Source organism: Marinobacter sp. LV10R510-11A (assembly GCF_900215155.1).
In the GTDB taxonomy this organism is placed as follows: Bacteria; Pseudomonadota; Gammaproteobacteria; order Pseudomonadales; family Oleiphilaceae; genus Marinobacter.
Genome location: NZ_LT907980.1, coordinates 4070589 through 4185622, shown reverse-complemented (window position 1 = coordinate 4185622; position 115034 = coordinate 4070589). Strand labels below are relative to the sequence as shown.

At 54.1% G+C, this 115034-nt stretch carries 113 protein-coding genes and 3 pseudogenes (2 of these 116 cut by a window edge); 59 read left to right on the top strand and 57 right to left on the bottom strand.

Annotated features, from left to right (window positions below; genetic code table 11):
* Positions 1–210, top strand: the 3' portion of a protein-coding gene (locus tag CPH80_RS20210; protein WP_413772275.1) for a lysozyme-like domain containing protein. 384 nt of this gene lie to the left of the window's left edge; 210 of the gene's 594 nt are visible here — the last part of the coding sequence; its start codon lies beyond the left edge, outside the window; its stop codon occupies positions 208–210.
* Positions 211–273: 63 nt separating this feature from the next.
* On the opposite strand, the gene CPH80_RS20205 is transcribed toward CPH80_RS20210, so the two are convergent.
* The gene (locus CPH80_RS20205; protein ID WP_096280853.1) at positions 274–1176 is read right to left on the bottom strand and encodes a LysR family transcriptional regulator; all 903 of its coding nucleotides are present in this window, start codon (positions 1174–1176) and stop codon (positions 274–276) included.
* Between the two features lie 127 nt (positions 1177–1303).
* Between CPH80_RS20205 and CPH80_RS20200 the strand changes: the two genes are divergently transcribed.
* Positions 1304–1498 (top strand): hypothetical protein, encoded by a 195-nt coding sequence (locus tag CPH80_RS20200; RefSeq protein WP_096280850.1) that lies wholly within the window; start codon positions 1304–1306, stop codon positions 1496–1498.
* A gap of 113 nt (positions 1499–1611) precedes the next feature.
* Here the strand turns inward: CPH80_RS20200 and CPH80_RS20195 are convergent, their stop codons facing one another.
* Entirely contained in the window at positions 1612–3294 is a 1683-nt protein-coding gene (locus CPH80_RS20195) for an AMP-binding protein (protein ID WP_096280849.1), read from the bottom strand.
* A gap of 39 nt (positions 3295–3333) precedes the next feature.
* Positions 3334–3762 carry an Lrp/AsnC family transcriptional regulator gene (locus tag CPH80_RS20190; RefSeq protein WP_096280846.1) on the bottom strand — a complete coding sequence of 143 codons (429 nt, stop codon included), beginning with the start codon at positions 3760–3762 and terminating at the stop codon, positions 3334–3336.
* Between the two features lie 116 nt (positions 3763–3878).
* On the opposite strand from CPH80_RS20190, the gene CPH80_RS20185 reads away from it, so the two are divergent.
* The 7 genes from CPH80_RS20185 (at position 3879) to CPH80_RS20155 (ending at position 10565) form a co-directional block, all read left to right on the top strand.
* Positions 3879–5027 (top strand): arginine N-succinyltransferase, encoded by a 1149-nt coding sequence (locus CPH80_RS20185; RefSeq protein WP_096280843.1) that lies wholly within the window; start codon positions 3879–3881, stop codon positions 5025–5027.
* Complete coding sequence (locus CPH80_RS20180) at positions 5017–5823, top strand: DUF1338 domain-containing protein (protein ID WP_096280840.1); 807 nt, start codon at positions 5017–5019, stop codon at positions 5821–5823. The genes CPH80_RS20185 and CPH80_RS20180 overlap by 11 nt, the downstream gene beginning before the upstream one ends.
* A gap of 130 nt (positions 5824–5953) precedes the next feature.
* Positions 5954–6619 carry a hypothetical protein gene (locus tag CPH80_RS20175; RefSeq protein WP_096280838.1) on the top strand — a complete coding sequence of 222 codons (666 nt, stop codon included), beginning with the start codon at positions 5954–5956 and terminating at the stop codon, positions 6617–6619.
* 61 nt (positions 6620–6680) lie between these two features.
* Positions 6681–7178, top strand: coding sequence for a hypothetical protein (locus tag CPH80_RS20170; protein ID WP_096280835.1), 498 nt, complete (start codon positions 6681–6683; stop codon positions 7176–7178).
* Positions 7175–8077, top strand: a complete 903-nt coding sequence (locus CPH80_RS20165; RefSeq protein ID WP_227520275.1) for an alpha/beta fold hydrolase — start codon at positions 7175–7177, stop codon at positions 8075–8077. Before CPH80_RS20170 ends, CPH80_RS20165 begins: the two co-directional genes overlap by 4 nt.
* Positions 8077–8862, top strand: coding sequence for a ZIP family metal transporter (locus CPH80_RS20160; RefSeq protein ID WP_096280833.1), 786 nt, complete (start codon positions 8077–8079; stop codon positions 8860–8862). The genes CPH80_RS20165 and CPH80_RS20160 overlap by 1 nt, the downstream gene beginning before the upstream one ends.
* Before the next feature lie 29 nt (positions 8863–8891).
* Positions 8892–10565, top strand: coding sequence for a GMC family oxidoreductase (locus CPH80_RS20155; RefSeq protein WP_227520274.1), 1674 nt, complete (start codon positions 8892–8894; stop codon positions 10563–10565).
* On the opposite strand, the gene CPH80_RS20150 is transcribed toward CPH80_RS20155, so the two are convergent.
* Together CPH80_RS20150 and mtgA are read right to left on the bottom strand one after the other, a co-directional pair.
* Entirely contained in the window at positions 10562–11242 is a 681-nt protein-coding gene (locus CPH80_RS20150; protein ID WP_096280828.1) for an NAD(P)H-binding protein, read from the bottom strand. The two genes, CPH80_RS20155 and CPH80_RS20150, sit on opposite strands and share 4 nt — an antisense overlap.
* 66 nt (positions 11243–11308) lie before the next feature.
* A complete protein-coding gene (mtgA, locus tag CPH80_RS20145; protein ID WP_096280826.1) occupies positions 11309–11923 on the bottom strand; it encodes a monofunctional biosynthetic peptidoglycan transglycosylase in 615 nt (204 codons plus the stop codon).
* A 75-nt stretch (positions 11924–11998) separates the two neighbouring features.
* Between mtgA and CPH80_RS20140 the strand changes: the two are divergent.
* Positions 11999–13152 (top strand): annotated as a pseudogene (locus tag CPH80_RS20140) (IS3 family transposase); the annotation flags it as partial.
* Between the two features lie 273 nt (positions 13153–13425).
* Here the strand turns inward: CPH80_RS20140 and CPH80_RS20135 are convergent.
* The gene (locus tag CPH80_RS20135; protein WP_096280823.1) at positions 13426–14328 is read right to left on the bottom strand and encodes a diacylglycerol/lipid kinase family protein; all 903 of its coding nucleotides are present in this window, start codon (positions 14326–14328) and stop codon (positions 13426–13428) included.
* A gap of 174 nt (positions 14329–14502) precedes the next feature.
* On the opposite strand from CPH80_RS20135, the gene CPH80_RS20130 reads away from it, so the two are divergent.
* Positions 14503–15726, top strand: coding sequence for an iron-containing alcohol dehydrogenase (locus tag CPH80_RS20130; RefSeq protein WP_096280819.1), 1224 nt, complete (start codon positions 14503–14505; stop codon positions 15724–15726).
* Between the two features lie 20 nt (positions 15727–15746).
* Here the strand turns inward: CPH80_RS20130 and CPH80_RS20125 are convergent, their stop codons facing one another.
* From CPH80_RS20125 to CPH80_RS20115, 3 genes are all read right to left on the bottom strand, one after another.
* Entirely contained in the window at positions 15747–16637 is an 891-nt protein-coding gene (locus tag CPH80_RS20125) for a DMT family transporter (RefSeq protein ID WP_096280816.1), read from the bottom strand.
* A gap of 126 nt (positions 16638–16763) precedes the next feature.
* Complete coding sequence (locus CPH80_RS20120; protein ID WP_096280813.1) at positions 16764–17000, bottom strand: TIGR02647 family protein; 237 nt, start codon at positions 16998–17000, stop codon at positions 16764–16766.
* Positions 17001–17026: 26 nt separating this feature from the next.
* Entirely contained in the window at positions 17027–17518 is a 492-nt protein-coding gene (locus CPH80_RS20115; RefSeq protein WP_227520273.1) for a hypothetical protein, read from the bottom strand.
* A gap of 274 nt (positions 17519–17792) precedes the next feature.
* Here CPH80_RS20115 and CPH80_RS20110 point away from each other — a divergent pair, with 274 nt between their 5' ends.
* Together CPH80_RS20110 and CPH80_RS20105 are read left to right on the top strand one after the other, a co-directional pair.
* Positions 17793–17969: a DUF1328 domain-containing protein gene (locus tag CPH80_RS20110; protein WP_096280810.1), complete on the top strand. Its 177-nt coding sequence runs from the start codon at positions 17793–17795 to the stop codon at positions 17967–17969.
* Between the two features lie 137 nt (positions 17970–18106).
* Positions 18107–18805 carry a lytic transglycosylase domain-containing protein gene (locus CPH80_RS20105; RefSeq protein WP_096280808.1) on the top strand — a complete coding sequence of 233 codons (699 nt, stop codon included), beginning with the start codon at positions 18107–18109 and terminating at the stop codon, positions 18803–18805.
* 50 nt (positions 18806–18855) lie between these two features.
* Here CPH80_RS20105 and putA read toward each other — a convergent pair whose 3' ends face one another.
* Positions 18856–22485: a bifunctional proline dehydrogenase/L-glutamate gamma-semialdehyde dehydrogenase PutA gene (putA, locus tag CPH80_RS20100; RefSeq protein ID WP_096280805.1), complete on the bottom strand. Its 3630-nt coding sequence runs from the start codon at positions 22483–22485 to the stop codon at positions 18856–18858.
* A gap of 283 nt (positions 22486–22768) precedes the next feature.
* On the opposite strand from putA, the gene CPH80_RS20095 reads away from it, so the two are divergent.
* Positions 22769–23221 carry a winged helix-turn-helix transcriptional regulator gene (locus CPH80_RS20095; protein ID WP_096280802.1) on the top strand — a complete coding sequence of 151 codons (453 nt, stop codon included), beginning with the start codon at positions 22769–22771 and terminating at the stop codon, positions 23219–23221.
* 16 nt (positions 23222–23237) lie between these two features.
* On the opposite strand, the gene CPH80_RS20090 is transcribed toward CPH80_RS20095, so the two are convergent.
* On the bottom strand, positions 23238–24011 hold the full coding sequence (locus tag CPH80_RS20090; protein ID WP_134037444.1) for a hypothetical protein: 774 nt from the start codon (positions 24009–24011) through the stop codon (positions 23238–23240).
* A gap of 359 nt (positions 24012–24370) precedes the next feature.
* On the opposite strand from CPH80_RS20090, the gene CPH80_RS20085 reads away from it, so the two are divergent.
* Positions 24371–25915: a GGDEF and EAL domain-containing protein gene (locus CPH80_RS20085; protein WP_172898627.1), complete on the top strand. Its 1545-nt coding sequence runs from the start codon at positions 24371–24373 to the stop codon at positions 25913–25915.
* A 36-nt stretch (positions 25916–25951) separates the two neighbouring features.
* Here CPH80_RS20085 and CPH80_RS20080 read toward each other — a convergent pair whose 3' ends face one another.
* Both CPH80_RS20080 and yeiP read right to left on the bottom strand, forming a co-directional pair.
* Complete coding sequence (locus tag CPH80_RS20080; protein ID WP_096280794.1) at positions 25952–27136, bottom strand: YbfB/YjiJ family MFS transporter; 1185 nt, start codon at positions 27134–27136, stop codon at positions 25952–25954.
* Between the two features lie 18 nt (positions 27137–27154).
* Entirely contained in the window at positions 27155–27721 is a 567-nt protein-coding gene (gene yeiP / locus CPH80_RS20075) for an elongation factor P-like protein YeiP (RefSeq protein ID WP_096280791.1), read from the bottom strand.
* A gap of 228 nt (positions 27722–27949) precedes the next feature.
* On the opposite strand from yeiP, the gene CPH80_RS20070 reads away from it, so the two are divergent.
* Entirely contained in the window at positions 27950–28804 is an 855-nt protein-coding gene (locus tag CPH80_RS20070) for a PA4780 family RIO1-like protein kinase (RefSeq protein ID WP_096280789.1), read from the top strand.
* A 3-nt stretch (positions 28805–28807) separates the two neighbouring features.
* On the opposite strand, the gene CPH80_RS20065 is transcribed toward CPH80_RS20070, so the two are convergent.
* The 8 genes from CPH80_RS20065 to CPH80_RS20030 all read right to left on the bottom strand — a co-directional run bounded on the left by CPH80_RS20065 (position 28808) and on the right by CPH80_RS20030 (position 36171).
* A complete protein-coding gene (locus CPH80_RS20065) occupies positions 28808–29482 on the bottom strand; it encodes a spermidine synthase (protein ID WP_096280786.1) in 675 nt (224 codons plus the stop codon).
* 56 nt (positions 29483–29538) lie between these two features.
* Positions 29539–29979 (bottom strand): MaoC family dehydratase, encoded by a 441-nt coding sequence (locus CPH80_RS20060; protein WP_096280783.1) that lies wholly within the window; start codon positions 29977–29979, stop codon positions 29539–29541.
* Between the two features lie 37 nt (positions 29980–30016).
* A complete protein-coding gene (locus tag CPH80_RS20055; RefSeq protein ID WP_096280780.1) occupies positions 30017–30382 on the bottom strand; it encodes a thiol-disulfide oxidoreductase DCC family protein in 366 nt (121 codons plus the stop codon).
* A 57-nt stretch (positions 30383–30439) separates the two neighbouring features.
* Positions 30440–31696: a dicarboxylate/amino acid:cation symporter gene (locus tag CPH80_RS20050; protein ID WP_096280779.1), complete on the bottom strand. Its 1257-nt coding sequence runs from the start codon at positions 31694–31696 to the stop codon at positions 30440–30442.
* A gap of 131 nt (positions 31697–31827) precedes the next feature.
* A complete protein-coding gene (locus CPH80_RS20045) occupies positions 31828–32859 on the bottom strand; it encodes a threonine aldolase family protein (protein WP_096280777.1) in 1032 nt (343 codons plus the stop codon).
* Positions 32860–32906: 47 nt separating this feature from the next.
* Positions 32907–35006 carry an FUSC family protein gene (locus tag CPH80_RS20040; protein WP_096280774.1) on the bottom strand — a complete coding sequence of 700 codons (2100 nt, stop codon included), beginning with the start codon at positions 35004–35006 and terminating at the stop codon, positions 32907–32909.
* A gap of 13 nt (positions 35007–35019) precedes the next feature.
* Complete coding sequence (locus tag CPH80_RS20035; protein ID WP_096280772.1) at positions 35020–35892, bottom strand: HlyD family secretion protein; 873 nt, start codon at positions 35890–35892, stop codon at positions 35020–35022.
* A 9-nt stretch (positions 35893–35901) separates the two neighbouring features.
* The gene (locus CPH80_RS20030; protein WP_227520272.1) at positions 35902–36171 is read right to left on the bottom strand and encodes a DUF1656 domain-containing protein; all 270 of its coding nucleotides are present in this window, start codon (positions 36169–36171) and stop codon (positions 35902–35904) included.
* Between the two features lie 131 nt (positions 36172–36302).
* On the opposite strand from CPH80_RS20030, the gene CPH80_RS20025 reads away from it, so the two are divergent.
* On the top strand, positions 36303–37130 hold the full coding sequence (locus CPH80_RS20025) for a zinc-dependent peptidase (protein WP_096280767.1): 828 nt from the start codon (positions 36303–36305) through the stop codon (positions 37128–37130).
* 17 nt (positions 37131–37147) lie between these two features.
* On the opposite strand, the gene CPH80_RS20020 is transcribed toward CPH80_RS20025, so the two are convergent.
* From CPH80_RS20020 to CPH80_RS22780, 6 genes are all read right to left on the bottom strand, one after another.
* Positions 37148–37846 (bottom strand): crotonase/enoyl-CoA hydratase family protein, encoded by a 699-nt coding sequence (locus tag CPH80_RS20020; RefSeq protein ID WP_096280764.1) that lies wholly within the window; start codon positions 37844–37846, stop codon positions 37148–37150.
* 107 nt (positions 37847–37953) lie between these two features.
* A complete protein-coding gene (locus tag CPH80_RS20015) occupies positions 37954–39435 on the bottom strand; it encodes an esterase/lipase family protein (protein ID WP_096281827.1) in 1482 nt (493 codons plus the stop codon).
* 168 nt (positions 39436–39603) lie between these two features.
* Entirely contained in the window at positions 39604–39783 is a 180-nt protein-coding gene (locus tag CPH80_RS20010) for a hypothetical protein (protein ID WP_096280761.1), read from the bottom strand.
* A gap of 201 nt (positions 39784–39984) precedes the next feature.
* On the bottom strand, positions 39985–40368 hold the full coding sequence (locus CPH80_RS20005; protein ID WP_096280759.1) for a DUF2750 domain-containing protein: 384 nt from the start codon (positions 40366–40368) through the stop codon (positions 39985–39987).
* Positions 40369–40397: 29 nt separating this feature from the next.
* Positions 40398–41825: a DUF2339 domain-containing protein gene (locus tag CPH80_RS20000; protein ID WP_264754804.1), complete on the bottom strand. Its 1428-nt coding sequence runs from the start codon at positions 41823–41825 to the stop codon at positions 40398–40400.
* On the bottom strand, positions 41771–42604 hold the full coding sequence (locus CPH80_RS22780) for a DUF2339 domain-containing protein (protein WP_227520271.1): 834 nt from the start codon (positions 42602–42604) through the stop codon (positions 41771–41773). Before CPH80_RS22780 ends, CPH80_RS20000 begins: the two co-directional genes overlap by 55 nt.
* A 326-nt stretch (positions 42605–42930) precedes the next feature.
* On the opposite strand from CPH80_RS22780, the gene CPH80_RS19995 reads away from it, so the two are divergent.
* The 8 genes from CPH80_RS19995 (at position 42931) to CPH80_RS19960 (ending at position 54869) form a co-directional block, all read left to right on the top strand.
* On the top strand, positions 42931–44115 hold the full coding sequence (locus CPH80_RS19995; protein WP_096280756.1) for a thiamine pyrophosphate-dependent dehydrogenase E1 component subunit alpha: 1185 nt from the start codon (positions 42931–42933) through the stop codon (positions 44113–44115).
* A 1-nt stretch (position 44116) separates the two neighbouring features.
* Entirely contained in the window at positions 44117–45094 is a 978-nt protein-coding gene (locus CPH80_RS19990; RefSeq protein WP_096280754.1) for an alpha-ketoacid dehydrogenase subunit beta, read from the top strand.
* A 26-nt stretch (positions 45095–45120) separates the two neighbouring features.
* The gene (locus CPH80_RS19985; protein WP_096280751.1) at positions 45121–46404 is read left to right on the top strand and encodes a 2-oxo acid dehydrogenase subunit E2; all 1284 of its coding nucleotides are present in this window, start codon (positions 45121–45123) and stop codon (positions 46402–46404) included.
* A 4-nt stretch (positions 46405–46408) separates the two neighbouring features.
* Positions 46409–48283 (top strand): protein kinase domain-containing protein, encoded by a 1875-nt coding sequence (locus tag CPH80_RS19980; RefSeq protein ID WP_096280749.1) that lies wholly within the window; start codon positions 46409–46411, stop codon positions 48281–48283.
* Between the two features lie 82 nt (positions 48284–48365).
* The gene (locus tag CPH80_RS19975) at positions 48366–49109 is read left to right on the top strand and encodes a class I SAM-dependent DNA methyltransferase (RefSeq protein WP_096280746.1); all 744 of its coding nucleotides are present in this window, start codon (positions 48366–48368) and stop codon (positions 49107–49109) included.
* Between the two features lie 130 nt (positions 49110–49239).
* The gene (locus tag CPH80_RS19970; protein ID WP_096280743.1) at positions 49240–51357 is read left to right on the top strand and encodes a type VI secretion system Vgr family protein; all 2118 of its coding nucleotides are present in this window, start codon (positions 49240–49242) and stop codon (positions 51355–51357) included.
* A complete protein-coding gene (locus CPH80_RS19965; protein ID WP_096280740.1) occupies positions 51320–52186 on the top strand; it encodes a DUF4123 domain-containing protein in 867 nt (288 codons plus the stop codon). The genes CPH80_RS19970 and CPH80_RS19965 overlap by 38 nt, the downstream gene beginning before the upstream one ends.
* Positions 52173–54869: a LysM peptidoglycan-binding domain-containing protein gene (locus CPH80_RS19960; protein WP_096280737.1), complete on the top strand. Its 2697-nt coding sequence runs from the start codon at positions 52173–52175 to the stop codon at positions 54867–54869. The genes CPH80_RS19965 and CPH80_RS19960 overlap by 14 nt, the downstream gene beginning before the upstream one ends.
* Positions 54870–54893: 24 nt before the next feature.
* Here the strand turns inward: CPH80_RS19960 and CPH80_RS19955 are convergent, their stop codons facing one another.
* Positions 54894–55769, bottom strand: coding sequence for a formylglycine-generating enzyme family protein (locus tag CPH80_RS19955; RefSeq protein WP_096280735.1), 876 nt, complete (start codon positions 55767–55769; stop codon positions 54894–54896).
* Between the two features lie 155 nt (positions 55770–55924).
* Here CPH80_RS19955 and CPH80_RS19950 point away from each other — a divergent pair.
* The 4 genes and pseudogenes from CPH80_RS19950 to CPH80_RS19930 all read left to right on the top strand — a co-directional run.
* Positions 55925–56603 (top strand): annotated as a pseudogene (locus tag CPH80_RS19950) (type VI secretion system Vgr family protein); the annotation flags it as partial.
* A 1365-nt stretch (positions 56604–57968) separates the two neighbouring features.
* The gene (locus CPH80_RS19940; RefSeq protein WP_096280732.1) at positions 57969–58370 is read left to right on the top strand and encodes a hypothetical protein; all 402 of its coding nucleotides are present in this window, start codon (positions 57969–57971) and stop codon (positions 58368–58370) included.
* Positions 58371–58456: 86 nt separating this feature from the next.
* Positions 58457–60037, top strand: coding sequence for a hypothetical protein (locus CPH80_RS19935; RefSeq protein ID WP_096280729.1), 1581 nt, complete (start codon positions 58457–58459; stop codon positions 60035–60037).
* Positions 60038–60294: 257 nt separating this feature from the next.
* Positions 60295–60663 carry a hypothetical protein gene (locus CPH80_RS19930; RefSeq protein ID WP_096280726.1) on the top strand — a complete coding sequence of 123 codons (369 nt, stop codon included), beginning with the start codon at positions 60295–60297 and terminating at the stop codon, positions 60661–60663.
* 58 nt (positions 60664–60721) lie between these two features.
* Here the strand turns inward: CPH80_RS19930 and CPH80_RS19925 are convergent, their stop codons facing one another.
* A complete protein-coding gene (locus tag CPH80_RS19925) occupies positions 60722–60955 on the bottom strand; it encodes a hypothetical protein (RefSeq protein ID WP_096280723.1) in 234 nt (77 codons plus the stop codon).
* Between the two features lie 187 nt (positions 60956–61142).
* Here CPH80_RS19925 and CPH80_RS19920 point away from each other — a divergent pair, with 187 nt between their 5' ends.
* Positions 61143–62261, top strand: coding sequence for a hypothetical protein (locus tag CPH80_RS19920; protein WP_096280720.1), 1119 nt, complete (start codon positions 61143–61145; stop codon positions 62259–62261).
* A 47-nt stretch (positions 62262–62308) separates the two neighbouring features.
* On the opposite strand, the gene CPH80_RS19915 is transcribed toward CPH80_RS19920, so the two are convergent.
* Positions 62309–63103, bottom strand: a complete 795-nt coding sequence (locus CPH80_RS19915; protein ID WP_096280717.1) for an SDR family oxidoreductase — start codon at positions 63101–63103, stop codon at positions 62309–62311.
* A gap of 237 nt (positions 63104–63340) precedes the next feature.
* Between CPH80_RS19915 and CPH80_RS19910 the strand changes: the two genes are divergently transcribed.
* From CPH80_RS19910 to CPH80_RS19885, 6 genes are all read left to right on the top strand, one after another.
* Positions 63341–63484, top strand: coding sequence for a DUF3096 domain-containing protein (locus CPH80_RS19910; RefSeq protein ID WP_096280715.1), 144 nt, complete (start codon positions 63341–63343; stop codon positions 63482–63484).
* A gap of 380 nt (positions 63485–63864) precedes the next feature.
* Positions 63865–64134 (top strand): ComEA family DNA-binding protein, encoded by a 270-nt coding sequence (locus CPH80_RS19905; protein WP_096280712.1) that lies wholly within the window; start codon positions 63865–63867, stop codon positions 64132–64134.
* 172 nt (positions 64135–64306) lie between these two features.
* Positions 64307–65086: a (Fe-S)-binding protein gene (locus tag CPH80_RS19900; RefSeq protein WP_096280709.1), complete on the top strand. Its 780-nt coding sequence runs from the start codon at positions 64307–64309 to the stop codon at positions 65084–65086.
* Positions 65083–66519, top strand: a complete 1437-nt coding sequence (locus tag CPH80_RS19895) for a LutB/LldF family L-lactate oxidation iron-sulfur protein (RefSeq protein WP_096280707.1) — start codon at positions 65083–65085, stop codon at positions 66517–66519. The genes CPH80_RS19900 and CPH80_RS19895 overlap by 4 nt, the downstream gene beginning before the upstream one ends.
* Positions 66516–67169: a LutC/YkgG family protein gene (locus CPH80_RS19890; RefSeq protein ID WP_096280704.1), complete on the top strand. Its 654-nt coding sequence runs from the start codon at positions 66516–66518 to the stop codon at positions 67167–67169. The genes CPH80_RS19895 and CPH80_RS19890 overlap by 4 nt, the downstream gene beginning before the upstream one ends.
* Positions 67166–68128, top strand: coding sequence for a DMT family transporter (locus CPH80_RS19885; RefSeq protein WP_096280701.1), 963 nt, complete (start codon positions 67166–67168; stop codon positions 68126–68128). The genes CPH80_RS19890 and CPH80_RS19885 overlap by 4 nt, the downstream gene beginning before the upstream one ends.
* Here the strand turns inward: CPH80_RS19885 and gloA are convergent, their stop codons facing one another.
* Positions 68129–68677 (bottom strand): lactoylglutathione lyase, encoded by a 549-nt coding sequence (gloA, locus tag CPH80_RS19880; RefSeq protein ID WP_096280698.1) that lies wholly within the window; start codon positions 68675–68677, stop codon positions 68129–68131.
* Between the two features lie 197 nt (positions 68678–68874).
* Between gloA and CPH80_RS19875 the strand changes: the two genes are divergently transcribed.
* The 5 genes from CPH80_RS19875 to CPH80_RS19855 all read left to right on the top strand — a co-directional run bounded on the left by CPH80_RS19875 (position 68875) and on the right by CPH80_RS19855 (position 75023).
* Complete coding sequence (locus tag CPH80_RS19875; RefSeq protein WP_096280696.1) at positions 68875–69537, top strand: GntR family transcriptional regulator; 663 nt, start codon at positions 68875–68877, stop codon at positions 69535–69537.
* 163 nt (positions 69538–69700) lie between these two features.
* Positions 69701–70723 (top strand): DUF6160 family protein, encoded by a 1023-nt coding sequence (locus CPH80_RS19870; RefSeq protein WP_227520269.1) that lies wholly within the window; start codon positions 69701–69703, stop codon positions 70721–70723.
* A gap of 39 nt (positions 70724–70762) precedes the next feature.
* Positions 70763–71821 (top strand): lysylphosphatidylglycerol synthase transmembrane domain-containing protein, encoded by a 1059-nt coding sequence (locus tag CPH80_RS19865; protein WP_096280693.1) that lies wholly within the window; start codon positions 70763–70765, stop codon positions 71819–71821.
* The gene (locus CPH80_RS19860; protein WP_096280690.1) at positions 71818–74079 is read left to right on the top strand and encodes a glycosyltransferase; all 2262 of its coding nucleotides are present in this window, start codon (positions 71818–71820) and stop codon (positions 74077–74079) included. Before CPH80_RS19865 ends, CPH80_RS19860 begins: the two co-directional genes overlap by 4 nt.
* Complete coding sequence (locus CPH80_RS19855; RefSeq protein ID WP_096280687.1) at positions 74076–75023, top strand: YbgA family protein; 948 nt, start codon at positions 74076–74078, stop codon at positions 75021–75023. The genes CPH80_RS19860 and CPH80_RS19855 overlap by 4 nt, the downstream gene beginning before the upstream one ends.
* Positions 75024–75097: 74 nt before the next feature.
* Here the strand turns inward: CPH80_RS19855 and CPH80_RS19850 are convergent, their stop codons facing one another.
* Positions 75098–76123: a rhodanese-related sulfurtransferase gene (locus CPH80_RS19850; protein ID WP_096280684.1), complete on the bottom strand. Its 1026-nt coding sequence runs from the start codon at positions 76121–76123 to the stop codon at positions 75098–75100.
* Positions 76124–76262: 139 nt separating this feature from the next.
* Positions 76263–77000, bottom strand: coding sequence for a DsbA family protein (locus CPH80_RS19845; RefSeq protein WP_096280682.1), 738 nt, complete (start codon positions 76998–77000; stop codon positions 76263–76265).
* Positions 77001–77130: 130 nt separating this feature from the next.
* Between CPH80_RS19845 and CPH80_RS19840 the strand changes: the two genes are divergently transcribed.
* A complete protein-coding gene (locus tag CPH80_RS19840) occupies positions 77131–78096 on the top strand; it encodes an NAD(P)H-dependent flavin oxidoreductase (RefSeq protein ID WP_096280680.1) in 966 nt (321 codons plus the stop codon).
* Positions 78097–78133: 37 nt separating this feature from the next.
* Here the strand turns inward: CPH80_RS19840 and CPH80_RS23065 are convergent, their stop codons facing one another.
* Both CPH80_RS23065 and CPH80_RS19830 read right to left on the bottom strand, forming a co-directional pair.
* Entirely contained in the window at positions 78134–79840 is a 1707-nt protein-coding gene (locus CPH80_RS23065; RefSeq protein WP_096280677.1) for a methyl-accepting chemotaxis protein, read from the bottom strand.
* A 225-nt stretch (positions 79841–80065) separates the two neighbouring features.
* Positions 80066–80467 (bottom strand): hypothetical protein, encoded by a 402-nt coding sequence (locus CPH80_RS19830; RefSeq protein ID WP_096280673.1) that lies wholly within the window; start codon positions 80465–80467, stop codon positions 80066–80068.
* 210 nt (positions 80468–80677) lie between these two features.
* On the opposite strand from CPH80_RS19830, the gene CPH80_RS21785 reads away from it, so the two are divergent.
* Entirely contained in the window at positions 80678–80851 is a 174-nt protein-coding gene (locus CPH80_RS21785; RefSeq protein ID WP_143752938.1) for a DUF6435 family protein, read from the top strand.
* 21 nt (positions 80852–80872) lie between these two features.
* Here CPH80_RS21785 and CPH80_RS19825 read toward each other — a convergent pair whose 3' ends face one another.
* Positions 80873–81220: a chaperone modulator CbpM gene (locus CPH80_RS19825; RefSeq protein ID WP_096280670.1), complete on the bottom strand. Its 348-nt coding sequence runs from the start codon at positions 81218–81220 to the stop codon at positions 80873–80875.
* A gap of 15 nt (positions 81221–81235) precedes the next feature.
* Complete coding sequence (locus tag CPH80_RS19820; protein ID WP_096280668.1) at positions 81236–82198, bottom strand: DnaJ C-terminal domain-containing protein; 963 nt, start codon at positions 82196–82198, stop codon at positions 81236–81238.
* 145 nt (positions 82199–82343) lie between these two features.
* On the opposite strand from CPH80_RS19820, the gene CPH80_RS19815 reads away from it, so the two are divergent.
* The gene (locus CPH80_RS19815) at positions 82344–82853 is read left to right on the top strand and encodes an acyl-CoA thioesterase (protein WP_096280665.1); all 510 of its coding nucleotides are present in this window, start codon (positions 82344–82346) and stop codon (positions 82851–82853) included.
* 86 nt (positions 82854–82939) lie between these two features.
* On the top strand, positions 82940–83383 hold the full coding sequence (locus CPH80_RS19810; RefSeq protein WP_096280662.1) for a YtoQ family protein: 444 nt from the start codon (positions 82940–82942) through the stop codon (positions 83381–83383).
* Positions 83384–83419: 36 nt separating this feature from the next.
* Here the strand turns inward: CPH80_RS19810 and CPH80_RS19805 are convergent, their stop codons facing one another.
* Genes CPH80_RS19805 through CPH80_RS19795 form a run of 3 tightly spaced genes read right to left on the bottom strand, consistent with a single transcriptional unit; the run spans position 83420 to position 84873 of the window.
* On the bottom strand, positions 83420–83851 hold the full coding sequence (locus tag CPH80_RS19805) for a DUF3010 family protein (RefSeq protein WP_096280660.1): 432 nt from the start codon (positions 83849–83851) through the stop codon (positions 83420–83422).
* A 19-nt stretch (positions 83852–83870) separates the two neighbouring features.
* A complete protein-coding gene (locus CPH80_RS19800; RefSeq protein WP_096280657.1) occupies positions 83871–84215 on the bottom strand; it encodes a PBPRA1643 family SWIM/SEC-C metal-binding motif protein in 345 nt (114 codons plus the stop codon).
* Positions 84216–84267: 52 nt separating this feature from the next.
* Positions 84268–84873, bottom strand: coding sequence for a class I SAM-dependent methyltransferase (locus tag CPH80_RS19795; RefSeq protein ID WP_096280655.1), 606 nt, complete (start codon positions 84871–84873; stop codon positions 84268–84270).
* 220 nt (positions 84874–85093) lie between these two features.
* On the opposite strand from CPH80_RS19795, the gene CPH80_RS19790 reads away from it, so the two are divergent.
* Positions 85094–86236 (top strand): cytochrome P450, encoded by a 1143-nt coding sequence (locus CPH80_RS19790; protein WP_096280652.1) that lies wholly within the window; start codon positions 85094–85096, stop codon positions 86234–86236.
* A gap of 253 nt (positions 86237–86489) precedes the next feature.
* Entirely contained in the window at positions 86490–87728 is a 1239-nt protein-coding gene (locus tag CPH80_RS19785; RefSeq protein WP_096281821.1) for a hypothetical protein, read from the top strand.
* Between the two features lie 423 nt (positions 87729–88151).
* Here the strand turns inward: CPH80_RS19785 and CPH80_RS19775 are convergent, their stop codons facing one another.
* A complete protein-coding gene (locus CPH80_RS19775) occupies positions 88152–89072 on the bottom strand; it encodes an alpha/beta fold hydrolase (RefSeq protein WP_227520268.1) in 921 nt (306 codons plus the stop codon).
* 98 nt (positions 89073–89170) lie between these two features.
* Here CPH80_RS19775 and CPH80_RS19770 point away from each other — a divergent pair, with 98 nt between their 5' ends.
* Both CPH80_RS19770 and CPH80_RS19765 read left to right on the top strand, forming a co-directional pair.
* A complete protein-coding gene (locus CPH80_RS19770) occupies positions 89171–90667 on the top strand; it encodes a M17 family metallopeptidase (RefSeq protein ID WP_096280646.1) in 1497 nt (498 codons plus the stop codon).
* 31 nt (positions 90668–90698) lie between these two features.
* Positions 90699–91502, top strand: a complete 804-nt coding sequence (locus CPH80_RS19765) for a DUF1206 domain-containing protein (protein WP_096280644.1) — start codon at positions 90699–90701, stop codon at positions 91500–91502.
* A gap of 28 nt (positions 91503–91530) precedes the next feature.
* Here CPH80_RS19765 and CPH80_RS19760 read toward each other — a convergent pair whose 3' ends face one another.
* From CPH80_RS19760 to CPH80_RS19740, 5 genes are all read right to left on the bottom strand, one after another.
* Complete coding sequence (locus CPH80_RS19760; protein ID WP_096280641.1) at positions 91531–93420, bottom strand: monovalent cation:proton antiporter-2 (CPA2) family protein; 1890 nt, start codon at positions 93418–93420, stop codon at positions 91531–91533.
* Between the two features lie 7 nt (positions 93421–93427).
* Positions 93428–94732 carry a sensor domain-containing diguanylate cyclase gene (locus CPH80_RS19755; protein WP_227520267.1) on the bottom strand — a complete coding sequence of 435 codons (1305 nt, stop codon included), beginning with the start codon at positions 94730–94732 and terminating at the stop codon, positions 93428–93430.
* Positions 94733–94866: 134 nt separating this feature from the next.
* Positions 94867–95994 (bottom strand): cell division protein ZapE, encoded by a 1128-nt coding sequence (gene zapE, locus CPH80_RS19750; RefSeq protein WP_413772247.1) that lies wholly within the window; start codon positions 95992–95994, stop codon positions 94867–94869.
* A gap of 31 nt (positions 95995–96025) precedes the next feature.
* The gene (locus CPH80_RS19745; protein WP_096280638.1) at positions 96026–96268 is read right to left on the bottom strand and encodes a hypothetical protein; all 243 of its coding nucleotides are present in this window, start codon (positions 96266–96268) and stop codon (positions 96026–96028) included.
* Entirely contained in the window at positions 96265–97362 is a 1098-nt protein-coding gene (locus CPH80_RS19740; protein WP_096280636.1) for a GGDEF domain-containing protein, read from the bottom strand. Before CPH80_RS19740 ends, CPH80_RS19745 begins: the two co-directional genes overlap by 4 nt.
* A gap of 289 nt (positions 97363–97651) precedes the next feature.
* Between CPH80_RS19740 and CPH80_RS19735 the strand changes: the two genes are divergently transcribed.
* The 5 genes from CPH80_RS19735 to ehuA all read left to right on the top strand — a co-directional run bounded on the left by CPH80_RS19735 (position 97652) and on the right by ehuA (position 101006).
* Positions 97652–97975 carry a hypothetical protein gene (locus CPH80_RS19735; RefSeq protein ID WP_096280633.1) on the top strand — a complete coding sequence of 108 codons (324 nt, stop codon included), beginning with the start codon at positions 97652–97654 and terminating at the stop codon, positions 97973–97975.
* Positions 97976–98106: 131 nt separating this feature from the next.
* The gene (locus CPH80_RS19730; protein ID WP_096280630.1) at positions 98107–98706 is read left to right on the top strand and encodes a cysteine hydrolase family protein; all 600 of its coding nucleotides are present in this window, start codon (positions 98107–98109) and stop codon (positions 98704–98706) included.
* Between the two features lie 144 nt (positions 98707–98850).
* Positions 98851–99516 carry an ectoine/hydroxyectoine ABC transporter permease subunit EhuC gene (ehuC, locus tag CPH80_RS19725; protein ID WP_096280627.1) on the top strand — a complete coding sequence of 222 codons (666 nt, stop codon included), beginning with the start codon at positions 98851–98853 and terminating at the stop codon, positions 99514–99516.
* Positions 99517–99519: 3 nt separating this feature from the next.
* Entirely contained in the window at positions 99520–100191 is a 672-nt protein-coding gene (gene ehuD / locus CPH80_RS19720) for an ectoine/hydroxyectoine ABC transporter permease subunit EhuD (RefSeq protein WP_096280625.1), read from the top strand.
* A complete protein-coding gene (gene ehuA, locus CPH80_RS19715) occupies positions 100188–101006 on the top strand; it encodes an ectoine/hydroxyectoine ABC transporter ATP-binding protein EhuA (RefSeq protein WP_096280623.1) in 819 nt (272 codons plus the stop codon). The genes ehuD and ehuA overlap by 4 nt, the downstream gene beginning before the upstream one ends.
* 9 nt (positions 101007–101015) lie before the next feature.
* On the opposite strand, the gene CPH80_RS19710 is transcribed toward ehuA, so the two are convergent.
* Positions 101016–101864, bottom strand: a complete 849-nt coding sequence (locus tag CPH80_RS19710) for a transporter substrate-binding domain-containing protein (RefSeq protein ID WP_096280620.1) — start codon at positions 101862–101864, stop codon at positions 101016–101018.
* 307 nt (positions 101865–102171) lie between these two features.
* Here CPH80_RS19710 and CPH80_RS23435 point away from each other — a divergent pair, with 307 nt between their 5' ends.
* Positions 102172–102291, top strand: coding sequence for a KUP/HAK/KT family potassium transporter (locus CPH80_RS23435; RefSeq protein ID WP_413772246.1), 120 nt, complete (start codon positions 102172–102174; stop codon positions 102289–102291).
* Positions 102292–102335: 44 nt separating this feature from the next.
* Here CPH80_RS23435 and CPH80_RS19700 read toward each other — a convergent pair whose 3' ends face one another.
* From CPH80_RS19700 to CPH80_RS22770, 10 genes and pseudogenes are all read right to left on the bottom strand, one after another.
* The gene (locus CPH80_RS19700) at positions 102336–103469 is read right to left on the bottom strand and encodes a glycerate kinase (RefSeq protein WP_096280614.1); all 1134 of its coding nucleotides are present in this window, start codon (positions 103467–103469) and stop codon (positions 102336–102338) included.
* 45 nt (positions 103470–103514) lie between these two features.
* Positions 103515–104858: a GntP family permease gene (locus tag CPH80_RS19695; protein WP_096280611.1), complete on the bottom strand. Its 1344-nt coding sequence runs from the start codon at positions 104856–104858 to the stop codon at positions 103515–103517.
* Between the two features lie 151 nt (positions 104859–105009).
* The gene (locus CPH80_RS19690; protein ID WP_172898626.1) at positions 105010–106143 is read right to left on the bottom strand and encodes a sugar diacid recognition domain-containing protein; all 1134 of its coding nucleotides are present in this window, start codon (positions 106141–106143) and stop codon (positions 105010–105012) included.
* A 7-nt stretch (positions 106144–106150) separates the two neighbouring features.
* Entirely contained in the window at positions 106151–106459 is a 309-nt protein-coding gene (locus CPH80_RS19685) for a DsbA family protein (protein ID WP_096280605.1), read from the bottom strand.
* Positions 106449–106787 (bottom strand): annotated as a pseudogene (locus tag CPH80_RS19680) (alpha/beta fold hydrolase); the annotation flags it as partial. The gene CPH80_RS19685 and the pseudogene CPH80_RS19680, both read right to left, overlap by 11 nt.
* An 18-nt stretch (positions 106788–106805) precedes the next feature.
* Complete coding sequence (locus CPH80_RS19675) at positions 106806–108794, bottom strand: hypothetical protein (RefSeq protein WP_096280602.1); 1989 nt, start codon at positions 108792–108794, stop codon at positions 106806–106808.
* 17 nt (positions 108795–108811) lie between these two features.
* Positions 108812–110152, bottom strand: a complete 1341-nt coding sequence (locus CPH80_RS19670) for a PQQ-dependent sugar dehydrogenase (RefSeq protein ID WP_096280599.1) — start codon at positions 110150–110152, stop codon at positions 108812–108814.
* Positions 110153–110265: 113 nt separating this feature from the next.
* Entirely contained in the window at positions 110266–110814 is a 549-nt protein-coding gene (locus CPH80_RS19665) for a PRC-barrel domain-containing protein (RefSeq protein WP_096280597.1), read from the bottom strand.
* Positions 110815–110917: 103 nt separating this feature from the next.
* Positions 110918–111421 (bottom strand): pyridoxamine 5'-phosphate oxidase family protein, encoded by a 504-nt coding sequence (locus tag CPH80_RS19660; RefSeq protein ID WP_096280594.1) that lies wholly within the window; start codon positions 111419–111421, stop codon positions 110918–110920.
* Positions 111422–111458: 37 nt separating this feature from the next.
* A complete protein-coding gene (locus tag CPH80_RS22770) occupies positions 111459–111974 on the bottom strand; it encodes a DUF4399 domain-containing protein (RefSeq protein WP_096280591.1) in 516 nt (171 codons plus the stop codon).
* 373 nt (positions 111975–112347) lie between these two features.
* Between CPH80_RS22770 and CPH80_RS19650 the strand changes: the two genes are divergently transcribed.
* The 4 genes from CPH80_RS19650 to ltaE all read left to right on the top strand — a co-directional run.
* On the top strand, positions 112348–113202 hold the full coding sequence (locus tag CPH80_RS19650) for a YihY/virulence factor BrkB family protein (protein WP_096280589.1): 855 nt from the start codon (positions 112348–112350) through the stop codon (positions 113200–113202).
* 115 nt (positions 113203–113317) lie between these two features.
* Entirely contained in the window at positions 113318–113986 is a 669-nt protein-coding gene (locus CPH80_RS19645) for a glutathione S-transferase (protein ID WP_096280587.1), read from the top strand.
* Positions 113987–114583 carry a patatin-like phospholipase family protein gene (locus tag CPH80_RS19640; RefSeq protein ID WP_096280585.1) on the top strand — a complete coding sequence of 199 codons (597 nt, stop codon included), beginning with the start codon at positions 113987–113989 and terminating at the stop codon, positions 114581–114583.
* A gap of 75 nt (positions 114584–114658) precedes the next feature.
* A protein-coding gene (gene ltaE, locus CPH80_RS19635; protein WP_096280583.1) for a low-specificity L-threonine aldolase crosses the window boundary here: on the top strand, positions 114659–115034 show its beginning. Its footprint extends 635 nt past the window's final position; only the first 376 of its 1011 coding nucleotides appear in the window; its start codon is at positions 114659–114661; the stop codon falls past the right edge of the window.

Genomic DNA, 115034 nt, shown 5'->3' with positions numbered 1-115034 from the left:
CTGGACTTTGTAGGTTGGTACAACCATCTCACCAACCGACAACTCAACATTCCCTTCTACAACCCACGCCAGCTTTACTTGGCTTACCACGAAGGCCGTGGCGGTTACGCCCGCAAAACCTTTGCCCGTAAACCCGCGGTAACCGCTCTGGCCTCAAGGGTTCAGAGCCGCGCCTTCCGTTACGATAATCAACTCAAATCCTGTGAGTAGGAATTCCAGTGCTGGCATTGGTATCAGTTTTGGCCATTCTGTAGCTGAAAACGATTCGCACAATCATTGGGCTGCCGGGTTGAACTCAATAACCGGCGCCTGGGCCTGCAGGCGCTCCACCAGAAACTCCATCACAATGCGAACCCTGGCCATTTGCTGGGTATCTTGGTTTACATGTAACCAAAGATCGACGCTTTCACCCTCAATCGGATCTGACAGGCGGCGCAGTTCTTTGGTGGCCTCACCCAAATAACACGGCAACACAGCCAAGCCGGCTCCCGCGCGAGCCAACGTGTACATTGCATGCAAGCTGTTGCAGCGGATCACCGAACTGACACCTTTCAGTTGCTTGCGGTACCACCGGCCCGTTGCTAGGTGACTGAAGGTGTCGTCTGGAATAATCCAGAGGCAATCATCCGCATGATTCTCAATATCCATATTGCGATTGCGCCGGCAATATGCGGCAGAACCGTATACAGCAGACTCAATGGAAGCGATGCGCTCCCCCTCCAATGTCGCTTGGGGTTTGTTTTCCGGGCGCAAAGTCAGGTCCGCTTCCCGATGACTGAGATTGGATACATCGTTGTCCGTCAGTATTTCTAACTCAATGTCGGGAAACTCACGCACCAACTCCGCCAGAATCGGCCCGAGTAATTCGCTCATCATCGCGTCTTCTGTCGCCAAACGCACTCTGCCCACGGGCGCTGAATCCTGCCCTACCAGCTTGCGTTCGAGATTTTCCATCTCAACCGACAGCTTTGCAGCATTGCGGAAGGCGGTTTCCCCTGCGGGGGTAAGCTGCAGCCCATCGCGGTTTCGTTCAAAAAACTGCACACCCAGCGACTCTTCCATCTGATCCAGCCGACGCAAAACCGTGGTTTGGTGCACACCCAGTAATTCTCCGGCTTTTGCGAGGGTTCCACCTATTGCCAGAGCATGTATATATCGAAGATAATCCCAATCCATAAGCTACTGCGTATTTGCAACATGAATAGGGATTTTAACGTATTTAAGCTGCAAAATAACACCTCTACAATTAGCGTAAATTCGGATTGGTTCCGGAACTAACTCACCAGATAAGGAGGAAGTCGCTATGGCACAAAGACATATCGCAACCGTTCAACCGCTACCATCCAGTATCCTCCATAATAGTACTGAGGTGAGAAGCCAGCATACCCGTGCGGCTGCTAAGATAGCGGTTCAGTTCATGAGCCGTAAACTGCGCTCATTTAACCGCAAGGCCGTTGCGGGAACGCCGGATATGGCCCAGATGCAAGGCGGACACTGATTACAGCTAGGCAAACGTAAAGAGCTGCATCTATAGCGCAACCCTTTATCGACAACCTGACTGAAAACGCCGACGTCTCTTAAATCGAGGCGCCGGCGTTTTGCATTACACAGTCAGAACTCCCATATCACCTTCTTTTTCTGCTCAAACCATTCGTCCATCTTACGGTTATAAATCTCCTCGATCACGTTTCGCTTGATCTTCATGGTGGGTGTCAGCATGCCGTTTTCCATCGTCCACGGCTCTTTCACCACCACCACAAACGCGATCTTTTCGTGTGCCTCACAGCCTTCGTTCACCGCCTTCAACTCGTTTTCCAACTCCTGCTCTAGCTCATCCCGGTTTGTGCCATTTGAAAGCGCACCCCGGGCCTCCTCCGAGAGCAGTATCATCATGCACGGCTGGGGCTGGTTGGCACCGGCCACACAAACAACCTCCACCGAAGGATGATTAAACCGGTTCTCAATAGGCACCGGCACCACATACTTGCCCTTGGAGGTTTTGAATATGTCTTTCACCCTGCCGGTAATCCGCAGATAGCCATCGGCATCGATTTCGCCCATATCACCGGTTTTTAGGAAGCCGTCGGCGGTAACGTCCTCCCGTGTTTTTTCTTCATTTTGATAGTAGCCCAGCATCGCTCCCATACTTTTTACCTGCACCTCGCCGCCATCACCGATACGATGCTCCACGCCGGGATTGGTCACGCCCACGTAACCACTCCTGGCCTGCCCCGGCCGGCTGAGGTGGGAGTAACCGAAGTTCTCAGTCATACCGTACACCTCCAGCAACTCAAGCCCGAGGTTGCGGTACCAATTGATGATCTCTTCCGACAAAGGTGCCGCGCCAGTCAGGGCCACACGGCAATGATCCAGCCCTAGCTGCCTAACAACCTTCTTTTTCACTAACGAGCCGACGAAGGGAATGCGAAACAGAAATTTTTGCTTTCTGAGCGGCAATTTCGTGTTCACACCCAGGTAGAACTTCATCCACAGGCGCGGCACAGAGAAAAACAGAGTTGGCCGGGCCCGCTGTAGATCCTCCTGAAAGGTGTCTAGGGAATTGGCAAAATAAACACGAAAGCCAAAATACAGTGACAGGGTTTCCACCGCTGCTCGCTCTGCCACATGAGCCAAGGGAAGATAGGAAAGCATGCGATCGTCTGGTGTCGCAGTGAACATCTGCTCCAACCCGTCCGCGACCGCCACCATGGCGCGGAAACAGTGCATGACGCCTTTAGGGCGGCCGGTGCTACCTGAGGTGTACACAATAGTAGCCAGCGAATCCGGATCGGGTAATTTGGGCGATGCCGGCTTGTGCTCCGCAATAATATCCAGCCACTGGGGAGTATCCTTTCGTGGCGACATGGGCAGAGAGATAATCGGAAGATCCGAAGGAATATGTCCTTTGATATCGTTCCAACCATCTGCTATTCCATCGAGCTTTCCTAGAAAAAGCAGCGCAGCCCCGCTGTGCTCGAGAACATAGGCGGCAGATTCACCGTTGAGTGTGGGGTATAGCGGTACAGACACATGCCCTGCTGCCCATATGGCCAAATCTGACAACATCCAGTGCGCACTGTTTTTGCCCAACACTGCAATACTGCTACGTTCAGGCAACCCCAAACTGTTCAGGTGGGCGGCCATACGCGATACCTGATCAGCCGCCTGCCTCCAAGTGACTTCCTCCACCGTGCCATCTGGATAGGGTTGGGTCATATAAAGCGTATCGGGACGCTGCTCCGCCCAGTAATACAACGCGTGCAAAGAGGTTTGTCTACGGGGATCCACTGCCATGAAAACTCCTTATAGTTGTTATTGCCTGCGGGCTTGCGATCAGCGCCGAAAGCGGGTTTCTAGCACCACGGCTGAGTTAGTGCGCTCAACGCCATCAAGGTTCCCGATTTCATCCAATACGGTACTCAGCTCCTCCAGAGACTGCGCCTGTACAATCGCTATCAAATCATACTCGCCGCTTACCGAGAACAGTTGCGATACTTGGCTGATGCTCTCAAGTACAGAATTGGTTCGCGCTGTTAGTTTCTGGGCGACTTTTATAGACACGTGTGCCTCCACTTGGCTCGCCAAAAAAACCCCACCCAATTGCACAGAGTACCCCGCAATCACGCCGCTGGCCTCCAGCCGCGCTATCCGGTTTTGCACCGTTGATCGCGACAGGTGCAAGGCCTTGGCCAGATCCGTAATGCTGGCTCTGGCGTTTTGCCGTAGCAGCATAATTAGCTTTTGGTCTGCGCTCCCAATCATCTTGACTACTCATCTGGTCATTATGACAAAAGCATAGTCCATTTCGCGCATTTTGCACCTGCAAACTGTTTAGGCTTAGCTTCATACTGTCCCGAAACAACGTCAGGTTGCAGCCCATGATCATTCGACCAATTACCGACAGGGATCTGGACACCCTGTTTCAAATAGCCACGGAATCCGGCTCGGGGTTTACATCACTGATGCCCGACAAAGATGCTCTGGCACAAAAAATCGCTCACTCAATGGCTAGCTTTGAGCGTCGGGTGTCATGCCCTGGCGACGAGCATTACCTGTTCGTACTAGAAGATGAAACCACCGGAGACATCCTCGGCACCACCGCAATAGAGGCAAGTGCAGGGCACACTCAGCCGCTTTATCATTTCCGCCGTAACACGGTTACCCATCATTCCCGGGATCTTGATCTTCGCCGAAGCGTGGAAACCCTCACTCGCTGCAACCATTACACCGGCTATTCTGAAATCTGCTCGCTTTATCTGCGACCGGAGTTCCGCCGCGCCAATGCGGGAAAACTGCTTTCCCGAGTGCGCTTCCTATTTATGGCTCTTCATCCTGAACGCTTTTCAGACAAAGTCATTGCCGAGATGCGCGGCGTTTCCAATGCCGCTGGCCAATCGCCTTTCTGGGACTGGCTGAAAGCCCACTTCGTTGATATGGAATTCGGCCGGGCAACTCATTTAGTGGGAGCAGGCTATACAGATTTCATTGATGAGCTGATGCCTTCCCATCCGCTCTATACTTGCCTGATGAGCCCAGAAGCCCAGGCGGTTCTCAGCCAAGTACACGACCACACCCGGCCAGCCTTGCGGATACTGGAAGCAGAGGGTTTTCAACACAAAGGGCTCATCGACTTGTTCGATGCTGGGCCAACCGTTGAGTGTGCCCTGGCTGACATTCGCAGCGTGAAATCCTCTGCGCCATGCACTGTCCAAATTGGCGGCGCTAGCATGAGGACTAGCATGAGAGCTAGCAGTGACGATGAACCTGCTAACTACCAACACAACCAACCAATCCTGATTACCAACACAGGAACGGCAGACTTCCGGGCAACCATCACATCTGAAGTATCTGCCCATCCAAGCCCCGAAAAAGCAGATAGCGCGCTGGCAAATACACTGATTGTCTCCCCTGCCCTTGCTACAAAGCTGCGCCTTAGCGACGGCGAGCCCTCCCGATTTCTGCCTTTAAATCAGGCAGCACCCGCACTAATTCGAAGCACGGCCACGGAGTTAAACTATGCATACTGACCGCAATACCCTGTTCGAGAAGCTCTGGCAGAATTATCGAGACGTTACGCCGTCGGCTGCGCAAATACACCGCTTTCTGGGTGCCGAAGAAGACCACGGGATTATTAACGACCATATCGCTCTACGAACGTTCAACCTGTCACCGGTTGGTCTGGAATCTCTTGCGGAGCACTTTCTTGCTCTGGGATACCGCCAAGGGGGTGAATACCACTTTGAAGGCAAAAAACTCTATGCTCGGCACTATGAGCATGAGGACCCGGAAGCGCCCAGGGTGTTCATTTCAGAGCTGCTGACAGAACAGTGTTCACCGGAGCTTCAAGCTACGGTGAAAAAACTGGTAGAAGAGATGACAAAAGAACAGGTTACCGCAGACGACTTTTTGTATTCAGGCAGGCACTGGGATTTGGATTACGACACCTACCGAAAGCTGCTAGATGAAAGCGAATATGCAGCTTGGCTCGCTGCTTGGGGCTACCGCGCGAATCATTTCACCGTAAGCGTTAATCACCTGCAGAACTTTGAGACAGTCGCCGATATAAACCAGCTTTTGAAAGACAATGGCTTTACGGTGAATGCTTCTGGTGGGGAAGTAAAAGGCTCGCCTGAAGACCTGCTTGAGCAGTCATCCACCATGGCCGACCGGGTTCCGGTTCAGTTCAGTGATCGGGACATGACGATTCCCAGCTGTTTTTATGAATTTGCACTGCGCTATCCAATGCCCGACGGCAGTCTTTACAACGGGTTTGTCGCCGCCTCTGCAGACAAAATCTTTGAGAGTACCAACGCCAGCATGTAAGGCCAACATAAAAAGGCCGGCACGGGCGCCGGTATGCAGTCCCGCAGACACTGCTTACTCACCGTTACAAGGGATAACGGTTTTACAACGGTGGTGGCGACATAGAAGCGGCCTCTGCCGAGGAGAAAACATGTCTGCATCCATCAATCATCTCGACGAGCGCACCCAGGATTCGGGCGAACTGCTCGAAGATATCATGCCTTCAGCAATCACACTTGCAATGATGCTGCGCCATAAAAAAATGGCCGCTTGGCTGCGAGCAGAACTCGACGGCTATCAGGATCATGATGCTGCACCACCCTACCGCAGGAATCTACCAGGGCATATTGTCGCAAAATCCCCGCAATACGGATGGATTCCCGCCCCTGTAAGTGACCAGCAGACACAGGAGTTTGGTCACCTTGATTTGATCGAGGGTACAAAGTCTCTAGAAAAAGTCTGCGTTAATAGCAAAAAGGGCGACGGCAACCGGCTACTGCTCGACGAAGATGATATGGCCATCCTGCAGAAGCAGATCAATCTGAGTGCTGAACTAGCCATCAACCTGAGCCGTAACGTCTATTCGCGCCTTTTGATAACCGTGCGGGGCGCAATCTATCTGTGGACGCAGGAGCTGATGGCAAGAGGACTGGCGGGAGAACACAACCATTACAGCCCTGAAGAACGTGCCCAGGTAACTGATTTGGACACCCCGGAAGGTTTCTGGCGCAAAGCTATGGATGAGGCAGACACCCTGCCCATTCCCGATGTGCGTTCCGCTGGCTTCTTCGAACGGATGTTTGGGCGGGCAAGCTGAGCTAAACTAACTCCTTGTTCCCGAACAATCCCGTTTTTGTTCAACGCAACGAGGAGTTTTGATGAAGCCTATCGTCACGCTTCTGCTGGCCTGCCTGCTTACACTGGCGGGCTGCCAGTCGTTATCGGACAACAAATCTGCCAGCAGCTCAGGCTATGAAAACCTGCCCGCCAGTGCACAGGGGAAAACCTCCAATGCTGTCTTCCTCAGTGCCCAGCACTGCCTGAGCGAATATATGAGCGATCAGAGCCGCATTCATTTTGGCCCCTGCCTAAAAATCGTAAGTGTAGACGGCGACAGCCCCCAGGTTCGGGATGATGGCTTTATAGAGCTACCTGCAGCTACCCCCGCAACCATCGGTACAAGCTGCGTCTACCGTCATGCTGACGGTTCACCTATCCCTGCAACCATGGAAACAACGGATTTCCATGTTACCCAGCAAATGTTTACCGAGCCGGGCAAGCGCTGGTATTTGCATGCAAACAAGAAAGCCCGTCAGGTTATTGGCTGCGATCCAACACTATCGCGCTCAACAAGCCCGACTGAGACAACGAATTGAAAAAGCTAGTTCTTCGCGATGGCCGCACTTTGGCCTATACCGATCTTGGCGATCCGCAAGGCTACCCACTGGTTTTTGGCCATGGCATGCCGGGCAGTCGGCTACAGGGCCATTTTTTCCATGCCCAAGCGCTGCGACATGGCTTCAGGATTCTGACGCCAGACCGCCCGGGCATTGGCAACTCAGACTATCAACCCGAACGCCAGTTGCTGGATTACCCAAACGACATCCAGCAACTCGCCGACGCGCTGAGTCTCGAGAGGTTCAGTCATTTCGGCTGGTCCAGCGGAGGTTCACGCACCCTTGCCTGCTGCTACACGCTGAGCGACCGGGTGGATCTGGGCGTGTGCCTCTCGGGTTATACAAACTTTTCGGAGTATGGAGGGGACCATACTCTGCTTGAGGCAACACGTTGGCCGGGCCCACGGCTGGCCCGTTGCAGCCCAGGGTTGGTAAGGCTTGTAGTGCAGTTGGTAGTCGGCCTCTCCCGGCGCCATCTGGGTCTGTATATGCGCGAGGCCAAGAAACTGGTTAACTCAGCTGACCGCGATCTGCTTCGTCATTTGCTGCAAGGAGATACCTTCCAGCGCGATCAGATGCTTTGCCTTGAAAGCGGCGGCAAGGCGATCGCCACCGACCTGCTCACCGAGCTTGAAGACTGGGGTTTCAGTTTAAAACAAGTGCACACACCCATTCTGATTTTTCAGGGGGAGGAAGATGCGTTCGTGCCCGTGGACTATGCCCGACACCTTGCGGAACATCTTCCCAACGCAGAATTGACACTGATGCCGAGTGCCGGCCACCTCTACCCGTTAGCGGAAGACTTTCAAAACAAGCTTTTCGAACGTATCCGGCAAGGGTTAGCAGATACTGCATCACAAAGGAGAGCTCAGCCTTAATGACTACCGATATCAACATCGTCTGGCTTGGTGCCTTAGCGAGCTTATTGGCAGGCCTCGCAACCGGCATAGGTGCCTTGGCGATATTCTTCGTCAAGTCCCTGTCTGACCGCTTGCAAGACAGCATGCTGGCAGGTGCTGCGGGCGTAATGCTGGCCGCCTCCTTCTTTTCGTTATTGCTTCCGGGGCTGGAACACGGTGAGGCACTGCTAGGTTCAACCTGGGCTGCGGCGCTGTTGGTGATATTCGGCATATTGTCTGGCGCAGGGGCTCTGTACTATATTCACCAAAAACTGCCCCACGAACACTTTAACCTTGGGCCGGAAGGCCCTGATGCCTCGCACGTACGCCGTATCTGGCTCTTTGTGATCGCCATAACACTGCATAATTTCCCAGAGGGCATGGCGGTGGGCGTTGGTTTTGCAGGGGGTGATGTGCGCAACGGCTATGTGTTGGCCATGGGTATCGGCGTTCAGAATATTCCAGAAGGCCTTGCCGTTGCACTCTCACTGATGGCCATTCAGTACTCACGGGCCCGGGCTTTTACTATCGCACTGCTGACCGGGCTGGCCGAGCCCATCGGCGGTGTATTCGGCGCTGCCTTGGTATCGTTGGCAGAGCCGATAATGCCCTGGACTCTAGGGTTTGCTGCCGGAGCCATGCTGTTCATCATCAGCAATGAGATTATTCCGGAAACCCACCGGAACAATTATAAAACCGTGGCGACCTTCTCACTGCTGGTGGGCTTTGTTGTGATGATGTTTCTGGACGCCACTTTGGGTTGATGTCGCACCAATCATATGGAGAAGCCACCTTGCCCGATAACAATAAAACACCGGGGCTGTTCGAATTCGACTACATCGTAGTAGGCGCGGGAACAGCCGGTTGCCTGCTTGCTAACCGCCTGAGTGCCAACTCAGAAAACCGGGTGCTGCTAATCGAAGCTGGAGGGCGGGACAACTACCACTGGATTCATATCCCGGTGGGCTATCTCTACTGCATCGACAATCCGCGCACCGACTGGTGCTTCCGCACCGAACCGGCACCAGGGCTTAATAACCGATCGCTGATATACCCTCGTGGCAAAACCCTGGGCGGCTGCTCTAGCATCAACGGCATGCTTTATATCCGCGGCCAGGCAAGGGATTACGACCGATGGGCAGAGATAACCGGCGATGACGCCTGGAGCTGGGCCAATTGCCTGCCAGATTTCATGCGCCATGAAGATCATCATGGTCTGGACGCTAACAGCAATGTGGAACACGCCGACAAGCGCTTCCACGGCCATGGTGGCGAATGGCGGGTGGAGCGTCAGCGCCTAAAATGGCAGGTTCTTGAAGACTTTGCAGAAGCGGCGGTTGAGGCAGGCGTGCCTCGCACAACAGACTTCAACCGTGGCGATAATGAAGGCGTGGATTATTTCGAAGTAAACCAGCGTGCCGGCTGGCGCTGGAACACCTCCAAAGCCTTTTTGCGAAGCGCTTTGACGCGGCCCAACCTCACCGTTTGGCATTCCACCCAAGTGCTAGGGCTGGAAATGAACACCGAGGGAGAGCAACCCAGGTGCACCGGCGTGCGCGTAGCAAGTGCCAATGCCGGCAAAGAAACACTCGCAATAGCCAGTAACGAAGTTATTCTCTCGGCCGGCTCGATCGGCTCACCCCAACTCTTACAATTATCTGGCATCGGGCCGTCCAACCTGCTTCAGCAATTGAATATTCCGTTGGTCGCAGACTTACCAGGGGTAGGTGAAAATCTTCAGGATCACCTGCAGATCCGATCTGTGTATAAAGTGAGCGATGCCCTCACCCTGAATACCATGGCCAACTCTCTGTGGGGTAAGGCGCGCATTGGTCTCGAGTATCTGTTTAAACGCTCGGGCCCTATGAGCATGGCGCCTTCTCAGCTGTGTGCATTTACCCGTAGCTCGGATGAATACGACTATCCCAATATCCAATACCACGTTCAGCCCCTGAGCCTAGATGCCTTCGGCCAGCCCCTACACCCCTTCCCAGCCATTACCGCGAGCGTGTGCAACCTGAACCCCACCAGCCGAGGCACGGTGCGTATTCGTAGCCGCAATCCCTTAGAGGCTCCGGCTATCGCACCTAATTACCTCAGCACGTCGGAAGACAGAAAGGTAGCAGCTGACTCTCTGCGGGTAACTCGCCGCATAGCCGGGCAGCCGGCGTTTTCAAAGTACCGGCCGGAGGAATACAAGCCCGGGCCACAGTATCAAACCGACGAAGAGCTGAGCCGCCTGGCCGGCGACATAGGCACCACTATTTTTCATCCGGTGGGTACCACACGCATGGGGCGAACGGATGACGCAATGGCGGTGGTGGATTCTCACCTTCGGGTTAGAGGCGTAAAGGGTTTACGCGTGGTGGACGCGGGGGTGATGCCGGTGATTACCAGCGGCAACACCAATTCACCGACACTGATGATTGCAGAGAAAGCCGCAGGCTGGATTCTGGCTGGCGATTAAGCTGTCTGATCAGACAGCTTAACGATATCCTCGTATTCTCGAATCTGAACGACCTGTTCAGCAACAGATTCAGATGCGAGGCTGCAGGTCTCGTTAACCATGGCGCTGGCAACCTTACCCGCTTCGATGCCACGATACTTTTCCAGAGGTCCCAAAAGAACACGGTTGATCAGCGGCATGGCTTTAGCACCCAAAGCCTCTCCTAGTCGGTTCTCAGGCCTGTTCCCCAACAACAAGCTGGGATGATAAATCGACAGATAGGAGTACCCAAGCCCCTTAACGCTATTCTCCAACTCGCCTTTGATTCGATTATAAAAAATAGTCGATGAAGAAGAAGAACCTATGGCAGACATCAGAATAAACGCCCGAGCACCTGCAGCCTGGCCAAGCTCTGCTGCTTTCAAGCAATAGCCGTAATCGACTTTACGAAACTGCTCTTGGGAGCCAGCCTTTTTGATGGTCGTGCCTAGGCAGCAGATGATTACATCTACCGCAAAAAGGCCGGCATGGTCTTCCATGCGATCAAAATCCATTTCCTGCTGGTGCAGCTTAGTATGAACGGACTCTAGGCGTTTCCGGACAGGCACAATCACCGACTCAACTTCATCGCGGGCCAGCAGCCCACTCAGAACCAATCCGCCGGTCAGCCCGGTTGCTCCCAGTAACAACACTTTCATAACGTTCTCTTGTTTAAGCACGGACGCTCATCGTACCAAAAATCTGTCGAATTCAGGGGGCGAACTCTAAAGCCCTTTCAAGTATTGCAGCCCAGAAAGCTGATCCATCTGCCCGCGAATCCAGAACACCCGGTCCCGGACATACGGCGAAGGGGACGCAACACTCAACACCTTCGGGTTTGGCAGCACTGCTGCAAGCTGCGCCGCCTGCTCGGCAGACAACTGGCGAGCAGAGCGCCCAAAGTAAACTCTGCTCGCAGCTTCCACGCCGTAGATACCGGGGCCAAACTCAGCGATATTCAAATACACTTCAAGAATCCGCCGCTTGGGCCACAACCCGTCAAGAGCCAGCGCAAAACCGGCTTCCAGTGTTTTGCGAACAAAGCTTCGGCCATTCCAAAGAAACAGATTTTTTGCGGTTTGCTGGGTAATGGTGCTGGCCCCTCTTAGCCCTTCACCCGCTTGGTGTTCAGCTAACGCCTTGCGAATGGCCGAAAAATCAACGCCCCAGTGATCTGGAAATCGCTGATCCTCGCTAGCCACAACCGCAAGGGGCATCCAGGGCGAAATGTCGGCAAAGCCAACCCATTGCTGCTGTACTTTCTTATCGGGATTCGCAACGCTGTAGCTGAGAATAAATGCAGAAGTTGGCGGGTTTACATACCGGAACAGAAGCAGCAAGCAGACGAACTATAGTGGACCCCGTTTTCAAGACAAAGGTTTAAGCTGTACTTTGTCATAAGGGGATTAGCAGCGATGAGTGAAGCGAAGAAGCGGAAGGTACACACCTCGGAGTTCAAGGGGAAGGTTGGCTTGGAAGCCGTACGAGGCGTAAAGACGATCAACGAGATTGGCCAGGAATACGGCGTACATCCAGTCCAGGTTGGTCAGTGGAAGAAAGCGATACAGGAGCAAGCCAAGACCCTGTTTGAAGGCAAGCGCGGCCCCAAGCCGCTGGCTGCCCACCGGGAGCCAGAACGGCTCTACAGCGAGATCGGCAAGCTGAAGGTGGAATTGGATTGGCTCAAAAAAAAGTCTGGGATCAGCCAGTCATGACGCGGCAAGCCTGGATCAGCCAAGGCGCTGCGGTCAGCGTCGTCCAGCAATGTATTCTGGCCGGCGTATCCCGCGCCACAGCCTATGCGCAGCAAAGGCCCAAGCCGGTCGATGAAAGCGACCTGCTATTCGGTCGCCTGATTGACGAGGAGTATACCAGACACCCATTCTACGGCAGCCGCAAGATGGTCGTATTCCTCAAGGTGGCGGGTCACACCGTCAATCGCAAGCGGGTACAACGCCTGATGCGGGAGATGGGCTTGGCCGGCATGGCGCCGGGGCCAAATACCAGCCGTCCACACCCTGAACACAAGACCTATCCTTACCTGCTGCGCGGCGTCCCGATTGTCAGACCCAACCAGGTCTGGAGCACGGACATCACCTACATCCGCCTGGCGCATGGTTTCGCTTATCTGGTCGCCATTATCGACTGGTACTCGCGCCGGGTGCTCAGCTGGCGGATCAGCAACAGCATGGAAGCGGTGTTCTGCGTCGATTGCCTAGAGGATGCATTGCGCAACCACGGTCGGCCGGAAATCTTCAACAGCGATCAAGGCGCACAGTTCACCAGCGCCGTCTTCACGGACGTGCTGACCCGTGAAGGCATTGTCATCAGCATGGATGGGCGTGGGCGGGCATTCGACAACATCTTCGTCGAACGCCTCTGGCGCAGCGTCAAGCATGAGGATGTGTATCTCAATGGCTACGCTACGATGGGCGAGTTACTGGTCGGACTGACGAAGTACTTTGTCTTCTATAACGGTGAGCGCCCGCACCAGTCCTTGGGGCAAACGACACCCGACATCGTGCATAGAACCGCTGTCGGTGGCGGGGCAATGATCGTGGATAAATTTCCGCGCGCGGTGGATACATCCCCTGTTCCGCTACGCTCCACAGGGGATGTATCCACCGCAGAAGCCAGATCAGACACAACGGCAACAGCCAAAGCAAAGGCAAACACGGGGCAGCGCCGTCCAGCTGCAAGTGAAGTCGAGTGCACAACTTAAACCCAGTCAATTAATGTCTTGACTCAGGGGTCCACCACAAACAGCACCACCAGAGTGATGAACACCCAAGCAGCCGTGCGAAACAGTCGTTTTGTTATAGATCTACGAGCCATAAACGCTCTACTTGAGTCCCGGCCGACTTTTTTCAGCCTCACCCGTGCTCACCACGGTAGACCCGATTACCCGCAAACAGTGCTTGCGACACACCACGTGCAGCGGTGTTTTGCCCGCTTCGTCCCCATCCACGGTAACGGTTTTTTCACGGGAGGTGAGAATATCGCAGCGCTTACCTTTCAGGTGCACAACCGTACTGGTGCGCTTGGGAGATTTACCACTAAACTGAACCAAAAAGAAGGTAAGCAACAACTGCAACAGCGGGCGCGGTTTCACGGCAATAACATCTAGCAGCCCATCGTCGGCCGTCGCTTGCGGAATTTCATTACCACCCCCGAAAAACGCCCCGCTGGATACAGCAATCGATAGCCAGTGACCACGCACAAATGCCTGATCACACTGTATTTCAGCGTGAAACCCGCGTTTAGCATTCACTTTACGCAGTAACTCGACGCCATAGCTGAAACGGCCAAGCAGCTTTTTGGCAGAGCCTTTCGACTCTCTAGCGGGAAGGGTTCCCAGACCAACATGCGCAACATTCAAGAAGATTCCACCCCCAAACTCTGCTACATCAACCAGTTGCGTTACGCCTTGCTGAACCAGCTCGCACACGGCAGCGGGTTCGTCCGGCAAGGCCAGGTTACGGGCGAAATCGTTTGCAGTGCCCGAGGGTAAGACCGCCAGCGTTGCATTGCGCTCGAGGCATAAACTGGCCCCGGTGTTAACCGAACCATCGCCGCCAGCAACCATAACAATGTCATCTAATTTTACTTGCGCTTGCCAGCCCTGCTCTCGGAAGTCACAACACTCCGGGGCTGTAATGCCGGCATTTTTCAGCTGTTCAAGCCAGAACTCCCGGCCCCTCTGGCCGTCGCCCGCCTCTGGATTTGCAACCAGCCAATAGGTCATACCATTTTTATCTCTGTAGCAGCTTCAGACATTTCCCGGGAAGCAATTGCTTCAAGATACCTCAAACAGGTCTCTGCTGACGTTACGATAAGGACACCGAAGTCATTTCCAAGTGACCGATTGTCAGACTATAGTCAACGTCTGAACTCCACTAGAACTACCCGGAAGCTGTCTATGATTGTTGACCTGATCACTCCTGTGCGCTCCAAAGCCCAACTGGCTGCGCTCAAGTTAATAACAAAAATAATACCAAGCCCAATCCCCAACATGCTTCTAGGCGCACAGTCCCGCCTCCGGTTGGTTGAGCACATGGCACACTTCGGTTTCAAGCGGGTTCTGCTGGTTACGGACGACGTACTGTTTCAGCTGGGTGTTATCAGCCCGATTGAGGAACGCCTGAACGAGCTGGGAATTGAAACGGTCGTATACAGCAAGGTGACGCCCGACCCAGGGTTTCTGGTTGTAGAGAACGGTTTAGAGGTGCTTCGCGAGAATGGCTGTGATGCCGTATTGGCAGTCGGCGGAGGGTCCTCTATTGATGCTGCAAAAGTGATGGCGCTGGCGGCCACCAACAGCAAAACACCCCGAGAATTGGTCGGTATTCTCAAGGCCCGGAAGCGATCGCTTCCTCTTTTTGTTATTCCCACGACCGCCGGTACCGGCTCAGAGGTAACCATCGGTGCCGTTATATCCGATGAAACCACGCACGTTAAACACCTCGTGATTGACCCGAAAGTGGTTCCTCTGGCAGCGGCCTTGGACCCCGAAATAACAGCTGGCATGCCTAAATCGGTAACGGCAGATACCGGCGTAGACGCCCTGACCCATTGTTTGGAATCCTGGATCAGTGATTTCTCAACACCTGAAACTGAGTTTTACTCAGGCGCCGGCATAAAGCTAGTGTTCAAATATCTGGAAAAAGTCTGCGAAAACGGCCAAGACTATGAAGCCCGTGACGCAATGGCACTGGCCGCAAACTACGGTGGCCTTGCGCTCAACAAGACGGCACTGGGCTATGTACACGCCATTGCGCACCAGCTTGGCACACAATACGGCGTGCCTCACGGCCGGGCCAATGCCATCGTTCTGCCACACATACTTGAGGTGAACAGGCACTGCGCACAGGCACGAATGGCGGCACTGGCCAGGCTGTGTGATTTGGCCACCGAAGCAGAGACAGATTCCCAAGCGGCCGACAAACTGATCCAGCGAGTCAATGCGCTGCTGGCAGCCTTGCCGATCGAACGAGAGGTAAAGGGTATCAACGAAAAGCACTTCACAGTGATGGCCAAGGCTGCCATGAAAGAGGCACACGGCACCTATGCGGTGCCTAAGTACCTGAACAAAAAGGATATTATTAAAGTTCTTCGCGTTATTAGCAAACAAACGGCACAGTAGGTCAGTCGTTAAGGCGCCCTTTAAGCGGGGCGCCTCTGTGAAACCACCAAGGCAACGCCGATGATGGAAACAATACCGCCGGCAATTGCCAGTACGCCCAGACGCTCATCGAACAGCCAGAAAGCCTGAAGAGCCGTTACCGGAGGCACAAGATAGAACAGGCTAGCAACCTGAGAAGCGGCACCACGGCGAATCAGCCACATCAGCAGCAGTATTGCGCCAATGGAAACCCCCAGAACCAACCAGGCCATGGAAAGCTGTAGCTGAACCGACCACACCACCTCGCGGGTCTCCAGCATTAACGCGGCAACGGCGAAAAATATGGCCGCGGCGCCGTATTGAATGATGGTGCCCGCCACAAGGTCTGCGCCTGTGCCATGGCGCTTCTGATACACCGTACCCATAGAGATACCTGCCAAGGCAAGCAGGGCCCAGACCAGTGTCCATAGTGGAAAGCCCTCCCCCGGATGACCACCCCCACCAAACTTCTCTAGCAGTACCAGCGTGACACCCAGCAGGCCAAGCCCCAGCCCCAACCATTGCCTCCATGTGACGGTCTCTTTCAATACGAGAACGGCTACCCCGGCGGTGACCAGCGGCTGCAAACCGACCACCAGCGAGACGATTCCCGAAGGCATCCCACCCTGAATCGCATAGTAGACACCGCCAAGATAACAGCCGTGAACCAGCAACCCGGTTACAGCAAGGTGGCCCGCTGCGCGCCAGCCAGGCCAGCGAGTTTTAAGCACCCAGGCAAGACCCGCAAGCAGGCCCAGCGTTAGCAGCATTCGGATCAGCAGAAGAGTGAACGGCTCTGCATAAGGCAAGCCGTACTTGGCACCGATAAAACCGGTGCTCCACAGCCATACGAACAGGGCGGGGACAAAAAACGAATAGAAAAACGATCGCATAAGGGGCTGCCGGGGTCAGGTATCTAAAACGTCAGTCAGTTTAGAGACCAACTCGCAATCGGAACAGATACAGACACCCGGCCGGGTAACCATTACAGTTGGCGATCCGGGCCGATCGCACGAATATTAGCTTGTAAGAATGGAGTGTAGCTTTTGGGTCAGCTCTACAGCCTCGCTGCCCATAGGTGTGAGATAGCCCCCGTCATCTTGCGTAATCAGCCCCTTGGCAAAAAGTCGCTCTGCAGCCTGAACGGTTTCAGATGCCGCGTCGCCCCGGTGCACTTTGATACCTGCTTGACCTGAGGAAGATTCAAACTGCGACAGCAGATTAAGTTCGTCAATGTGATCTGAAGAAAGTGGCATGATGTTTCCTTGTCTGGTTTTGGTGGTCAGATACTTTCGAATTTCTTGTCCTGATTTTTCTTGTCCTGATCAAGGCTTAAATCCCGCTCGGTCTCATTCCACTGTTCGGAAAGTGCTTCGTACGCATCCGAGAAGCCGTTTTTCGCTCGCTCCCATGCTGATGCTGAACTGGCCTTGAGTTCGTTATACCAGGACTGCACTCGTTCACGCTGCTCACGTAGAGACGCTAGACTCTCCCGTGAGCGTTCCCGCGCGGTGTTGCTCATATCGTCCCAGTTCTCCGAGAGTTCCTCCTCCAGTTCTGCGATTCGTTTATCAAGAGCTGAAAGCATCCGGTTGATGGAATCTTCCGCCTGATCTTTCTGGTCGGCTCCATATTCCTGCAATGCGTCGCCAAGCTCGCGACTTTCCCGTTTGAGCTCACTCACTGATGAATCTTTGGAATCAGCGTACAGGGGCGCCGCAAACGTACAGGACGCTGCGACAGCCAGTGCACAGACAATGTGTTTTAACGCCATAGATTGCTCCGGTGCTACGTTTAGCAAGAATAGCCGCAGCGCAGTTTACCAAGAATAGCAGCAGTGTAATGATAACAATATACCGACCAACAGCTTATCTTATAAAACCTTAATCAACTGTCAATAAAGCCTATTTATACCTGAAAAAACATATCTTTAAAACGAACAACGAGACTCAAAAATCTGGCGAAGATTGCTCTGCAACGGTTTATGATTTGTGCATTCTTACTAGCTGTGCCACTTTTAGAGTGAAGCCAAACAAGGAGGATATACCATGCTGTATTGGGCTGTAATTTGTCTTGTCATCGCGATTATCGCAGGTGTTCTGGGTTTTGGGGGTATTGCAGGTACAGCGGCGGGTATCGCCAAAGTGCTGTTCTTTATCTTTCTCATTCTGTTGGTCATTTCTCTCGTTGCGAATGCTGTGCGCGGGCGGGGACCAAAGATCTAGCGCTGTTTGTGAGCCGGGTAACAATACTCCGACAAGTCTTAATGTTTTTTCGGCCTATACAAGCCGTATAATCACACTCACGTCTGTTTTAAAATGGCCGACAGTTATGCTGTCGGCCATTTTTCTGTGAGTAGCCCATGCGCCACCCCCGATACATCATCTTGCCCTTTATCGCCGCCCTCGTCTGGCTTTCTACGCCGACTGTGGCAGACAGCATTAAGCGAATTGTGCATCCCGATGGCCGCGTTGAGTTTACCAACGTAAAAAGCAACAGCCCCGGGCGAGCCTCCAGCAAAAACAAAACGGTTTTCCGTTTTAAGGACGGCAACGGCATTGTCGCGTACAGCGGAACCCTGCCGCCGGTGGCAGATTTCGACGTTATTAGCTTCCACTGCTATGCCTGCAACCCAAACTCTCGTGTTAACTGGCGCACCACGCCACTGTTCGCTGGCCGTTATGAGTCGGAAATAAAAATGGCAGCCCTAGAATATGGCGTAGACCCAGCCTTGGTGCGTGCGGTTATTCATGCGGAATCTGCGTTCAACGAAAAAGCGCTATCCCCAGTGGGCGCTCAAGGCCTTATGCAGCTAATGCCGGGAACGGCTTTGGAGGTTGGTGTACAGAACGCCATGGTGGCGGCAGACAACATCCGTGGTGGTGTCACCTACCTTGCTAAAATGTTGGACCGCTTCAAAGGTGACACCAAGCTGGCAACCGCCGCCTACAACGCCGGCCCAGGTGCCGTAAGCCGGTACGGCGGAATCCCCCCCTATGCCGAAACCAAGGCTTACGTTAAACGGGTTGGCATACTGCGCGAGCGCTATGCCACTAACTGACTAGGCCACCAGCAGCCCTCTCCCTGGGTGCTGCTGGTGCCGGCATCGTTTTACTCAGATGCCGCAATCAGGCTGGCGTTGCCGCCGGCAGCCGTTGTATCCACACAGAGATGCCGTTCAATCACGAAACGCTGATCAAGGGTATGCTCGGTGATCAGCGGCAACAGAGCGCCGTCGCGTTTAGCCAGAGCCTGCCGGTACTTCCGTAGAACCGGTTTTTCGGCACAGCTTACAACCGCTTCAAACCCACTCGCAGTGGCTAAAGCTTCCGGGTCCAGTTGCCCTTCAACGCCTGTGATAGGCAGCCCAGCTTGCGCCGCACGACTCACAGCATCGCCAACACCTGGCGCAACTACCACTACCTTGTTGCCCTGCGCCAATGCCATAGAAGCCTGTGCCAGAGCCGTTTCTTTGTCTGGCCCTATGCACACCACCACGCCACGAGAATAGTTGGTTAGGCGGTTAAGCTCGCCGGTTGGCCCTGGTAACTCTTCAGCTTGGCCTTCTAGCTGCTCGGGTACGTTCCCGAAAACCGGTTGCATGGCTTCGACCCTGGCTTGCGATCCTAGTATTTTTAGCTTATCCAGATCGCCAATTAGCCCTTCTAGCTTCTTGCCGTCAATCGACTTACTTCCAGATTCCACAGGGCACTCAACCGTCGCTCCTCTCAAAAAACGCCGAACATACTGCGGCCCGCCAGCTTTGGGGCCGGTTCCAGAAAGGCCTTCACCGCCAAATGGCTGAGAGCCGACGATTGCGCCTATCTGGTTACGGTTAACGTAGGTGTTGCCCACCTTGATGCGGCTTGAAATCTGCTCAACTCGGTTATCAACCCGGCTGTGTATGCCAAAGGTTAACCCGTAACCTCTAGCGTTCACGTCATCCACAACCTTGTCGATTTCCTTGGCCTCAAAGGTAGCCACGTGCAGAACCGGCCCAAAGATTTCTTCTTCCATATCTTCGATCCCGCTGACCTTCAGCACAGCAGGCGACACGAACAGCCCGCCACTGGGCACCGGAATCTTTTTAAGCAGACGCCCTTCGCGCTCAAACTTATCGCAGTGATCTACAATCTTCTTGCGGGCGGTCTCATCGATTACCGGGCCCACGTCCGTGGACAGTGCCCAAGGATCGCCAATGCCCAGCTCTTTCATGGCTCCGTAGAGCATTTCCAGCAAGTGCTCGGCAATATCCTCCTGCACATACAGCATGCGCAGTGCCGAACAACGCTGGCCGGCACTCTGGAAGGACGATGCGAGTACATCGCGAACCACCTGCTCCGGCAGCGCCGTTGAATCCACGATCATGGCGTTCAGACCGCCGGTTTCCGCCACTAACGGCGCATCAGGGGCCATGTTCTCTGCCATTACCTTGTTGATACGCTGAGCGGTTGCGGTAGAACCCGTAAAGCACACACCCGCTATCCGGGGATCAGAGGTAAGTGCTGTACCTACCGTGGCGCCCGTGCCCGGTAGAAGTTGGATGGCATCTTTAGGGATACCGGCTTCGTGCATCAGCTCAACAGCGCGAACCGCCAGCAGCGACGTTTGCTCTGCGGGCTTGGCGACAACCACGTTGCCGGCGGCCAGGTTCGCCAGAATCTGACCGGCAAAAATGGCCAGCGGAAAGTTCCAGGGCGAGATACAACAGACCACACCGCGAGCTTCTCCGTTATCTTTGTTGCGGATGCCTTCGTTGGCGTAAAACTGGGAGAAGTCCACTGCTTCACGAATTTCTGCGATGGCATCCAGCAGAGACTTGCCGGCTTCGCGGGTTGTTAACGCGAACAGTTCATGGGCATTTTCTTCCAGCAGATCGCCCACTTTGCGAACGCAGGCGGCGCGCTCTTCAGCCGGCAAAGCCGACCAGCTTGTAAAGCCTTGCTCAGAGGCGGTAATAGCGGCATCAACATCGGCTTCATTCGCGTGGGTAATATGTCCAACTAGATCATCCGGCTTGGCCGGGTTTTTAACTTCCAGCACTTCACTGCCGGTTATTTCCGCTGCAATGAGCGGGCCGCCAGCCCAGCGGTGGCTGCGAAATGCATCGCGGCCTTCATCGATCTGCGCAACGGTTACCGGGTCAGTAATATCCCAGCCCTTGGAGTTTCGGCGCTCGGCACCAAACAAATCTGCGGGGCGCACAATCACTTTACTGGAGAGGTTTTCCCCCAACTCCTGAACAATATCAATAGGGTCTTTCGCAATTTCTTCAGGGCTAATGCTGGTATCTACAATCTGGTTAACGAAGGAACTGTTAGCACCGTTTTCGAGCAACCGGCGCACAAGGTAAGCCAGCAAATCACTGTGCTTGCCCACAGGCGCGTAGATCCTGCAGGGCACTCCGCTCTCTGCAAGAACCTGATCATGCAGCGATTCACCCATACCGTGCAGACGCTGAAATTCGTAATTTTTCAGATCTGCGGTTCTGGCTAACTCCACAATGGCAGAAACCGAATGGGCGTTGTGGGTGGCGAATTGCGGGTAAATGCGGTCGCTCATGCGCACCAGCTTTTTGGCGCACGAGAGAAAGGCAACGTCACTGCTCGCCTTGCGGGTAAAAACGGGGAAGTCGGTCAGGCCCATTACTTGGGCTCGCTTAATCTCGGAATCCCAGTAGGCGCCCTTCACCAGGCGAACCATGATGCGGCGGTCGAGCTTTTCAGAAAGTGCGTACAACCAATCAAGCGTGTGGGCAGCGCGCTTGCCAAAGGCCTGAACGACCACGCCAAAGCCATCCCAATCCGCTAGGGCCGGGTCGGACATGATGCCTTCGATAACATCCAGGGAAAGATCAAGACGATCCTGTTCTTCGGCATCAATGTTGAAGCCCATGTTGGCGGCGGCAGCCCTCTTCGCCAACTTCAGCGCACGGGGTAGCAGCTCAGTCATTACCCGTTCTTTCTGGCCATACTCGTAACGAGCCAGCAGCGCGGAGAGCTTGACGGAAATACCCGGATTTTTACGAACATCGTCTTGGCAGTTCATGGCAATGCTATCGATGGCGCTGGAATAGGAATCGTAATAGCGCTGGGCGTCGGCATCGGTACGGGCGGCTTCGCCAAGCATATCGTAGGAGTAGGTGTACCCTTTCGCCATGTGGCTCTTAGCCTCGTTCTGTGCTTCTTCGATATCACGCCCCAGAACAAACTGACGGCCCATTTCTTTCATGGCCTGCCCGGCAACCGTACGTACCACAGGCTCACCTAGCCGCTTAACCAGCCGACGAAGCGTATCACCTACCGTATGGCGTTCAGAATCTTTCAGCAGGTTACTGGTCAGCAGCAGCGCCACTGTGGTGGTGTTGATAAGCGTAGAAGACGCTTTACCTACGTGAGCGCCCCAGTTGCCGGAGGTAATCTTGTCTTCAATCAGCGCATGAATGGTTGTGTTATCGGGCACGCGCAACAGCGCCTCCGCCAGACACATGAGCGCCACGCCCTCCTTGGTGGTGAGGCCGTACTCCGCAAGAAATTTCTCCATGATCGTGGATTTTTCGTTTTCCCGAACATTGCGTACCAGGTCGGCCGCACGGGCCGAAATCGCCTCACGCTCTGCCCCAGACAACTGAGCATCAGCAATCATCTCGTGAATCACTTTGTACTCATCTGCGAGATAGTAATCGCGAATTGCCTGCCGGCTTTCGGCAAGCTCGGGAGTCACTGATTGATGCGATCTCATAGCTGTACTCTCTCAGTTGTTTGTCTTTCCCGCATTCTACCGACAACGGCAAAGACTATTTCTCTGTAAAAATCGAAACCACATCTCGTTTCGGCTTTATTCGCTGATATAAATGTATTAATTATCTCTCATATAATACAATTTCAGGTGATACACGCTGAACCGCAAAAAAAACTAGCCCCAAACCCCTACTGTATCTGGCACTTACAGCCTATAGCATAGTGCCGATACTCGTGACTTGCCCAAAAGTGGCAGTTTTACGCTTTGTGGAGGATAGAACAACATGAGCGAGCTCGATCGTATCGACCACTCCATCATTCGTGAACTGCAAAAGAATGCGCGGATCACCATTACCGAGTTAGCCTCACGAGTCGGCCTGTCAAAAACTCCGTGTCAGGTGCGCATGCGCAGGCTTGAAGAGCAGGGCTTTATAACGGGTTACACGGTGCTGGTTAATCAGACAAAACTGGGGCAAAGCCATATCGCCTTCGCCCAGGTTACCCTGAACGACACCAGCAGCGAGGCGCTGAAAGCTTTCAATACAGCCGTCAAACAGATCGCCGCTATTGAGCAGTGCCACATGATTGCCGCCAATTTTGACTACCTGATGAAAGTAAGAACACGCAACATGGCAGAGTACCGGCAGGTATTGGGCGAGCAAATTTCTGCCCTGCCCCATGTGCTGCAAACCAGTACGTTTGTAGTCATGGAAAACGTGAAGGATGCGGGGCTATAGGCTAAAAATAGAAAGCCTACTTGTTGACCCTGGCCAGCCCAAGAGACGAAACGTGCAGACCCAGCTCGCTGCGATACAGAGCGTTGCCGATACCCAGCACAATGTTCTCCACCGTAAAGTTGGACGATACCGCGCTGGCGCCGCCGGGGGAACGGGACTCCAGAACAAGCACCAACCGCAAAAGATCCAGAAGGCGAATAACCAGGTCGAGAATACCGAAATCCTCAGGTGCATCATCGATCTGAGACATTACATAGGCCTTGGCGGACTCTACAACAAAGGCTTCGTGATCGGTTAAATGCTCTGTACCCAGACACTTTACGGATTCCACGCGCTGTTCCCGCTCGCGCCTGATAGCTTCCATGCACACCTGCCCTGAGTTTTCCGGCGTGTCACTCCCACGCAGAATACCCGCTAGCCGGAAATCAACCTTGCCTTGGCTGCGGATTTGATCGTATTCGCTTTTCAGGCTCTCTTTGGCATGGGGCAGGTAACGGTGGATTGCTGTCTCGCGAGCGCGCGCCAAATCTTCCGTCGTCGCAAGAGTCACCAGCGAGCTCATCACACGCACACAATGGAGTAAATGCTGCCAGGTGGCAGGCTCAACAGAGCGCGGGTTATCTGGCAGCACACGCTTGGCAGAGACAAACTCGAAATAAAGGGCGGTTACCTGTTGTTCTGAAAAATCAGACGTGCGGATAATTCGACGCAACCCCAGCTTTTCAATATCCAGCAAAAGACTTGGGATCAGCATTAAAACGTAATGTTGCGCGCCTTCTGATATCGACATGTCTGACTACTGCTCCGCTTTGAACCTGCTCTTACCTTAGCACCGAGACCCTTCTCTCGCTGCTTTCATTTAATTCATGGTGTGTCTGTCTTCGACACCTTCGGCGACAACCCTCAGGTTGACGCTTGGCAGGCTGTCTCGGAGCTCAACACTGGGCAGCTTGTTGGCGCTCCCTGAAGCTGCCCGCGCTTGCCCCCCACCGAGAACCGATGACGGTAGGTTCGGGGGAAAGGAGGAACCGGTGTTGGGCATTGAGGAGAATTGACCTAAACTTGAATGTAGAAGGATCATTTCTCATTCTCTGCATGGCTCTCAACGATTGCAGCAGGCGAATCCGTCACGGGAAAGAGACAGCTCGCATGTCAGACTATGAGCGCCAGCGACTTCAAACTTTGCGACAATTCAAGCTACTGGACACCAGCCCGAGCGAAGGTTTTGATCGCATCACCCGCACGGCCAGAAAGCTCTTCGGGCTTCCGCTCTCGGCCGTTTCCTTGACGGACGAAGATCGGCAATGGTTCAAGTCCCGCATGGGGATAAAGGTAACGGAAGTTCCCCGCCACAAATCTCCCTGCAGCGACGTCTCGGCCAGCTCGGAAGTCGTTGTTATAGAAGACCTTCTAGCCTCCGACTTCTATTGCGACTCGCCCCAGGCACGGCTTGGCATGCGGTTTTATGCGGGAGCCCCCCTTACAACTCGCGATGGATATACACTTGGCACACTCTGCGTTCTGGGGCCGGAGCCCCGGACTGCGTCGCGTGAAGAGATCGAAGGCTTGGTGGATCTGAGTGCCATGGTCATGGCGCAGATTGAACTCCAGCACGCACTGTCCCGCGTTGATCCCGTAACAATGCTGCCCAACCATAGCCATTTCGCCGACGATCTGGAGGATCTGTCAAGGAATCAACCGGGTGCAACGCGCTATGCTCTCTTTATTGAGCTAACCGGTGCGTTGGAGCTGAACGCCACCATGCGCGTCATGGGGGCCGCTCAGATAGATGCGCTTGCTCGAGAAGGCTGCAACGAACTTCGTTCCTGGTTCGGAGAAGGCAACACTCTTTACAGTTTGGGACCTTGCCAGTACCTGTTTCTCCGCCCAGCAAGCGATGAGCAGCAAGTCCGCGAGGACGCCCGCCACCTGCAGCGACACCTGAATCGCAGTTCACTTTGGAGTAGCGCACCCTGCATTATCCGGCCGGTGATCGGCATAGCTTCATTTATCCTGGGGGACGGACTCGGCGCGGACGAGGTAATGCGCACTGCACTTCAACAAGGCGGGAGCGGCCTTCGTCTGGTATTCCAGCCGCGTATTGCCCTGAACTCCGGTGAGTGCTTGGGCGCAGAAGCACTACTGCGCTGGCAGCACCCGGAGCTTGGCGAAATTTCGCCCGTCGAGTTTATTCCCCTGTTGGAAAATACTCCGCTGGCAAAGCCGCTGACGCAGTGGGTGCTGGATGCGGCTGTTGCGCAAGCGGCTCAATGGTTTCATAGGGGCATGAAGCTGACGATTTCAGCCAATGTCATGGCCTGCAATTTTGAAGAGAGAGGGTTCTCCGACCGGGTCATCGAACGGCTAAAACAGCGCAACCTCCCTAGCCAGGCATTCGAGATTGAGTTAACCGAAAGCGCGCTCATGGCCAACCGCCGTTCCGTTCGCAAGCAACTCCGGAAACTCTCGAAAGCCGGCATCCGCATTGCCATCGACGACTTTGGTACCGGCTACAGCAGCTTGGCCTACCTTGTGAACGTTCCGGCCAACGTTCTGAAAATTGACCGGGTGTTCTCCTCTAGTACCCGAAAAGACCGCCAAGAGTCCCAGAAATCCCTACTCAAGGCATTGATTGAACTGGCCCACGGCATGGGATTCAGAACCGTCGCCGGATGCGTTCAGCTCCTGGTATGACAACCCATCAAAACGCGCCGGAGATTTCTGGAAGAGTTAACCGGAAGATGCTGGTGCTGTTTCTCTGCCCTTGGCCCGGCGCGCCATGTGAAGCACCCCCACGCCCAGCGCCATCACCATTAAAGTAAGCCAAAGACCATTGGTGTAATTCCCTTCCACATCGGCCAGGTAGCCAACAACCGCGGGCGCCAGCATCTGGGCAATTCCGTAGCTAAAGGTAAGCCGACTCATGGGCCGGGAGGGATTTTCAGGAAACACACGCCCCACCATCCCCAGCATCATGCTGACAATACCAATGAAGCTGGCCCCATAAATAACTGCGCTGAGCATAACGCTGACCATACTGGTGTTGAGGATCAGCATCAGGATACTTACGGAATTGAGCGTGTAGGCCAGATAGAGTGCCGTCCACTGCCCCCAACGGCGCGTGAATACATCCCAGAGCCAGCAAGCAGGGGTGGCCGCTAAACCGGCGATCAACCAGATAAGCCAGCCTCGGCCGCTGAGCTCCGGCATGGATTCGGCAATCGCCACTAAGAAAGTCGCCGTGACCACATAGCCAACACCGGCACAGAAGTAGGCCAACTGCAGTATAACGATAAACCGGCTTCGGTCATCCCCGGCACCCGCGCCTCCAGTTTGAGGCAACGCACAGGCGCGATAATCTGGCATCCAGCGCCAGACAGGAATCAACAGCGCCAGCGCCACCAGCCCGTATATCACCCATTGTTGATCCCAGGTGAACGACCCCCGGATCAGTTCTGCCAGAACGGCCGTCAGAACAATGCCCAGCCCGATCCCTGAGAAGAACACGCCAAGCTCGGATTTATGATTGTTCTTGATCAGCCAACTCATCAGCAGGCCGGCGCCGAGCAACATCCCCGCTGAGGTACTCAGCCCGGAGATGAAGCGCAGTGGATACCAAAGCCAAAGGCTGGTGGTGTAGCCCATGAGAACGGTGGAGACCACCGCGACAACGAGCCCCAACTGATACAACTTTACTTTGAGGCCAATATCGCTGATTCGAGTGATTAGGAGCGCGCCGGTAAGGTAGCCGGCGTAGTTCACCGTTGCCAGCATACCAATCACTGACTGACTCAGACCAAGCGCTTCTACCATCTCGGGAATCATCGGTGTGTATGAGAACCGAGCGATACCTACGGTGACCACCACCGCGATCACGCTGGCAACCAGCACCTTGATGGTCTCCTTCGCTTTCATGGACCCCCTTACCTTGGGCTAAGCCCGGCTCAGAAACTTCCGCTCTTCCACGTTGATTTTGATGCGATCGCCGGTGGAAATATGCTCAGGCACCTGGATGATCAGCCCAGTGGACAGATTAGCCGGCTTGGTACGGGCCGTTGCGGAACCACCCTTTACAGACGGATCCGTTTCCAAAATCTCAAGCTCTACCGTCTGTGGCAGCGCAAGCGCTACCGGCGCGTCACTGACCAGAATCACCACAACGCCTTGAGTATCCTCGCTGATAAACAGCAGTTCATCCGCAATGGCTTCCCGGTTCAGGCTGTACTGCGTAAAGTCTTCGCTATCCATGAAAACGTATTCGTCGCCATCAGAATAGGAGAAGGTCGCTGGCCTACGCACAAGGTCGGCGAGGTTCAGCATGTCGGAATCTTTGAATGTTTCGTCAATCTTGTTACCCGTCACCACATCGTACATGCGCATGCGGTAAAGGCTGCCGCCGGCCCGACCCTGAGGAACCGAGCGCTCGATATCCCTAACGAAATAAACACGATCCTGGTATTCAACCGCAGAATTCTTCTTGATTTCACTTGCTCTAGGCATTTTTTAAAGCTCCAAAAAAATCCCGTAAACGCATCCATACCGGGTAAAAGCCGGCGTGTTTCAGTAGCGGGCATTCTACCCGCACGCCTGCCCTGCCGATACAGGGCAAGTGGACACTATAAGCCATTCGGCACAAAGCTTCCTGACGCTATAATCGGATTCATATAAGAAAAAGCAATTTGATGTAAGCTATGCCCTATTTACGGCCAACCCGAAACGAAAGGTTTTATGAAAGTACCTAAGAGATTACAACCCCTGGTCGACGACGGTATGGTCGACGAAGTGCTTTACCAGCTTATGAGCGGTAAAGAGGCACAGGTTTACGTGGTGCAATGTGGCGAAGAAGTATGCTGCGCAAAGGTATTCAAAGAAGCGAAGAAACGGAGTTTCAAGCAGGCTGTTGAGTACCAAGAAGGCAGAAAGGTACGCAACAGTCGCCGCGCCCGGGCCATGAGCAAAAAGACCCGTTACGGCCAGAAAGAGCAAGAAAACGCTTGGCTCAATGCTGAGGTGGATGCCCTATACCGCTTGGCTCGAGCAGGCGTACGCGTACCGGAGCCCAAAGGCTTTGTGGACGGTGTATTGCTGATGGAGATGATTGTTGATTCCGATGGTAAGGCTGCCCCACGGCTCGATGACGTCACCCTCGCCCCAGAGCAGGCCCGGGATTACCATGGCCGGGTTATCGCAGAGGTTGTCCGGATGCTAAGTGCCGGGCTGATCCACGGTGACCTATCAGAGTTCAACGTATTGGTGGAGAGCGACGGCCCCGTGATCATCGATTTACCCCAGGCGGTTAACGCTGCTGGCAACAATAACGCCGAGCGCATGCTTGAACGGGATGTGGACAACATGCGCAGCTATTTTGGAAAATTCGCGCCCGAACTGCTTATTACAGATTACGGTAAGGAAATCTGGGCACTGTACGAAAGCGGTGACCTGCACTGCGACAGTAAGCTAACCGGACGCTTTGAGCACGACACCCACAGTGCCGATGTGGACGAACTTATGGAGGTCATTGATTCTGCGAAAGAAGAGGAGCGGGATCGCCAAGAGCGCCTTCTGGACGACGACGAGGACTAGTGCTTACCACGCAAGCCAGATAACGTGCCTAGCGCCTTTGCCGGGGCGGTGAGCCCTTACTGTTACGGCTTCCGCCGTAAGGCCGGCGCGCTTCAGGCGCTCGGTAAAAGTTGGGTCCTGCCCCGCAGACCAGTAGGCCAGAATACCATCTGGCCGAAGTGCTGCTTGGGCCGCTTCAATGCCTGCGGGAGAATATAGCCAATCATTCTCTTTACGGGTCAAACCCTCGGGGCCGTTGTCGATATCCAACAAAATGGCATCGTAACTGGCGGGCGAGTCCTTAATTAACTTAACCACATCACCAATATGTACGCGAGCCCGTGGATCCTTTAACGGGTAGCCCGCCGCACTGCCCAATGGCCCCAAATTCCACTGTTCCACTTCCGGCACCAGTTCAGCAACGGTTACTTCTGCAGTATCACCCAGGGACTGCAAAGCCGCCGCGAGGGTGAACCCCATACCCAGCCCTCCGATGAGCACTTTAGGCGAAGGATGATCCGCAATGCGTTCACAGGCCAGAGTCGCAAGCGCGTCTTCAGAGCCGTGCAAGCGAGTGTTCATCAGCTCACCACTAGCGCCGGCAATGCGGATGGAAAACTCATCATTACGCTGGAGCAGCCGCAACTCTGTGCCCTTACCGGGAATGATTGCAGTGCCAAGCAACTCAAAACGAGCCATAAAAACCTCTGAAGGAAAATGCCGGGGGAAAGTTAAGAATTAAGCGCTGAATAAAATTAGGTCTGAGCGAGAATAGTTCGCTCTGTTTGCCCAGGCAGCCTGCCGGTCAGCCAGGCCTCAATAACAACCTCGCCACGCTGGTTGGTCAGCACAGCTTCAGCCTTCGCGCGGTTGCGCTCATCTGCCTCGGTGATGGTGAATACGCAGGTAATGGTATCGTCGAAATAAACCGGCAGGCGGAACCGGAAGTTCATCCCCGATGCCAGCCAACCAATCTGGCCGCCTACCTGGGTAATCATGCCACCGACCAACAGGCCGTGACAGATTTTGCCCCGAAAACCTTTGGCGGCGGCGAAGCGTTCATCATAATGAATCGGGTTCATATCCCGGCTGATTTCACCAAACGCTACCGTGTCATTCTGGGTGAATGTTCGGATAACCGTAAAAACATCACCAGCCTTGAGGCCCCGAATAGCCTGTTCTCGAATGTGCGTCACTTACGGTACTCCGGGGCTCAGTTAGGCTAGCAAAGGTTCAGGTACGGCCGGCAAGACGGCGCTCGACCCAGGAATGGTATAGCTTCGCTAGAGACGGCCGAATCAGGGGCAGTGAGATCAGCCACGCTAGCGGTTTAAGCACCGGGACTCGCGACATCAGCAGAATATATGCGTCCATCTCGCGATGTATTTCGCCCTGATCATCCTTCACGTGTAGCTCACGGAGCGCTTTGTCCGGATCTACGCCCTGCTGGCGCAACTCCTCATCCCTGCCGGTGATATCCAGCCACTCAACAGACTCACCGGTTTTGCCCGCCAGCTTTTCATACCAGCGGCGATCCTTGATGCAGGTGGAGCAGGAACCGTCGTAAAAAACAATCAACTTGCCTGAATTCAGACCCATAAAAGCCCTCCAGCTATAACGAAAGCCTAGCAATGACACTATCACACCCAGCGCGGTTTAGCCGGCAGACTCGGAACGCGCAACCGTGGTCTCAGCTGAATGCTTGCTTTCGCTGCGAGCGATAATTGCTGTACCCACAAGATCCCCGGTAACGTTAAGCCCAGTGGCACCCATGCCGACCAGTGCATCAATGGATACCAGCAGTGCCACTGTTTCGATAGGCAGCCCTACCTGAGCAAAAACTGTGGCGATCATCACGATGCCAGCTCCGGGAACCCCGGCGGTACCAATGGAGGTAAGCGTGCCGATAAGTACAATCTCCGCCATGGTCATCAAGTCCAAAGGGATGCCGACCACATTGGCCGCAAACACGGCAGAAATCGCGATGCGAATCGCAGCACCATCCATGTTAATGGTGGCGCCCAGCGGCAGGCTAAAACCGTAGATCCGCTTGGGTATACCTAGGCGCCGTGCTGCATCCAGGGTGAGCGGCAAGGTGCCTGAACTGCTTTGCGTAGCAAAGGCCGTTGCCATGGGTGTGCGCGCTTCGCGAAAGAACGCCCGCACACGCACGCCAGACATACGCATCAGAATGCAGTAAACAACCAAATGCACGGCAAGCGCGATATAAAGCACCAACACCATGTCACCCAGTGCCAGTATGGTCGACATACCCTGCTCGCCTGCCGTTTTGGCAACAATCGCGAACACGCCGATAGGTACGTACTGAAGCACGCCAGCCATAACTTTCAAGGTGATCTCGTTCAGTGCTTCGACAACCTTGTAAAGGTGCTCGCCAAGCTCTGCATGAGTCTCGGACTCCCGCAGCTTCAGCAACGCGATACCAAAAACAATGGCGATAAAGATGATGCCTAGCAGGTTCAGTTCACTGAACGCTGTAAAAATGTTGTCGGGCACAATGTTCAACAGCACGCTCGCAATCCCGGGGTTATCCGGCACTTTTACCTCTGCGCTCTCATTCAGCGCCATACCGCTTCCCGGCTCAAACAGGCTTGCGACCACCAGGCCAACAACAATGGCCAGCGCGGTTGTCATCACGTAAAAGCCAAACAGCTTACGCCCGACGCGCCCCATGCTGCCGATATTCGCTTGATTGATGCCCACCATCAGTGTGAACAGCACGATGGGCACAATAAGAAACTTAAGCAGGCGTAGCAGCAACTCACCAAGGGGTGCCAACCAATCTGCGACCTGCTGCCCACCAATCATGCCCACGGCCACACCCAGCACCAGTGCGATACTGACACGCAGAATCAGCGAGGAATTCAGATAGCTATGGAAGAGAGTTCTCATCACAAAGCCGCCGATAAGATTGAAGTGCGCAATGGCATAATATGAGATCCTGATCTGGGATGGCGCAGATTGTGGTGGAAATCATCAGGCGGGTAAACCGTTAACCGGAACAACCGCCTATACAAATCAGCTCAGCCTTGCAGCTGGCGGACATCGGCCAGAAACTGATCCACAACCGCTGGCGTGGTGGCCCAGGAGCACATCAGGCGTACGCAGCCACCGATAAAGTTGTAGAAACGCCACCCTTTTGCCCGCAACGCAGCCTGCAAGGCCTCGGGCATTTCTACAAAAACCCCATTTATCTGAGTCGGGTATCTGAGCGTAATGCCTGGCAATTCGGCCAGCCCTTCAGCAAGCCTTTTCGCAGAGGCATTGGCATGGCGGGCATTTTCCAGCCACACGTTATTCTCCAGCAATCCGCACCAGGGCGCAGATATATACCGCATCTTGGAGGCCAGTTGCCCGGCCTGTTTGCAGCGCCACTCAAAGTCCTCGGCAAGTGCCTTATTGAAGAACACCACAGCTTCTCCCAGCGCCAGACCATTCTTGGTTCCGGAGAAACACAGCACATCGACACCTACTTTCCAGGTAATTTCTGATGGATGCACGTCCAGCGCTGCCACGGCATTCGCAAATCGCGCACCGTCCATGTGGATATTCAATTTGTACTGATCCGCCAGCGTGCGGATGGTACTGAGTTCATCTGGGGTATAGATTGTGCCCACTTCTGTCGCCTGAGTAAGGCTCAGAGCCTTGGGCTTGGGATAATGAATATCGGTGCGCTTAGTGACCAGGTGCTCAATGCTTTGTGGCGTAAGTTTTCCGTTTTCGCCCTGTCCTAATAGTAGTTTGGCACCGTTGGAGGCGTATTCCGGCCCGCCGCACTCATCTGTTTCAATGTGCGCCAGCTCATGACAGATCACGCTGTGAAACGATTGCCCAATAGACGCCAAGGCCAGCGAGTTGGCTGCGGTACCGTTGAACACAAAGTAAACATCGCAATCCGTATCAAACAGAGAGCGCAGCCCATCTGCCGCCCGCTGTGTCCAGCTATCCTCTCCGTACGCCGGCTCATCCACACGGTTCGCTGCCTCCATCGCCTTCCAGGCCGGTGGACAAACACCACTGTAATTATCGCTGGCAAACTGCTCCGACCGTGACACGGCAACACTCCTTCATCGGCTGATTAAACGTGGGGAAAACCTTGAAGCTACACTAATTCTGATTGAACACTAGTCGAATTCGGGCTAGAAGTCGGGTTGTTAGCCTCAGAAACCGTTTTGGCCGTTCGCTCAAACGTCAGGGCCATACGCTCAAACATACCCTCGATGTTTGTTGTTTGTGCATCTGGCTCCCGAGTGGCGTGAATAGCTGCCAGTAGCTGATCGCTCACCGCCCGAAACTGAGAGTTCGTGCCGCCACGGGCACTCATCAGGTAAGTGTCAGCTAATGCCTGCTGCCACTCGCCTAGCTTTTCATCCACAGCCACGCTGCGATGATTCTTTATGCGACGCCGCAAGCGGATAGACATGTGGCCAATATTCAGGCCGGTAAAGCCTAGATCCGTCATATAGCGATTGGGGCTGCCCGACCCCCGATCATAGTTAGAAAGCCGCAATAGCCGCTCGCCCATGCGGCCGTTAAACCAATTCTCGGGCCGACGTTTATAATCAATACTTGTGAGGTCGCGGGCAGTGGCCTTGAGCAATCGCCGCTGCATGAAGGGGCCGTCGAGCGGCGCGATTAGCTTGAACACCCAGTAGAGAATGCTGATACCCACAAACAGCCCCAAGGCATTGCCAGTGGCGGTTTCCATATCGAAGGTCATGTTATTGCTGGGCTGCACTATGAGTGTGAACGGAATACAGAAGCCCAAGCCGTAAGGCAGGGTTGGCCGATCTGCGAGCGCCAACAGGCCGATAAAATAGGGGCCCGCAAGCACCAGTATTAGCATCTCGAAGTCGCCACTGCTTCTCGATAACAGGCCTAGGCCAAAAATCAGCGCTACCGGGATTGCCACTACCACCCCAAGCAATAAGCGCCGCAATATAAACGTCAGCAATACTAGGGAAAAACGGGCAAACATGACCGCAAACACCACCGGCATGATCATCAGCATAATGGCCGCTGGGCTACCGGTGTGTAGCCATATCACGCTCCCGATCATGAATACAAACGCGGTTCGGAAGCCGTTAATCGCGCCAATCAATGGGTCCTGGTGGGTTCGTAATTTGGATGCTTTCAGCAGGGTTTGATCACGGTTTTCAAGTGCGTTATAGGCCCTCAATACCATCACCAAATCGGCCACAAGCTCCACAGCCGTATGCGTTAGGCGGATCACAATGGCCGCTTCGTTTACATAGGCGGCCTTGTGCGCCAACAGCGCTCGCCTCAGGGCCTGAGCTTGCTGGTAAGACCCCTCGTAACTATCCGCTTCCGCGATCTTTATGAAAAGAGTTCGCATGTCTACTAGCAGCTCGCTGAACGCCGGCGAGACCAGTTCCAAGTGGTTGCGCGGGAAGCGCCCCATAATTTGTATCACCGCCAGCAAAGACAGCACTTTGTTGCATAGCAAGTTTGCCGCCCTGCTGCGCCCTGGCCCTTCCGGGCCCTCATACGCTACCGCACTGGAATCATCATTCAGCACCACCAGCGTTTCCAGAATCTCATCCGCATGCAGGTGCCGTTGTTCGTGGGTACTGGCTGGATCCAGCTCCAGCGAAAGGTATTCAAGGGTGTTATTAATGACGTCGCGGGAGTAGGTACGAAGGCTGTCCTTAACCGTCACTGGCCATAGAAGCTGGCTGACCAGCGTGGCACACAGAGCACCCACGGTGATCTCACTGATACGGGCTTGCGCAATATCAAACACCGCTTGGCTGTCTGCCGCACTGGGGTTTGCCATCACCAGTATCACCACCAGGCCGGCGGTCATTCCCGACATAGCAAAGGCATAGATGAAGTTGGTGTTGTGCACCATGGAAGAGGCGGCGGCATTCAAACCAATCCAGAGCGTAAGGCTGCCCAGAGCCAGCAAAGGATATGGCATAAACAAAGCCAAGATCAGAATCCCCACACCGCCACCCACGGCCGACCCAAAAATCTGGCACAGGGCTTTCTCGATGACCAGCCCGCTTTCGGGCCGAACCTGTAGAAAAACGGCGGACACCAGCGCCCAGTATGGGCGATCAAGCTGCAGATACATGGACACGAACAATGCCAGCGCCATGGATATCACTCCTTTCAGAGCAAATATCACCGCGCGTTTATTGGGCATAAGAAGCTGGGCCAGCAGCGGGTGGAGCGTCATGAAAGTGGCTCCGTCACTCGTTTTCCGGATCGGCTTCCAGATAAATGGAAACCGTCATGCCGGCACTGATATTCACATCTTCCGGCAGCGGGTCGAGCGCGATCTCTACTGGGATTCGCTGCGCAAGGCGCACCCAGTTAAAGGCTTGCTGTACTTGGGGCAGCATTTGGCTGTCACTACTGGTGTTCGGGTCTGCTATACCACGGGCAATGCTGACCACCTCACCAGTAAGGCTCTCATCGCCAGACACGAGTGTGATTCGTGCCTTCTGCCCTATTCGCACTAGCTGCAGTTTGGTTTCTTCAAAATAGCCGGTCACGTAAAAAGAATCTTTTTTGATCAGCGACAATACCGCTGACCCTCGAGCTACGTAATTCCCCTTCCGCAATGTAAGGTTGTTAACCGTACCGCTCTCTGGCGCCAGAACGTTTGTCCGTTCTAGGTCGATTTGGGCAGAGCTTAGCTCTGCCTGTGCCAGCTCATAGCTGGCTTTGGCCGACTCGGCACGAATGCCGTATACCTCCAGACCCTCCTCACTGATCGCTTGACGATCAGACATGCCCTGCCGACGCTCATACTGATGCCTGGCGAGATCCCAACCGGTGCGCGCCTGAGCTAACTTGGCCTCTCTCTCCGCAAGCTCTGCCTGGTAACGCACATCATCAACCGTGAAAAGAGGGTCGCCCTTACTCACCGCTTGGTTATTTTTCACGCTCAACTCGGTCACCCAGCCGGTGACATCAGGGGCAATCGTTATAACTTCCGCCCGAATTCGGCCGTCCCGCGTCCAGGGCGAATACAAGTAGTGATCCCAGACCCAAGTACCCGCGATAACCGCAACAGCCACCACCAGTAATGTCAGTCCAATACGTAGCAGTTTTCCCATGAAAGCCCTTTAATCCCCGAACAGATAAACAATAGCCGCCAGATAGCAGACGAAGACAGCCACGTCGAACCACGCTTCTTTCCAGATATAGCGGCGCAGGCCCAAGTAATACAGGCACAAACGCGTAGCGGTCGCCAAGATAAACGCCAGAGGCACCAGCACCACTAATGGGCTGAACAACATTCCACCAATACTCATCTCGTGAAGCATGTCATCCTTATTACCGTCGTTCTGCCGTCGTGATTTTCGATTAAGTGTTTGATGATAGGTGCGATTCAAGCAATTCGCCAACTAGCGTATGCTATCGATGTGATTATTATCGCGGCGGCCCGAGCCTGCTCTGGTCAAACACGAAAGGTTTGAGATTACAGCAAACAGACGGTACCTACGCATGAAGCGAGTTTAAGACAATGTCGTCAGCAATTGTATTTGCAGTCTTCGCCGCTGCCTTCATCGCATCGGCTGTTTTCTATCTGTTCTTCTACCGCTCATGGCGGCGGGATCGGGAACTAAAACAACCCTTCCCGAAGATCTGGCGAAAACACCTTCAATCGACAGTGCCCCTGTACCGGCGACTGCCGGCGCAGCTTCAGCAAACGCTGGAAAGACACGTTCAGCTGTTTCTCTCAGAGAAGAACTTCTATGGATGTGATGGGTTTGAGGTGACTGACCGCGTTCGGGTAGCCATTGCGGGGCACGCCTGTTTACTGATTCTCAAGAGATCGTACACCGACTTCGACGACGTACGCAGTATCCTTGTATACCCGGATGTCTACCAGGTGCAGGCATCGGAGCGGGATGGCATGGTCGTTGGCGTCAGCAATCAGGTTCGCGCAGGTGAAGCCTCATCCCTGGGGCAAGTGGTGCTAGCTTGGTCAGAATGTGAAAGCGGGGCGATAAACCCTGAGAGCACGCACAACGTGATCCTTCACGAGTTTGCCCATCAGCTTGATTATCTGGATGGAACCGCAGACGGCGCGCCACCACTGAGCGGAGACCACGTCGAAGAGTGGCAGCAAACCATGACCATTGCCTACGACGATCTCCGGCATTCACTGAGGCACCACCGCAAAAGCTGGCTCGACCCTTACGGCGCCACAAAGCCCGCTGAGTTCTTTGCCGTACTGACAGAAACCTTTTATCAGCAACCACAACACCTAAAAGACCAACAGCCGGCGGTGTATGACCTGCTTTGCGACTTCTACAGAATAGACCCTGGCGAGCTAACCCAAAGCTAACCCACCAAGAATGCCTATTAGGGCGTAAGGCCTAGGCTTTCAGAATCCATCTCGATGCTGCGATCCAGCAACTCAAGATACCCGGCTTTGGCTTTCAGCTTGGTCTGGGCGTGTGCTTTCAAGCTCAATTTACGGAACCCTTGGGCCAATTCGTTCGCACGGCTAAGAAGCTGATCCTGCGCAACCACTTCATCCAAGTAGCCAGCTGCCACAGCGCCTTCAGGACTGTAGATTTCGGCATTGATAACGGAACGGTAGAAATGTGCAGGCGCAAGGCGGTGCCGCGCAATCTCGATGCCGGCGTGGTGCATGGTCATGCCTATCGCCACTTCGTTGAGACCCAGCTTGAAGCTGCCCTCAATACCCACCCGGTAGTCCACCGACAGCATGATAAACGCGCCCTTAGCAATGGCGTGACCACTGCATGCACCAATGATCGGAAACGGGAAAGCTGCCAGGCGACGGGTAAATGTTGAGCCCACGGTAACCAGTGCGGTGGCCTCCTTCATGCCTTTTTGCATTTCCTTCAGGTCGTAGCCACCGGAGAAGATTCCCGGCTGCCCCGTCAGGATTACCACGGCCTTATCCTGCTCGGCTTGGTCGAGAGCTTTGTTCAGCGCTTCAAACACGTCGTGGCTCAGGGCATTCGCTTTCCCGTTATTAATAACGAGTGTCGCGACACCCTCATTCAGCGTGTAATTTACTAAGTCGGTCACCGGCGTTTCCTCTTGGTGGAGTTAGGTTTGAATTCGCAGAACTTTGCCAGCTTATGCAGGCCGCCACAAATCATTATTTGCCGGGTGCTGGTTTCTTTCCTGGCTGATTAGGTTCGGCGCTGAAGCGTCATCCGCAATTGGGCGCTGAAACCTTTCTTCGACGACAGCGGTATCCGATAGCTGTCTCCATCAGGCTCAGCCTTGCTTCCGCCACGTTCACTCCACTGTTCGTCCGTGGTGACATAGCGCAGGTTCCAACCGTCTCCGACCGGCGTCATTTTTAGCGTCAGCGTATCCCGGTAAAGATATTCGCCCTCCACCCTATGCTCTGTCCAAAGTGCTCCGTCAACAAAGTAATCCGTCGCTGAGACCGCAAGCTCAACGGTCATCACAAGGGTTCGCCCCCGCTCAACCGTGATTTTTGAGCTATCAAGAAAGGTGGAAAAAAGCACGGGCGAGCGTGCCGAATCCAACCCGGCCTGCTTCGGCTTCATCATTTCGTCGAACTTTCGTAGCACGGCACTGAAGGTTTCCCGGCGCCGTTCAGTTAGCCGAAAGCTTCGCCCTCCCCGGGGCGACACAGTGGCCTCAAAATAATAAGAAGCTCGAACCCGGCGACCCTCGCGCCTTGCCTTTTCCACTGAAGGGGGTAGTGGCAAGCATTCCACATCCATCACGCCGTCTACACGGACGTCTCCAAACAGGAACCGCACCATATTCTGGTAGCCGTCTTCGGAATTAACGATGCCATAGGGGCCGCTGTGGCTACGATACACAAAGGCTCTGGGAGCACCTTGAACAGTCGCATTCTCGATGGCTACCAACCCGTCACTCATCTTGCCGGCCAACCACTTTGATACACCTTTGGCCGCGCCATAGTCTTGCTGGTTGGTGCCGACCAAACAGAAAAATCGGTTCGGGTCAAATTTGCCACCCAAGGAGTCTACTCGTTCAGGCCTACCATTGAGATTCAGATAACCCGCCATGGTTTCGCGGTTGAAGTTGTTGATATCCCAGAGCCCGAGGAAAGCGGGCACATTAATCCCCGCCATTTCTATGCCATTGTGTGGTGTGGCATAGGTGAACACTTTATCCACCATTTCCCGTACTGCGGGGGTGCTTATGCCATCATTCTGCAACAGACACCGACACACTAGGCCGCCCATGGAATGCGCCACAAGATGCACCCGAAATTCCGCCAGGCGCGTAGCATCGTCACCGCATATTTGTTTCCGGATATTCAGAATCAGATCCCGTAGCTGGAGGGCCGCTGCGGGTATGGAAAGCGGTTTGCCTTCACCAAAATCCCTGTCCGCCTGATCGTAGTAGCGGTAAATAATGACGGTTTTATGGGTGATGTCCCGGTCAATCTCAGCGCCGTCCGAAAAGGCATCCGTATAACCGTAGTCCTTCATCAGGCGCATCATGGGTGATTCGAAGACCTGCTTGTAAATAGTTCCATCCCAGGATTGACGCACCTTTGTCGCGCCCAGGTTAAAACCCATATAAGGCATGGATACGGTATCGGCAATTTCACTGGCGGTCATGGCGTAGCCACGAACATAAACGATGGGATGGAACTGGCTCATGAGACGTGCATCCTTGTCAGGCTGATCCTGCCCTGACTGCATGCGATATCTGTTCCGGAAAGCTCTTTATGGGGATAACGCCGGTACTTGCGTTGCACCGGCTCAGACAGATTTAGCGAAAGTGTAAAAAAAATTGACGGGCGAAGCCTGCTCAGAAAAACCTGTAGTTTAGAAAAAATAGTATCGAATCATTTGCGCCACGATCAACAGGGCCACCAGCGGAAAAATGAATCGCGTGAGATTGCCATAGCTGCGCGCCTCACCTTTCGGTGCATATTTCTCAATCAGAGGCAGAATAACGATCAGCGCCAAAAACAGAACGGCGAGAATAATTAACAGTGTTCCCATGACGAAACTCCTTTAATGCCGGCTTATCGGGCCCCGCAGGCGCCAGCGTGAATTTCCTGCGTAAAAGTTATCCCGTGAATCTGTGGATAACTTTGTGAAAAGGCGCGGGACAAGTAAGCTCGGGCCAGTTAAAACGCGTGTTCGACAAATATGACTGTTAACTGACCAGGCTACTTACTGACCACCTAAAACGATGGGGTTCTAGAAACTAGAAAGCTCATCTTGCAGATCTTTCTTCAGTTCGTCGGCTTCGGTTATCCACACGGTTTCATCAAGGCCTGGGAACACACCCACATGCAACCCGTCTTTGGACAGGCCCGGCACCCATTTCTTGAAGAAATCCGGCAGCGAAATGCCTTTCGGGGTCAAATCGTCCGAATTCTTAGCGTACGCAACGGCGAATTCTGAACTGGGCCAGACCGGCAAGTGCGCCACACCATCGTCTTCCGACACGATTGATAAAAAGCGGTTCTCGGAATTGATCAATATCCAGATCTCCCGCGCTTCCAGCACTTCGCTCAGGAAGTAGTCGTATCGGTCTTCGCCGCTCAACTCGAGCACACTCGTTAACTGCTCATCACTCATAATCTGGATCTCTGTCTAATAAATGAGGCTCATGAAGCCTGAACACTGGCACGCTGCGCTTTTCGGTACAGCCAAGCAAGGCCCAACAAAGCAAGCCCCAGCCCCATAAAGGCAGCAACCCGCCACAACCCTTGCAGGCCGGCCATATCGATTAGGAAAATCTTACCAATCACGATACCCAGCAGAGCCATGCCTGCCTTATACAACACAACTTGGCCACCTTTCGCCGAATAAACTGTGGAATAGATAATAGCGGCGATGGCGTACAGCATGCCAACAACCGAGTAGGTATACAGCTCGCCCTCCGTCATACCAAACCACAGTGCCATATCGCTGCTTTGCCAAAGCTGACGAATCTCCAGCGCAGTGAACAGGAGAAAGCCCGCAGCCGCAACACACAGCGACCAAAACCTAGGCGCGATCTCCGGGAACCGGCTGATAACAAACGCCAGTAGCACCGGGCCACCAAAGGCAGGAAGCAGCATATTGAAAATGGGGGTACTGCTAATAGCGCCGTCACTCCACCAAGGGTTGTGCAGGGTAAGCAGCGTGAGATAGCTGATACTTGAAAGCGCCAGCAGCATCCATGAGAACAGTCGGTAGAGCCAGGCCAGTGACTGGCTTGCTTTAGCACGAACCGCATAAGTCACACTGAGTGCCCCCCAAAGCAATGTGTTCATCGTTGCTTCAATAAGGCTGTATTCGTGGGCGAAGATGTCACCGTCGTAAAGCCAGTAACGCAGTTCTGTGCCCAGGAATAGAACCAGAAGGTGCAAGGTTGCGCCTTCCAGCCAGGGGCGAATCGAATGGCCTTTATCGGCGAGCTTGGTGGCAACCGCCGCTAGCAGCGTTGCGCCGCCGTATGTCCACAGCGACCAGTGAACACTGGGGTCATATCCCTGCAGCCAGGGGTTGAATGTGAGCCTAGCGACAACCAGTGCCAACACGCCTTTCAGAAGCAGGTATAGCTCTGGCATCTGGTACCGCCGTGCTAGCCAAGTAAGGCTGACAAACTGAACAGATAGGGCCAAGGTGAGTGACGCTTCACGAAACGCCATAACCGTAGCCAGCGAGTAGCTAAGGTGCGCCGCCAGCACGGCCCAAACCACGCCGTTCTCGTAACGCGGATGCCCTTCCATTCGCCAGGCCAGCACGCCGTAAACAGCGCCAACCAGCAAAGTAGCGACTGCCCACACGGCAGACGTCTCGCCATAGCCGTGCAGCAAAAGCCAACCGAGCACCAGCCACACCATCGGTGAAAGCAGCGTTAGCGAGGCCCAGCGACGTTGATCGGTATAGTGCCCCCAAAGCCATAAACCAACGCCGGTAGTAATTATCGCGGCGGCAATAAGGTAGCTGATAAAGCCCGTCTGCTGGCTCAGAGGTATCTGCAGCAGATAGATCAAGTCGCCATCCATTTTACCCATATAAAGCAGCCAGCCGGCTGCGCTTGCCAAGACCGCGCCCCAAGGTAAAAACCACAGCGCCCCCTACTCTGGGGAATTAGGGATGCAGCCGGCAGGATGAATAACCAACTCCACATTGATGAATTGTCGCCAGACTGTTGAGCAATCGACAGCCCCCAAATAGCCAATAGCGGCAGAAACGCCTCGCGCAAACGCGAAGGCGCCGCTTGTCCCCTGCCCGGCAAGAACGCAAAAACCACAAACAGCGCGGCCAGATAACAGGCCGTTGCCGAAGCAGCCGGCGCTGCAGCCACGGTGACAGCCCACCACAGCAATGCACCAGCCAGAGTCGCGTACCACAGCCAGTCACGGAACACGTAACGCATTAACAGAAGTGAGCTGAGGGTGATTACGAAGCTGTAGGAAAGCACAAAGGCAACACTGCCGCCTTCACCACCAATCAACAGGGGTACAAGATAGGCGCCACTCAGGCCCATGATAGCCAGTGCCACACTCAGGCCACCCAGCCAAACCATCCAGTTTTCTTTTAGGGCTGCCATAATGCGGGACGGCTTACGGGGTTCAACTCGGTCATCGGCTTCCGGCAGCGGCGCCGGCACAGTTGGCGTCGTGGCAGTTGGTGGTTGAGTGTGCTTAATTTGCAGGCGTAACTCGGTAACCTCAAGGCTCAGCGACGCGACCTCGAGGTTCAGTGCATCAACACGAGCGACCTGCTCATTCCGTTTCTGGTAAGCCAAAAAACCAAGAACGGAGCCCACAGATATGAACAACGCGAGGCCCACGCCTAGAAGAATCAGTATTGCGTCCAAATCCCTTTACCCTTTTTAAGAATCCTGTCAGAAGCGGTGCGAGCCGCCGGTGCACGTGCAGTCTATCTTCTCCGGAGCTATAGCTCACCTAGAAAGGTACTACCCAAGAAACGCACTTTACGTTAAGGTCAACTTTGCCAGACATGAGTCGGTTTTACCCAAACCGAACAGACTGGCAACGGGAGCATCATTACAACGCCGGCAGAGTTGTATAAAGCGTTCTATACTTTGGCGAAACACCGGCAGATAGAACAAGGCTCCGTAAATTAACGAAGCCCTCACAAGGGGCATTGCGTTCCTCAAGCCATCACCCCAGGAAGAGGATTATGACAACAACAAAGTCCAAAACTGTTTATACCCCCGTCTTTACAGACGGTGCGGAATATCGCATCCCGACGTTTAAACTCCTCAAACAAGACGGCACGCTCTATAAAAGCGGCAAAGCCCCTGACCTCGACAAAGGGAAAGCTTTGCGAATCTACCGTGCGATGGTTACAACCCGCGTACTGGATGAACGCATGCTTGGTGCCCAGCGCCAGGGCCGCCTCAGTTTCTACATGCAGTGCACCGGCGAGGAGGCTTCCGTTATCGGCAGTACCGCCGCGCTGGACGACGCCGACATGATCATGGCCCAGTACCGTGAGCAGGGCACCTTGGCCTATCGCGGCTTCACCATTGACGAGTTCATGAACCAGCTGTTTGGCAATGAATTGGATTATGGCAAAGGCCGCCAGATGCCAGTTCACTATGGTTCCAGCAAGCTCAACTACATGACGATCTCGTCGCCGCTGGCCACTCAGATCCCTCAGGCTACTGGCTATGCCTATGGCCAGAAAATGGCCGGCGACGGGCATTGCACCGTGGTCTATTTCGGCGAAGGCGCGGCCTCGGAAGGCGACTTCCATGCTGGACTTAACATGGCAGCTGTGCACCGCGTACCCGCTATTTTTATCTGTCGAAACAATGGTTACGCCATTTCGACGCCCGCCGTTGAGCAGTTCGCTGCAGACGGCATAGCTCCACGAGCCTTCGGCTATAAAATGGATGTAATCCGTGTGGACGGCAACGATATTCTGGCCGTTTACCAGGCCACCGAAGCCGCTCGCAAACTAGCGGTGGAAGAGAACCGCCCGGTTCTGATCGAAGCCATGACTTATCGCCTGGCGGCGCACTCGTCATCCGATGATCCTTCCGGCTATCGCAGCAAAGACGAAGAGGCCCTGTGGCGCGAGAAGGACCCCATTCTTCGCATGTACAACTGGCTCACGAAGAAAAAATGGTGGAGCGAAAGCGAAGAGAAAGAGCTGCAGGAACGCCTGCGCCGTGAAGTGCTTGAAACCATGAAACGTGCCCAAAAGCTTCCACCTCCCCCATTGGAATCCCTGATAACGGATGTATACGACGAAGTGCCGCCGCTGCTGAACGCGCAATTCGAAAAGCTCAAAGCGCACATCCGCAAGTATCCAGAGGAGTATCCCAAGTCGGCCGCTCACGTTCAGGGAGGGGTATAACATGCCAAAAATGAACATGCTGCAGGCGATCAATGATGCCCTTGATATCTCGATGGCAACCAACGACCGGGTTCTGTGTTTTGGCGAGGATGTGGGTATTTTTGGTGGCGTATTCCGGGCCACCAGTAATCTGCAACAGAAGTACGGCAAAGATCGCTGCTTTAACACGCCCCTAGTGGAACAGGGCATTATCGGGTTCGCCAACGGCCTGGCGGCTCAGGGCTCGTTCCCAGTGGCCGAGATACAGTTTGCAGACTACATATTCCCCGCCTTCGACCAGATTGTTAACGAGTCTGCGAAATTTCGCTACCGCTCAGGCAACCTGTTCAATGTGGGTGGCTTAACCATTCGAGCGCCCTACGGCGGCGGCATAGCCGGTGGCCTTTACCACTCCCAGTCGCCGGAAGCTTATTTCGCCCACACACCGGGCCTGAAAATTGTGGTACCGCGCAACCCCCATCAGGCTAAAGGGCTGCTACTGGCTTCCATTAACGACCCCAACCCTACCCTGTTCTTTGAGCCCAAGCGTCTGTATCGCGCCTCCGTAGGCGAGGTGCCGGAAGGTGAGTACCAGTTGCCTATAGGCGTAGCCGAAGTTCTGAAGGAAGGCACCGATGTAACGGTGCTGGGCTGGGGCGCCCAGATGGAAGTGATCGACAAAGCCGTCGAGATGGCGGAGAAGGAAGGAATCTCCTGCGAGGTCATTGATCTGCGCACGATCCTACCTTGGGATATGGAAACCGTAGTCGAATCGGTGCTGAAAACCGGGCGCCTGGTGATCACCCACGAAGCACCGCTAACGGGCGGCTTTGCCGGCGAGATAGCCGCTACCATTCAGGAGCGCTGCTTCCTCTATCTGGAATCCCCGATCGCACGGGTCACCGGGATGGACACCCCCTTCCCGCTGGTGCTGGAGAAAGAGCACTTCCCCAATCACCTGAAGGTCTATGAGGCCATTCGGGAAAGCGTCGAATTCTAGACTGATATCCGGACAGGAGAGCAATGATGAGTGATTTTATACTGCCCGATATCGGCGAAGGTATCGTGGAATGTGAGCTGGTCAAATGGCTGGTCAGTGAAGGTGATCTGATTGAAGAAGATCAGCCAGTCGCGGAAGTGATGACAGATAAGGCGCTGGTAGAGATTCCCGCCCCTTACAAGGGACGGGTAACCCGCCTGTACTGGAAGGAAGGCGACATAGCCAAAGTGCATGCGCCGCTGTTTGAGCTTGTTGATGAAAGTGGTGAAGGCTCTACTGAGGGCTCTGGTGAAAAGACAAAGGCCAGCAATGAAGGCGAAAGCGCGGAGCCAGAGGCAAAGCAGGCTGAAGCTCAACAAAAGCCGGAAGCAGCTACAGCGCCTGTTGCAAAATCAACCGCCTCCACGGATGGCCAACGAACTCCCGCCAGCCCAGCTGTGCGCCGCCTGGTTCGCGAAAATGAACTGACGCTGGGAGATATCGAAGGCTCAGGCAAGGACGGTCGCGTACTCAAAGCCGATGTGCTGTCGCATATGGAACAGCCTACATCAGGGGGTTCATCAGCCTCCGAAAGCAGGCCGCGAAGACTTGAAGCGCAAAACCAGGAAGTCCGCATAGAGCCCATAAAAGGCATGCAGGCCGTTATGGCCAAGCGCATGGTAGCTTCTGCATCCACCATTCCGCACTTCAACTTCAGTGAAGACATCGATGTCACCGAATTGCTGAGCCTGCGCCAGCAACTCAAACCGGAAGCCGAAGCCCGGGGCTCACGCCTCACACTGATGCCGTTCATCATGAAAGCGATCGCGCTCGCGGTTCGGGAATACCCCGTGCTCAACAGCCAGATCAACGAAGACGTTACCGAGGTTCACTACCAGCCCCACTGCAACATAGGCATGGCCGTGGACAGCAAAATCGGGCTGCTTGTACCTAACGTGAAGAATGTGGGTCAGCTCACCTTGCTGGAGATTGCTAACGAGGTAACCCGGCTGACCGAATCGGCCCGGGAAGGCCGGGTAAGCCAGGCGGATCTCAAAGGCGGCACCATTACCATCTCCAACATTGGCGCACTGGGCGGCACCTACGCCTCGCCCATCATCAATGCGCCGGAAGTGGCGATTGTGGCCTTGGGGCGCACCCAGAAACTGCCGCGCTTTGATGCCAACGGGCAAGTGGTAGAGCGTTCGATCATGACGATCAGCTGGGCGGGCGACCACCGCATTATTGATGGCGGTACCATCGCCCGGTTCAATAATCTGTGGAAGGGCTACCTAGAGTCACCGCAATCCATGCTCCTCCACTTGGGCTGATTGCATGGTGCCACCGAACCCATCACCGCCGACGCCGCAACCGGCGCAGCTGCAGCAATTCTACATCCCGGAAGAGCAGTCGGTTTACCTGCTCAGCCACGACGATGCGAGAAAGCTGAAAGACTGGGTTGCGCTATGCACAACCCAGCTCAAACAGATGGGCTACGCCGACATCGCGATGATTGGTAAGGGCGCCTACGGCTTTGTGTTCGCCGGCCGGTTGCCTTTAGAAGGCGCGCGGGACCTTGAGCATGTGTTCAAGTTTACCCGCATCACCCTGCCTCAGCACCTGCACGATCGGCTGGAAGACGAAGCCTATATTCTGGAACAGGTAGAGCACCCCCGGGTGCCCAACCTGGTCGCCTTCCACCGCGCCGGCAAACAATCGATACTGGTCATGGAGCGGGCGCCGGGCTTTAACCTGGAGGAAGTATCACTCCAGCGAGGCCGCCTGAGCCCGCGCCTGATTATCCGCATTGCCGATCAACTGGCCGATATTCTGCGCAATCTAAGGCGCGAAGCCGATAACGGGAAGCGCCCTATCGTGCACGGGGATATCAAGCCGTCCAATGTAGTGTTTGATGCAGAAAGCGAAAACATCGCCCTGATCGACTGGGGCTCCTCGGTATTTGCCCAGTTAGACGCCAACCAGCAGTTTCTCAGCCCAAGCGTGATGGAGCTGATGTCTGACAACCTGCAGCAGACCAACGCACGCCTGGGCGACGTTTACTTTATTGGCGAAGAGCAACTCTATGGCGGCCTGTCGTCCCCAAGGTTTGATGAGCAAGGTGCGGCAGCAACCCTCTACGCGCTGGCCTCCGGCCAGTCTTGCCGCTTTGGCCATTTGGCAATACCCGCCACAGCGCTTGGCTTACCCATGGAATTTGCCCGCATGCTAGACGGCATGCTCGACCCGGATCCCGCACGGCGCATGCGTGCCGGCGACCATTACCTGAAAGAGATGCCGCGCATAGGCCGCACGGTGATGATCGACCTGCCAGAACCGGTGCCCATACCTTTAGTGCCCATCTGGACACGGCTCTCTGGCCGGGAGATCGACACCGTGGTCTACAGTTCCCGTAAATCCTTTCTGCGCCAGGAAGGTGCTCCAGAAACCCTGAACGACGTCAACGACGTGCAGCTAGATCGATACTACAAAAATTTCATGCAGGGCATGGGGGAAACCGAAAAAGCATTCCTCGCCTCAGTCAGCCGGCTTGGTCGTTATCCTGTAGAAGGCGGGCTCGCGGTGCGCTGGGAAACTGACGGCGTTTACGTAGATACCTCCCTGAACCTGCACAACCCAGAGCTCAAAACCGCTTTCACTACGGCGGTGAACAACATGGTCAACCTGGCTCAGGCAATCTACCGCCAGGGCATTTTCAAAAGTTGTCTGTTCAACGCCCGAGACACCCTGCATATTGAGCGCGAGGAGCCCGAGCAGTCATTCGTTGCGCCACCAGAGATGCGACTGCCATATCAGGTGAGTTCAGCGCCGGAAGTGGAAGACCGCTCACGGGTGCACTCCTACTTTGAGGACGGGCCAGATCCGGAGGAGTTTCTGGTGCTGCCACAAACCATCATCAAATCCCTTGAGGCGCTCAACACCATCCGCCACACCGGCATGATTATTTTCGAAGCCCTGCCACGCCATCTCAAAATCCACAGCCAGTACCGCCTATTGGATCCAGAAAAAGAGGACGAGTTCCGCCAGCGGCTGGACGAAATACTGGCGGCTGTGGATCAGATAACCGGCCTGGGCGTGTCGGGCTTTATGAAAATGCCCTACAAAGACGCGCGCTTTTTCCCCTATATTGAAAAGCTGCCGGAACGTTATTACCCCAGAAACCCAAGGCAGGAAGCCACTGAGGCAAGCTAGCCTCTTATGCGCTTCGCAAACACGCGGGATTGGTTTACGATGCGCCGCCGTAAAGTGTTTCCGCTCATTCCACCAGGCTGCCATGTCCGCAAATTATCTGTATACCGACTTGTCTGGCTACTACGACTTAATGTGTGCAGACATCCATTATTATACCCAAAGCTACGGCATTCAAAGGCTGCACCGGCTTTTTGGCAATGGTGGCAACACCCACTTGGATCTGGCCTGTGGAACCGGGCCGCACATTCGCCACTTCATCGATTTCGGGTTCCAATGCAGTGGCCTGGACATAAACCAGCCCATGCTGGAACAAGCCAAAAGCCGATGCCCAGAAGCGCAGTTCTCATTAGGAGACATGTGTGATTTTGAAGTGGATGAGCCTCTCGATTTAATCACCTGCTTTTTGTATTCCATCCACTACAGCGATGGCATCGAGAAACTAACGCAGTGCATTGCCAGCGCACATCGCGCACTAAAACCGGGCGGTGTGTTTTGTTTTAACTCTGTTGATAAAAACAAGATAGACAACACGCTCTCTGAAAGGCACACAGTCAAGCAAGAGCACAGCCTGTTCACCTTCAGCTCCGCATGGCACTACCGTGGCCAGGGTGAGAAGCAATCCCTTAAACTCAGCATCAACAAAACAACGGAGGGCGTCACGCAATCATGGGATGACGAACACCCGATGGTGGCTTTGAGTTTTGAAGAGCTGACGGAAATCCTGCAGCCGTATTTTGACGTCCAACTCCTTGAACACGACTATGAGAAGATCACTCCGTGGGACAAAGCTTCAGGAAACGCGATCTTCGTATGTGTGAAAGCCTAGTTTAATGGCCTGCTTAATGGCCTGCTTAACGATGCGTTAATCGACCGAGCCACTGGATTTTCCACGCCAGCACCGGTAACCTTCTGCTCAGCTTTATCACCAGATAAACATACCTTCAAGGATTGAAGATATGCCTCAGGCAAATGGATTGCAGTTCACCGCACGTGTCGGCGAGCTTCCCGAAGATGTTTTCTCTCTCGTCAGCTTTGCGCTAACCGAAGGTCTTTCGGAGCTTTTCCATGGCCGCTTAATACTGGCCAGCACGGATTCTGCTATTCAGGCCGCTGATGTACTGGAGCAGCCGGTAGATCTGGTGGTCTGGCAGGACGGCATACCCCTTCGCCGTTTTACCGGCGTAGTGAACGAGTTTGCACGGGGTGACACTGGCCATCGTCGCACCCGCTATGAGTTGATCATTCAGCCTCCCATATGGCGCCTAGGGCTGATGCGCAACAGCCGTATTTTCCAAACCCAAACCACAGACACCATCGTGCGTACTCTTTTGGAAGAGCGCGGCATTGTGAACTCGGTGTTTGATTTGAAGCGCACCCCACAGGAGCGGGAGTACTGCGTTCAACATCGGGAAAGCGACCTCGCATTCATGGAACGGTTGGCTGCAGAAGAAGGTTGGCACTACCGCTACCAACACGGCAGCGTAGAGGGGGACGAACAACCCGGCCTAATCATAGCCGACCATCACGGCGATGCGCCTCGGTTGGAAGCTGTCGAATATAACGGCAAAGCAGGCGGAAGCACCAAGCAGCCTGCGGTATTCCGCTTCCGCCACGAAGAGCGGGTTCGTGCCGCCTCCGTGGCGATGAAAGACTACACCTTCAAGAACCCATCCTATGCGTTGATGCACGAGCAGAACGCAACCAGTGCCAACCACCGCCAAGACTATCAACACTTCGACTACCCGGGTCGGTTCAAAGCCGACGCCAGCGGTCAGCCGTTTACAGGCGCTCGGCTTGACGCCCTCAGAAACGACGTCAGCATCGCCAACGGCGAAAGCAATCGCCCAGACTTCACCTGCGGCGCCAAAGTGGAACTCACCAACCACGACAGCAATAAACTGAACCGGGAATGGCTACTTACCGCCATTACTCACGTGGGCGAGCAACCCCAGGCCCTGGCAGAAGAAGGCGGCTCTAAACCGACCACTTATCACAACCTGTTCAGCGCTGTTCCGGCCACCAAAACCTGGCGGCCACTGTGCAATCACCGCCCCCTAATGGACGGGCCCCAAATTGCCATCGTTACCGGCCCGGAAGGCGAAGAGATTCACTGCGACGAATATGGGCGGGTAAAGGTAAGGTTTCCCTGGGACAGATACAGTAAGAACGATGAACACAGCAGTGCCTGGCTGCGCGTGAGCCAAGGCTGGGCAGGCGGCCAGTATGGTTTCATGGCACTGCCAAGAATCAGCCACGAAGTGATCGTCTCCTTCCTCGATGGCGACCCGGATCAGCCCATCATCACAGGAACAACACACCACGCCACCAACACACCGCCCTACTCCCTGCCCGAGCACAAAACCCGCACCACCCTGAAAACCCAGACACACAAGGGCAAAGGCAGTAACGAGCTACGCTTTGAAGACGAAGCAGATAAACAGCAAATCTACATCCACGCTCAAAAAGACCTCGACCTGCTCACCGAAAACAACCGCACCGAAGTCATCAAAAATGACAGCCATTTAACCGTTGAGAATGACCGGTTCAGCCACGTGAAAGCCAACGATCACACAACCGTAAATGGCGAACACCGGGAAAAAATCGGCGGCGACTACAGCCTCGCAGTTAACGGCAGCCATCACAGCAAATTCGGCAAAGCGCAGCTCGTCGAAGCCGGCAATGAAATCCACCACAAAGCGGGCTTAAAGATTGTCATCGAAGCAGGCGCAGAGGTAACTCTGAAGGCTGGTGGTAGCTTTGTGAAGGTGGATCCGAGTGGGGTGACTATTTCTGGGCCATTGGTGCGGATGAACTCTGGGGGCGGGCCTGGGAGTGGTGCATCCGCAGCCGCCAAGGTTCCTGCATTACCTAGTTCTGAAGGGCCCGAGCGCATTGGTGGTAATTCAGCCAAGCTTGCCCTTAACGACCAGCGGAGTAATGCGACTGCGGAAGCACAGCACCCTGTTACCGATTATTCAGCTTTACTGAAAGAATCCACCAGTAAGGGCGCCTCGATCATTTCTGACTGCGAGTACGATGAGCATGGACGCTGCACTCTACATCAGCACTCTTGACCAATTATCAGTAGCTTCCGGTAAGCCTGCGTTGTCGGATTTCGCCGTAATCGACTTGGCAGGGTCGCCAGGGTTTCTGACATCCTTATATGGCGCCATGGATCGGGGCCCCATCCGATGGGATTCCCTTCTGGAGCTTACCCGGTGGCAGAGCGGATGGCAGTTTGGCCCCATTTTGGTTGATTTGCGTGGCCGGGCTGACTTTCAGGCAATAGTTACGGACACCCTGACAGCCGGAGCGATAGGCATACTGATTAAAAACAGCCTGGACTATGAAGAGACTCTGGCCTGGAGCAGAAGCCGCCTCTTTGCATTGGCAGAATCTGATGATCGCCTGTTTCGTTTCTATGAACCTCGCTCCCTGAAAGCGCTTTTGGCTGCGTTAGGAACCCGAACACAGGGACTTTTACCGTTAAATTGGATGTTGTTCTGGCACGACACGAATCAGTGGTTAAGTTGGCAGGATCATAGTGAAATAAAGCCGGGTTCGTCTGTTTTGGAATGGAGGCTGTCCGAATCACAGCTGGGTAGTTTGCCTGATTATCGAATGGCAGACCGGGCCTGTCGTTGGGCTTCGGTGTACGACGACCATCTCAGTTCTGACGGAGATAAGCGCCTATGGGTGCTGGAGCAGCTACAGCATGCTCATGATCACGGGTTTCTTAAGGTTGCCCAGCAGGAACGCTGGCTGAGATTGGCCATTCAGAGTGGCGCACCTCTATTGTCCGATTCGGCATTCAGAGCCTTGGTGGAAAATGCTGATATGACCGACGAAGATCGTCTTGAAGCAATGGAATGCTTAATGGAGTACGACCATGCAACAACATAAAGTCCAGGCTGGCGAAACCCTTTCTGGCATTGCCTCTCGCTACAAGGTATCGCTGGGTGCGATCAAGGCCGAGAATCCAATTATCGAAGATGTGAACCACATTGAAACAGGGTGGAATCTGTTGGTTCCCACGGCCGCCGAACCGACGAAGTCCCTACCGCCAGCACAGTCTGCTAACGATGATTCGTCGGACGATACTGAATGCTCTGACTGCGCCTTAGAATGTGTAGCCCTTGTTCAACTTACCGACGATGACGAGCAGGTGTTTGCTCTGACCGAAATCCAACTGAAAGAGCTTGAAGAAGAAATCCGTCTTCTGAACGAGCCCATTGCGGAACTGGCTGAGGCAGAGAAAGGTGTTGCAGACAAGATTCCTGAAGCAAGGGCAAAGGCCTGGGGCAAGCTGAAGGCATTGGGTGCACTACCGAAACCGGATCACAGCACCACTGCCCGGGAGTTGCTGGCGGATTATGAAGCCCGCTGGAAACGTGAACAGGAACGCCTGGAGCATCAGCGTCGCCGAAAGAAGCGGATCAACTATGAAATTGACAACGTTCGCAACCAGATCCTGATTCCAGGCAGAGAGCGTAATTTCCAGAATCCGAGAGACAAGCTCTCGCTTCAGTTTTTCACCGTCTATTGCAGCGAACTGGAATCTACGCTTGATTTTGTTGATAACAAAATAAAAGCCCACGAGGAAGCCACAAAAAGCTCTGAGCAAGACCTTACCCGCATGGATGAGCGCCTGAAGCTCCTTCGGGCAGCACTGGAAGCAGAAATTGAATACCGGGTGGCAGAAAAATCCGAAAAGTCTAAGTCGACAGTTGCCCAGCTTCGTTACGAAGCGGACGAGCTTAAAGAGGCTACCCTTTGGCCAAGCTACATCTCCGAAACGGATGTCGCAGACCTGGCCTCAAAGACCAAACGGTTTCGGGAGCTGGATGATGACCTGCTCCCATACATGGATTATGTCATCGAGTATTCCACCAAGGTCAGCCCTGTGATCCGGCTGGTCATGTTGATGGCCGATGATACGGTGCAACCATACCGCAAACGCCAAGAAGAACGCCGGTCATTGATGACCGGTATCGAGAAAAAACTGAGAGAGCTGGTAGACAACAGTACCCCGGTAGAACATATCGCGAGGCCCCAGGTGGCCTCGATGAAGCGCCATCCTCTGGTGGAAATCAAACACACCGGTACCGGCGGCTACCGCTACATGCGTCGGGAAATGGCGGATCAGCTGCGCAGAAACTGGAAATCCCTGAAAACTTCGGATGTCCGGACAGCCATGCAGGCGAAGGACTTCAAACGCGCCTGGGGCGATGCTAAAGAGGCACTAAAGACCAGCAAAACCCTGTCGCTCAAACTGGGTGAATGGAAGAACAAGGACGACAATTTCTTCAACCGACTTGAAGTGGAGCTTCTTAAAAAAGAAGTATCCACCGAGGATGGTCGCTTCGCAGCCAGCGCCGAGGCCCAGATGTTCCGCTTCGCCGCCCAGTGCGGCCTGGCCAATGCCTACGACCCGGAAAAAAATGAAGCCTACATCGGCGGAAAGCTGGAAGGTGCGTACAGCCTCATGCAGGGTGAGGCCGTACTTAAGGCTCAGATCCCGAACGAACTGGGCTCAGAATTAATCCTGAAGTACGAGAACCATGAGGGCAATCTGACGGAGCTCAACTGCGGCTATTTCCGGGCGGATGCCGAGTACCGCATCCGAGGGTTCGCAGGAGCCTGCGCATCCCTTGCAGCCCGTGCGACGATTTCCAGCGCGCCGGGGAATGTGGGAATTTCCGGTGAAACCAACGGGGAAGCTTTTGCGGGTGCCAGCCTGAGTAATGAGGCGACGTTTGGAGTTAAGTGGAAGGGAGCTTATCAAAAAGTCACTGAATCTCAGCCTAGCGGATCCAAACCTGGTTCCGTCAGCGATAAACAGCGTGACACTGATTCCCAATACCTGTCGTTGCTGGAGGTTAAAGGTGAGCTAGCTGTTTCTGCGGGCATTGGTGGCGGATTTGATTTCAGAATTGGCCTCCAGGAAAGCAAATTGGTGGCCTATGTGAAGGGTCATCTGGTACTCGGGCCCGGTGGCGGCGGTGGCATCGCTGCGGAGCTGAACGGTGCCCAGATTTGGGAACTGGTTAAGTTTGTTCGGTGGTCTCTGGAACAGAGTGACTTCAGGTTCCTGGACTGGATTGATGATAAGGCATTCGAACATCTCAGCTTCTTGATCAAAGCCTTCGCCGTATCTAAAGAGGATGTCGTTAGCTTCTTTAGTTACGACCTGTTTGAAATTCAGAGTTACTGGGAAAACTTGAATGCGGTTGGCACTAGGGTGCGTGATATTGCGCAGGGTGTTCTGGAAAATGGCAAGCTAACAGAGCTTACCCCCCTGACGAAGGCGGAACTTCTGGATACGTTGTTAGAAAACAGCTCCGGCTTGTTAAGCTTTCAGGATCCATACAGAGAAATCGCGGATCAGGCTTTGATTGAAATTCTTGAGACAATCGATAGACACAGGGAGTTTGTTGAAGTCCTCAAGCGAATGGGAAATGAAAAGCGTAAAGGTGGATTTCAGGACCTTAAAAACAACTACGCTGAGCTAATTGTAAAGAGGCTCTTCCGTTCTGCCCTGGCAGAACGGGCCGAGACATGGCTATCCACTCTGGCTGTGCGATGACACCTGCCTGTTTGTCTTGGCCTTTTAATTCTCCATGGCGCACCTCATGCCCCGTGTCTCTGCCGCAAGCTTGGGGGAACCTTTTCTTCTGGTAACTGTGGTATTACCTACGAACTCTTCGTAATCTCCCCCTCGGAGAACTCTGTAGGAATCTCCGAACATGCCCTTTTCGCCATCGTCTGGGCCAGGAGGGTTACTACTCGGTGAGTTTTGATAGTAGTTCTTGGTGTAATAGTCTTTTACCCACTCTCCGGCATTGCCGGACATATCATATAAGCCCAGCGGGTTTGGCGGAAATGTGCCCGGCGGTGTGGGCATGGCAGCTTTACGGGGTGAGGTGTCGTACCTACTATTTTTGACTTCAGCGGCCATGGTGACACCTTCAATTGCTTCACCGTTCTCGGTCGCATAGCGAAGCATTTGTCCGCGGGCTCGTGCAGTAAATTCCCACTCAGCCTCTGTGGGAAGTCGTACTTCGCTGCCGGTTTTTTTCCCCATCCATTGACAGAAGGCATTCGCATCTACCCAGGATGTGACGGCTGGCAATTCATCGTCAAAACGTTCGGGCATTTCATCTCTTTTGTTGTCATAGCGATCATCGGATGGCTCATACCCCGTCACCTCCATAAACAACTCAAAATCCCCCTGAGTCACCTCATACTTCTGGATATAGAAGTCATCCAGGATCACACGGTGAACCGGAATCGTGTCACTACGGACACTCCACCCCCCTGGATTTCCCATCATGAACTCACCCCCCTCCACGAACACCATGGCATCCATCTGGCGCCCTACCATGTCCTTTGCCTGTGATTCGTAATAAAAGCTGCAGCCGGGCAGGCCAATGGCGCTGATCAGCAAGCAGGGGAGAAAACGGGTGAGCGTTCGATGTGTATTCATGGGTGCGGTGTCCTTTCCGGCTTGTACTGATAATGGAACAGGATTCTACCGGAATGCCTCGGGAGGCTCCATGAAGAAAACCTCACCCCCTTATAACCAGCTGCTCCTACAACGCTTAAGGCCGACGCCAGCTGCAAAGCAAGGCAAAAAGCAAAGAGAATAACGAGCACAGCAGCGCATGGCTGCGCGTGAGCCAAGGCTGGGCAGGCGGCCAGTATGGTTTCATGGCACTGCCAAGAATCGGCCACGAAGTGATCGTCTCCTTCCTTGATGGCGACCCGGATCAGCCCATCATCACAGGAACAACACACCACGCCACCAACACACCGCCCTACTCGCTGCCTGAGCACAAAACCCGCACCACCCTGAAAACTCAGACACACAAGGGCGAAGGCAGCAACGAGTTACGCTTTGAAGACGAAGCAGATAAACAGCAAATCTACATCCACGCTCAAAAAGACCTGGATCTGCTCACCGAAAACAACCGCACCGAAGTCATTAAAAACGACAGCCATTTAACCGTTGAGAATGACCGGTTCAGCCAGGTTAAAGCCAACGATCACACAACCGTGGATGGCGAACACCGGGAAAAGATCGGTGGCGACTACAGCCTCGCAGCTAACGGCAGCCATCACAGCAAATTCGGCAAAGCGCAGCTCGTCGAAGCCGGCAATGAGATTCACCATAAAGCGGGCATGAAGATTGTTATCGAAGCCGGCGCAGAAGTGACTCTGAAAGCCGGTGGCAGCTTTGTGAAGGTCGATCCGAGTGGGGTGACTATCTCTGGGCCGCTGGTGCGGATGAATTCTGGGGGTGGGCCTGGGAGTGGCACCGCTGCAGCTGTTAAGGCTCCGGACCTTCCGCAAGCCATGACTGCAGCCGGAGAAAAAACGGCTCCGGGCGGATTGGCCAATGTGGAGCAGCGCGCGGATGCGGCACCACGCGCCGCGAATGCAACGGGTTTCGCCGCCGCCTCGGCGACGACTGCCACTGTAAAAGCAACACTGGCGCCTGGAAAAACGACGCTGACGCCAGCAAAAACCGTATTAAAAGAGGCTGCCAGTGCTGGCAGCCTGGCCGTTTCCGGCTGTGAGTTTGATGAGCGTGGGCGCTGCAAATTACATCAACACGATTCAAGTAATGTAAGCCAATCAACAGCCAAAACAAACACAACCAGCACCTCAATATCGAGCAGCGCAGGCAGCAAAGAAGACGCAGCAGATCACGCTGAGCCAGGATTTCACGTTGTTCGAGAGGTCATGAGTAAAAGTGCTCTGCTGCAAAGCTTGTATGGCGACGCTTCTGCCAAGCCGGACAGTTTTGATCGTCTGAACCCCAACATCCGCGAACGGGTTCTGCCAGGCGAAATGATCATACTCGGTGATCCAAACATGTTGGAGTGCACCCAGGAAGAAGCCGATTTGATGAAGGTTGCCAGTCAGGTCAACCAGAAAGTGCGTGCGCTTGATGCGAAAGAAGCTCAGTTTCTAACCGATCATTACGATTTGCTGGAAACGATGACGTCCAATTCAGCCACCGGCATGGGCGCGGGGGCCATGATGATTTCCAGACAAATTAAGGGTATCGATTCAACGCTGCGTGACCTCGAAGTATTGCACCAAACGACCTACAGCAAACACGGCCACCTCAACAGCCCGGATTTCTTTGCGAAGCGCAAACAGCTTTTCAAACAACTGGACTTTGCATTGGGCAATATTGCCCGCAAGGGCATGTCGCTGAACGACAACCCCAAGCTCAAGTCCGCGCTGGGGCTTTCCTCCAAGAGTATCGTGCATAGCTGGAAGCAATCCGGCGTTGGTGATATACCGGGCTACGCGACGCACTATGACAAGCTCGCGACTGGTGCCAAATACGCCAGGGCCGGTGGCTATCTAGCGATGGCATTGGATGCTAGTGTTTCAGGTATAAAAATTCATGAGGTGTGCACCAGCGGTAATCCTCAAGAATGTACGAAAGTAAAGTACACGGAAGGTGGCAGACTGGCGGGCAGTGTAGGTGGTGGCACAATGGGTGCGGCGGCCGGTTCTGCATTATGTGGGATAGCCGCTGTTACAACCGCCGGTATCGGTGGCCTGGCATGTGTCATTATTTTGGGGGGAGCGGGCTCTGCTACTGGCGGCTATGCTGGGGGAGCTGTCGGTGAATACCTGGGCGACCAACTCTATAGGCATGTTGACGATGACTGATTCCGGAGCGCCCATCGCGCTATTCTTTGGTATCGGAGGAATGGGACTGATGCTAATTGCTCAGATCGTAATTTTGACGATTGCTTTTCCCAAAATCCGCCGAATCGAAGAGCTTATTTCCTCCGGCCCCGAGTATTCTGCGTTGCGGTTGAGGAAAGTATGGGGGGGAGGGCCCTATGGTCGGTTGATGCGAACAACATACGTATGGAGGTACCTGGCGATGCGAAAGATACCGTTTGGGCACTTCAGGCGCTCGGCTGCGAATTTTGGCGATCCAGATATGGACATACCTATCGGTCTGCGACTTTGTGCGACAGTTCCTTCTGGCATGATGTTTCTGGGTGGCGCAACTTTTTTCATTGCGGTGGAATTCATGCCTGGATTCGAATACTGACTACAGTACTACTTGATTTCAGAGCGGTAGGCTGGGCCAGGTAAGAATGCCAAACCTGGCAAATCGTCATCGAGGCCGGTGCTGAGGTGACCCTCAAGGCCGGTGGTAGCTTTGTGAAAGTGGACCCCAGCGGCGTAACCGTGTCCGGGCCGATGGTGAAGATGAATTCTGGCGGTGGGCCTGGGAGTAGTACCGTTGTCGCTGCTAAGGCTTCCAGACTGCCCCAGGCCATGACGACAATCGGAGAAAAGATCGCTCCGACCGGATTGGCCGACGTTGGGCAGCGGGCGGATGCGGCGGCAGGCGCGGACAATGCAACTGGTTTCGCCGCCGCCTCAGCGACGGCTGCCACCGCTGCCCACACCTCAACATCGAGCCCCTCTGACAGCTCTCAATCGGAAGCAGATAAAGTTGACAGCAAAAAAGACACAACAGATCACGCTGAGCCCGGATTTCACGTTGTTCGAGAGGTCATGAGTAAAAGTGCTCTGCTGCAAAGCTTGTATGGCGACGCTTCTGCTAAGCCGGACAGTTTTGATCGTCTGAACCCCAACATCCGCGAACGGGTTCTGCCAGGCGAAATGATCATACTCGGTGATCCAAACATGTTGGAGTGCACCCAGGAAGAAGCCGATTTGATGAAGGTTGCCAGTCAGGTTAATGAGCAGTTGCGCACGTTGGACGAGGAAGAAGCTCAATTTCTAATCGATCACTATGATTTGCTGGAAACACTGACTTCAAGCGCCTCAACTGGTGTGGGCGCTGGCTCAGTGATGATCGCAAACCAGATCAAATCTATCGAAATTACGTTAAGAGATCTTGAGGCGCTCCATCAGGATAGTTACAAAAAGCATGGCCACCTCAATAGCCCAGAATTTTTCGAGAAGCGCCGGGGACTTTTCAAAAGACTGAATTTCTCATTGGGAAAAATCGCTCGCAAAAGCATGTCGCTGGGCGATAACCCGAAACTTAAAATCGCTCTTGGACTCTCTTCTAAAAGTATCGTGCACAATTGGAAACAATCCGGTGTCGGCAATATCCCCGGCTATGCAACCCACTACGACAAGCTGGCCACCGGCGCGAAATATGCCAAGGTTGGCGGTTATCTTGCTATTGGACTTGATATCGCAGTGACTGAAATGCGAATCAAGGAAGCCTGCACAACCGGCACGGATCAAGAATGCACTAAAGTAAAGTATAGCCAGCGTGGCCGGGTAATCGGTAGCACGGCAGGAGGCACGCTGGGGGCGGCAGCCGGCCTTGCTGGCTGCGCAGTCGTTGGTTTGACAACCGCTGGCATCGGCGGGCTCGCCTGCGCAATGTTCGTCGCGTTCGGGCTCATTCTTTTTTGCACGTTAATCATTATGACTGTGGCGTTTCCTAAGATTAGAGAAATTGAAAAGATCATATCAGCAGCCACCCTAAACCCATCAACTGGGCGTAATTTATGGGGCGGTGATCCGTTCGGTAGACTCGTTCGAACCACACAGGTTTTTTCGTTTTTAGCAATGCGCAACAGCCCCGGTCATTTTCGTCGCGCAGCTAGCAAAATAGGAAACGTCAACGCCGAAGTTTCTCGCTATTTATTTCTTTGGGCGTTCATACCGACTTTAGGGCTTTTTTCATTTGGAGGAGTTGCCTTGTGCGGCAGTCTTATTATCAGTTGATAAGCCCACTACGGCAGTCAAAAAATCTGATAGGCCAAAATGCAGGTATCGCCGCCGAAAGAAACGTATCGAATACGAAATCCACAATGTCCGCCAGCAGGTTCTTATTCCCGGCCGAGAACGCAACTTCCTGAGTTCCAGGGACAAACTATCGCTGCAGTTCTTTACTCTCTATTGCAGTGAGCTGGAATGTACGCTGTCAGGGGTCACTGACAAAATAGAAGGCCACGAAAGGCTATGAGCAGGATCTCTCCCGCATGGATAAGCGCCTGAAACTCCTTCAGGCGGCACTGGAGGCAGAAATTGAATGTCGGGCGGCAGAACAGTCCGGTAAGTCCGAATCGGAAATTGTCCGGCTTCGTTACGAAGCGAGCGAGCTTAAAGACGCTACCCTTTGGCCAAGTTACATCTCCGAAACGGATGTCGCAGGCCTGGCCTCAAAGACCAAACGGTTTCGGGAGCTGGATGATGACCTGCTCCCATACATGGATTATGTCATCGAGTATTCCACCAAGGTCAGCCCTGTGATCCGGCTGGTCATGTTGATGGCCGATGATACGGTGCAACCATACCGCAAACGCCAAGAAGAACGCCGGTCATTGATGACCGATATCGAGAAAAACTGAGCAGGTATTATACCCATATTGCATTGCAAAAACTTGAGTACAAAGCATCACATTCTGATTAGTGGTAATTCATCAGCGCTGCCTCGTTCAGATAGCGTGCATGGCTCTCTGGCAGCTCTCGCTGCTCCACAGAATTTCGTGAACCGGTGGCGGCATCGGTAATCATAACGGCAGGCTCTGCGCGATCCGGTAAAACACAGCGCAATCCGCGCTCCAGCTGTTTATGCCAAGGCCAGAAAAGCAACACACCAATCCCGTTAAACAGTGTCTGGAACATGGCCAGCTGCAACAATGTGTTATCTCCTGCGCCAAAGGCTGTCATCAAAATCTGGGAGCCCCAGGTAAGGTCAACCCACTGCCAAACTCGGTGAAACCGCTTTTAATCTGGTCAATACCCAGGGATATAGCAGAACACATCCTATTCACTCAGTTCGCGCTAGACTGGTGGGTATGAATAACCGATATGCGCTGGAGATCATTTGAAAAAGTTACTTCTGATTTGTGGCATGGCCCTGTTGATGGCGGCTGTTTTCAGCACTATAGCCCAGCCGGTTCCCATTGAGCAGAAGCTGATTAACATTCAGGCCCACGACGTGCTCGGTGATTTTCCCGGCATTGAGCAGGAGTCCGTGGAAATTCAGGCGATACTGCTGGATATGTCGGATGATCCTCTTCTGCTCCTGAAGGCTCGGGCCGCATTCATGCGCTACCCAGTCATGGCTCGAGATCTCTTTCCTCTCTACGCTGCGGAGCCGGAGTTTCGGGATATCTTGCGGCTGTATGGTGAGGACATTCTGCCACCCATCCAGCATTTCGTAAGCCGGCCCATCAGCACCATCGAATGGATGAACAAGTTTTCCGGGTCGTATGAAGCGTTTAAGCAATTCTTTTTTGACGCTCCGGAAACGGAGAGTCAGACCATAGCCAACGTCAATGAACTGTCACCGGAGGAACGAGGCTGGTACGCCGTCAATTTCATACAAAGTGAAGGCCACGATTTCCTGGGCCAGTTTATTGTCGATAATCAGGGTGCCACCAAGTGGATAGGTACAGAGCGGGTGCTGGAAGGCGTGAATCAGTTTTTCGCCAGCGGCATTCGTGATTTGGAACGGAACTACCGTTTGGGCAATGAGATTACCGCCGGCGACGTTGGCTGGGCCTCAGTGGATGTGCTGGTCTTTGCCAGTGCCGTGAAAGTACTCCGTGTTGGACGTGCGGCCGCGGTCACCACCAAAGGCGCAAGCCGGGGCACGCGCTCTGCCGCTCTGGCCGCAAGGGTTACACGCAGTGGAAAAATGGTTCTAAGCGGCGCCCGTTACGCAAAGTGGCCCCTTATGATCGGCGCCGGCTATTTAGTGATCACCCACCCGAGCATTATCAATGACCTGTTCGCAGGTGTTGCGGATGTGCTCGGCTATCCCGTGATTGCGGTTCAGTTTTTGGGCTGGCTGCTCCTGCTGATCCCTGCGCTTTACATCGGCAGCTGGCTGTTATGGTTGCTGGCGCCGCTGTTGATGGCGCTATTCCGGGCCTTGAGCCACCTAGTGGCTGCACTGAGCGGCCGGCGGCACCGTCATTCCGGATACGGTAAGCTATAGCGCAACTTTAGAGCCTTATCATCCGGGCTGCGTACAATGAAACATCTCTACTTTTGCGCTTTCGCCAGCCGGAACAACGCCTCGGGCGCCACCCGCTTTAGCCACAATGCAGCCATTTCCTTGCCTTTACCCACCGGGATCTCACGCTTTTTCGCGTTCAGTCCCTTAACCACCACTTCAGCGCAGTCGTTCACCGCCATACCACCGGCGATATCGTCATCTTCCTGCCCGAAGGCTTGGCCGTCACCTGCAAGCGCATTGCGGGAGATATCCGTGCGAATAAAACCGGGCACGATGGTCGAAACATGAACGCCTTGATCTTCCACCTCTGCACGCAGAGCATCAAAGAAGCCCATAACCGCGTGTTTGGCAGCGCAGTAACCGGTACGAAGTGGCGCACCCACCTTGCCGGCCACACTGGCTGTCACAGCAATATGGCCCGCACCACGCTCAAGCATATGGGGCAATACCGCCTTGGTAAGGGCAATCTGCCCCATTACATCTACTTCCATCAGCTGACGATAGACCGACATATCTGTGTCCAAACACAGCGAACGCTGAGATACACCGGCGTTGTTTATTAGCAGATCAATGTGACCAAACCGGTCGAGCACGGTCTGTACTGCGCCAGGCAACGCCTCCCAGGCTGTAACATCCAGAGGCAGTACCAAAACCTGATCCGCGCCAAGGCCTTTTTCCCGGCAACGCGCGGCCACGCGTTCCAGCTCGCTTTCCCTGCGGGCGGAAAGGACCAGCCGGGCCCCCTCCTGCGCGAATCGAACAGCCAACGCTTCGCCGATGCCCGCAGAGGCGCCAGTTATCCAAATTGTTCGGTCAGACATTACCGTTTACTCCAAAAAAAGGTTAACCAAAGAAAAGCGCGAATCAAGCTTTTGCAACTTATGAGTCTAACGAAAATCTTCGACAACACGAACACTTGCAAAGGGAGTTGCCGACGTGAGTATTCGGTGCCAAAATTTCAAACCGAAACAGCCAATCGCTTCAACAAGGAGAATTTAATAGTCGCAGCCGGCGGATTTCTTTCTTTTTTCAAAAAATAACCACCAAACAGGACACTTATGACTTTTCACCTCGAACTCGCCCCACTGATTAGCCTAGGCGCCGGTATTGGCATTCTAGTATTCCCCCGCCTTCTCAATTACATCGTTGCAGGCTACCTGATTGCACTTGGTGTTCTAGGGCTGCTGGGGCACTCGCTATAACATGTAGCATTTGGCGACAAGGCGCGAGCCTACGTCGCCTGTAGGAAATATCTCACAAGCCCACGAGCCAATGTCCGGTACCCCACACATCCACTCCCTCTATAATAGGCGTCGTCAGGGATGACAAGCCAGCAAGGAACGCCGGCACCAAGGATGAAATGCTCAGGATGAGCTGTAGCCTGAAGGATCAGGCAGGGGTCAGCCACGGAATCGGGGGATCACACGGAATGTGACCCCTGCCCGTGCACTGCTTCTCACAGACACTCTGTTTTCTTGATTGTTGTTCCTTCTCAGCCTGCCAAAGCCCAAAACCCGCTCCTGCTGTATTGCGCCCTGACTCATAACCATAACTATGCACGTCAGTCTCAGGAGTCATACACATGAAACACACATCTTTTTTCGCCACACTCGTACTGTTGTTCAGCCTAGCAACCGGATTTGCTTATGCCGAACAGCCGGCCGTTAATATCAACAGCGCTGACGCGATCACCCTAGCTGATCTCGACGGCATTGGTGCCAGCAAGGCCGAAGCCATCATCGCTTATCGCGAAGCAAACGGCCCCTTCGAAACAGCACAGGACCTTTCAAACGTGAAAGGTATTGGCGCGCGCACCGTTGAAAAGAACACCGAGCGCTTAACTGTAAAATAAGCGGTGGAGAACAATCTCCTACCACTTGGCAAGAGCGGCGGCTTCTGGCCGCCGCTCTTGCGCATTTCCACCTGCAACCCTGCCCCCTACACCACAAAAGTCGTCTGGCAACCTCACTCCCGCCGCCCTATGATTACCGCATAAGAACTCCAACCGGCTCGAGTGGCACGCTATGGCTGACCCCATTAAGATTTACCCGCCAAAACCCTCGCACGTGTATTTTTACGCAACCTGCTTGATAGATATGTTCTACCCAGATGCAGGCATGGCAGGCATACAACTACTTGAACGTGAAGGCATTAAGGTCAGCTTTCCTGAAGATCAGACCTGTTGCGGCCAGCCTGCCTATACGTCCGGCTATCATGATGAAGCCCGGGCGGTTGCCAAGGCCCAGCTCAACTTATTCCCTGAAGACTGGCCCATTGTAGTGCCCTCGGGCTCCTGTGGCGGGATGATGCGCAAACACTACCCCAGCCTGTTCAAGCATACCGATCAGGAAACAAAAGCTGTGGAAATCGCTGCCCGAACCTGGGAACTGACAGATTTTCTTCTTAACGTTTGCCACATAAAGCTGGAAGATCTGGGCGAGCCCACCACCGTGGCCATGCACACTTCCTGTTCGGCTCGCCGTGAGATGGGCGCGGCTGAAGTCGGCCCTCGGCTGCTAGGGCAACTGCAAAACGTAAACCTGGTAGAACAGGCGCGCGCTGAGGAGTGTTGCGGGTTTGGTGGCACGTTTGCCGTGCGCCATCCTGAGATTTCTGGCGCGATGGTCAGCGAGAAAGTGGACACCCTTACCGATACCGGTGCCGGGGAGTTCGTGACCACAGATTGCGGTTGCCTAATGAACATTGCGGGTTACGCCGAGAAAAACCGAAAGCCCCTCGCAGGCCAGCATATTTTGAGTTTCCTCTGGGAACGCACAAGTCCAGGTGGTGGGGGCAGATCATGACTCAATCAACCCAAGACCCTCACCACATCGACGTAAAAGAATTCCACCCCCGTGCCCGGGCGGCCATTGCGGACCCAAAGATACGCCAGAACTTCCGCAAAGCTATGGACGGGTTGATCACCAAGCGTAAAGACGCCTTTGAAGGTTGGGATCTGGAAGCGTTGAGAGACCTGGGCGCCAACATCCGTGTGCGAGCGTTGGCTAACCTTCCGGATCTGCTCGAACAGCTTGAGAAAAAACTTACCGAAAACGGCATCAAAGTGCATTGGGCGATTGATGGCGACGAAGCCTGCCAGATTGTCCGGGATATCTGTGTCGCCCGGAATGCCAAAACGGTCATCAAAGGCAAATCCATGGTCTCTGAGGAAATGGAACTGAATCATTACCTCGAAGAACGTGGCATTGAAGCTCTAGAATCGGATTTGGGCGAATACATCGTTCAACTTGCCGGCGAAACGCCCTCCCACATCATCATGCCCGCGATCCACAAAAATACCGGTGAGATTTCCGAGCTGTTGCACGAAAAAACCGGCACCGATCTTTCTAACGATGTGGAATACCTAACCGCCAGCGCCCGCCAGCAGCTACGTGAAAAGTTCATGAATGCGGATGTGGGTGTGTCCGGTGTGAACTTCGCGGTCGCCGAAACCGGCACGCTTTGCCTGGTGGAGAATGAAGGCAACGGCCGCATGACCACCACGGTGCCGCCCTGCCATATTGCCGTTACCGGCATAGAGAAAGTGGTGGGCAACCTGGAAGATGTGGCGCCGTTGCTGGCCCTGCTGACCCGTTCGGCCACCGGGCAGCACATCACCACTTACTTCAACATGATCTCTGGCCCGCGCAAGCCGGAAGAGCTCGACGGCCCAGAAGAAGTCCACCTGGTGCTGGTGGATAACGGCCGTTCGTCGATTTATCAGGATGACGAACTGCTGGATACCCTGCGCTGTATACGCTGTGGCGCTTGCATGAACCATTGCCCGGTTTATACCCGCGTGGGTGGCCACACCTACGGCACCACCTATCCCGGCCCTATCGGTAAGATTCTCATGCCCCACCTTATCGGGCTGGATGAAGGCCGACACCTGCCCACGGCTTCAAGTCTCTGCGGTGCCTGTGGTGAGGTGTGCCCCGTCAAAATCCCGATACCGGACTTGCTAGTGCGCCTGCGCCAGGAATCTGTGGACGGCGATAAGCTCAACCCCGCCAAAGTACGCGGCCACGGTGCGAAACGTAGCACTCTGGAAGCGCTGGTATGGAAAGGCTGGAGCTGGATGCATGCACGCCCAGCCGTTTATCGGTTTGGTACGGCAGTAGCAGCACGCCTGCGCAAGCTACAACCGGGGCAACTGGGTGGCTGGACGCGATACCGAACGGCACCAAAACTGGCCGCCAAAACACTCCACGAGCGCATGAAGGAGCGCGGCCAATGAACTCCCGAGACACCATTTTACAAAGCTTGCGCAACCGCAGTGGCGGCGAACTGACTGCTCCGGAATGTGACTTCACGGTACTGCAGCGGCCTGCCTCTTCAACGGCTGAGCGCATTGAGAAGTTTCAGAAAACCATAGAATCCGTGCACGGAGAGGTGTATCGGTGTACGCAGGAATCCTGGATCGGGCAGCTTACCGACATTCTTTCCTCCCGAGGCGTCCGCAGCCTGTTGATCCCCGCCGCACACCAAATAGGCCACGCATTACGTGACTCCGCGCGGGAGGATCTACCAGAACTGCTGATCTATAACGAGCCTATCGAAAGCTGGCAATCCCATCTGTTCAACGATGTAGATGCCAGCATCACCTCCACTAGGGGCGGAATTGCCGAAACCGGATCACTGATTCTGTGGCCAACACCAGACGAACCTCGCTTGATGAGCCTGGTGCCGCCCATCCATATTGCGGTGCTGGAAGCCTCCGAGCTCTATACAACCTTTCACGAAGCCATGGGCGCCCAAAACTGGGCGTCTGGCATGCCAACAAATGCTCTGCTAATCTCCGGGCCATCTAAAACTGCCGATATTGAACAGACCCTAGCTTACGGTGTTCACGGCCCCAAAGAACTGATCATACTGGTTATAGAATGATTCGAGGCGCTCTGCTAATCGCCCTGGCAGCCCTGCTTTGGGCGACCACGGGGATCGTTGCAAAATTCCTGTTTACCGAGACTGAGCTGCATGCCACCTCTCTCGCCTTTCTCAGGCTGGCCGTTGCTTTGCCGTTTTTCTGGATGCTGATGCGCAGAGAACAACGGCAGCTCAAGAAAGCCAACACAGATACAGCAACACCTGGCAGCTCCCTTCGGCAATTGGATATGAAATCCCTTGCGCCCCTTGCCGCGCTTGGCCTTTTTCAGGCCATTTACCAAGGCAGCTATCTGCTCGCAGTCGATCTGACCGGCGCCGGCATCGCCACGCTGATTGCCCTGTGTCTGCCGCCGGTGCTGGTCGCGATACTTGCGGCTCCGCTACTGGGAGAAAAGCCTGGGCTGCTGACCATTATGGCGCTGATTACCGCCGTTATAGGCACCGCCATGCTGGTTCTCAGCGATATGGACACTAGCGGCACACTTCGCCTTGCCGGCATACTTATGGCGCTTCTGGCTGCGCTGGTTTACACAGGGTTCACGCTAACAAGCCGCTACAGCTCCAAAGGCACGCCAGTTTTTACCACCGCATTCATCTGCTTTTTTACAGCCGCGCTTATTCTGCTGCCCGTGGTTTTGCTCAGCGGTGGCTTTGACGGGATTGAAAATCTTGAACTCAGGCACTGGCTGATGGTGGCTTTTATCGGCGTTGTGCCCACATGCATCGGCTACGTGAGCTTCTTTGCAGGTATGAAAACCACACCAGCCACGCTATCCAGCATTATCGTTACGCTGGAGCCACTGTTTGTCGCTTTGCTTGCTTGGATATTTCTGGAGGAGGTTTTGGGGCCGATTGGCATTGCAGGCGCACTGATACTCACCGCTGCGGTGATTGTGGCCTCGCGCTATGGTAGAAAATCCGGTGCCGCCCCGAAGAACGACCCGAAGACTTCAGCCTGATCAGTCGTTCTTACGCTGTTTTTCCAGCATGCTTGGCTGCAGTATCTCGATCCAGTAGCCGTCAGGGTCTTTGATAAAGGCCAAGCCTTTCATCTTGCCGTCATCGGGCTTCTTGGCGAACTCAACGCCCAATCTCTCGAAACGCTCGCACGCAGTGTAGACCTCAGGCACGGCAATACCTATATGGCCAAAACCTTGGGGCTCGTCGTTGCCATTGTGATAGGTAAAATCATTGTCGTTTTCGGTGCCCCAATTATGAGTCAGCTCCAACATAGCTTCGCGCCCGAACGTGAAGGTAGTCCGGTGCGCGTCGTCCGCCGGCACGAGGCCCGCTTGCCGCTCGTCAAGATAACCCAAGAAGTAAAGCGTAAACTTCATTTCCGGGAAATCCAGCTTGCGCACTAGCCGCATTCCCATCACCCGGGTATAGAAGTCCATGGATCGCTCAGGATCTTTGATGCGAAGCATGGTCTGGTTGAAAACGTAGCCTTCCGTTTCTGGAACTGACTCTTCATGCAGGCCGGGGGCTTGCTCAAAATGCTTGGGCATCGGGTTTCCCTTTTTTTGCTTTTAAAAACTCAGGTTGTATACCTGCGTGCGTTTTTGCTCAATTTCAAGGGCTGCGCTTCCTATATAGCGGTTCATGGGCAGACCACGGGGTGTGATAAACTCTCGCCCATACATTCTCCTGCCGAAGCTGAGCCGTCTCATGGCCCGCCGGTTTAAGATCAGTTCAGAGAACCTTTATGGATTTCAAGGTGCCCAACACCCTGGCGGAGCAAATCGCCAATTACCTGGCAGAGCGTATTATGACCGGGCAGATACAGCCTGGTAAGCGCATACAGGAAGCCACCTTGGCTACTGAGCTCAAGGTCAGCCGCGCCTCCGTAAAAGAGGCGTTGTATACCCTTGAACGCTGGCACCTGGTGGAAATTACGCCCCGCAAAGGCGCCGCCGCATCAAGGCTGGACGCCAATCATGCGTCTGAGTTGTACGACGTTTATATGCACCTGTTGATGATGCTTGCGACAAGGCTCTGTGAGCGTTGGCAGGAGAGCGACCGGGACCGCATGCTGGCCGTGGTAGGCAATGCGGTGGAGCAAATGAAAAAGCCTTCGGCGGATATTGCTGCTGTGGTGGAGGCCAGTTTTGAGGTGATGGAGGCCTGCTGTGAGCTGGTGGGCAATGCGTATCTCACCGAAGCGCTTTCAAACTTTAAGCCAGCGGTCAGCCGTGCTTACTACCTGAGCGCTGAGCGTTATCGCCGTGACCTGGACCAAACAAGCCAGTTTTTCACTCGCCTACCGCAAGCGGTATTGGCGCGGGATGTAGAAAAGGCCCAAGCTGTAATCCGGGACTTTGCAGAGCACCAGAAAGTAATGATTCAGCGTGCTTTGTCTTCTGCATAATTGTGACTGAACGCACAGACATATCGCCATTTCCTGCCTATCGTAACAATATGTAACGAAACTCTATTCCCGCTGCATTGGTTACGCTGTCCCCTGCGGCCGGGGAGCTTGGTTAAAGCTCCCTACCCATAAAAACAAAACAGACCATGAAACCGGGGCCATCATGATTAAGCCGCACACCTGTCGTCGCCCGACCAGATCCACAGCGCTTTCACTCTGGGTGCTTGCACTCTCTTTGCCTACGACTGCAATGGCCGAATTTCAGCCATTGGATGACGGCACTCTTTCGGGGGTAACAGGCAAGGCCGGTGTGACCATTGAGCTGGAAACCAAAATCAATATTGATCGCCTGACCTGGACCGATGAAGGCTCGCTGAATGTGAACAACATGCGGCTTTCCGGACATGGCGATACTACTCTGGACAACATGAAGCTGACCGTGGACATCGCAGGCACCGGTGAAGTGCTTGAACACGGTTTCTCAGAAATTGCTCGCCGGGCGAATGCGGGGCTTCTCAGCACCAGTAATGCCGATGTTGCCGATGCGTTGGCGACGTATTCTGTAGCTGGCGAGTTTGGCAAGCAGTTCAACAGCGGCGACTTGGTTTTACACTTAGGCGCAACCGATTATGGCGACCCCACCAGCCTGACCGACTACTTGCAGGCGGTGGATTTTGAGTTGGAGGTGGAGAGCATTACCGCCAACGGCTCCGAAGGTACCGCCACGCTATTTTCTGATGTGCTGTTGCAGGGCTATGTAGGGCCTACGGATTTGGTTATCCGCAACGCAAGCGGCTCAAACCGCACATTGAGCAATGGTAACGTCGTGTCCGGGGCTGAACTGCAGCTGGACACCCACTTTGAAATCACCAACGGCAGCCTGAACTGGGATGCTGCAGATGTCATTCTGTTGTTCAATTTTGCAGCCGTGGGTATTGAAGGTCTGCAGATTCATAACCGGCGCGGCGATGACACCCTCGGTCACTTTGGCATGGCGAGCGCCACTGCCAAGCTTTCCCGCCGCACTGGGGCGGTATCCGGCAAAGAAGGCCTTTCAATTCATGACGTCGAATTCCGAGCCGACATTGACATGCCCGTATTCAAAGTAGGCGGGACCAGTATAGGCAGTGTTCAGTTCACAGACTTTGCCATTACAGACACCACCATGTTGGTTTATGGCCACTAGAGTCCTGTAAACTGCCGGTCTCATACTGACGGGCAGCCCATGACTGACATCAGCGACACCAGCTACCAGCAACGAACCTCTGCACGACGCCTTATACTGTTTAGCCTGCTCTTTATTGTGCTAACGGCTGCAGGCTTGTACACCGTATATGATCAATTCGCAGGGCATAACATCAGCTTTGATACCCAGCTGATTGCACCACAAGCCCTTGCTGCAGTTGCCGCTCTGTTGCTGGTGTATTTCATTTCCGACGGTTTGCGCTTGCACTTCACGCTGCGAGCACTTGGGCACCGTTTGTCCTTTCTCGTTATATTTCGCTTGGTTTTTATCAACCTGTTCTTCTCCAACGTTACGCCTATGGCCACCGGCGGCGGCTTCGCGCAGATCTGGTATCTGCATCGCCATGGGATCCCAGTGGGCAGAGCCACCGCCGCTACTACCATCCGAACAGTGCTGGCCGTGCTTTTCATCTTCTCCCTCACGCCGGTGTTTCTGCTGACACTGGATGCGTTTGACGGCCAAGCGATCACCGGCGATCTAGGCTTCGCACTGGCCATCTTCATCCTGTTGTATCTTGGCTTTTTCATTGTTCTGCTATTTCGTACTCGCTGGCTCATCGGGCCGCTCAGCAGCCTACTGAGGCTTCTTAACCGCTGGCATCTGATCAGCGATACCCGCCATAAGCACTGGCAGTTCAAGGCGCGACGAGAGATGCTACGCTTTTCCCATAGCTTCAGTGACTACCTGCGGGGCCGGCCGCTGTTTGTGGCGCTGTCAGTTCTTTTCACGGCTGTGTTTCTTCTTAGCCTGTTTAGCTTTCCCGCCCTGCTGATTTATAGCCTGGGTTACGACGTTAATTACGTGATATCACTGGGGCTGCTGGTTGTGACGACGTTTATTATGTATTTCTCACCCACACCCGGTGCTTCTGGTATTTCCGAAAGTGTTTTCGGCAGCTTCTTTAACGATATCCTTTCAGGCAACCATCTGATTCTGGTTATTGTGAGCTGGCGCTTGGTCACCATTTATCTGGGCATGATCGTTGGCTTGATTGTGTTGCAAAGAGAACTGATTAGAAATCGCAGGACTTCCGGATGATCTTCCGAAACCCCTTAAAGCTGCTGTTCTATCTTTGCCTGCTAATCGTAATACTGCTGGTGGGTTACAAAGCCTACCTGAACTTTTTCATGAAAGACTTTGCGGGCATGCATACCGAGCAGGTAGAGCAGATTCATCGCGACATATCTGCCACCGAACCATTCAGTTTCGCAGTGGTTGGCAACATCAACAATTCCGTCGGTATTTTCGAAGAGCGCATTATTCCGGAGCTCAATGCTTCGGGAATGGACTTTCTCGTATCCGCCGGCAATGCCGTTAGCGGCGGTGGTGAGGACAAATACCGTGCCCTTTATGGAAGCCTCGGCCACCTCCACATTCCGTACCTGCTCACGTTTGGCGCCCACGAATATGAGGACTTCGGCAGCTTCCGTTTTTATGACCACTTCGGGCCCCACTTCTATAGCATTCAGGCCGGCAGCAGCCGGCTGATTTTTCTGGATAGCACCGGAAAAACCCCCTGGAAGTGGCAGATGCGTTGGCTGGATGACCTGCTGAGCCAGGACACCTCGAACGCCAGAATCCTATTTATCGGGCACCCGCCGCTCAAACCCAAGGAAGACGCACTCTTCGACCAGCCTGGCGATTATCTGGCACCCTCCGAATTCCGAAGTGCACTGCTTGATACTGTAAAGAAACACAACATTGATCTAATTTTCTCTGCCAACCTTTCGCTGTACTCCGAGAAGCAGCTGGGCAACACGCTTTTCATCACCACCGGCGGCGCAGGTGGGCTGGTAATGAACGATGACACCAGTTTCTACCATTTTGTGCGCGTAGACATAAGCCCAGAAGGCGGAGTAAGCCACACACTACAAAAACTTGAAGTCGGTCAGCACCCGGTGTTGAAGCGCCTCGAAAGCCTATGGTTCTTTGTCTATTCGCTCTTTTATACCGGCTACGTCAATTTCCTTCTGATCGTGGCCATCTTTGCAGCCATCACCATCAAACTTTACGCCATTATTTTTGTCGGCAAGAACTACTACCCGGACTACGATTTAGACCCCACGCCCTGGCTAGAGCAGCCGTTAAGAGTGGCCATGTTCACCAACAACTACCTGCCGTTTATTGGCGGTGTGCCCATCTCCATTGCCAGGCTGAGGCGAGGCCTTGAAAACCTTGGCGACAAACTGCTGGTTGTGGCACCGCGATATAAAGACCAGCCGGAGGTTGAAGATCACGTGCTCCGGGTTCCTTCCCTTCTTACTATGGGCGAGAAGCGCGAGTTCCGGCTAGCTAACATCTTTCTTGGCCACATCCGCAAACGAGTTCGGGCCTTTCATCCCGATATCATCCACCTACACCACCCAATCTGGCTCGGCTCGCTCGGCCTATTCATGGCACGCCGGCTCAAAGTGCCTGCCATCTACACTTACCACACCAGGTTAGAGCACTACGCCCATTTTGTGCCGCTGCCAGGGCTGATCTTCCGCAACCTCATTTCACACGCGCTGATCAAACGCTTCGCCAATAAATGCGATGGCGTTATCGTGCCCACCGACTCAACCGAGGAATACCTTAAGATGATCGGTGTGAAAACACCCACGTTCGTTCAGCCCACAGGAATTGAATACACACGTTTTCAGGCAGTAACGGATGAAGAGATTTCAGAGCTTCGCAAGAGACTGAAACTGAACGACGAAAAGATTTTCATTAGCGTATCTCGGCTGTCGAACGAGAAAAACATCGACTTCATGATCGATGCAATCAATGCGCTGCGGCAGGAAACGAGTGAGCCCTTTCATTTTCTGATGATCGGTGACGGCCACCAGAAAGGCCGTCTTCAACACAAAATCCAGGAGCTTGGCCTGGAATCCCATATCACGCTTGTGGGTGCGGTACCGCCTGAGGACATCTCCGTTTGGTATCGTTTGGGCGACGCCTTTGTGTTCGCCTCCAAATCTGAAACCCAGGGCATGGTCATTCTGGAAGCGATGGCCGCGGGCCTGCCCGTGGTCGCCGTGCGCTCCAGCGGTATCGACGACGTTGTCCGCGACGGGTTCAACGGCTTTAAAACGCCAGAAAGGCAGGATCAGTGGTGCGCAAAGGTAAAGCGATTGCTGGAGGATGACGAACTGCGAAACACGCTTTCCAAACAGGCTCTCACGTTTGCCAAAGACTTTTCGGTGGAGCAGTTTGCCAAGGACGTTCGCCAGATCTACGCTACTACTCTGGCGCACTGTTATAAGAATCGTTACAAAAATCTAGATAAAAAGTTAAAAGCACTGAGAGAAGCATGAGCGGCATTCCTGTGGGGATCAGCACGTGTCTGCTAGGCAAAGAAGTTCGCCATGATGGCGGCCACAAACACTCCCGTTACTGCACTCAGGTACTATCACAGCATTTTGATTTCCGCTCCATCTGTCCAGAGCTGGAAGCCGGTTTGGGTGTACCTCGCCCTGCCATTCATTTGCGCGAATACCCGGATGGCATGCGACTGCTAGAGACGAAGGGCTCAGCCGACCACACAGACGCCATGCAGGCATTCACAGATCGAGCTTTGCCCGATCTCGCCGATCTGCGCGGCTATATTCTGATGGCCAAATCCCCTAGCTGCGGCATGGAACGTATCAAAGTCCACAACCCCGAGGGGCAAGTAGTGCGGCGTGACGGACAGGGAATGTTTGCCGAGGCACTGATGCGCACTTACCCGCTTATGCCGGTTGAAGAAGAAGGTCGGCTAAACGATGACACGCTCAGGGAGAACTTCATCGAGCGGGTATTTGCCTATGACGACTGGATGCAGAACGTCGCCGGTGAGCACCTTTGTGCAAAGGCGCTGATCGGCTTTCACACTCGGCACAAGTTCCAATTGCTAGCGCACTCGGAGAAGATTTACCGGCAGCTTGGCCCCATGTTGAGCGACCTGAAATCAGACGCACTGGAAACCATCGCGAGCCGTTACATTCAGGCGTTTATGGATGCCATGACCAAGAAAGTAAGTCGCGGCTCACATATCAACGTGATGCAACACCTTATGGGGTATCTGCGGGATGCCATGGAAGGCGAGGATCGCAAGGTTTTGATTGAACAAATTGAAGCGTATGGCCGCGGCGAGGTGCCGCTCATTGTTCCCATGACGTTGCTGAGAATGGCACAGCGCAGGGAGCCAGCTGACTACCTGCGTCTGCAACAGTACCTGAGCCCCTATCCAGACGAGCTAGGGCTCAGGAACAAGGTTTAAGGCCCTGGCTTAGGGCTCAGAAGCCGCAAACCAGTGTGATGGTTTCCTTCTCCACGTCTGCACCGGCCGACAGATCAAGGCAAGGAATGAGTGCTCGCGTTCTGACGCTCGCCTTTCAGGCTTTTTTCGGCATGGCGCTCACGTTCTGACTTCTTGCGCGCTTTGCGCTCAGCAATGTTACGCGCAACCTCACCGCCCACATGGGACTCTCCACGGGCCTCTGCCAGGCGCATCTGATGCTCCCGCTCGGCAAAACGCGCCTTCTGCTCATCGCTCAGAGAGGCAATGCACCGGTGGCAGCTGACCCCCTTTTGATAGCCAGAGTGTTGCTTATCAACCTCCGTAATCGGACGACGGCAAGCATGGCACTGGTCATAACCGCCGCGCTCCAAACGATGATTGACGGTAACCCGGTCGTCAAATACAAAACATTCACCTTTCCAGAGGCTTTGCTCTTCAGGCACCTCCTCCAGGTATTTCAGAATGCCGCCCTTAAGATGATAAACCTCCTCAAACCCCTGCTCTCTCAAGTACGCCGTGGATTTTTCACACCGAATACCACCGGTACAGAACATGGCAATTTTTTTATGTTTTGCCGGGTCAAGGTTCTGCTTTACATACTCTGGAAACTCTCGAAACGTATCCGTGGCAGGATTAACGGCGTGCGTGAAGGTGCCAATTTCCACTTCGTACTGATTGCGAGTATCTACAAGTAGAACGTCCGGATCCGAAATCAAATCGTTCCACTCGGTCGGCTCTACGTATGTGCCCACAATGCGCTTCGGATCTATGCCATCAACGCCCATGGTGACGATCTCTTTCTTGAGCTTCACCTTGGTGCGTTTGAACGGCTGGCTATCTACGAAGGATTCTTTGTAATCAATACCCTTAAAGCGCTCATCGTTGGCCAGCCAGGCCTGTACCGCATCAATACCGCTGCGGCTTCCGGCAATTGTGCCGTTAATGCCTTCACGGGCCAGCAACAGGGTGCCATGCACACCGTTGGTCAGCATGGTATCCAGCAGTGGCTGACGAAGGGTTTTGTAATCATTCAGAACGGCGAACTTATAAAGCGCACAGACAACAACGTTGTTGCTCATGGGGGGTCTCCTGCGGGCCGGATCGTAAATCCGGAGCATGGGTTTGGTTATCTGGAAGGTATAAACCAGAGAGGGTGCAGATTTTAACCCACTCTGGCTTATGTTCAAGTCAGGACTGACCGAGGCCAGAATCAAATACTTATTTGTTAGTGCTAGAAAGCTCCCGCTTCACAAGAGCTGAAAGCTGCCCCCAACCCGGCCGAGTAAGGCGAATGTTATCCACCAGTACCGTTGGCGTGCTGGTCACCTGCAACCGCATGGCAACACGACGGCTTTCTTCAACGGCTTCCCGATGCAGCTCGCTTGTCATACACAGGCGAAAGCGGCGCTCTTCCAAGCCTAAATCGTTGCCATAACGCGTAAAGGTGGCAATAGGGTCGTTCGAACCACTCCATTCATACTGCGAATCGTAGAGGCGTTCGTGCATTTTCCAGTAAGCCCCTTGGTCGCCAGCGCAGCGAGCAGCCTGGGCCGCCGGAAAGGCATTCTGGTGCTGCCGCAATGGCAGGTCAAAATACACAAAGCGAACCTGCCCTGCCTCCACATATTCCTGTTTCAGGCGCTTGCTGGCCTCCGCGAACATGCCGCAGGCCGGGCACTGGAAATCCGCAAACTCCCGCACAACAACCGGCGCGTCTTCAGCGCCCACCGAAACGCCATACTGATCCAGCTCCGCTGGAAAGGCTTCCGCATTAGGTGCAGCAACCGGTAACGCATCCGACGTCGGCTTAGGCGATGCGGTCAGGAAAAAGACACCCAGAACAATGGCAGCCAAAACCAGCACGCTTACGCCTATAACCAACGGCTTTCGTGAGCTGGCCTTCGGAGGCGGCGGCGGTGGTGCGCCAGTTTGCTTACGACGTTTAGCTTCACCCATTGTGTACTCCTTTGTTGTTTTCGAGAGGTAACTCGGTGTTTGTCTATCCGGCGATCATTCCCACGATCGCTCAGGCAAGCTAAGATCCTTTATATCCTACAAAATTTCCAATACAAATGAAGGCGATCTCATGTCACTTCCCGCTTTTCGCACAGATTCCCTCAACTTACCCCTTATCGCAGCCCCCATGTTCCTGATATCCGGCCCCGAACTGGCGCTTGCGTGCTGCCGGGAAGGCATAGTTGGCAGCTTTCCCGCTCTCAACCAGCGCACGAGCGACGAGTTTGAAGAGTGGCTGATTCAGATGACTGAGGGTCTCAGGAAGCTGAAAGAAGAAAACCCCGAAGCCAACATCGCCCCCTACGCCGTCAACCTTATCGTACATCGCTCCAACCCGCGCTGGCAGGCTGATTTGGAGCTGTGCGTAAAACACCAAGTGCCCATCATCATCACATCACTGGGCGCTGCAAGCCAGGTGGTAGAGGCCGTTCACAGCTATGGCGGTGTAGTATTCCACGATGTAACCAACCAGAAGCACGCCCGTAAAGCAGCCGAGGCAGGCGTAGACGGCATTATCGCGGTTGCAGCCGGCGCCGGTGGCCATGCGGGCACCACCAATCCGTTTGTGCTGGTTCACGAAATTCGCGAAGTGTTTAAGGGCACTATTTTACTGGCAGGCGGGCTTTCCCACGGCGAAGATCTGCTTGCTGCGCAGGCAGTTGGCGCAGATTTGGCCTACATGGGCACACGCTTCATCAACACCACGGAATCCAGAGCGGAAGATGCCTACCGCAATATGATTATTGAGTCTGTATCCGGCGATATCATTCATACCCCGGCGGTTTCAGGCATACCTGCCAGCTTCATGCGGCAAAGCTTGGAGGCCGCAGGCTTCCCTATGGACAAATTAAACCAAGCCGGTGAGATCAATTACGGTGAAAAGCTCAAACCGATGGATGAAGAAGCCAAAGCTTGGAAAACGGTATGGTCAGCTGGCCAAGGTGTCAGCCAGATCAACGACGTAGTCAGTGTTCAGGCTCTGGTGTCGCGGCTCAAGCAGGAATATGCAGACGCACGGGGGCGTATCTGCGGTTAAACAAACACAGCGCGCTACACCAAGGCCTCCCGTCCCGTCACACGCGGAATTGGGATGCCTTGGCTTGAAGTGCCGCAAGCAGCTCGCTGATTTTCGAGCTGGCATAGTCAGAGCGCTGAATCGCTTCAACAGTGGTCGAAGATGAGCGGGCAATATGCTCAATGCTGACGCTGAGTTTGCCTGCCTGCTGGCCTTCGCGCTCCGCAACAGACGAAATACTCAGGGCTTGCTCCTGCAAACTATTGAGCAACTGATTGATCTGATCGAAATGCTCATCCGCCCGGCGGAACTCCGCAGACGATTCCGTAACCTGCTCAGACACTTCAGCGATCACCGATACAGCCTGCTTGCTGCCCTGCTGCAACTTCGCAATGATGGCTTCAATTTCTGTGGTGGATTGCTGGGTTCGGCTCGCCAAGGTTCTTACCTCATCGGCAACAACCGCAAAGCCACGACCAGACTCCCCCGCCCTCGCGGCCTCAATGGCCGCATTAAGGGCTAGAAGGTTCGTCTGCTGAGCAATGGCGCCAATCACTGACAGCACGGATGTAATCTCTGTGCTTTGGGTGTTGAGCGTGCTGACCTCTCCCTGAGCCTGCGCCTGCCCGACTGCAGATTCTGCAGAACTTTTAACATCAGATACCAGCCCTTGAATGCGGGCGATAAACTGGTTAACACCTCGGGCCATTTCGGTCAGTTCGTCGTTGCCCTTCAGGTTCACGCGGCGGGTTAGATCGGCCTCACCATCCGCGATACCACGAATAGCCGAGTTCAGGCGCAGAATACGGGGCAACACCCCACCCCCAAGCACAGCAGCCATCAGAATTAAGAGAATAACCATGGAACTCACAGCAACCACGGTGAGGCTGGACGAAAGGCCCGATGCCTCCTGCCGAAGGGCGTCCACCGTGTCGCTAATGCTCGATTGCGTGTCTGCCCCCATGGCCGAAAGCTGCTGTTGAAGCCGCTGATTAACTTGATCGGTTTCAGTTTCAAGCCTCTGCCCTGACGCATCGATAGTGCCCGCCAGAGTCGCGCTGAACTCTTCTTTCAACTGAACCAGATCGCGGTTAATCCCTTCCAATGACAACCCAAGTTTCAACTGCCCGATAGCGGAGCCTTTTGGCTTTATGTCTGCGGTTATGATGACAATATTCGGGTCACGGCTTGCCGCATCCAGCACACGGTTGGCCGCACCACGGCCCTCACCCTGCTCCATTAGTTTGACCACGCGCTCATCAGTGCGGTCAACGTACCGAGTCATGCGCTCACCATACTGATCGAAATACACAGCAAACAGCACTGAATCTCTGGCGTCTGCCAGCTCCACCAAACCGGTCAACCGCGGGATATCTCTGTCCCAAATTAGCGGCGCCGCAACCGCCGCCAGCACCTCTGCCAACCCCTGTGTTTCAGCCATAACCGCGCTGCGCACATTCTCTGCAATTCGTTCCTGCTGATCGGTTTGCTGGCGCGTAAGTTCATTAGCCAGTTCGCCAGTGCTTTCCTCCCGCATGGCTTCCAACCGCAAACGAACATCGTCCCGGGTTGTTTCAAACGAGTCGCTGAGCTTAGCACTGCTCGCTTCAAGCGCTGAGCCGGCGGTATTTACCAAGCGATCAACCTGTTCGGAGATTAGCCACTGGCTGAACACAACCTGTGCCAGCCCCGCGACAATCAAAACCAAAAAGACAGGTCGAAATAGCCTGCTGGAAATCAAACTTTTTAGGAAACGAGAGGCCATATGAACTCCGCTATCACGTTTACTCAAGCATTTAGGGTATTTGTTTATTTACCCTCTACGATGGGGCTAGCCACAGTTGTAGCAAAACAAGCGAGAAAGAGGAGCTTCTTTATGTAGGGTTTTGTTGCGGATCTTTAAAGGTAGACAGAGGATGTGGAGTGCCACGGTTTTATTGCTCGGGGCTGATGCGAGTCCGTGAGCGCTTCAAAGAAAGCGATAGTTATCTCAGGTTTCATCGCTCTGTCGCCTTCCTACACTTCGGCCAGGGCTATGCGTTTGGCGCCTTACCTTAGGTGAAGTCTCAAAACTCGGAACGTCGTGCACATAGGAGCATCGCCTGAGCAGTACGTGGCCGCTATCTAACTGCTCTACAATGCCTTTGTGCAACAGCTCATTGAGAACCACGGGGGGAGTAAGTCCCGGGTTCACAGCCTGTACAAGCTGGTTGAAGGTGGGCTCGCTCTGGTGGCTTACCGCTAGTAGAACCGGATGCAGATTCTCATCAAGAAATGCCATGGCACTGATCCAATGGCTCACGACTTCACGGCTGGGAGCAGACAATATGGTGTTTGTGAGTTCGGTAGGTTCCCAACGGTACACAAATTTGGGCTGGCTGCTGGAGTTCACGATGATCTCTCTTTTAGAGCTGGGCTGGGGTGCTTCTGTAAAAGGTGGTTCCTCAAAATAGAAAACACTGACACTTGTTCTGAACGACTCATGCCAAGGGAAGTTAAACCCATTTACCGTTTTTGTCCCGCAAAGAGTGCGTTTGTTTTGTGAACTTTCAGACAGAACAAGCGTAAAATCCTGAACACAGACGTAAATCGAGGCGGAAACATGTTGGGATTTCTGAAGGGTAATCCGAGAAAAAAGCTGCAGAAAGCGTACGAAGCCAAACTGGAAAAAGCGCTGCATGCGCAGCGCAATGGGGATTTAAGGAGCCACGGAACCCTAATGGAAGAGGCGGAAAAGATTTACGTCGAGATCAGGGCACTCGACGAAAATCAGTAAAATAGGCTTTGCAAAAAAGGCTTACCACTCCCCCGTCAGTTGCCGTAACTGGCGTTTAACTCGCTCCATTTCCTTTCGCATATCCTGCACTTCGTCCAGAAGTTCCAAAGACATGGCCAGCCCCGGTAGGTTCATCTTTAAGTCTCGCTGCAAACGCAAGGCCTTGTTCAGCCGAGCAAGGGCGGCCACATCGAACATCCACTGCCGAACCTCGGTTGCCGGCTCCACAGGCGCAATAATACCGTAACTCACCAGTTTGATTACAAATTCTGCATGGCACTCACCGCGCAGACACACCTCGTGAAGGGTGAAGGTACTGCCATCGGAGTCCATCACCTCAACGGTCAGAATACTGTCTTTCTCACTCATCCTTTACTCTCCCCTTCACAGATGGAGTTTGCTGCGTGGATCGAACGCTTTCTCGGCTTCGGCGAGCTGTTCGTAGAGTTTTTCTGCCTCTTCGGAATGCTGCTCCGGCACCGCTATTTGCAGGGTAACCAACTGATCACCCAGGTGCTTGCCCGGCAAGCCTTTGCCCTTGAGACGCAGCTTGCGGCCCGAAGAGGTTCCCTTGGGCACTTTCACATTCACCTTTGAGCCCACTGTGGGCACAGTGATAGTCGCACCCAATGCGGCCTCCCAAGGCGTTATTGGAATAGTAACGACAACATCCCGGCCTTCAACACTGAACAACGGGTGAGGTGCCAGCTCAATTTCAATCAACAAATCCCCCGACTCACCACCACCCATACCAGGCGACCCTTGGCCTTTCAGGCGCAGATGCTGCCCTTCGCGCATACCTGCGGGGATTTTAACTTTCAGAGTTTTCAGGCGTGCAACGATGCGGCCCTGCCCGTCTGCCTCATGTACGGTAAAGGAAACCTGCTTGTCAGAGCCGTGGAATACTTCCTCCAAAAACAGCGACAAGCGGGCGTGCACATCTTCACCACGCCTGCGCACATTCTGCCGAAAACCACCGCCGGCGCTATGACCAGCGCCGCGACCACCGCCAAACATTTGTTCGAAAAAATCACTGAATTGGCGGGAGTCCGCCTCGGTATAACCGCCGCCACCAAACCCGGATTGGCTCTGCCAGCCGGGAGGCGGCTGGAACGAGCCGTCTGACTCGGGGCCGTGTTTGCGCAGTTGGTCGTACTCGCCACGCTTCTCCGGGTCTTTCAGCACCTCGTACGCCTCGCCAAGATCTTTGAACTTCTCGTCGGCGTTATCCTCTTTACTGACATCCGGGTGGTACTTTCGGGCCAGCTTCCTATAGGATTTTTTAATCTCCTCGGGAGAGGCAGTTTCACTCACTCCGAGTACAGCGTAATAATCTTTGAAGTCCATTGAACTCCTCGCATCTGGTCAAAGATTGTTCTCTGGTTATATATGATTGGCGCGAACGCTAGAAATACAAGCTCAGCGCCGCGCTTTCAAAGATGTAGTAGCCTTAAGCAACCTTAGCCTAAAACCAAAGCAGAGAAAGGATTGTATGTCTGATAAGCCTTCGAAACCCGTATCCGCATCCGCCATTGAGAAGCACGTTTACAAGGTTTTCCCCAATGACATGAACGCCCACGACACCGTATTCGGCGGCATGATCATGGCAAAGTGCGATCGCTTGTCACTGGTGGTTGCCGAACGTCACTCCGCTCACGTATGCGTGACCGCAGCAGTGGATTCCATTCACTTTCGCGCCCCCGCTAAGGGCAACGACACCTTGCTGTTTAGCTTATCGCTAAATCGCAGCTGGGGGTCCTCTATGGAAATCGGCGCTCGCGTTGAAGCCGAGAACAGCTACACCGGCGAAACCCGCCATATTCTGTCTGCCTTCTTCACATTCGTAGCCCTGGACAAGAACGACAAGCCCGTAGATGTTCCTGCGGTGATACCCGAAACAAGCTCACAAAAGCGACGTTTTGAGAATGCCGAAATTCGCAGAGAGGGGCGATTGAAAACACGAGCGGAATTGGCGAAAGCAGCGGAAAACGAAAGCACTTAACCGAGCTGAGATTCTGTAAATCCGCCAGCTATGGTAGGGTCTCGCAGGTTCAAACCTCCCCTACCAACGTTATTTAGGAGAACTCCATGATTTGGACTGTCTATCTCTCTGGCGAAATCCATACTGACTGGCGCGAGCAGATTCAGGCTGGGGCAGAAGCGGCTGGGTTGCCTGTGGAATTCAACGCACCGGTGACCAATCACGACGCCAGCGATGCCGCAGGCGATATGCTGGGCAAGCCGGACGTGGGATTCTGGCGCGACCACCAGTCATCCAAGGTGAATAGCATTCGCACCAAAACGCTGCTGGAGCAGTGCGACCTGGCAGTGATCCGCTTCGGTGACAAGTACAAGCAGTGGAACGCGGCCTTTGATGCCGGCTTCTGTGCTGCTATGGGTGCGCCCTATGTCACTTTGCACAACGACGACATTATTCACCCATTAAAGGAAGTAGACGCATCCGCCATGGCGTGGGCGCAGACTCCTGAGCAAGTGGTTGAGATTTTGAAGTACGTGACAACCGCACAGTAAAAACCTGGATCATCTGGCGAAGAGCAGCACCCGCAGCTATCTCGCCAGATGCCCCGCATAAGCCGCAACAAACGCTGTTTCCTGAAACACCTTCAAGCCAGTCTGCGCAAACGGAATAGGCAGCGGCTTGGCAGACAGCGTGGATTTTATGGTCGCAGGCGGGAGTAGGCAAACCTCAACATCCACCCCTGGCATCAACTGAATAGCGGCTTCCATTTTGAAGCTGATGGCACCACCGGCAAACTTGCCTTTGGGCATACGCTCTTTAATTGCCACTTTCTTTACGTTGTGTTCCGCTAAAAACGCCGCAAAAGACGCCTGAAACTGCTGCAGGTCTTCACGTGTGTGTTTCTTCTTCAGTGTGATTTTGCGAACCTTGCTCTCCGGCAGGCTGAACTGCCCCGTGTCCAGATTCAACAAACACACCACGGCATCGCTACCGCTCAGTTCAACACCACAAACAAGCATGGGTACTCCTCTCTGGGTATCAGGCACAGCACTTCTTGAATTTGAGACCACTTCCGCAACTGCAAGGATCATTACGGGAAGGCGCTTTTGCCTGTGTGATCGTACTGCCTTTATTCAGAATGGCCGTAAGCTCTGCGACTGACTCAACGGCGACCTCGTTAGTATCGAGCGCGATATCCGCGTGCAAGTTAGCCTTTGCCACCAGAGCTTCAATCTCGCGCTTGCGGGCTCCACTGGTTACCACAAGCTTCAACGGGAATTTTTTGCTGCCGCTTTTTTGACTGGCATTGGTCTGGAAGCCGCCATGGGTAGTATGGTGCTGGCGCGCATCCTGCCGGCCTTTGAAGAAAAATTTGTCTGACATGTTGAAAACCCGGGATATGGGAGGAGGAAATTAGCGCCTAGAATACCATTGGCTAACGCTTGGAGGCGATCAGCAAAAACACAGCGTAATCTCCGGTTTCCCTCTCGATCATACTGGCCGACACCACTTCCACGTTTTCAAAGCCCGCCTGACTGGCAGCAGAGGCAATCTCTTCCCGGTCGAATCCGAAATGGAACACTCCGGTATCTTCGGTATGGAAGGAGCCGTCTTCCTTGTCCAGATCGGATATGGCAATAAAACCACCCGGTTTCACCAGCTCATGGAAGCGGCGGAACATGGCGCCAATGTCCCGCACGTGGTGCATGGTCATGGAGGAAATGATGCCATCAAAACGATCCGCCATAGTCTGCGTTTCCAGATCCAGTTCCCGAACCTCAAGCTCACAGGCCAGCTTGCCCTGCTTCTCCGCCAGCTGCTTGTTCATGGAGGGCGATATATCCACCGCCGTGATCTTCCTTACATGGTGCGCAATGCGTTCCAGCAGCAATCCCGTCCCGGAGCCAAAATCCAGCAGGTGCATGGATGGCTCCAGCTTCGTTTTATCAAGGATTGTGTTGGCGATGTTGGTTACATTATCAACACGATCCGGGCTCTGTTCGTAGATGTGCGCCTTGTGGGCGAAAAAGTCTTTGCTCATAGGTGCCTCAGCAGGGTGATTCTGATTTATCTGATTCTGTACGACATCTCGGCGAGCTTCAAGATAGAACTACCCTGTCTATTGCATGCTTTGGACACTGATTCATCCAAATCTGCGGCGAGTGATGCAAATCATGAAGACATTGCTCTCCCGGATTTTCGATTTGAACAACTGCAGTTATGCTAGGTAGACAACTTAGTTTAACGGCGAAGGATTCAATATGACCGACCATATGCCAGATGATTTATCCGCCGCCGGTCGCGACTTGCGTGCCTACACCGATGAGCTGCGCCCTAAACACCCTGTGGTGCGAAACAGTAAGGGTGAATGGGTGCTGCTCCGGCACGCCGACGTTCTTGCCGCCGCACAAGATCACGAACGCTTCTCTAGCCAGGTCTCTCGTTACCTGCAAGTACCCAACGGGCTAGACGGAGAAGAACACACGCGATACCGGCACGTTATCGAGCGCCACCTAAGCCGTGACGCGCTGGAGCCGTTCATACCCGTGTTCAAACGCGTCGCCTCCCAACTGATGGCGGTATTGCCCAGAGGCCAGGTATTGGATGCCGTGAACGACATCGGCGCAGTGTTTGCAGTACGCGCACAGTGTGCCTGGCTGGGATGGCCTGCAGAGCTGGAGCCGCGGCTTTTAGCCTGGATGGGCGAGAACCATGCCGCCACACGCTCCGGCGACCGCGATTGGGCAGCAGGCGTGGCTGAACAGTTTGATGAGATAATCCGCTCGGTCATCCAGCCTCGCCGTGCAGCCGGCGACAAGGCGCCCGACGACCTAACCACAAAACTCTGCCGTGAGACAGTAAACGGGCAGCTGCTAACAGAGCCAGAATTGGTCTCAATTCTACGCAACTGGACAGGCGGCGACTTGGGCTCCATTGCCCTGTGTGTCGGCGTACTCATCGCACACATAGCCCAGCACCCAGAACTTGTGGTTCGGCTAAGAGCAGCGCCCGATGCCGAAGTTGAGGCGATCATCAACGAGATACTGCGTCTCGACAATCCATTTGTATCCAATCGGCGCGTAACCACCTGCCCCGTTCACATCGGCGGTAGGGATATACCTAGCGGTGCAATGGTAAAACTAAACTGGACATCCGCCAACCGCGACGAGGCCGTGTTCGGCAACAATCAGTTTGATCCTGAAGGCAATGCCGCAGCGAACCTTATCTACGGCGCCGGGAAGCACGCGTGCCCTGGCCGACTGTTAGCAACCTGGGAGCTTAGGATCGCATTACAGACCTTGCTCGCCTCGGTGCAAACGATTGAGTTGGTGCCAGACCAACCGCCAGAGCGAGAAGTAGCACCGGTGGGCGGATATCACCGGGTGCCGGTGGTGCTAACCTAGTGCTTCAGAACTGCGGCTTACGGACAGCCAGCGCCTTAGAACATTTTACAATTCCTAACCATTTAATCAGGCGCAACCAAGTATCACTGCTAGTCTTAGTTAGGAAACTAAATCTAATAAAAGCATGGAGCTAGCTGTGACCAAACGCCCCGACTTCCTTTCTGGCGGAGAGCCAGCCAGATTGATCCCGATTACTGCAGACAGTGCCCGAGAACAAAAATCGGTTTCCGTTTTGCTCGCAGGCCTACGCTCAGTGCTCGAACTGCGCCAATCACTGCTGAAATCTATCGGGGTTCGTGTTGGAACCAGCGCATCTATGGAGGCATGGACTGAAGTTGTTTTTGAGAACGAAGACAAGAAGGCCATCAAACAAAAAGACCGTCCGGACGGACTACTGATCCTTCGCACGGGTCGTCGCGAGTGGCGAGCTTTGATAGAAGCGAAGATCGGTACCGACACGATCGGTGAAGATCAAGTGACACGCTACCTACAGCAAGCCAAAGCTCACAAACTGGATGCCGTCATAACGATTACTAACCAGTTTGCTGCGCTTCCAACTCATCACCCGGTAAAACTGCCTAAGAATGCCACTAAATCAGTGGCCCTGTACCACTGGTCATGGGCATTTATTCGAACCCAGTGTCAGCTGCTACTCAAAAACGACGGCGTTGAGGACGAGGATCAAGTCTTCATCCTCAGCGAGATACTGCGCTATCTGGAAAGCGACAAATCAGGCATCAGTCATTTCGATCAAATGAACTCCGAATGGAAAGATGTTGTAAACAAAGTTAAAAGCAACGCACCTCTTGCCAAAGCAAGTGATGAGGTTCAAAACACTATAGCTGCCTGGCACCAGGAGCAGCGTGACCTTTGCCTAATCATGTCCCGACTCACAAGCAGCGACGTATCGCTCAAACTAAAAAATGACCATCGACTAGATCCCGCCAAACGCCTGAAAGACGATGCTGACGCTTTCTGCAAAGCGCCTTCCTTACAATGCTCTCTCGGCATTATTAATGCGGCAGCCGATCTTGACGTTACAGCGGATCTACAAAGACGCATGATCTACTGCTCAATGCGTCTCACAGCACCTAAAGATAAGCAAAGCACCAAAGCAAGGGTTAACTGGCTATTACGTCAATTGAAGAAGGCTGACCCTAAAGGCTTTTACATTCGCGCAACAAGGCCCGGCAAAGCAGAGACAACCTATCAACCGCTAATAGATTTGCGAGACTCACCAGAGTTACTAGAGTCCGATACCTCCAACGCTGCGGCTACGACGCTTGAGATCGTTTACGAAGTTGATGTCGCCGGAAAGTTTAGTGGACGCAAGGTGTTTGTTGAGGAGCTGGAGAAGGCTGTGCCGCATTTTTATCAAGAGGCAGGGCAAATGCTCAAAGCTTGGGCTCCGCAACCTCCCAAGATAGTGAAATCTGATAGTGAGAAAAGAGGAGTTGGCCCTGAAGAAGAACTCGTAGAAACAACCACCTAAAAAAACAATGGAAGGTTCATGCGATAACAGGGAGAGAATGCTTATTTCCAAGGCGGCAAAAGACAATTTATCAACGTGATCGAAAGATCCCGAAAAACAGCATTTGAAGCCACAACGCTCGGAAAGCGGTCATACACCCCTCGTCGACAAGTTGATGTGCGCGACTGAGCTTGTTTAACGCAGCTGGCAGAGGCCTCCGCGCCTTCGGCCTGGCCGGTGGCTTTCTCGCAAAGAGAAGGCACCTGAGTAACAATCCAATCCACGGCTGTACTGAGCTTAGCGGGATTTGCCGAAAGGTTGGTGAACCGGCTTGCATCAACGGCCTGTGGCTGTTCGCGGGTCTGATCCCAGAGAACAAACCCCAACGCGGCTAAAACAAGAGTGACGGTAACTATCGGAAATTTCATAGGAGCCTTTAACGCGTTACTTCACGGCCGGGGTAGATTCAAAAAAGCCATTTATATGCCCAGCCACCTCTTCTGGTTTCTCTTCATGGAGAAAATGACCGGCCTTCACCTGAACAACCTGGACATCTTCAAAGCAACTTTCAATGTGGTTCAGGTATTCGGGAATGATCACCTTATCCCGGTTGCCGTAAATGTAGATACTCGGCATCGGCCACACGTGACCTGTGAGGGTGGCCCAGCGTTTGGCGTCGTTGTTGAAAGTTCGATAGTAGTTGGCAGCGGCACCCGGTGTACCGGGGATAGAATACATGCGCACGTATTCTGCCAAAGAGTCCTCCGGAATAGGATGTTCTGCACCCCTCATGAAATAGCGAAGCCAGATCTTTTCATTTCCGGGAATCATCGCCTCTGCCATACCAGGCACCTGCTGGAAGTGCTGATACCAGTAGATTGCCCCACCGCTCGAACGTACCTTATTAACAACTTCCATATTGCCTTTCAAATTGTTGATCACCGCAATGTTCATGATACCCAGTCGTGTAACCCGCTCAGGGATAGCCAGAGCAACCTCCTGTGCAACAATGCCGCCCCAGTCGTGCCCCACCAACTGAAACTTTTGTATACCAAGGTCATCCAGCATGCTGATCACATCTTGCGCCAGCTCCGCCTTGTGGTAATGCGCCTCGCCGACCGTTCGCTCACTGTCGCCCAGCCCACGAAGATCCGGCGCGATTACATGCAAGCCAATCTTCAAATGCCGGCCGATGTGCTCCCATGAATAGGAACTTTCGGGCCAGCCATGAATCATTACAAGTGGAGCCCCACTGCCAGCGTCGCGGTAGGTAAACGTGCCACGAGGTGTGGTCAGTGTCTTGGGATCGCTCAGAAACATTAGCGGGGCCGTTCGTTGTTTTTGGCTTTCGTGAACTGTTTGCATAACGAAACTCAACTTTATTGGCGCAAGTCTCTCTTGTCCAGACGGATAACAGCTATCCTTACCCGTAGCCACATTTAAAACTGTTTGGAGCACACTAGATGATAAAACCTGAACTCCCGAAATTGCCGGCGCTGAAGCTGGATGTAGATCACCGCATACCGGCCTCCTGGGATTTCGACCTTGGAGTGAGCCTTATACTTCTGGTGCCTGCAGAAAAGCACAATGCCCTGAACAAGTCGCCCTGGGCCGACTTCCTGAAGCTGCGCCTTGCTGATTTTCCAGCCGCCACCAATCCGGTACTGATTTCCGGCCCCAGAGGGACTCGCACCGCCATTGCCTTTGTGAAGGACGATGTCAGCGGATTCAAAGCCCTCAGCCAAGCACGCAAACTGATTGCACCGCTAATGGAGGAGCGCTCGAAAAAGATCAATGTAATCTCGCTCCTTAGCAAGGCGGATGTGGCATGCGTGATGGCCGAAGCACTGGTCTCCGCTGCCTACGCTGCTCTATTCCAGCTGCCAAAAGTGTCTGGCAAAGCCACTGACAAGCCACTCTTGGCAGCCATGAACTTCTTTGGCGAGTTCGAAGCAGCTGATTTTGGCTACGCCAAGGCCACCGCCGAGGGCAACAACCTAGCCCGCTGGCTGACCCAGCTACCCGGGAACTATCTGACACCTGGAATTTATCGCAATTTCGCCGAAGCACTGGCAAAGGTCGAGGGCTGGGAAGTTGAGTTTTATGACCTGGACGAACTGGAAAAACTGAAGGCTGGCGCTTTTTTATCCGTGGTTGAGGCCAGCCCAGTGCGGGACGCCGGGATACTGCGGCTGCGTTACCGGCCGAAGGGCTCTGAAGAACAACCGTTTGCCCTCATTGGTAAAGGTATATGTTTCGATACCGGCGGCACCAACCTCAAAGTGGGCGGCAGCATGCTGGGCATGCACGGCGATATGCAGGGCAGCGCTGTAGCACTTGGAACTCTGCTTGCTTTGACGCGCCTCAAATTCACCCAACCTGTGGACTGCTGGATGGCGCTTGCGGAAAATCACATCGGCCCAAATGCGGTCAAGTGCAATGACGTTGTTACCGCGCTGAATGGCACCACCATTGAATTGATCAACACCGATGCCGAAGGCCGTATGGTGTTGGCGGACACCCTTGCCCTGGCTTGCCGGGAAAAGCCAAGAGCCATCCTCGATTACGCCACCCTCACCGGCGCCGTCGTCTCGGCTTTGGGCCAGCGAATGGCCGGCGCAATCACCAACCGCCGGCAGTGGGTTGAACCCATCATCCAGGCGGGGGAACACTGTGGCGAACGAGTTTGGCCCTTCCCCTACGAAGATGATTATGACGAAGATCTAAAATCGGACGTCGCTGATACTCTGCAGTGCAGGACAGCGGGAGCAGGCGACCACCTTTATGCGGCGCGTTTTCTCGGGAAATTTGTGGATAAGGACGTTGATTGGGTTCACGTAGACATGGCCTCATCCGGCACCCACAAGGGCGGGCTCGCGCACATCCCCACCGATCTACAGGGATTCGGCGTGCGCTTTGGCGTAGAATGGATCAGACGAATTGCGCAGGAATCTCGGTAACCCCGCGGAGCGATTGACATGATTAACGACAATGACACCTGAAAAAGCACTCGCCCTCTTTGCGCGCGTTGGTTACGCAGCCCGTGGCATTGTTTACCTGTTAGTCGGAGGGCTTGCCGCGCTGGCAGCATTTAGTCAGGGCGGCCAGACCACAGGGAGCAAAGGTGCTCTAACACGGTTGCTGAGCGCGCCTATGGGTGAAGTTCTACTGGGTGCATTGGCGCTTGGCCTCACGGGCTATGCATTGTGGCGCTGCATCCAGGCCATCACTGACACAGATCACCACGGGAACGGCCCTAAGGGCTTAGTTATTCGGGCAAGTCTGGCGGTGAGTGCTGTAACACACATACTTCTCGCGGTATTTGCGGTACGACTAATCGTTACTCTGAGCGGCAGCGGTTCCAAAGGTGGCGGCTCCGAGGGCGCTGCCGGCTGGCTTATGAGCCAGCCCTTTGGACGGTGGCTGGTCGGGGCTGTCGGCCTCGTCATGATCGGCGTCGGAGTCGCCCACGCCATCAAAGGCGCAAGAGCGCAATTTGCTGACAACTTTGACATGCCTCCTCAAACCCAGCGCTGGGCGTATCCCATTTGCCGGTTCGGGTTGATGATTCGCGGCTTGGTGTTCATGGTCGTTGGCACTTTTTTTATCATCGCGGGTTACAACGTGAACCCTGATGAGGCCGGCGGCATCGCAGAGGTATTCGACGCGTTTCGCAAGCAACCCTTCGGCATGTCGCTTATGGTCTTCGTCGCAGCCGGGCTGTTCGCTTTCGGCGCATACAGTATGTTGGAGGCTTTTTATCGCCGAGTGGATCCATCATCCGGAACCGACTGACCCAAGATGAATAGATCAACACCAGCATTCATTTGTGCGGAGGCGGCGTCCAAACGGGGACATCCTCAGACTTTGGCTTTTCCCATTCCCGGTGCATGGCGCTGTTTAGCGCCTCTTCCAGCTTCATAAACAGCTCGCCATAGCGGGGGCTGAAATTAATGCCTTCCTCTATTTCCTTCCAGGCCTCAAACAACTCGTCTTCATGGGCCCGCTCATGGTCGACAAATGCCCAAGTCATCTGCCGCGCCCGCATCGGATGCACACCCACGGCAGTGAGGGCGTGGCTACCAAGTTCCAGAGCCGAGAGATAGGTTTCACTGACCACGTTGTCAGCACCTGCTTCGCGAAGCTGATAGCCATGGCCACGGTCGAATGCTCGTGCCAACACCCAAACATTTGGGAAGTACTTCTTCACATGCTTCACGATCTCTACGGTGCGCTCCCGGTCATCAATCGCCACCACCAACAAGCTGGCCTGTTCAATACCCGCCGTTTCCAGCAAACCGGGCCGACTGGCATCACCAAAGAAGCTCTTGATATTGATCTTACGTAAATTTTCAATCTGTTCGAACTCGTGGTCTAGGGCCACGATGGGAATGTCGTTAGCACGCAGTAAGCGGCAAACAACCTGCCCAAACCGCCCTACGCCGGCCACGATAACCGGTGCCCGCTCATCAATGGTATCCGCTTCCCGTTCATCGCCCTGGGAGCGCCGCCGGTAATGGGGCAGCACAATGCGGTCGTAGACGATAAAAAACACGGGAGTGAGGAACATGGTCAGTGCAACAACCAGCGACAGAATCTCGGAAACATCCGTCTGAATCACACGGTTTTGAACACTGTAGGTGAGCAGCACAAAACCAAACTCACCCACCTGCGCCAAGCCAAGCGTAAACAACCAGCCGTTGCTACCGCGAATCCCGAACATCCGTGCAAGAACAAGAAGAATCAACGCCTTAATCGCGATGATAGCCACCACCAGAGAGACAACCGTGCCCCACTCTGCCACCAATATCTGGAAGTTGATTCCCGCGCCCACGGTGATAAAAAACAGACCTAGTAGCAGACCCTTGAACGGCTCGATGCTGGCTTTCAACTCGTGGCGGAATTCACTGTTGGCCAACACCACGCCCGCCAAAAAGGCCCCCAGGGCCGGCGAGAGATTTACCAGGCTCATGAGTGCGGCAATACCAATCACCAACATCAGCGCCGTGGCGGTGAAAATCTCACGCAGCCCAGATTGCACCACATATCGAAACACCGGGCGGCTCAGGTAATAGCCACCCACAATAACCGCAGCGACCGCACCCACAACAACCAAGGCATGGGCCCAACCCGGCAGGCCAGCAACCAGACTAAGACCAGAGCCCCCACTGGGCACAGAGCCGGAACCATCCCTCAGCTCCGGTAGTGCCAACAGCGGAATCAAAGCAAGCATGGGGATAACGGCGATGTCTTGAAACAGCAAAACAGAAAACGAATTACGCCCACCTTCGGTTTTCGACAATCCCTTCTCACTCAGGGTTTGCAGCACAATCGCGGTGGACGACAACGCGAAAATAAAACCAGCCGTAAGCGCGGCCCGCCACTCAAGCCCGAGCCACCAAGCCAAAGCCATCCCAGCAGCAGCCGTCAACACCACCTGAAGACCACCAAGCCCAAACAAGCGACCTTTCTTTGCCCACAGAGACTTGGGGTCGAGCCCCATGCCGACCAGGAACAGCATCATCACAACACCAAATTCGGCAAAGTGTTGAATGGTGCTGGCTTCCTGCCCCACCAGCCCCGTAACCGGCCCAATCACCACACCGGCAACCAGGTAGCCCAGCACGGAACCCAGGCCAAAACGCTTTGCCAATGGCACGATGATTACGGCAGCCAATAGATAAATAAAAGCTTGGATGAAGTAGGCGGTCATAAGGTGGTCACGACACCCGACCGACGGTCGAGAAAAAGCGGATATTATTCCTACCGGCGCTTTTGGCGGCGTACATTGCAGTGTCAGCGTTTTTGATCAAATTAGCGGATGTATCTCCATCAACAGGGAACACGGCAATACCTATGGACACCCCTATCTGGAACGCCTCTCCATGAACGTCTATTGGTTCATTAATCGAGCTAACAATGCGGCTCGCAACCTCGGCAACTTCGTCTCTTCCTTGCGGATTATCGAGGATGAATATGAACTCGTCGCCACCCACACGGGCCACGGTATCGGATCGCCGCACCAGTTCTAGCAGCCTTTTCGCCACATCTTTTAACAGGTCGTCCCCCACGTTATGACCAAGCCGGTCGTTAACGAGCTTGAATCCGTCGAGGTCGAGAAACATTAGTGCGAATTGGCTCCGTTCACGTTCGGCGTGGAGAAGCTTTTGATCAATCCTATCCATCAGCAACGTGCGGTTAGGCAAGTCAGTCAGCGCATCGTGAAAGGCCAAGTGCTTGATGTATTCATCTTTACGCCAAAGAGCCGTAATGTCTCTGAATACAGACACATAGCGCATAGGTTTACCGTCCTCATCGGGCACCATACTGATGGTCATGCGCTGCAGATAGAGTTCCCCGTCTTTACGACGGTTCCATATCTTTCCATGCCAGCAACCGTTGGCTTCTATTTCACCCCACATGGAGTCATAAAATGCCTGGTCGTGTCGGTTGGATTGTAGAATACGAGGGGTTTGCCCGACTGCCTCATCGGCTGTGTAGCCCGTTATCTCAATAAATCCCGGGTTAACCGACAAGATAGTGCCATTAACATCAGTGATCAGAACGCCATCAAGTGTGTTCTCAAAGACACACGCGGCCAGTTTGAGCTTCGCCTCGATTTCCTTGAGACCCGTCACTTCGCTGGCCTGAATCGAAAACCCTCTGACGGTGCCATCGGCACCAAAATCAGGAATGTAGTGCCCGATGATATGCCCCACACTGCCATCGGCTTTGTTCAGAGTGCGCTCAAAGCGTTGCGGTTCACCAGCTAGGACTCCGCGGATATGGGGTTCATTCTGGGCAAACAATTGCGCGCTTACGAGATCCTGAAATCGAATCCCGATAATCTTTTCGGGCGGCATCCCAAACCACTCACTAAAAGCATTATTCGCGTAGCGGCAGCGTAAATCTGTGCTCCAATAGCCCATCATATTAGGCGTACTATCCATGATGGTTTTTATGAACTGCTCACCCACTATACTGGCTGCATGAATGCTCTGCCCTTTGTGTTTTTTTTCGTTCATGGGTTATCGCTGGGCATAGGCATTAGGTTTCCGAAAAGGGTCTTCGGCGGCTAGGTGCTAAGTTTCACCTATAAATTTAGCACAATCTGGCAGATTATTGATGTTAATGGCCGCCGCTGACACGCTAACTCAGCCTACTGACCAAAACGTTGCAACTGCATTTCCTGCAACCGGCTAAGCGTGCGGCGAAACGGAAACGCCAAAGCACCCGTGCTGTATAGCTCGTTCAGGGGCACAACTGCATCTAGGTACAGTGGAATACCACGGTCGTAACACTCGTCGACCAAAGCAATAAACCGGCGAACCCCATCATCCTGATAAGACAACGCCTGCAACTGTCGATCTCCTGCTGCCACCTGAGTCACGCCATCTTCCGTGCCGCGAGCGATGGCAGCTTGCTGGCCGCCACCCGTTAGCCGGGGCACCTCGCTTAAAAACACATGAGAAAAACGATCACACAGCTCAATAAAATCCTGTGCTGCCAGTTTTTGCTCGCATAGGTCATCGTAACGACACCACAATGCTTTCTGGCTAAGCTGCACTACGTTGATTTCACGATGTCCAAGCAGCAAAGGTTCGCTGTGGGCTTGCTCGCCATCACTGAGCAATTCGGCAAATGCGGCTCCTAGAGCCTGCGGTTCATTTACCCAATAGCGTTGCTGACGGTCCCCTGGGTGCAGCCGATGATCTTGGCCACCATCCACACTTACCACCTGCGTGTGCTGCTTGATGGCTGCAATGGCTGGCAGCAGGCGTTCGCGATTAAAGCCACCTTCATACAAATCGTCCGGAGGCTGGTTAGATGTGGCCACCACAACCAGCCCCTGCGCAAACAGCTGCTGAAACAAACCGCCTAACAACACGGCATCGCCGATATCGCTGACAAATAGCTCGTCCAGGCACAACACCCGCGCCTCGGCCACCAGCTCCTGCGCGAGCAGGCCAAGCGGATCTTCCTGCCCGGTTAACTGAAACAGGCGCCGGTGTACCCAGCGCATAAAATGATGAAAGTGTTGCCTCCGTGCAGGCACCGTTAAAGCCTGATAAAAACGATCCATCAACCAGGTTTTTCCTCGCCCTACCGGCCCCCAAAGATACACGCCTTGAGTATCCAGCTCGCCCGCCTGCAACTGCTCATAGCAACGCTGCAAGCACAGCGCTGCCTGATGCTGAGCCGGGTCGTCTTTAAAGCCGGAGGCCAGGGCCTGTTGATAGGCTGCGTAGGGAGAAAGTTCTGTAATCGAGGAGTTGCAAGGCTTCATACAATGACAGCAGCCATTTTATTTGATTAAGTCATTCAGCGGCGGATATGTTTCCGATACCAGCGCCGCCCCAAGATTCCATGAAGGTGCCAAGAGAAGGCCGGAATGATGCCACGCCTGCGAAGCCAGAAACGATCAGGAACTGGGGCCTGTGGCTCTGCCCCCTGCAAACTGATTTCAGCCACCACAATCCCAGAACAACACCGTGCTGCGTGTCACCGATGCGGGTATCAACCTGCAATGCGGCCACGCGGATGGGAAAAGTCGTTTTCATATTGGGCGCGCCGGCTCAGCCACTACAAACGTCCCCCGCCCTTTTTCTTTCGCGCTGTACAGTGCCTCATCAGCCGCTTTAATCATATTCTCCAGAGAACCATAATCGGTAGGCAACCCATGGCAGATACCGATGGAACAGCTGAGAGACTGTCCACTCGGACTGTCTTCGTTCGGCATTGCCAGCGCCTGCCATTGAGCAAGAATCTGGGCGGCCTGACGTTCAAAATCGTTCTTGCCATCTCCCGGTGCAACAACAATAAATTCCTCACCACCATAGCGACCGAGAATATCCGTCTCGCGTTTAAAAACAGCTCTCAAGATGTCCGCCTGGCAACGAATAGCGCGATCACCTTCCTGATGCCCGTATGAGTCATTGAATTTTTTGAAGTGATCCAAGTCGATCATGAAAACACTCATCAGCTGACCTGACCGTCGTAACAGAGCAAACAACCGCTCTGACTCACCCATAAAAGCACGCCGATTCGACAACCCCGTGAGCCCATCGGTTGTACTTAGGGTAATCAACTGCTCATTCGCACTTTTAAGCGCGCCAAGTAACTGATCCAACCTGTGCCTCCCGATAGCACCTATAAACAGTGAGCCAGCCACAAACCCCACGTTCATAAATGTACGATCGCCGTATACCGAGTCCAGCAGCATCAGGCATATAAAGCCCGCAGTGCTCAATAGCATTAGGCATAGCGCATAACGGAATGTCATTCCGAATACAAAAAAGCCAAAAAATGCATACAGAAAGGTTCCCTCATAGGGAAAACTGAATGCAGCAAGTTGCCATGACACGTGGATGAAATAATAGTTTGTATAAACAAGGCCAAGAATCGCGAGAAAGCACGCTACCTGAGAAAACTGTAGAAAACGCCGATGGAAACTGGAAGCGAGCAGAGCAAAAACAATGGGAAGCTGAACAAACGCCCGGTTTGTGACGTAAGCATCCACAAGCTCTTCGGGCACCATCTGAAGATCGCCGATCATAAACAGGCTAATCAACACGCCACCAATCAGAATAGATAGCCGAAGCATGAGCATATCGCGAGGCGAAAAGTAATTCGGGTCGATCGTTACTGTCGGCATAAAAACGGTTCTCGTGGCCAAGTCGCGTAACAGTACATAAAAGATCTGCTGGGGCGCAAATCACTTTGCAGGCCTCCCTCAGGGTAACTAAAAGGGGAAATTTGAGATACGCTTCACAGTATTAATGTAGGGCTCTGGAGGAACTCCTGCAACAACTCAAAGCCACCCTCAACTCCAGCCAAGAGCCGAAAGTAGCCATGAGTTACGAACTATGATTCGCGACGAGTATTAGTTGGGCTACCATGGCGGGTGTTCGTCAATAATTCACCCTCAGATCGACTAGGTTCAAATGTCCGCAGATCCCCTCAAAGCCTTGTCCGACATGGCCAGCGACGCCCATACCCGCATTCAGGCGGCCCATCAGCACATCAACCCGATAGTGGAAGTACGCCGGGGTATGCGTGATACCGGTATTCCCGCTGACGTGATGACCATCGACTGCCTGCGCACCCGCCGGCGCATCACGCTCATCCTGCACGATGAACAGCCAGGTGTGTTGCTCTATCAGTTTGTAACCATTGAGGATGAAGTAGGGAACGATTTTAAACAAATGGCGCTTTCTGCAGTAGACACGGGTACATTTTTTGGCTGGATGCAGGATTATTTTGGCTGAGCCCAAAGTGCTAGGCAGTCGCCCGAAAAGGGCACACTACTAACGGCCCATCGAAATGACTTTTCGTCGTATGTACCGCGCAAGCAGCGCATATTACGCTGATGCTTTAAACCAACCGCTGGAGAACAAACATGACAACAGCTTCAACAACGCTCAGAGAGCTGAACGGCCTTAGCTTCGCGCCATCAAGCCTTTCCGAATCCGCTCTGATCATGATCGACTACCAGAACACCTACCTTGAAGGCGTCATGAAGCTTGAAGGTTGTGATGAAGCTCTGGAAGAGGGCCGAAAACTTCTGGAGCTGGCTCGCACCAAAGGCATTCCAGTGTTTCATATTCGCCACGATGCCGGCCCGGGCTCCCCCTATGACGTTAACGCTCACATTGGCGCCATTGCTGACGCCGTTGCACCGAAAGACGGCGAGCCGGTTATTACCAAAAACTTCCCAAACTCGTTTGTACAAACCGATCTGGATGATCAGCTTAAAGCGAAGGGCGTTAAAAACATCATTCTCGCGGGCTTCATGACTCACATGTGCATCAACTCCACTGCGCACGGTGGGTTCAACCTGGGATATTCACCAACCGTTGTCGCCAGTACAACGGCCACCCGTTCCTTGGAAGCCGCAAATGGCAAGGTGCTTTCCGCGCAAGAAGTCCATGACGGTGCGCTGGCTTCAACGCGAGATCTTTACGCCGCAGTCGTGGACAACGTGGACAGCTTTCGCTGAGCTAAGGCTAAACCAGCTGGTCAAAAAATGAACGCCAGGCCAGCGGTAATAACTGCAGGGGTTCAATGATCCCGGACACCATCTATTTCGTGGATCGGACATCAGTGATTGCGGACCGAAACGAGCCAGAGACCAAACATAACGATGTCCTATTTCGATTTCCTTGTAACCTACAGCGGCCGTTTCTTCGAAGGCACGCTGATCACCTTAGGGCAGTTCGGGCTGGCCGCTCTCGTTGCGATTGCAGCCGCGCTGGTCTCGGGACTGATGAAGATGGCACACTCGAAAACCGTGCGTGCTGCCGCCACCGTTTATATTGAACTTTTTCGCGGTACGTCGCTTCTGGTGCAGCTTTATTGGTTTTACTTTGTCCTACCGCTCCTTGGGTTCACCCTAGAAAAGTTTGCCGCGGGCTTTATCACCGTCGGGCTCTGCTATGGCGCCTATGGTGCCGAACTGGTCCGCGGCTCAATCCAGTCCGTTCCCAGAGGTCAATGGGAAGCCGCGCTGGCACTGAATATGTCACCCGCAAAGCGCATGCGACGGATCATTTTGCCGCAAGCGCTGGTCACCATATTGCCACCTTGGGGCAACCTGATGGTCGAGATCCTGAAAGGTACCGCGCTGGTCGCCCTGATTTCGGTCACCGATCTGATGTTTGAAACTCGCCAGATCAATAACAATACCTATCTGTCAGCCCAAGCGTTCGGTACGGCGCTTGTGGTTTACTACATTATTGCGCGATTTATGGTAACGCCCGTCATGCGCTGGCTGGAACGGGTCATGGCTCGCAAAATCGGACGAACTTAAACCATGCTTGATTGGAAACTGGATTTTACCTGGGAGATCCTGCCCCGCCTGATAGCCGCAGCGGGCAATACGCTGATGGCAGCAGGTGGTGGGTATGTTCTGGCGGTGGTACTGGGGCTGGTATTTACGCTGGCACAACGCACGCCCTCACGTACACTGACTTTCATCGTGCGCGAACTGGTGGAATTTGTTCGCTCAACACCGTTGCTGTTGCAGATCTTCTTCATCTACTACGTTGGCCCGCAGTTCGGCCTTCGCCTGTCGCCCTGGACCGCAGGCCTCATCGCGATCGGCCTGCATTACGCCGCCTATCTTTCAGAAGTATACCGGGGCGGTATCGAAAACGTACCCAAAGGTCAGTGGGAGGCCGCTCGGGCCATCAATCTATCGACCGCCCAAACCTATCGCCGCATCATCATTCCACAAGCACTTCCGCCGGCGTTTGCGGGCATGGGCAATTATTTGGTCGGCATCCTCAAGGATACGCCGATGCTGTCTGTTATCGGGGTGGCTGAACTGATGCATACCGCCAACTCCATTGGTGCTGATAACTTCCGCTATTTAGAACCCTACACACTCGTCGGCCTTATTTTTCTGGCCATATCGCTGCCAACCGCTTGGTTCATCCGGCGACTCGACAAGGCATTGCGCCAAAAAATGGGACTGACTAAATGAAACACGATGTGAGCCAATATCCACTGAAACTCGAGGGCGACACTGTGCCTATGGTGCGGTTTCAAAACGTGACCAAAAAATATGGTCAATTGACCGTGCTCGACGGCCTGAACCTAGACGTTGAAACCGGCGAGATGGTCACCATCATCGGCCCCTCAGGCTCGGGCAAAACCACTGTTCTGCGGATGCTGATGACACTGGAAACAATCGACAGTGGCGTGATTTATGTAGACGGTGAACCGCTAACCCACATGGTGAAAAATGGCCGCCTTATTCCCGCCAACGCGGCCCATCTGCGCAAAATACGCTCCAAGATCGGCATGTGCTTCCAACACTTCAACCTGTTCCCCCACATGACCGCGCTTGGCAACTGCATGGAAGGGCCGGTACACGTTCTAGGGCTGTCGAAAGAAGAGGCCGAGGAGCGGGCTTTGGAACTGCTGGATTTGGTGGGCATGGCAGAGAAACGCGATCAGCATCCCTCGCGACTGTCTGGTGGACAGCAGCAACGGGTCGCAATCGCTCGCGCGCTTGCCATGCGCCCCAAGGTGATGCTGTTTGATGAAGTCACTTCCGCGTTAGACCCGGAAGTTATCAGCGAAGTAACCAGCGTAATCCGCAGCCTGGTCGATCAACACAATCTGACTATGCTGATGGTGACGCACCAGATCGGCTTTGCCCGAGAAATTTCAGATCGGGTCTGCCTCTTTTTCGACGGCAAGATTGAAGAGCAGGGAGCACCAGAAATGCTGTTCGACAATCCCCAGAAAGAACGCACTCAGCAGTTCCTGAGTGCTGTTTTGGATGCCAACTAGGTCAACAGCCTAGTTAGACTTGCAAGCCGCTTCTGTGGTCTGCCCTGCTGGCAAAAACGCTTTGATGTACTCATCAGGTGTAACGGTCGCCATCATTTCATCAGAGCCCATGTAATCCTTCAGGGCTTTGTTGAACGCCTCACGAAACGCGCTGTCTTCTGAGCGAAAGCCAACACCGACAACCTGCTTATCACGGCCCACAAAAACCTCGGGGTCTGAGATATCGAATTTTTCATCCAAATCTGCAGCATGCTTGGCTTCCAGTACGTTAATCGGAACCGCATCGGTACGGCCCGTGCGCAATGCAGCCAGTGCTTCCGTCGTGCCTGGTACTTCCCTGATATTGCGGTTAGGAACGCCGGCATCTTTGGCATCTGTCAGCGTGTTGTAACCAGAAGGCGCAACCATCGTCAGATCTTGGTCAATCAGATCCTGATAGGTTTCAAGGTTTTTAGGGTTGCCCTTAGGCACTACAAACGTATCACCGAAAGCGCCAATGGGATCCGAGAAATCCATGTTTTCACAGCGCGCCTTAACGATGTACATCCCACCCGTTACGATATCCACTCGGCGTGCTTTCAAGCTGGGAATCAGGCTGGACCAGCTGGTCAGAACAGGTTCGATATTGGTGTGGCCCATGCGCTTAAGCACATCGATGGCGATACCATTAACAAAACCTTTGGCTGAACCATCGTTACCCGCATAGGCCCAAGGCGGCGCTGCGGCGAACCCGAGACGAATTGTCTCGCCGTCCTCAATACGATCCTCAAGTGTACCGGCCTGAGCCACACCGGTTACAGCCATTACACCCAGCACCAGTGCCAGCGTTTTAGTACATGTATTTTTTAATAACTTCATCACCGTACCTCGTTTTAAACTCATCACATGATATCTATCTAGTATGGCATACATTTAGAGGGCACAAAGCGCATGAAGACTCGCCCGGCGCCCACCATCCTGCGAGTAAACTAAACTACAGGGAGTACCTGAGTTCAAGAAGAATGAAGGGACATTGCGAAACCCCGCGAAGCATCGAAACCTGGCCGGACCAAGACCAAGACAGCCGATCCCGCCGCACGTTAATTGGAGGTGCCGCGATTGTCCTTGTGCTGGCATTCCGCTCATCCGACAACTTGGCGGCTGCCTATGGTGGAAGAAAGACGGCATGATGGCGTGGCGCGACAAACTGTTCGCGCTCATGGTTCGCAATACCCTGCATGCGACATCGCTTTACCAGATCCCATCCGGCCGAGTCATTGAAATCGGGCTGCAATTGGGTATTTGATTGGGAGTGGCTGCATACAGTCCATCGGCAGGCCATCAACCTTTTTATTTCAGCCCCGAAATAAGCCTGGCCAGCTGCTCTGCAGTATTCTCAAGATAGTGCGCGGCGTTAGCGATAGCGTCGTCTTTACTGATTGGCCCCGGGGCAATCGAGAAAACCGCTGTAATGCCCGCGTCATGAATGGCTGCCATATTACCCCCTCCCAATTTGCCAGCAAGGCCAATAACAGGTACCTGATAGCGTTGAGCCAGTTTGGCGACACCCGTCGGCGTTTTCCCGGACGCGCTTTGCCCGTCGATAGCACCTTCAGCCGTGATCACCAGGTCGGTGGCTTGCATATGCGCTTCCATGTCCACAGCTGACATAACCAGCTCAATGCCGGGCTTCAGGAACCCACCGAGAATACCGGCGACAGCGCCGCCAATACCGCCGGCTGCACCACTTCCCGCAAAGCTGCTTATGTCGTAACCGCTTTTCTCTAAGCACCGGGCGAATGTGCCAAGGTTGTTATCGAGTACTCTGGCCTCGTCTGGCGAGGCACCTTTTTGCGGCCCGAATACGGCTGCAGCACCCAAATCACCGAGTAGAAGATTGGTGACATCGCACGCCACCACAATCCGTACACCTGCCAGGTTGGCCTTCGCTTCTGCAAGGTCAAAATGGCTGATGTGTTGTAGCCCCTCACCACCGGGTGGTATGGGGTGGCCGTTGTCGTCCAGCAGTTGCGCGCCCATCGCTTGCAGCATACCCGCACCACCATCGGTGGTGGCACTGCCACCAAGGCAAACGATGAGCGTCTCTGGCTGGTGTTGCAGGGCAGCCATAATGAGCTCACCGGTACCATAACTGGACGCTGTCATCGCATTTCGGCCAGATTCCGCCACCCAGTGCAGGCCGCTTGCCTCAGCGACTTCAACAATGGCTGTTCTCCCCTCCTCTATTAGCCCATAACTGGCGCTGATCTGCGCACCGTAAGGGTCACTTACCCAAGTTTGGTGCAGTGTGCCGCGCATCGCGCTCACAAGAGTAGCTGTCGTGCCCTCGCCGCCATCCGCCAGAGGGATTTGAACCACCTGATCCGCCGGAGCACCTCGCAGCCAACCGACGGCAATGGCATTGGCGACGGCTTCCGCGGTCAGACACTCTTTGAACGAATCAGGGGCAATGAGTACGCGCATGCTGTGTCCTTACGGGTAAGTTGTTCAGCGCATCGTTGACAACGCTTACAGCGCCACCAGCGATACCAGCCAAACTGCAGTAATCGTTACCAGCCCCATAAACAGCGTTGCCGCTGTGTGTGAGCGATATGCCGTTGCGACATCCATTTTACTGAACTGGGATACCACCCAAAAATAGCTGTCGTTAGCGTGGGAAACAGTCATGGCACCGGCGCCAACGGCCATCACAGTTAATACGCGGCCCATATCTGTGTCCAGTCCAAGCTGTGGCAACAACGGGGCGACCAGTGCAGACGCGGTAACCAGAGCGACGGTTGAAGAACCTTGTGCCGATTTCAGTGCAGCGGCCACGATAAACGGCATGATAACGCCCAAACCCAGTGTAGACAGGTTCTGACCAAGGAAATCGCCCAGTGGTGTCGCTGCCAGAACTGCACCAAATGCACCACCCGCACCGGTAATCAGAATGATCGGCGCTGAGACAGCCATGCCTTTTTCGGTGTGACGCGCAAACTCTTTGAGTTTTTCGCCGCCTTGGATCAAAAACAACGCAAACCCAAGGCCAATCAACAGGGCATTCAGTGGCTTACCGAGAAAATTCAACACTTCATACAGAGCGCCATCTCCCAGTGGGGCGGCGGGGTAACTGGCGACTGAACCAAGGCAAATCAGAACGATAGGCACAAAAATAGGGGCAATCGCTTTCCATGGACCGGGCAGCTGACCGTAATGTTCTTTGCCTTCCTGAAATGCTTCCTCTGTCAGTTCAAGCTCTGTACTAGGCAGATTGCGTGAAAAATACGCCCAAACCAGACCCGCGATCGCCGCGATGATGGCAAAACCAAGGCCAACGCCGATAACCAGCCCCAGGTTGTTTTCCAGCCCGAGGTTGCCCGCTGCCGCAATCGGCCCTGGCGTGGGTGGCACCAGGGTATGGGTTGCAAACAGGCCAGTGGAAAGCGCCACCGTCATCGCTACGGGGGATACACTCAAGGTTCTCGCCATTGAGCGTTTCAGGCTGTTTAGAATGACGAAACCGGAATCACAAAACACCGGAATAGACACAATAAACCCAACGATGGACATCGTCATGGTGGGGAATTTCTTGCCCAAACATTTAATGATGGTTTCAGCCATCACAATAGCGGCGCCGGTGCGCTCAAGAATGACACCAATGATGGTACCCAAAACAATAACAAGGCCGATGTAGCCGAGAATTTTACCAAAACCACCGCGAATCGTTGATTCAATGGAGTCAAAAGGCAGGCCAAATGCAAAAGCGGCGATGAACGATGCCAGCAATAGCGTGATAAAAGGATTGAGGCGCAATTTACTCGTTGCGAACACAATGAACGCAATAAGTGCGATTAAAATTAAAACCATAGACATAGGATACCTCCGGCATCACCTTAATTATTATTTCTCCCAGTCAGGGAGTTTGGTTCAAGCCTTGAGCTTAGAAGCTGGAGGGCAATTCGTCTTTAGGCGAAAGACCTGAAATTAAAGCCGCCGGCTGCCTATTTTTGTGCATATGGACAAATCAACGACGACTTGGGCGACTGTCAGAGTTCAATGCCAGATACAAATGGAGAAGTTCCGGGAGCCGGAATGGCGACAACCCGGTCAGTTGCTCAACGCTCTTCAGGCGATATCGAATGGTATTCCGGTGTAAGTGCAGGGACACCGCACACTGTTGCACATCACCATTGGCGTCAAGAAACGCTTTTAGGGTGCGCACATATAAAAGGTGACGGGGATGTGAATGCAGCGCTTGCAAGGGACGCAACAGTTCCTGCTGTTGCCAGCCAGGATGCAGGCTCTCCCATAGAATGGTTACTGGGTCATCCGAATAGTAATGAATTCGTTTTTGTGGTGACTCGCGCCTGCCGTTGACCATTGTTGCAAGAGCGGATTCGTAGCATCCCTGGAGATTCCCCTCAACGAACTGTCCTGCGGCTAGCACAACGGCCATATAAGTGGCTGCTGGTAAGCCGCGTTGCAGCCGCGACAGCGCCTGTTCTGTTATCGAGCGCAGCCCTCCCGTGCCGGATGGTTTTACCGGAGCAAGTACAAGAAGCCGCTGTGGTGCCACCTGTGCCAATAACAGGCTTTTGTCACTGAGCTCCAACTGCCGCATCAGCGAAATAACAAAGTCATCGGGACCCGGTAGTTGCGCAGGTTCGATGATCAACGCAAGACGCGATTGAGCCAGATCGAAGCCGATTCGGTCCAGCCAGATCTCCGGAACGGTGCGGCCAATGATCAACGCTAACAGGGTGTCTTCTATTTGCCGGCGGCGATGCTGGCCCAGTTCCAGAAGAGCGGTCTGCTCGAGCATGAGCTCGGCTGTAACCTTCACCAAATCGGCGAACGGCAAGACCTTGGCCGGTTCACCGGAAATACCGACAACGGCTACAATCTGATGGCCCACAGTGATGGGAACGTTCACCCCGTGGCGAACTCCGGGAAACTTCTCCGCATTGCACGCATCAACCGCCAAGGACTCTCCCTGCAGCGCCACATGACGCGCGCCTTGGTGAACTTCACCCACTCGAAGTGGGTCTCCTGACGCGATAATGACTCCGTCTGGGGTCATCACGTTTACCGAGTGGCCAATAACCTGCATCGCCCGATCTACAATGCGCTGAGCTGTGATGTGGTCGAGAGTGATCATAGACGTGTCATTTGAGAGAGAAGTCCAAGTCAACGCCTCTCCCGGCATAAGGTGTCTCGCTGAACGCACCTACCTGTCTGGTTTTGAACGCCGGCACGGATGTGATACCCGCCTTCTGATAAGTGGCTTCGTCTTCCCGCACCATACGAGCGTACTGATCCGATTCCAGCACCTCTCTGGCTTTTGCGGGATCTAACCCCAGAGCTTCAACACACCTGATGAGAATATTGTGGTCAGAGACGTCTTCTGCCCTGCCGAAATAGGCTTCGAACAGCGCCTGATTCATGCCGGCTTGCTGGCCCTGGTTAGCGCGCATCGGGTAGCTGCGATGCCAGGCTGCGCCCCCAGCCGATTTTTATCATGCTAGCCAACGCCTCGGCCTCTTCGGTACTACGTTCACTGGCTCCTCGAGTAAACGCCCCGTTGGTATATGCGTTGTAGAGCACCACCCGGTCTACCCGTTCGGGATGACGATAGGCGTACAGCAGAGCGATGGGGCCGCCCTGACAGAGCCCTATAAGCGAGAAGCGTTTCCAGCCCAGGCTGTCGGCAACTGCCTCAAGGTCTCGAACCCACGCTTCCATGCCCTGTTCGCAGACATCTTGATCGGACAACCCGCTACCACGGATGTCGAAGCGAGCGAGGGTGTTGCCTTGGGCTAGCTAGCGGCCCAAGGCCCAGCTGCCTTGAGCCAGATGCATGGCCTGATTGACTTCATCGGTTGGGATATCTCTCGGCTCACCCTTCTCAAGCGGGTCGTAATGAAACACATACAGCCGCGAGGCGAACTCGGCCACCGGCAACGAGGCTTCACCGTAGAGCTCGCCGTGGCCCTGGGTTGAGGTGACAATCCCTTGGCCCCAGTTTTGCCCGCTGTCGTTGTTGGGGTTGAAAAAATAGACGCGCATGATCTCATCCGGATCCAGCGCAAGCCGCTGGATAGTGATGGCGTGCCAGCCGAGAAAGCGTGTCGCACTGTCGGTCACCGCGATACCGGCAGGTTGTGGGTTGATGACCGGAATGTTGCCGTTGTAAAAAGGGTGATAAGCGGCATAAAAGTCGCGAATAAACCCTTCGAAGTCTTTCAGGCCACCGGTGAATACGTCTACGGCTATGCGAAATCCGTGGCCCACATGATCACCGTGGAATGCGGAGTTGACCCATTTGTGCGGATCTTCTCCGCGCCCGGCACTGCGACGGCCCATTTCAAAGTAGATACGATCCAAGTGCGGCACAGTCAGCAGTGAGACGGCATCCACATCCACCGGGGGCTCGCTGGCCAGCCCGGCGCCCAGATCCCGCGAAGAAATACTGTTGCCTTCAAAGCGCATCACCACTTCATCGTCGCGCGCCGCCCAAGCAAGAATTCGAAGCAGCTCGGCCGGCATGTTGTAAGCCCACATGGACAGAGCACGTGTCGACTGGCAGGTGGGATAGTTCCCCTGCCCCACGCCTAACGGGCGCCCGAGCACATTGAGCACATCCGCAAGCAGAAAGCATTCCGGCGAACGGCTGCGCCCAAAGACGGCCACTACTTTCTCGGCCGCGGCCTCGCACAGCGACAGTCGTATTTGTCGCCACAGGGATGGCGCCACCGGAGGCGCGTAGAGAATGCCCCGCTCGAGCATCATGGCCAGGCCATAGGCACACTGACTGGTCTCGGTAAACAAGGCCTCGTCAATCAGAGTATGAATCAACGCCGGGTAGCAATGAAAAGCATCAGCACCCGTATGGCTCAGGCCCAAAGCCGTGGGAATCAGGTCGTTCCAACGGCTACGCAGGTAGCGTATAAACCCCGGCATGTAGGGCGAAACCAGGCCGGTACTGTGCATGGCCTGGGCAAAGGCGATGGCCTCCCGCAGCAGGGTGGCATCGTCCATCTGTGCCAGTCGTTCAGCGTAGACATCGAGGCCGGGATCTTCACGGCAACCTTCAGTAGGGCTGAACACGGCATGGATCAGTTGCAGCGCGTCGTCTCCGACTTCGCCACCAAGCGCATCCGGTTTTTGCAGGCAGACCGCGATCTGGGTCACCATTTGTTTAACACCATCCACCTGAACCGGGCGTTGCGCCAGAATCCGCCAGACTTCAGCGACCAGGTGTTCCAGAAGATTCTCGTAGCCCAAGTACCGCAGCAGGAAGTGATACAGGCCCTGGACGGCGTAGCCGAGCCGATCCGGCCGCAGCCGATCGCTCTCCTGGAGATCACTGACCACCAGGTCTAGATTCATCGCCAATACCTGGGCGAGAAAGTGATGGGCGTGTTCTGCCGAGATAGAGGGGTGTATGTAATCGCCTTTAGCCACCGCCAGAAGACGAATCTGGCTCAGGCTCTCGACCAAGGTCGAGACCGACTCGCCCTGGCGAATCGTGCGCACGGCCAGTGAGGGCACCAACGTTTGGGGGTAGTCCCAATCGCTGCCACCAAAGAACCCAGCCGCCTCAATCGCCGGCACGCGCTCGTAGAGGGCTTCCAGGCCTTCGTCATTGAACATTAGGGCCTGTGCCGCTTCAATTACCTCCAATACGGGCGAGACGCCTTCAGTGGCATTGATTTCGGCAAGGCGGCTGATAGCAGCGTCGAGTGACTCCACGAGCTCTCCTGACGCGCCGTTATGCTGATTTTCGGGTTTGTACGTCGCTCTGCTCATACTTCGTGATCCTCCGATCAATCCCGGGACATGTCAACCTGACCCCGCTCAGCGCGACTGACCCGCCAGATGATATTGCCCACATCATCCGCCACTAAAAGCCCGCCCTGTCTGTCGATGGCAACGCCAACCGGTCGACCCTGGGCTTTGTCGTCGGCATTGATGAATCCGGTGAGTATATCGACCGGCTGACCATCAGGCTTCCCTTCTGCGAAAGGAACAAAGATGACTTTATAGCCACTGCGGGGCTTGCGGTTCCAAGAGCCGTGCTGACCCACAAACATACCGTTATGGAATTGCTCTGGCAACGCATTGCCCTCGGCGGCCGTTAGCCCCAGTGAAGCGGTGTGCGGCCCTAGGGCGTAATCGGGTTTGATGGCCTGGGCCACTTTTTCTGGACGCTGCGGCTTTACCCGCTCATCCACATTCTGGCCGAAATAGCTGAAGGGCCAGCCGTAGAAACCACCATCCGACACCGATGTCATGTAGTCAGGCACCAGGTCACTGCCGAGCAGGTCGCGTTCGTTGACCGCGACCCAGAGCTCGCCGCTTTCAGGCTGCCAGGTCATACCCACTGGATTGCGCAGGCCAGTGGCAAATTCGCGATGCTTACCGGTTTCGGGATCAATTTCCCAAATGGACGCGCGACCTTTCTCCTGCTCAAGGCCGTTTTCGCCGACGTTACTGTTGGAGCCCACACCGACGTAAAGCTTGCTGCCATCCGGGCTGGCAATCATGCTCTTGGTCCAGTGATGGTTGATCTTTCCAGCTGGCAGGTCGGTGACTTTGGTGCCCTCGGCGGTGATACGTGTCTGACCCATCTCGTAGGGGAAGCGCATGACGGCGTCAGTGTTAGCAACGTAAAAGTCGTTCCCGATCAGCGCCATACCAAAGGGGGAGTGCAGGTCTTTCAATAGCGTCGAGCGTTTGTCGGCTACGCCATCACCATCACTGTCCCGCAGCAGGGTAATCCGGTCGGCACTGGGAACAGTGGCACCGGCCTCCTCCATGATCATCCCCTGGATCCAGGCACGAATGCCCCCGCCACTGTCCGGCTTCGGCTGCGCGTTGGTTTCAGCAACCAGCACGTCACCATTGGGCAGCACATAGAGCCAACGAGGGTGATTGAGGTCGTCCGCGAAGGCGACCACCCGGGTTCCCGCGACGGCGTCGGGTTTTCCGCCGGAGGGCCAGCCAGCGGCTTCGGCAATATTGACGGTGGGGATCAGGGATTCGCTCGGGCCGGGTAATGTCGGATCAGGGCCGGTTCCCTCGGCAACGGAGAACTGAGCTGTATTGCCGCAGGCAGTAAGCGTGAGTGTCAAACCGACGGGAAGTAACAGGTGACGCCGTTTCATGATAGTAAACACCAAGATCAGAACATCGAAGTATAGGCTATAACTTCTGAACGGAGGGAAGCCTGTTTGTGCATGGGCCGGAGGGCTCGTGCACAAACAGTGTTCAGACGACCCTAGTTGTTGTCGGTTGCTTCTTTTGCCTTGTCGCCCATGTTTTTGGCGCCCTCACGCACGTTGTGCCACGCCGAAGAAGTTGCTTCCTTGGTGCTTTCCCAAGCGCTTTCGCTGGTGTCTTTCGTGTTCTCCCAGGCCTGGCTGAGGCTATCCTTGGTTTTATTCCACCAACCCTCGTTGTATTCCGGAAGCTCCTTCACAGCATCCTGAGTGGCTTCCATATGCACTTCGTAGTCAATGTCGTCAAAGGACTCACGATCCTTCTCCTGTTCAACTCTGACAGTAAAGGTACCGCGCTCGGCTACCACCTCGCGGCCACCCAATCCCAGGAGTGAACCCGTTTCGATGATCAGCGAATGAATCGACATATCGTCGCTTAACAGGATGTCTTCTACTTCACCAATTTCCTTGCCATCAGCGTCATAAACATCGGCATCCAAGAGCGCGTCGACCGAATACAAGCCCTCCGTCGCGGTCGCCGAAAAGCTTAAAGCCATAGTCCCTGCCAACAGGGGAACGCCCAATTTCCGAATCAGTTGAGTGCGCATTGTGCTCTCCCTTCCTTTGCTTTGCTTTGCTTTGCTTTGCTTTGCTTTGCTTTGGGTTGATTCTATGTTTCCTTATCACAGCGCTTAGTTTCTTATTATCCAATCATAGCCGTTGATCATCGTCGGTACCGAACTTCTCGTGCTCACCCAGATTTGGGGTTCCATCCTGCGCTTTGGCTTTTGCCATTTCGAAAAATTTCACCATTTTTCTGGTGTCACTGTTCCAAAACTCACCTTTCTGGACTTTGATTTCAAGCAGCCCTACGTTGGGTGAATCTTTGCCCTCGGGAAACCAAGACGACACGAACGGACTCCAAAACTTATTTATAAGGCCGCTGTCGCGAGTTACGTGCCCTACCCCGGTCAGCGAAACATAGGTGTGATCATGAGGGTCGCTGAAGGACACGCATACGTCGTTGTCCTCCTCAAGCTCAAATACCTTTTCCGAATCCATGTCACTGAAAAACCACAGCGTGCCGTCGTACTCATCCTGAACCAGATACATGGGCCGTGAGCGAAGCTCGCGGCCGTGCAACGTAGTCAACATGCCCGCCTTGATACTCGTGATGAGCCTCCAGACTTTCTCCTTATGTTCCTGTGTCGACATCTTTTCTCTCCTTCTAGACTAAATCGAAATGTATTGGTCATTCCACCGTGATGGTGATCTTTTCCGACATTAACGGGGGCTTGTGCGGCACATGCGTGGAGTCACCCAATAATAGCTGCAGTGTATGCTCACCAGGCTCCAGCTCTAGCTCGGTACTGGTCTGGCCACCACCGAAATGAATAACTTGATCCGTAGACGGCAGCGGCGTATCCATGGGCGGCAGTTCGTTCAGATCGACTAACAAATGGTGGTGGCCGGTATTCTCTTGGCCGGAGCCCGCCTTCGCCACTTCCATACCTTCCAAGCCAAATTCCACAGTGACCGGGCTGGTCACAGAAGCCCCATCCTCTGGGCTTAGTATGCTAACTTTGGCGTCTGTCGGCGTGCTCCTGCGCTCAGTGGAAATGGTTTCGGTTGCTCCTTCTATTTCATCCGTGGCCGCCTCATTCTGCGTGATGGGTTTTCCTTCCTCACTGCTATCTGAGCAACCCTGAAGCAGGACGCCGGTGGTAAACAAAACACTGATCAGCAATATCTTAAACGTCGTATGCACGGTAAATTCCTCCTTGTGCAATTAATGGGTAGTGAAGAACCGGCTCCGCAATTGGCTGCGGACGGCCGTGATTCGTTCACATAATCCAAGGTAACAAAAAGCTTAAACCGAAAAACAGCACCATAAGGCGTCATATTTGTCGTGCTGTCGGGTAACCTTAATGCCAGCGAAGTTTCGGAAATACACTAGCATTTCGGGTGCAGTGACTAAGCTGTAGTAATGTTTGTTGAAATACCCCATAAACCATTCTCCGCGCTTCTATGAATCCAAGAGTAAAAGCATAGCCGAGCTACCGCTATTAGATAGCGCCCGAGGGCGGTATTCCGGTTTCTTTAGGTGAAGGAATTTTCATAATCTGGGTCAGGATTAACCAATGACAAGCACAACCGACGGCGAGCAGCCATCCGAAGGCCACACCCGGCGGTTTCTGCAATTCGCCTACCGGGTTTTACGCAATTTTATGCGCAATCACGGGATATTGCTGGCGGGTGGGGTTGGCTATAACGTGCTGCTTTCAGCGGTGCCGATGCTTGCCGTGCTGGCGGTATTGCTTACCCGCGTGGTAAACGAAGAGCAGTTGCTGGAAGTCATGGTAGTGCAGGCACAGCATTTTGCCCCGTCCCATGCCAGCCTGTTGCTCGATGCAGTTCGCGCCTTTATGGAATCGAGGGACATAATCGGTATTGTTGGCCTGCCGGTGATGCTGTTCTTCAGCTCGTTCGCTTTTCGTATGCTGGAAGATTCCATTGCAATCATCTTCCACCGGCCGGACAACCCCCATCGTAACTTCTGGGTGTCTGCCGTGCTGCCCTATGCTTTCATCCTAATACTGGGCGCCGGTCTACTGGCCCTGACCCTGGTGTTTAGTTTGGTCAACGCACTGTACGAATCCCCGGGGCTGATTCTGTACCTGATCAGCTTCGTTGGTGTGTTTATTCTGTTCAGCGCCATCTATAAGGTTCTTCCCATTGTGCGTGTCTCTCCTCGAAGAGCCATCGTGGGCGGTCTGGTTGCAGCCATTCTCTGGGAAGCTACCCGCTTACTGTTGATGTATTACTTTCTCAATATATCCTTCGTCAATGTGATTTATGGCTCCCTGGCCACCATCATTGTGATACTGATCAGCCTGGAAATTGCATCCATTATCCTGTTGCTCGGGGCCCAGGTGATCGCGGAGCTGGAACGTAGCGAGCGGCTGGGCCTGCCCTGGTATATTTCCCCGGACTGAAGCCGGAGGTCAGCCGATAAAAAGCAACTTTAAGCACGGGGGTGGTGAACCAAAAAGGCGTTTCCAGCCTACTCTACTAACCTGCCTATTCTTTTGATGCGAACGGAGTTTCTGCATGATTACAGTTCATCACCTTAATAATTCTCGCTCACAACGCGTTCTCTGGATGTTGGAAGAGTTGGGAGTGCCTTACGAGATCCAGCGCTACGAGCGTGATCCCAAAACCATGCTGGCGCCTGCAAGCCTCAAAAAAGTACATCCGCTGGGTAAATCGCCGGTAATCACCGACGGCGATCTGGTGGTGGCGGAATCTGGCGCCATTATTGAATACCTTGCACACACCTACGGCAAAGACACCATGCTACCGGAGGGCGGTGGCCAGGCGTGGCTTGATTACACTTACTGGCTGCATTACGCCGAAGGCTCGTTGATGCCTCCGCTGGTTATGCGTCTAGTGTTTGAAAAAGTAAAATCCAGCCCGATGCCGTTTTTTATCAAGCCAGTAGCAAAAGGCATTGCAGACAAAACCAATCAGATTTTCATCGGTCCGATGATCAAGACGCACATGGATTTTGTTGAATCCCACCTGGCGAAAAACACCTGGTTTCTCGGGGATAACCTCAGCGCGGCGGATATTCAGATGAGCTTTCCGTTAGAAGCCTCGGTAGCCCGGGGTATCGTAGGCACGGGTAGGCCTCATATAACAGCCTGGGTGGAGCGTATGCACGCCAGGCCGGCTTACCAGAACGCCCTAGAAAAGGGCGGGGAATATGATTTTGCGTGAATAGATAGCCGGGGTGGGGGCGGGGCGGCCAAGGGCATTGCCCACATTGGCGTTTTGAAGGCGTTCGAGGAAGAGCAAATCCGGGTTCATTGTATTTCGGGCACCAGTGTGGGGGCACTGGTGGCCAGTTATTACGCCTTCGGCCGCCCGGTGGAGTCTATACTTACCATTGGCTCAGCCCTGAACTTGTCCAAGATTCTTAACTTTACGCTGGAGCGCGGCGGCCTGTTCAGTACGGATGCCATTCGGGAGATGATCCATCGGGATCTGGGGGATTGCCTAATCGAAGATGCCAACATTCCGTTGGCCATTTGCGCAACGGATATAGAAACGGGCGAGCAGCTGAAAAAGGCGGACATAGTGGTGTCGCTGGATTTAAGCCGCTACAGTCTCACCAACAACGCAAAATGTCTGGAAGAGCTCTACATGGAAGGCTACCACCCCATGAAGAAAAAGATTCAAAGTGTGCTCTGGTACAAGCGGATGAATGTCTTTGTTAACCTTTTTAAAGCGGCCGGTAAGTTGTTGCCCCTCAAGGTGCCCGAAATTCTCAAAGACCTTAAACGCCATGCCTTTGCCGTCCGCAATCGAAGCTAACCTGACACTTGATTCCCTCCTGCATAATGCCCTGTAGAATGCAATAATTCAGATTACTCACAAGGCGCTATCATCATGATCGATTTTCGCAGCGATACCGTTACCCGCCCTACCGAGGACATGCGCGAGGCTATGGCCAGCGCCGATGTGGGAGACGACGTTTACGGTGACGACCCAACCGTTAACAGCCTGCAAGCCTATGCCGCCGAACGGCTAGGCTTCGAATCGGCCCTGTTCACCGCTACCGGCACCCAAGCCAACCTCCTAGCGATCATGAGCCACTGCGGTCGAGGCGATGAATACCTCTGCGGCCAGTCAGCACACAACTATCGTTATGAAGCCGGTGGCGCTGCCGTCCTGGGAAGCGTGCAACCGCAACCGATTGAGAATGAGCCTGAGGGCAGCATCAACCTCGAAAAAGCTCAGGCGGCCATTAAGGCCGATGACCTCC

Coding starts and splice junctions, on each gene's coding strand:
- CPH80_RS19970 (WP_096280743.1), top strand. CDS start 49,240: ATGCCTCAGGCAAATGGATTGCAGTTCACCGCACGTGTCGGCGAGCTT.
- CPH80_RS23065 (WP_096280677.1), bottom strand. CDS start 79,840: ATGGCCTCTCGTTTCCTAAAAAGTTTGATTTCCAGCAGGCTATTTCGA.
- CPH80_RS20170 (WP_096280835.1), top strand. CDS start 6,681: ATGAAGCCTATCGTCACGCTTCTGCTGGCCTGCCTGCTTACACTGGCG.
- CPH80_RS20080 (WP_096280794.1), bottom strand. CDS start 27,136: ATGAAAGCGAAGGAGACCATCAAGGTGCTGGTTGCCAGCGTGATCGCG.
- CPH80_RS19740 (WP_096280636.1), bottom strand. CDS start 97,362: ATGCCGACAGTAACGATCGACCCGAATTACTTTTCGCCTCGCGATATG.
- CPH80_RS19865 (WP_096280693.1), top strand. CDS start 70,763: ATGACTGACATCAGCGACACCAGCTACCAGCAACGAACCTCTGCACGA.
- yeiP (WP_096280791.1), bottom strand. CDS start 27,721: ATGCCTAGAGCAAGTGAAATCAAGAAGAATTCTGCGGTTGAATACCAG.
- CPH80_RS20130 (WP_096280819.1), top strand. CDS start 14,503: ATGATTGTTGACCTGATCACTCCTGTGCGCTCCAAAGCCCAACTGGCT.
- CPH80_RS20160 (WP_096280833.1), top strand. CDS start 8,077: ATGACTACCGATATCAACATCGTCTGGCTTGGTGCCTTAGCGAGCTTA.
- CPH80_RS19975 (WP_096280746.1), top strand. CDS start 48,366: ATGTCCGCAAATTATCTGTATACCGACTTGTCTGGCTACTACGACTTA.
- CPH80_RS19745 (WP_096280638.1), bottom strand. CDS start 96,268: ATGAAAACGACTTTTCCCATCCGCGTGGCCGCATTGCAGGTTGATACC.
- CPH80_RS20005 (WP_096280759.1), bottom strand. CDS start 40,368: ATGAGTGATGAGCAGTTAACGAGTGTGCTCGAGTTGAGCGGCGAAGAC.
- CPH80_RS19870 (WP_227520269.1), top strand. CDS start 69,701: ATGATTAAGCCGCACACCTGTCGTCGCCCGACCAGATCCACAGCGCTT.
- CPH80_RS20010 (WP_096280761.1), bottom strand. CDS start 39,783: ATGGGAACACTGTTAATTATTCTCGCCGTTCTGTTTTTGGCGCTGATC.
- CPH80_RS20135 (WP_096280823.1), bottom strand. CDS start 14,328: ATGACCTATTGGCTGGTTGCAAATCCAGAGGCGGGCGACGGCCAGAGG.
- CPH80_RS19845 (WP_096280682.1), bottom strand. CDS start 77,000: ATGGGTGAAGCTAAACGTCGTAAGCAAACTGGCGCACCACCGCCGCCG.
- CPH80_RS20115 (WP_227520273.1), bottom strand. CDS start 17,518: ATGGCGTTAAAACACATTGTCTGTGCACTGGCTGTCGCAGCGTCCTGT.
- CPH80_RS19755 (WP_227520267.1), bottom strand. CDS start 94,732: ATGAACGAAAAAAAACACAAAGGGCAGAGCATTCATGCAGCCAGTATA.
- CPH80_RS23435 (WP_413772246.1), top strand. CDS start 102,172: ATGATGGCGTGGCGCGACAAACTGTTCGCGCTCATGGTTCGCAATACC.
- CPH80_RS19980 (WP_096280749.1), top strand. CDS start 46,409: ATGGTGCCACCGAACCCATCACCGCCGACGCCGCAACCGGCGCAGCTG.
- CPH80_RS19965 (WP_096280740.1), top strand. CDS start 51,320: ATGAGCATGGACGCTGCACTCTACATCAGCACTCTTGACCAATTATCA.
- CPH80_RS19730 (WP_096280630.1), top strand. CDS start 98,107: ATGACAACAGCTTCAACAACGCTCAGAGAGCTGAACGGCCTTAGCTTC.
- CPH80_RS19685 (WP_096280605.1), bottom strand. CDS start 106,459: ATGCGCGCTAACCAGGGCCAGCAAGCCGGCATGAATCAGGCGCTGTTC.
- CPH80_RS19885 (WP_096280701.1), top strand. CDS start 67,166: ATGATTCGAGGCGCTCTGCTAATCGCCCTGGCAGCCCTGCTTTGGGCG.
- CPH80_RS19840 (WP_096280680.1), top strand. CDS start 77,131: ATGTCACTTCCCGCTTTTCGCACAGATTCCCTCAACTTACCCCTTATC.
- CPH80_RS20070 (WP_096280789.1), top strand. CDS start 27,950: ATGAAAGTACCTAAGAGATTACAACCCCTGGTCGACGACGGTATGGTC.
- CPH80_RS19960 (WP_096280737.1), top strand. CDS start 52,173: ATGCAACAACATAAAGTCCAGGCTGGCGAAACCCTTTCTGGCATTGCC.
- CPH80_RS19860 (WP_096280690.1), top strand. CDS start 71,818: ATGATCTTCCGAAACCCCTTAAAGCTGCTGTTCTATCTTTGCCTGCTA.
- CPH80_RS19825 (WP_096280670.1), bottom strand. CDS start 81,220: ATGAGTGAGAAAGACAGTATTCTGACCGTTGAGGTGATGGACTCCGAT.
- CPH80_RS20110 (WP_096280810.1), top strand. CDS start 17,793: ATGCTGTATTGGGCTGTAATTTGTCTTGTCATCGCGATTATCGCAGGT.
- CPH80_RS19800 (WP_096280657.1), bottom strand. CDS start 84,215: ATGTCAGACAAATTTTTCTTCAAAGGCCGGCAGGATGCGCGCCAGCAC.
- CPH80_RS19820 (WP_096280668.1), bottom strand. CDS start 82,198: ATGGACTTCAAAGATTATTACGCTGTACTCGGAGTGAGTGAAACTGCC.
- CPH80_RS20095 (WP_096280802.1), top strand. CDS start 22,769: ATGAGCGAGCTCGATCGTATCGACCACTCCATCATTCGTGAACTGCAA.
- CPH80_RS20205 (WP_096280853.1), bottom strand. CDS start 1,176: ATGGATTGGGATTATCTTCGATATATACATGCTCTGGCAATAGGTGGA.
- CPH80_RS19895 (WP_096280707.1), top strand. CDS start 65,083: ATGACTCAATCAACCCAAGACCCTCACCACATCGACGTAAAAGAATTC.
- CPH80_RS19985 (WP_096280751.1), top strand. CDS start 45,121: ATGAGTGATTTTATACTGCCCGATATCGGCGAAGGTATCGTGGAATGT.
- CPH80_RS20180 (WP_096280840.1), top strand. CDS start 5,017: ATGCATACTGACCGCAATACCCTGTTCGAGAAGCTCTGGCAGAATTAT.
- putA (WP_096280805.1), bottom strand. CDS start 22,485: ATGAGATCGCATCAATCAGTGACTCCCGAGCTTGCCGAAAGCCGGCAG.
- CPH80_RS20185 (WP_096280843.1), top strand. CDS start 3,879: ATGATCATTCGACCAATTACCGACAGGGATCTGGACACCCTGTTTCAA.
- CPH80_RS21785 (WP_143752938.1), top strand. CDS start 80,678: ATGTTGGGATTTCTGAAGGGTAATCCGAGAAAAAAGCTGCAGAAAGCG.
- CPH80_RS19910 (WP_096280715.1), top strand. CDS start 63,341: ATGACTTTTCACCTCGAACTCGCCCCACTGATTAGCCTAGGCGCCGGT.
- CPH80_RS19650 (WP_096280589.1), top strand. CDS start 112,348: ATGACAAGCACAACCGACGGCGAGCAGCCATCCGAAGGCCACACCCGG.
- CPH80_RS20025 (WP_096280767.1), top strand. CDS start 36,303: ATGTCGTCAGCAATTGTATTTGCAGTCTTCGCCGCTGCCTTCATCGCA.
- CPH80_RS20050 (WP_096280779.1), bottom strand. CDS start 31,696: ATGAGAACTCTCTTCCATAGCTATCTGAATTCCTCGCTGATTCTGCGT.
- CPH80_RS19700 (WP_096280614.1), bottom strand. CDS start 103,469: ATGCGCGTACTCATTGCCCCTGATTCGTTCAAAGAGTGTCTGACCGCG.
- CPH80_RS19990 (WP_096280754.1), top strand. CDS start 44,117: ATGCCAAAAATGAACATGCTGCAGGCGATCAATGATGCCCTTGATATC.
- CPH80_RS19995 (WP_096280756.1), top strand. CDS start 42,931: ATGACAACAACAAAGTCCAAAACTGTTTATACCCCCGTCTTTACAGAC.
- CPH80_RS19850 (WP_096280684.1), bottom strand. CDS start 76,123: ATGAGCAACAACGTTGTTGTCTGTGCGCTTTATAAGTTCGCCGTTCTG.
- CPH80_RS19810 (WP_096280662.1), top strand. CDS start 82,940: ATGATTTGGACTGTCTATCTCTCTGGCGAAATCCATACTGACTGGCGC.
- gloA (WP_096280698.1), bottom strand. CDS start 68,677: ATGCCCAAGCATTTTGAGCAAGCCCCCGGCCTGCATGAAGAGTCAGTT.
- CPH80_RS20055 (WP_096280780.1), bottom strand. CDS start 30,382: ATGGGTCTGAATTCAGGCAAGTTGATTGTTTTTTACGACGGTTCCTGC.
- CPH80_RS19660 (WP_096280594.1), bottom strand. CDS start 111,421: ATGTCGACACAGGAACATAAGGAGAAAGTCTGGAGGCTCATCACGAGT.
- CPH80_RS20190 (WP_096280846.1), bottom strand. CDS start 3,762: ATGATTGGGAGCGCAGACCAAAAGCTAATTATGCTGCTACGGCAAAAC.
- CPH80_RS19890 (WP_096280704.1), top strand. CDS start 66,516: ATGAACTCCCGAGACACCATTTTACAAAGCTTGCGCAACCGCAGTGGC.
- CPH80_RS20150 (WP_096280828.1), bottom strand. CDS start 11,242: ATGAAAGTGTTGTTACTGGGAGCAACCGGGCTGACCGGCGGATTGGTT.
- CPH80_RS20125 (WP_096280816.1), bottom strand. CDS start 16,637: ATGCGATCGTTTTTCTATTCGTTTTTTGTCCCCGCCCTGTTCGTATGG.
- CPH80_RS20085 (WP_172898627.1), top strand. CDS start 24,371: ATGTCAGACTATGAGCGCCAGCGACTTCAAACTTTGCGACAATTCAAG.
- CPH80_RS20120 (WP_096280813.1), bottom strand. CDS start 17,000: ATGCCACTTTCTTCAGATCACATTGACGAACTTAATCTGCTGTCGCAG.
- CPH80_RS19735 (WP_096280633.1), top strand. CDS start 97,652: ATGTCCGCAGATCCCCTCAAAGCCTTGTCCGACATGGCCAGCGACGCC.
- ehuA (WP_096280623.1), top strand. CDS start 100,188: ATGAAACACGATGTGAGCCAATATCCACTGAAACTCGAGGGCGACACT.
- CPH80_RS19795 (WP_096280655.1), bottom strand. CDS start 84,873: ATGAGCAAAGACTTTTTCGCCCACAAGGCGCACATCTACGAACAGAGC.
- CPH80_RS19675 (WP_096280602.1), bottom strand. CDS start 108,794: ATGAGCAGAGCGACGTACAAACCCGAAAATCAGCATAACGGCGCGTCA.
- CPH80_RS19815 (WP_096280665.1), top strand. CDS start 82,344: ATGTCTGATAAGCCTTCGAAACCCGTATCCGCATCCGCCATTGAGAAG.
- CPH80_RS19760 (WP_096280641.1), bottom strand. CDS start 93,420: ATGACCGCCTACTTCATCCAAGCTTTTATTTATCTATTGGCTGCCGTA.
- CPH80_RS20175 (WP_096280838.1), top strand. CDS start 5,954: ATGTCTGCATCCATCAATCATCTCGACGAGCGCACCCAGGATTCGGGC.
- CPH80_RS19645 (WP_096280587.1), top strand. CDS start 113,318: ATGATTACAGTTCATCACCTTAATAATTCTCGCTCACAACGCGTTCTC.
- CPH80_RS19855 (WP_096280687.1), top strand. CDS start 74,076: ATGAGCGGCATTCCTGTGGGGATCAGCACGTGTCTGCTAGGCAAAGAA.
- CPH80_RS20015 (WP_096281827.1), bottom strand. CDS start 39,435: ATGAGCCAGTTCCATCCCATCGTTTATGTTCGTGGCTACGCCATGACC.
- CPH80_RS20105 (WP_096280808.1), top strand. CDS start 18,107: ATGCGCCACCCCCGATACATCATCTTGCCCTTTATCGCCGCCCTCGTC.
- ehuD (WP_096280625.1), top strand. CDS start 99,520: ATGCTTGATTGGAAACTGGATTTTACCTGGGAGATCCTGCCCCGCCTG.
- zapE (WP_413772247.1), bottom strand. CDS start 95,994: ATGAAGCCTTGCAACTCCTCGATTACAGAACTTTCTCCCTACGCAGCC.
- CPH80_RS19875 (WP_096280696.1), top strand. CDS start 68,875: ATGGATTTCAAGGTGCCCAACACCCTGGCGGAGCAAATCGCCAATTAC.
- CPH80_RS19790 (WP_096280652.1), top strand. CDS start 85,094: ATGACCGACCATATGCCAGATGATTTATCCGCCGCCGGTCGCGACTTG.
- CPH80_RS19905 (WP_096280712.1), top strand. CDS start 63,865: ATGAAACACACATCTTTTTTCGCCACACTCGTACTGTTGTTCAGCCTA.
- CPH80_RS20065 (WP_096280786.1), bottom strand. CDS start 29,482: ATGGCTCGTTTTGAGTTGCTTGGCACTGCAATCATTCCCGGTAAGGGC.
- CPH80_RS19930 (WP_096280726.1), top strand. CDS start 60,295: ATGGATAAGCGCCTGAAACTCCTTCAGGCGGCACTGGAGGCAGAAATT.
- CPH80_RS19940 (WP_096280732.1), top strand. CDS start 57,969: ATGACTGATTCCGGAGCGCCCATCGCGCTATTCTTTGGTATCGGAGGA.
- CPH80_RS19665 (WP_096280597.1), bottom strand. CDS start 110,814: ATGCGCACTCAACTGATTCGGAAATTGGGCGTTCCCCTGTTGGCAGGG.
- CPH80_RS19670 (WP_096280599.1), bottom strand. CDS start 110,152: ATGAAACGGCGTCACCTGTTACTTCCCGTCGGTTTGACACTCACGCTT.
- CPH80_RS19900 (WP_096280709.1), top strand. CDS start 64,307: ATGGCTGACCCCATTAAGATTTACCCGCCAAAACCCTCGCACGTGTAT.
- CPH80_RS19955 (WP_096280735.1), bottom strand. CDS start 55,769: ATGAATACACATCGAACGCTCACCCGTTTTCTCCCCTGCTTGCTGATC.
- CPH80_RS19775 (WP_227520268.1), bottom strand. CDS start 89,072: ATGCAAACAGTTCACGAAAGCCAAAAACAACGAACGGCCCCGCTAATG.
- CPH80_RS19915 (WP_096280717.1), bottom strand. CDS start 63,103: ATGTCTGACCGAACAATTTGGATAACTGGCGCCTCTGCGGGCATCGGC.
- CPH80_RS19770 (WP_096280646.1), top strand. CDS start 89,171: ATGATAAAACCTGAACTCCCGAAATTGCCGGCGCTGAAGCTGGATGTA.
- CPH80_RS19765 (WP_096280644.1), top strand. CDS start 90,699: ATGACACCTGAAAAAGCACTCGCCCTCTTTGCGCGCGTTGGTTACGCA.
- CPH80_RS19695 (WP_096280611.1), bottom strand. CDS start 104,858: ATGTCTATGGTTTTAATTTTAATCGCACTTATTGCGTTCATTGTGTTC.
- CPH80_RS20035 (WP_096280772.1), bottom strand. CDS start 35,892: ATGGGAAAACTGCTACGTATTGGACTGACATTACTGGTGGTGGCTGTT.
- CPH80_RS20090 (WP_134037444.1), bottom strand. CDS start 24,011: ATGTCGATATCAGAAGGCGCGCAACATTACGTTTTAATGCTGATCCCA.
- ehuC (WP_096280627.1), top strand. CDS start 98,851: ATGTCCTATTTCGATTTCCTTGTAACCTACAGCGGCCGTTTCTTCGAA.
- CPH80_RS19690 (WP_172898626.1), bottom strand. CDS start 106,143: ATGATCACTCTCGACCACATCACAGCTCAGCGCATTGTAGATCGGGCG.
- CPH80_RS20195 (WP_096280849.1), bottom strand. CDS start 3,294: ATGGCAGTGGATCCCCGTAGACAAACCTCTTTGCACGCGTTGTATTAC.
- CPH80_RS19805 (WP_096280660.1), bottom strand. CDS start 83,851: ATGCTTGTTTGTGGTGTTGAACTGAGCGGTAGCGATGCCGTGGTGTGT.
- CPH80_RS20200 (WP_096280850.1), top strand. CDS start 1,304: ATGGCACAAAGACATATCGCAACCGTTCAACCGCTACCATCCAGTATC.
- CPH80_RS19710 (WP_096280620.1), bottom strand. CDS start 101,864: ATGAAGTTATTAAAAAATACATGTACTAAAACGCTGGCACTGGTGCTG.
- CPH80_RS20040 (WP_096280774.1), bottom strand. CDS start 35,006: ATGACGCTCCACCCGCTGCTGGCCCAGCTTCTTATGCCCAATAAACGC.